Annotated in this window: 91 protein-coding genes, 2 tRNA genes and 2 pseudogenes (2 of these 95 running past the window's edge); 38 read left to right on the plus strand and 57 right to left on the minus strand. The window is 39.3% G+C overall.

Annotated elements, in window-relative coordinates; genetic code table 11:
* The 6 genes from QZL88_RS14440 to QZL88_RS14465 all read left to right on the plus strand — a co-directional run.
* Positions 1-186, plus strand: partial view of an efflux RND transporter periplasmic adaptor subunit gene (locus QZL88_RS14440; protein ID WP_006801090.1) — the 3' portion only. The gene continues 1,011 nt to the left of window position 1, outside the view; the window shows 186 of its 1,197 coding nt (coding positions 1,012-1,197); the start codon falls outside the window, past its left edge; it ends in the stop codon at positions 184-186.
* Between the two features lie 30 nt (positions 187-216).
* Positions 217-558 (plus strand): P-II family nitrogen regulator, encoded by a 342-nt coding sequence (locus tag QZL88_RS14445; RefSeq protein WP_006801091.1) that lies wholly within the window; start codon positions 217-219, stop codon positions 556-558.
* Between the two features lie 26 nt (positions 559-584).
* Positions 585-809: a winged helix-turn-helix domain-containing protein gene (locus QZL88_RS14450; RefSeq protein WP_006801092.1), complete on the plus strand. Its 225-nt coding sequence runs from the start codon at positions 585-587 to the stop codon at positions 807-809.
* Between the two features lie 66 nt (positions 810-875).
* Positions 876-2,744 (plus strand): heavy metal translocating P-type ATPase, encoded by a 1,869-nt coding sequence (locus tag QZL88_RS14455; protein ID WP_306540389.1) that lies wholly within the window; start codon positions 876-878, stop codon positions 2,742-2,744.
* Between the two features lie 350 nt (positions 2,745-3,094).
* Entirely contained in the window at positions 3,095-3,946 is an 852-nt protein-coding gene (locus QZL88_RS14460; protein ID WP_006801095.1) for a phosphatase PAP2 family protein, read from the plus strand.
* 126 nt (positions 3,947-4,072) lie between these two features.
* On the plus strand, positions 4,073-4,921 hold the full coding sequence (locus QZL88_RS14465; protein ID WP_006801096.1) for an RteC domain-containing protein: 849 nt from the start codon (positions 4,073-4,075) through the stop codon (positions 4,919-4,921).
* Positions 4,922-5,253: 332 nt separating this feature from the next.
* Here QZL88_RS14465 and QZL88_RS14470 read toward each other — a convergent pair whose 3' ends face one another.
* From QZL88_RS14470 to QZL88_RS14480, 3 genes are all read right to left on the minus strand, one after another.
* Positions 5,254-5,649, minus strand: coding sequence for a helix-turn-helix domain-containing protein (locus tag QZL88_RS14470; protein WP_296942199.1), 396 nt, complete (start codon positions 5,647-5,649; stop codon positions 5,254-5,256).
* Positions 5,650-6,164: 515 nt separating this feature from the next.
* Positions 6,165-7,517, minus strand: coding sequence for an FISUMP domain-containing protein (locus QZL88_RS14475; protein ID WP_296942201.1), 1,353 nt, complete (start codon positions 7,515-7,517; stop codon positions 6,165-6,167).
* Complete coding sequence (locus QZL88_RS14480; protein ID WP_296942203.1) at positions 7,480-8,838, minus strand: hypothetical protein; 1,359 nt, start codon at positions 8,836-8,838, stop codon at positions 7,480-7,482. The genes QZL88_RS14475 and QZL88_RS14480 overlap by 38 nt, the downstream gene beginning before the upstream one ends.
* 332 nt (positions 8,839-9,170) lie before the next feature.
* Between QZL88_RS14480 and QZL88_RS14485 the strand changes: the two genes are divergently transcribed.
* The 5 genes from QZL88_RS14485 (at position 9,171) to rlmD (ending at position 16,199) form a co-directional block, all read left to right on the plus strand.
* Positions 9,171-9,662, plus strand: a complete 492-nt coding sequence (locus QZL88_RS14485) for a sigma-70 family RNA polymerase sigma factor (protein ID WP_006801100.1) — start codon at positions 9,171-9,173, stop codon at positions 9,660-9,662.
* Positions 9,663-9,674: 12 nt separating this feature from the next.
* A complete protein-coding gene (locus tag QZL88_RS14490; RefSeq protein ID WP_296942206.1) occupies positions 9,675-10,271 on the plus strand; it encodes a hypothetical protein in 597 nt (198 codons plus the stop codon).
* A 114-nt stretch (positions 10,272-10,385) separates the two neighbouring features.
* Positions 10,386-12,995 carry a DUF2339 domain-containing protein gene (locus QZL88_RS14495; RefSeq protein ID WP_296942208.1) on the plus strand — a complete coding sequence of 870 codons (2,610 nt, stop codon included), beginning with the start codon at positions 10,386-10,388 and terminating at the stop codon, positions 12,993-12,995.
* On the plus strand, positions 12,996-14,192 hold the full coding sequence (locus QZL88_RS14500; protein WP_296942210.1) for a hypothetical protein: 1,197 nt from the start codon (positions 12,996-12,998) through the stop codon (positions 14,190-14,192). It begins immediately after the preceding gene.
* A gap of 591 nt (positions 14,193-14,783) precedes the next feature.
* On the plus strand, positions 14,784-16,199 hold the full coding sequence (gene rlmD / locus QZL88_RS14505) for a 23S rRNA (uracil(1939)-C(5))-methyltransferase RlmD (RefSeq protein ID WP_296942211.1): 1,416 nt from the start codon (positions 14,784-14,786) through the stop codon (positions 16,197-16,199).
* 17 nt (positions 16,200-16,216) lie between these two features.
* Here the strand turns inward: rlmD and QZL88_RS14510 are convergent, their stop codons facing one another.
* The 3 genes from QZL88_RS14510 to QZL88_RS14520 are packed head-to-tail and all read right to left on the minus strand — an operon-like array spanning position 16,217 to position 18,951.
* A complete protein-coding gene (locus QZL88_RS14510) occupies positions 16,217-17,365 on the minus strand; it encodes an endonuclease/exonuclease/phosphatase family protein (protein WP_296942213.1) in 1,149 nt (382 codons plus the stop codon).
* The gene (locus QZL88_RS14515) at positions 17,349-18,236 is read right to left on the minus strand and encodes a rhomboid family intramembrane serine protease (protein WP_296942215.1); all 888 of its coding nucleotides are present in this window, start codon (positions 18,234-18,236) and stop codon (positions 17,349-17,351) included. Before QZL88_RS14515 ends, QZL88_RS14510 begins: the two co-directional genes overlap by 17 nt.
* Complete coding sequence (locus QZL88_RS14520; RefSeq protein ID WP_296945085.1) at positions 18,217-18,951, minus strand: rhomboid family intramembrane serine protease; 735 nt, start codon at positions 18,949-18,951, stop codon at positions 18,217-18,219. The genes QZL88_RS14515 and QZL88_RS14520 overlap by 20 nt, the downstream gene beginning before the upstream one ends.
* Before the next feature lie 251 nt (positions 18,952-19,202).
* Between QZL88_RS14520 and QZL88_RS14525 the strand changes: the two genes are divergently transcribed.
* Positions 19,203-19,469 carry an HU family DNA-binding protein gene (locus tag QZL88_RS14525; RefSeq protein WP_006801109.1) on the plus strand — a complete coding sequence of 89 codons (267 nt, stop codon included), beginning with the start codon at positions 19,203-19,205 and terminating at the stop codon, positions 19,467-19,469.
* 609 nt (positions 19,470-20,078) lie between these two features.
* Positions 20,079-21,875: an arginine--tRNA ligase gene (gene argS, locus QZL88_RS14530; protein WP_296942219.1), complete on the plus strand. Its 1,797-nt coding sequence runs from the start codon at positions 20,079-20,081 to the stop codon at positions 21,873-21,875.
* 4 nt (positions 21,876-21,879) lie between these two features.
* Here the strand turns inward: argS and QZL88_RS14535 are convergent, their stop codons facing one another.
* A complete protein-coding gene (locus QZL88_RS14535; RefSeq protein ID WP_296942221.1) occupies positions 21,880-22,941 on the minus strand; it encodes a DUF6340 family protein in 1,062 nt (353 codons plus the stop codon).
* A 254-nt stretch (positions 22,942-23,195) separates the two neighbouring features.
* Between QZL88_RS14535 and QZL88_RS14540 the strand changes: the two genes are divergently transcribed.
* Positions 23,196-25,358, plus strand: coding sequence for a helix-turn-helix domain-containing protein (locus QZL88_RS14540; RefSeq protein ID WP_296942224.1), 2,163 nt, complete (start codon positions 23,196-23,198; stop codon positions 25,356-25,358).
* Between the two features lie 45 nt (positions 25,359-25,403).
* Here QZL88_RS14540 and QZL88_RS14545 read toward each other — a convergent pair whose 3' ends face one another.
* The 3 genes from QZL88_RS14545 to QZL88_RS14555 form a co-directional block, all read right to left on the minus strand.
* Positions 25,404-25,871 (minus strand): GNAT family N-acetyltransferase, encoded by a 468-nt coding sequence (locus QZL88_RS14545; protein ID WP_296942226.1) that lies wholly within the window; start codon positions 25,869-25,871, stop codon positions 25,404-25,406.
* A gap of 126 nt (positions 25,872-25,997) precedes the next feature.
* Positions 25,998-27,416 (minus strand): adenosylhomocysteinase, encoded by a 1,419-nt coding sequence (gene ahcY, locus QZL88_RS14550; RefSeq protein ID WP_296942228.1) that lies wholly within the window; start codon positions 27,414-27,416, stop codon positions 25,998-26,000.
* A 14-nt stretch (positions 27,417-27,430) separates the two neighbouring features.
* On the minus strand, positions 27,431-28,513 hold the full coding sequence (locus QZL88_RS14555) for a mannose-1-phosphate guanylyltransferase (protein WP_296942230.1): 1,083 nt from the start codon (positions 28,511-28,513) through the stop codon (positions 27,431-27,433).
* Positions 28,514-28,666: 153 nt separating this feature from the next.
* Here QZL88_RS14555 and QZL88_RS14560 point away from each other — a divergent pair.
* Positions 28,667-28,750, plus strand: a tRNA-Leu gene (locus QZL88_RS14560).
* 24 nt (positions 28,751-28,774) lie between these two features.
* On the opposite strand, the gene QZL88_RS14565 is transcribed toward QZL88_RS14560, so the two are convergent.
* From QZL88_RS14565 to QZL88_RS14575, 3 genes are all read right to left on the minus strand, one after another.
* Positions 28,775-29,263 carry a hypothetical protein gene (locus QZL88_RS14565; RefSeq protein ID WP_296942232.1) on the minus strand — a complete coding sequence of 163 codons (489 nt, stop codon included), beginning with the start codon at positions 29,261-29,263 and terminating at the stop codon, positions 28,775-28,777.
* A gap of 492 nt (positions 29,264-29,755) precedes the next feature.
* Positions 29,756-31,420: a hypothetical protein gene (locus tag QZL88_RS14570; protein ID WP_296942234.1), complete on the minus strand. Its 1,665-nt coding sequence runs from the start codon at positions 31,418-31,420 to the stop codon at positions 29,756-29,758.
* A gap of 22 nt (positions 31,421-31,442) precedes the next feature.
* On the minus strand, positions 31,443-32,096 hold the full coding sequence (locus QZL88_RS14575; protein WP_296942236.1) for a hypothetical protein: 654 nt from the start codon (positions 32,094-32,096) through the stop codon (positions 31,443-31,445).
* A 388-nt stretch (positions 32,097-32,484) separates the two neighbouring features.
* On the opposite strand from QZL88_RS14575, the gene QZL88_RS14580 reads away from it, so the two are divergent.
* Entirely contained in the window at positions 32,485-33,468 is a 984-nt protein-coding gene (locus QZL88_RS14580; RefSeq protein ID WP_296942238.1) for a helix-turn-helix domain-containing protein, read from the plus strand.
* 67 nt (positions 33,469-33,535) lie between these two features.
* Here QZL88_RS14580 and QZL88_RS14585 read toward each other — a convergent pair whose 3' ends face one another.
* The 4 genes from QZL88_RS14585 to QZL88_RS14600 all read right to left on the minus strand — a co-directional run bounded on the left by QZL88_RS14585 (position 33,536) and on the right by QZL88_RS14600 (position 38,194).
* Positions 33,536-34,492, minus strand: coding sequence for a hypothetical protein (locus QZL88_RS14585; RefSeq protein WP_296942240.1), 957 nt, complete (start codon positions 34,490-34,492; stop codon positions 33,536-33,538).
* A 22-nt stretch (positions 34,493-34,514) separates the two neighbouring features.
* Entirely contained in the window at positions 34,515-35,477 is a 963-nt protein-coding gene (locus QZL88_RS14590) for a helix-turn-helix domain-containing protein (RefSeq protein WP_296942242.1), read from the minus strand.
* 767 nt (positions 35,478-36,244) lie between these two features.
* Positions 36,245-37,201 carry a hypothetical protein gene (locus QZL88_RS14595; RefSeq protein ID WP_296942244.1) on the minus strand — a complete coding sequence of 319 codons (957 nt, stop codon included), beginning with the start codon at positions 37,199-37,201 and terminating at the stop codon, positions 36,245-36,247.
* A 12-nt stretch (positions 37,202-37,213) separates the two neighbouring features.
* A complete protein-coding gene (locus QZL88_RS14600; protein ID WP_296942245.1) occupies positions 37,214-38,194 on the minus strand; it encodes a hypothetical protein in 981 nt (326 codons plus the stop codon).
* A gap of 1,056 nt (positions 38,195-39,250) precedes the next feature.
* On the opposite strand from QZL88_RS14600, the gene QZL88_RS14605 reads away from it, so the two are divergent.
* On the plus strand, positions 39,251-41,281 hold the full coding sequence (locus tag QZL88_RS14605; protein ID WP_296942246.1) for a hypothetical protein: 2,031 nt from the start codon (positions 39,251-39,253) through the stop codon (positions 41,279-41,281).
* Between the two features lie 109 nt (positions 41,282-41,390).
* Here QZL88_RS14605 and QZL88_RS14610 read toward each other — a convergent pair whose 3' ends face one another.
* Positions 41,391-41,756 carry a helix-turn-helix domain-containing protein gene (locus tag QZL88_RS14610; protein WP_296942247.1) on the minus strand — a complete coding sequence of 122 codons (366 nt, stop codon included), beginning with the start codon at positions 41,754-41,756 and terminating at the stop codon, positions 41,391-41,393.
* Positions 41,757-41,924: 168 nt separating this feature from the next.
* On the opposite strand from QZL88_RS14610, the gene QZL88_RS14615 reads away from it, so the two are divergent.
* Complete coding sequence (locus tag QZL88_RS14615) at positions 41,925-42,452, plus strand: DJ-1/PfpI family protein (RefSeq protein WP_296942249.1); 528 nt, start codon at positions 41,925-41,927, stop codon at positions 42,450-42,452.
* A gap of 84 nt (positions 42,453-42,536) precedes the next feature.
* Here QZL88_RS14615 and QZL88_RS14620 read toward each other — a convergent pair whose 3' ends face one another.
* Positions 42,537-43,226, minus strand: a complete 690-nt coding sequence (locus tag QZL88_RS14620) for a Crp/Fnr family transcriptional regulator (protein WP_296942252.1) — start codon at positions 43,224-43,226, stop codon at positions 42,537-42,539.
* Positions 43,227-43,311: 85 nt separating this feature from the next.
* Positions 43,312-43,986 (minus strand): Crp/Fnr family transcriptional regulator, encoded by a 675-nt coding sequence (locus QZL88_RS14625; protein ID WP_296942254.1) that lies wholly within the window; start codon positions 43,984-43,986, stop codon positions 43,312-43,314.
* Between the two features lie 115 nt (positions 43,987-44,101).
* On the opposite strand from QZL88_RS14625, the gene QZL88_RS14630 reads away from it, so the two are divergent.
* The 4 genes from QZL88_RS14630 (at position 44,102) to QZL88_RS14645 (ending at position 48,052) form a co-directional block, all read left to right on the plus strand.
* A complete protein-coding gene (locus tag QZL88_RS14630; RefSeq protein ID WP_296942256.1) occupies positions 44,102-44,965 on the plus strand; it encodes a 4Fe-4S binding protein in 864 nt (287 codons plus the stop codon).
* A gap of 22 nt (positions 44,966-44,987) precedes the next feature.
* A complete protein-coding gene (hcp, locus tag QZL88_RS14635) occupies positions 44,988-46,628 on the plus strand; it encodes a hydroxylamine reductase (protein WP_296942258.1) in 1,641 nt (546 codons plus the stop codon).
* 81 nt (positions 46,629-46,709) lie between these two features.
* A complete protein-coding gene (locus QZL88_RS14640; protein WP_296941046.1) occupies positions 46,710-47,231 on the plus strand; it encodes a hypothetical protein in 522 nt (173 codons plus the stop codon).
* Complete coding sequence (locus QZL88_RS14645) at positions 47,153-48,052, plus strand: IS3 family transposase (RefSeq protein WP_296945052.1); 900 nt, start codon at positions 47,153-47,155, stop codon at positions 48,050-48,052. The genes QZL88_RS14640 and QZL88_RS14645 overlap by 79 nt, the downstream gene beginning before the upstream one ends.
* A gap of 771 nt (positions 48,053-48,823) precedes the next feature.
* Here QZL88_RS14645 and ccsA read toward each other — a convergent pair.
* The 7 genes and pseudogenes from ccsA to QZL88_RS14680 all read right to left on the minus strand — a co-directional run bounded on the left by ccsA (position 48,824) and on the right by QZL88_RS14680 (position 55,942).
* Complete coding sequence (ccsA, locus tag QZL88_RS14650) at positions 48,824-49,609, minus strand: cytochrome c biogenesis protein CcsA (RefSeq protein ID WP_296942260.1); 786 nt, start codon at positions 49,607-49,609, stop codon at positions 48,824-48,826.
* Positions 49,596-50,858 (minus strand): cytochrome c biogenesis protein ResB, encoded by a 1,263-nt coding sequence (locus QZL88_RS14655; protein WP_296942262.1) that lies wholly within the window; start codon positions 50,856-50,858, stop codon positions 49,596-49,598. The genes ccsA and QZL88_RS14655 overlap by 14 nt, the downstream gene beginning before the upstream one ends.
* Before the next feature lie 221 nt (positions 50,859-51,079).
* Positions 51,080-52,510: an ammonia-forming cytochrome c nitrite reductase gene (gene nrfA, locus QZL88_RS14660; protein WP_296945087.1), complete on the minus strand. Its 1,431-nt coding sequence runs from the start codon at positions 52,508-52,510 to the stop codon at positions 51,080-51,082.
* 111 nt (positions 52,511-52,621) lie between these two features.
* The gene (nrfH, locus tag QZL88_RS14665) at positions 52,622-53,191 is read right to left on the minus strand and encodes a cytochrome c nitrite reductase small subunit (RefSeq protein WP_296945089.1); all 570 of its coding nucleotides are present in this window, start codon (positions 53,189-53,191) and stop codon (positions 52,622-52,624) included.
* Positions 53,192-53,201: 10 nt separating this feature from the next.
* Positions 53,202-53,975: pseudogene (locus QZL88_RS14670) on the minus strand (ammonia-forming cytochrome c nitrite reductase subunit c552); the annotation flags it as partial.
* 111 nt (positions 53,976-54,086) lie between these two features.
* A complete protein-coding gene (gene nrfH / locus QZL88_RS14675) occupies positions 54,087-54,671 on the minus strand; it encodes a cytochrome c nitrite reductase small subunit (protein WP_296942264.1) in 585 nt (194 codons plus the stop codon).
* A 119-nt stretch (positions 54,672-54,790) separates the two neighbouring features.
* A complete protein-coding gene (locus QZL88_RS14680) occupies positions 54,791-55,942 on the minus strand; it encodes a porin (RefSeq protein ID WP_296942266.1) in 1,152 nt (383 codons plus the stop codon).
* A gap of 638 nt (positions 55,943-56,580) precedes the next feature.
* On the opposite strand from QZL88_RS14680, the gene QZL88_RS14685 reads away from it, so the two are divergent.
* Complete coding sequence (locus QZL88_RS14685) at positions 56,581-58,719, plus strand: S9 family peptidase (protein WP_296942268.1); 2,139 nt, start codon at positions 56,581-56,583, stop codon at positions 58,717-58,719.
* Positions 58,720-58,888: 169 nt separating this feature from the next.
* Here QZL88_RS14685 and gap read toward each other — a convergent pair whose 3' ends face one another.
* Positions 58,889-59,893: a type I glyceraldehyde-3-phosphate dehydrogenase gene (gene gap / locus QZL88_RS14690; protein ID WP_006801304.1), complete on the minus strand. Its 1,005-nt coding sequence runs from the start codon at positions 59,891-59,893 to the stop codon at positions 58,889-58,891.
* Between the two features lie 476 nt (positions 59,894-60,369).
* On the opposite strand from gap, the gene QZL88_RS14695 reads away from it, so the two are divergent.
* From QZL88_RS14695 to QZL88_RS14705, 3 genes are read left to right on the plus strand one after another with little or no spacing between them, the layout of a single operon-like run.
* Positions 60,370-61,827 (plus strand): lipopolysaccharide biosynthesis protein, encoded by a 1,458-nt coding sequence (locus QZL88_RS14695; protein ID WP_296942271.1) that lies wholly within the window; start codon positions 60,370-60,372, stop codon positions 61,825-61,827.
* 4 nt (positions 61,828-61,831) lie between these two features.
* Positions 61,832-62,830, plus strand: a complete 999-nt coding sequence (locus QZL88_RS14700; RefSeq protein ID WP_296942272.1) for a glycosyltransferase — start codon at positions 61,832-61,834, stop codon at positions 62,828-62,830.
* Complete coding sequence (locus QZL88_RS14705; RefSeq protein WP_296942274.1) at positions 62,827-63,633, plus strand: LicD family protein; 807 nt, start codon at positions 62,827-62,829, stop codon at positions 63,631-63,633. The genes QZL88_RS14700 and QZL88_RS14705 overlap by 4 nt, the downstream gene beginning before the upstream one ends.
* A gap of 5 nt (positions 63,634-63,638) precedes the next feature.
* On the opposite strand, the gene QZL88_RS14710 is transcribed toward QZL88_RS14705, so the two are convergent.
* From QZL88_RS14710 to rpmB, 7 genes are all read right to left on the minus strand, one after another.
* Entirely contained in the window at positions 63,639-64,901 is a 1,263-nt protein-coding gene (locus QZL88_RS14710) for an HU family DNA-binding protein (RefSeq protein ID WP_296942277.1), read from the minus strand.
* Complete coding sequence (locus QZL88_RS14715; RefSeq protein ID WP_006801309.1) at positions 64,894-65,184, minus strand: HU family DNA-binding protein; 291 nt, start codon at positions 65,182-65,184, stop codon at positions 64,894-64,896. Before QZL88_RS14715 ends, QZL88_RS14710 begins: the two co-directional genes overlap by 8 nt.
* Positions 65,185-65,201: 17 nt before the next feature.
* The gene (gene rimO / locus QZL88_RS14720; RefSeq protein WP_296942281.1) at positions 65,202-66,497 is read right to left on the minus strand and encodes a 30S ribosomal protein S12 methylthiotransferase RimO; all 1,296 of its coding nucleotides are present in this window, start codon (positions 66,495-66,497) and stop codon (positions 65,202-65,204) included.
* 3 nt (positions 66,498-66,500) lie between these two features.
* Positions 66,501-67,454 (minus strand): signal recognition particle-docking protein FtsY, encoded by a 954-nt coding sequence (gene ftsY, locus QZL88_RS14725; protein ID WP_006801311.1) that lies wholly within the window; start codon positions 67,452-67,454, stop codon positions 66,501-66,503.
* Between the two features lie 155 nt (positions 67,455-67,609).
* Positions 67,610-67,771 carry a DUF4295 domain-containing protein gene (locus QZL88_RS14730; RefSeq protein WP_006801312.1) on the minus strand — a complete coding sequence of 54 codons (162 nt, stop codon included), beginning with the start codon at positions 67,769-67,771 and terminating at the stop codon, positions 67,610-67,612.
* 13 nt (positions 67,772-67,784) lie between these two features.
* Positions 67,785-67,973 (minus strand): 50S ribosomal protein L33, encoded by a 189-nt coding sequence (rpmG, locus tag QZL88_RS14735; RefSeq protein WP_006801313.1) that lies wholly within the window; start codon positions 67,971-67,973, stop codon positions 67,785-67,787.
* A gap of 17 nt (positions 67,974-67,990) precedes the next feature.
* Positions 67,991-68,230, minus strand: coding sequence for a 50S ribosomal protein L28 (gene rpmB, locus QZL88_RS14740; RefSeq protein ID WP_006801314.1), 240 nt, complete (start codon positions 68,228-68,230; stop codon positions 67,991-67,993).
* A 232-nt stretch (positions 68,231-68,462) separates the two neighbouring features.
* Between rpmB and QZL88_RS14745 the strand changes: the two genes are divergently transcribed.
* The 6 genes from QZL88_RS14745 to QZL88_RS14770 all read left to right on the plus strand — a co-directional run bounded on the left by QZL88_RS14745 (position 68,463) and on the right by QZL88_RS14770 (position 75,295).
* Positions 68,463-69,869, plus strand: a complete 1,407-nt coding sequence (locus tag QZL88_RS14745; RefSeq protein ID WP_296942286.1) for an MBOAT family O-acyltransferase — start codon at positions 68,463-68,465, stop codon at positions 69,867-69,869.
* Positions 69,870-69,881: 12 nt separating this feature from the next.
* On the plus strand, positions 69,882-70,769 hold the full coding sequence (locus QZL88_RS14750; RefSeq protein ID WP_296942288.1) for a hypothetical protein: 888 nt from the start codon (positions 69,882-69,884) through the stop codon (positions 70,767-70,769).
* Positions 70,770-70,787: 18 nt separating this feature from the next.
* Complete coding sequence (locus tag QZL88_RS14755) at positions 70,788-71,801, plus strand: NAD(P)-dependent oxidoreductase (protein ID WP_296942291.1); 1,014 nt, start codon at positions 70,788-70,790, stop codon at positions 71,799-71,801.
* Between the two features lie 150 nt (positions 71,802-71,951).
* Positions 71,952-72,716 carry an SDR family oxidoreductase gene (locus QZL88_RS14760; RefSeq protein ID WP_296942293.1) on the plus strand — a complete coding sequence of 255 codons (765 nt, stop codon included), beginning with the start codon at positions 71,952-71,954 and terminating at the stop codon, positions 72,714-72,716.
* A gap of 291 nt (positions 72,717-73,007) precedes the next feature.
* Positions 73,008-74,102, plus strand: coding sequence for a TlpA disulfide reductase family protein (locus QZL88_RS14765; protein WP_296942295.1), 1,095 nt, complete (start codon positions 73,008-73,010; stop codon positions 74,100-74,102).
* 89 nt (positions 74,103-74,191) lie between these two features.
* Positions 74,192-75,295, plus strand: coding sequence for a TlpA disulfide reductase family protein (locus QZL88_RS14770; protein WP_296942297.1), 1,104 nt, complete (start codon positions 74,192-74,194; stop codon positions 75,293-75,295).
* Positions 75,296-75,366: 71 nt separating this feature from the next.
* On the opposite strand, the gene QZL88_RS14775 is transcribed toward QZL88_RS14770, so the two are convergent.
* The 7 genes from QZL88_RS14775 to QZL88_RS14805 all read right to left on the minus strand — a co-directional run bounded on the left by QZL88_RS14775 (position 75,367) and on the right by QZL88_RS14805 (position 83,188).
* The gene (locus tag QZL88_RS14775; protein WP_296942299.1) at positions 75,367-75,846 is read right to left on the minus strand and encodes a gliding motility lipoprotein GldH; all 480 of its coding nucleotides are present in this window, start codon (positions 75,844-75,846) and stop codon (positions 75,367-75,369) included.
* Complete coding sequence (ricT, locus tag QZL88_RS14780; RefSeq protein WP_296942301.1) at positions 75,839-77,410, minus strand: regulatory iron-sulfur-containing complex subunit RicT; 1,572 nt, start codon at positions 77,408-77,410, stop codon at positions 75,839-75,841. Before ricT ends, QZL88_RS14775 begins: the two co-directional genes overlap by 8 nt.
* Before the next feature lie 127 nt (positions 77,411-77,537).
* A complete protein-coding gene (locus QZL88_RS14785; protein ID WP_296942304.1) occupies positions 77,538-78,662 on the minus strand; it encodes a DNA polymerase III subunit in 1,125 nt (374 codons plus the stop codon).
* A gap of 60 nt (positions 78,663-78,722) precedes the next feature.
* The gene (locus QZL88_RS14790; RefSeq protein WP_296942305.1) at positions 78,723-79,673 is read right to left on the minus strand and encodes a methylenetetrahydrofolate reductase; all 951 of its coding nucleotides are present in this window, start codon (positions 79,671-79,673) and stop codon (positions 78,723-78,725) included.
* A gap of 87 nt (positions 79,674-79,760) precedes the next feature.
* Positions 79,761-81,131: an RIP metalloprotease RseP gene (gene rseP, locus QZL88_RS14795; protein WP_296942307.1), complete on the minus strand. Its 1,371-nt coding sequence runs from the start codon at positions 81,129-81,131 to the stop codon at positions 79,761-79,763.
* A 15-nt stretch (positions 81,132-81,146) separates the two neighbouring features.
* Positions 81,147-82,295, minus strand: a complete 1,149-nt coding sequence (locus tag QZL88_RS14800) for a 1-deoxy-D-xylulose-5-phosphate reductoisomerase (protein ID WP_296942310.1) — start codon at positions 82,293-82,295, stop codon at positions 81,147-81,149.
* A gap of 8 nt (positions 82,296-82,303) precedes the next feature.
* Positions 82,304-83,188, minus strand: coding sequence for a M23 family metallopeptidase (locus tag QZL88_RS14805; RefSeq protein WP_296942312.1), 885 nt, complete (start codon positions 83,186-83,188; stop codon positions 82,304-82,306).
* 269 nt (positions 83,189-83,457) lie between these two features.
* Here QZL88_RS14805 and QZL88_RS14810 point away from each other — a divergent pair, with 269 nt between their 5' ends.
* From QZL88_RS14810 to QZL88_RS14830, 5 genes are all read left to right on the plus strand, one after another.
* Positions 83,458-84,666, plus strand: a complete 1,209-nt coding sequence (locus tag QZL88_RS14810) for an aminotransferase class I/II-fold pyridoxal phosphate-dependent enzyme (RefSeq protein ID WP_296942314.1) — start codon at positions 83,458-83,460, stop codon at positions 84,664-84,666.
* Between the two features lie 174 nt (positions 84,667-84,840).
* Positions 84,841-85,512: a gliding motility-associated C-terminal domain-containing protein gene (locus tag QZL88_RS14815; protein WP_296942316.1), complete on the plus strand. Its 672-nt coding sequence runs from the start codon at positions 84,841-84,843 to the stop codon at positions 85,510-85,512.
* 290 nt (positions 85,513-85,802) lie between these two features.
* Positions 85,803-86,468: a hypothetical protein gene (locus tag QZL88_RS14820; protein WP_296942318.1), complete on the plus strand. Its 666-nt coding sequence runs from the start codon at positions 85,803-85,805 to the stop codon at positions 86,466-86,468.
* Between the two features lie 287 nt (positions 86,469-86,755).
* Positions 86,756-88,051: an MATE family efflux transporter gene (locus tag QZL88_RS14825; RefSeq protein ID WP_296942320.1), complete on the plus strand. Its 1,296-nt coding sequence runs from the start codon at positions 86,756-86,758 to the stop codon at positions 88,049-88,051.
* Positions 88,052-88,085: 34 nt separating this feature from the next.
* Positions 88,086-88,583 carry a flavodoxin gene (locus QZL88_RS14830; protein WP_296942323.1) on the plus strand — a complete coding sequence of 166 codons (498 nt, stop codon included), beginning with the start codon at positions 88,086-88,088 and terminating at the stop codon, positions 88,581-88,583.
* Between the two features lie 63 nt (positions 88,584-88,646).
* Here the strand turns inward: QZL88_RS14830 and QZL88_RS14835 are convergent, their stop codons facing one another.
* From QZL88_RS14835 to QZL88_RS14845, 3 genes are all read right to left on the minus strand, one after another.
* On the minus strand, positions 88,647-89,339 hold the full coding sequence (locus QZL88_RS14835) for a YjjG family noncanonical pyrimidine nucleotidase (protein WP_296942325.1): 693 nt from the start codon (positions 89,337-89,339) through the stop codon (positions 88,647-88,649).
* Positions 89,340-89,468: 129 nt separating this feature from the next.
* Positions 89,469-90,803 (minus strand): NCS2 family permease, encoded by a 1,335-nt coding sequence (locus QZL88_RS14840; protein WP_296942327.1) that lies wholly within the window; start codon positions 90,801-90,803, stop codon positions 89,469-89,471.
* 13 nt (positions 90,804-90,816) lie between these two features.
* Positions 90,817-91,530 carry a DUF5020 family protein gene (locus tag QZL88_RS14845; protein ID WP_296942329.1) on the minus strand — a complete coding sequence of 238 codons (714 nt, stop codon included), beginning with the start codon at positions 91,528-91,530 and terminating at the stop codon, positions 90,817-90,819.
* Positions 91,531-91,756: 226 nt separating this feature from the next.
* Between QZL88_RS14845 and QZL88_RS14850 the strand changes: the two genes are divergently transcribed.
* Positions 91,757-91,831, plus strand: a tRNA-Pro gene (locus QZL88_RS14850).
* Between the two features lie 130 nt (positions 91,832-91,961).
* On the opposite strand, the pseudogene QZL88_RS14855 reads toward QZL88_RS14850, so the two are convergent.
* The 12 genes and pseudogenes from QZL88_RS14855 to QZL88_RS14910 form a co-directional block, all read right to left on the minus strand.
* Positions 91,962-92,765 (minus strand): annotated as a pseudogene (locus QZL88_RS14855) (transposase); the annotation flags it as partial.
* A gap of 380 nt (positions 92,766-93,145) precedes the next feature.
* On the minus strand, positions 93,146-94,927 hold the full coding sequence (locus QZL88_RS14860; RefSeq protein WP_296942331.1) for an alpha-L-rhamnosidase C-terminal domain-containing protein: 1,782 nt from the start codon (positions 94,925-94,927) through the stop codon (positions 93,146-93,148).
* 5 nt (positions 94,928-94,932) lie between these two features.
* A complete protein-coding gene (locus QZL88_RS14865; protein ID WP_296942333.1) occupies positions 94,933-97,665 on the minus strand; it encodes a family 78 glycoside hydrolase catalytic domain in 2,733 nt (910 codons plus the stop codon).
* Between the two features lie 20 nt (positions 97,666-97,685).
* Entirely contained in the window at positions 97,686-99,365 is a 1,680-nt protein-coding gene (locus QZL88_RS14870; protein WP_296942335.1) for a hypothetical protein, read from the minus strand.
* Positions 99,366-99,679: 314 nt separating this feature from the next.
* The gene (locus tag QZL88_RS14875; protein WP_296942337.1) at positions 99,680-101,710 is read right to left on the minus strand and encodes a hypothetical protein; all 2,031 of its coding nucleotides are present in this window, start codon (positions 101,708-101,710) and stop codon (positions 99,680-99,682) included.
* Positions 101,711-101,958: 248 nt separating this feature from the next.
* Positions 101,959-104,163, minus strand: coding sequence for a RagB/SusD family nutrient uptake outer membrane protein (locus tag QZL88_RS14880; RefSeq protein WP_296942339.1), 2,205 nt, complete (start codon positions 104,161-104,163; stop codon positions 101,959-101,961).
* Between the two features lie 21 nt (positions 104,164-104,184).
* Complete coding sequence (locus tag QZL88_RS14885) at positions 104,185-107,274, minus strand: SusC/RagA family TonB-linked outer membrane protein (RefSeq protein ID WP_296942340.1); 3,090 nt, start codon at positions 107,272-107,274, stop codon at positions 104,185-104,187.
* A 123-nt stretch (positions 107,275-107,397) separates the two neighbouring features.
* Positions 107,398-109,344, minus strand: coding sequence for a RagB/SusD family nutrient uptake outer membrane protein (locus tag QZL88_RS14890; RefSeq protein WP_296942342.1), 1,947 nt, complete (start codon positions 109,342-109,344; stop codon positions 107,398-107,400).
* Positions 109,345-109,446: 102 nt separating this feature from the next.
* Entirely contained in the window at positions 109,447-112,881 is a 3,435-nt protein-coding gene (locus QZL88_RS14895; RefSeq protein ID WP_296942344.1) for a TonB-dependent receptor, read from the minus strand.
* Positions 112,882-113,083: 202 nt separating this feature from the next.
* Positions 113,084-114,268, minus strand: a complete 1,185-nt coding sequence (locus QZL88_RS14900; protein ID WP_296942346.1) for a FecR family protein — start codon at positions 114,266-114,268, stop codon at positions 113,084-113,086.
* Positions 114,269-114,362: 94 nt separating this feature from the next.
* The gene (locus tag QZL88_RS14905) at positions 114,363-114,953 is read right to left on the minus strand and encodes a sigma-70 family RNA polymerase sigma factor (protein WP_296942348.1); all 591 of its coding nucleotides are present in this window, start codon (positions 114,951-114,953) and stop codon (positions 114,363-114,365) included.
* A 135-nt stretch (positions 114,954-115,088) separates the two neighbouring features.
* Positions 115,089-115,343 carry the 3' portion of a GNAT family N-acetyltransferase gene (locus tag QZL88_RS14910; protein WP_296942350.1) on the minus strand. Its footprint extends 12 nt past the window's final position, so only the last 255 of its 267 coding nucleotides appear in the window; its start codon lies beyond the right edge, outside the window; it ends in the stop codon at positions 115,089-115,091.

The raw sequence follows: 115,343 nt of genomic DNA on the forward strand, positions 1-115,343 counted from the left end.
GAAGCTAATGAAGAAGGTGTAAAAACTTATCATTTTGAAAGGATTGAGGTATTGACAGGTATAAGCGAACTAGGATATACACAGATAACTCCGGTAAATAAACTGGAAGAGGGTGTGACTATCGTTAAAGCTAATGCATTTTATTTAGCATCTATGAGTACAGATCATGGTGAACATGGTCATTAATCTTTTTGAAACATTAAATAATAAAATCACATGAAAGAGATAAAAGCTTTTATTAAACCGTTTAAGGTTAATGATATTCTAAGAGAACTACTTTATGCAGGATTTCCAAATCTTACTGTTTCAATGGCTGAAGGCACAGGGCATTTAAAAAGTGAAGATGCTTCTTTATCCATGAATTTTGCACTTACCAATAGTAAAGTTGCGAAGATTGAGATAGTGTGTAACAATGATGATGTGGATAAAATAATTACGATAATATCAACATATGGTAAAACAGGTAATTCAGGAGACGGTATAATCTATGTCTCTGATGTTGAAAGAGCAATCAGAGTCAGAACCGGATTGCCTGATGACAGGTGGCTTCTTGATTAGTTATTAATTTTTAAAATAGAGTCAAGATGTTGAAAAATGATATTGGAATAAATGCCGGAGTAATATGGCAATTATTGTCTAATGAAGGAGCATTATCCGTAAGACAAATAGGGGAATTGACCGGATATAATGATAAAAACATATGTTTGGCATTAGGATGGTTATCTCGAGAGAATAAGATCCAGTTCATTTACAAAAATGAAATACTCTATCTTGAGTTGAATAGCTCTACGAGTGAAATGTATTATTAAATACTTATAGCAATGAATACAGAGAATAATTATAAATGCACATCTTGCGACTCTACCGAGTCGCAGATGTTTGAAAATAACTGGAAGCAGTATATCCCGGTTTCAATAAGTTTACTTATGCTACTTGTTGGTATTACGATGGATAATTTTATTCCAGATATATTTAACGGCTATCTTCGTTTAGGGTTGTATATTATAGCTTACATCCCTGTTGCCTTTCCCGTTTTTAGGGAAGCCGTTGAAACGATCAAGGAAAAGGATTTCTTTACTGAGTTTACACTTATGGGGATGGCTACACTTGGAGCTTTCATTATAGGCGAATATCCCGAAGGAGTAGCTGTAATGGTATTTTATACGATTGGTGAATTGTTTCAAGATTCGGCTGTGAATAGAGCCAAAAGAAACATTAAGGCATTGCTTGATGTACGTCCTGACACAGCAACTGTTTATAGAAATGATTCATATCAAACAATATCTCCTGAAGAAGTGGAAATTGACGAAGTTATTCAGGTAAAAGCCGGAGAGAAAGTCCCTTTGGATGGAATAATGCTTACATCATCAGCAAGCTTTAATACAGCAGCATTAACAGGGGAAAGCAAACCGAAAACTATTTCAGCCGGTGAAACTGTACTAGCAGGAATGTTGAATCTTGATAAAGTGATCGAAATAAAGGTTGCTAAAAAGTATCAGGATAGTTCTCTTGCCAGAATCCTAGAAATGGTGCAAGATGCAACTTCCCGAAAAGCAAAGACAGAGTTATTGATCCGTAAATTTGCCAAGATATATACTCCGATTGTATTCCTGTTAGCTCTCTTTATAACAGTCATTCCTTATTTTGTGGTGAGCGACTATATATTTAGCGAATGGTTATCCCGTGCATTGGTATTCTTGGTAATCTCCTGCCCATGTGCATTAGTTATTTCTATCCCATTAGGCTATTTCGGCGGAATCGGAGCAGCTTCTAAAGCAGGCATACTCTTCAAGGGAGCTAACTATCTCGATTTAATGACTAAGGTCAATACAGTCGTGATGGATAAAACAGGTACTTTGACCAAAGGTGTGTTCAATGTGCAGAAAGTTGCGTCGGTCGATGAAGATAAGCAAGAGGAATTTGTCGCTATTGTTGCTGCCATAGAGAAATTCTCAAATCATCCCATTGCTAGAGCAATTGTTCAATTTGCAAAGGATTCAGATAATTATACAGCTACAGATGTGGAAGAAATATCAGGGCATGGACTTAAAGGGATCGTAAATGGAGAAGAAGTATTGGTGGGCAATGCTAAGTTGATGCAGAAATTTAATATCTCTTATGACAGAACAATTGAATTTATAGTTGAGACTATTGTGATTGCAGCTATTAATGAAGAATATGCGGGCTATATAACAATAGCGGATGAGGTAAAAGATGATGCACAGGCTGCTATTTCAGATATGCATTTATCTGGAATCAAACAAGTTGTAATGTTGAGTGGGGATAAATCTTCCATAACGAATAATGTAGCATCCAGCCTTGGTATTGACAGTGCCTATGGGGACCTCTTACCTGAAGATAAGGTTCGTCATATAGAGGAACTGAAAACAGAAAAGAATAATGTCATTGCTTTTGTCGGAGATGGAATAAATGATGCTCCCTCACTGGCATTAAGTGATGTTGGAATAGCAATGGGAGGAATGGGGAGTGATGCTGCTATCGAAGTGGCCGATGTAATCATTCAGACAGATCAACCATCCAAAATAGCAACTTCGATTAAAATAGCTAAAGCTACAAGGCAAGTTGTCATACAGAATATAGTATTGGCATTCTCGGTTAAACTGATTGTACTTATTTTAGGTGGTTTTGGTTTGGCTACCATGTGGGAAGCGGTCTTTGCTGATGTTGGGGTCTCTCTGCTAGCAATACTAAATGCGGTCAGAATATTAAAAATGAGGTTCTGAAAGTCTTGTAACTAACACTATTATCGTCATGAGTAAAAAGAGACGTATAAGAAGATTAGCAGCAAGAAAAGAAACTCCATCAAAACTGAATCCCATTATAAAAAGATATCTTTCTCTGATAAGTATATCTATAGGTGCTTTGATGGGAATAATTGTATGGCTTATATTCTTCAGATGTAAGAGTGAACATTGTCCAAATCATTTTAATCCGATTCCATATATGGTAGTGTTTGGGTTTAACACATGGATTATAGCTAATTATATTTTCAGAAAGTAATTTTTCAAAATTTCGTTTGGCTGAACACAACTCTTTAGCTCAGCCAAGCGAATCTTATTTTTATAAAAAAACAATGAATAACATATCGGTTTGTATTGTCTTCTTCTTGCTCTTATTTCAATCGGTAAAAGCGGATACAGTAGATAATGATACACTACAAAGCAACTACCCAATCATCGATTTTTCGATTCAGGGCAGTGATATACCTTCTACTAATTTAATTTCTGTAGATACAGTCATTTCTGACAAGATAAAACCTGTAAAACAGCTTAAGTTTTCATATAAGCAATTAATTATTCCTTCGGCTTTAATTGCTTATGGTGTATTTGAAACAGCTATAGAGCATAATTATTTGCTTAACAGGCAGGTAAAGCATGAAGTAACAGAACATATTGATTCGAAGTTTACCATAGATGACATTTCTCAATATGTTCCGGCAGGAAGTGTATACGCACTGAATTTAATGGGGATAAAAGGTAAAAATAATTTTAAAGACAGAACCTTTATTCTAGGAATATCTACTCTTTTTATGGCAGCATCAGTAAATACGATAAAGTATTCAACAAAGATAGAGAGACCAGATAAATCAGCGAAAAACTCTTTTCCCTCAGGTCATACAGCGGTAGCTTTTATGGGTGCAGAATTTCTTTGGCAGGAATATAAAGATGTTTCAATATGGTATGGCATAACAGGCTACACCATTGCAACCGGAACAGGGATATTTCGTTTATATAATGACAAACATTGGTTTGCAGATGTTATTGTGGGAGCCGGACTCGGTATTCTAAGCACCAAGGCTGCTTACTGGCTTTATCCCTATTTGCAGAGGAAGTTTATGAACAAAGGTACATTTAGCAAACAAATCTCTTTTAGCCCTTTTTATAATGGAAAACAAGGAGGTCTGGCTATAGCCTTATCTCTGTAATAGCTATTGTTGGAGACATGTCCTATATGAACTAATTATAGGTTTGAGCGATTATTATGACTTATTCTTTCTTCGACTAGTCTAAAATAGGTATCTAATACATAAAAAACAGAATACAATAATACAATGGAGCAATTTATTCGCAATATAAAAGAAAATATCAATAAAGAAATTCAGCTTATTGATTCTGAGGAATGTAATATCTTTCAGAAATCTATTAGTATTATTTCATTATTGGAGTCTACATTTGATGAATTAAAAGAATTTGTTTCAAATTATACATTTAAAAGTCCGCTTGATGAAATCATCTTTTTTAAAGAGACGAAACCTCAACTTTTTAGCATTCTAATTTACCATAGAAAGATATATAATCTGGAAATGCGAATGCCCACCGGAAGTTGCATCGATCGCAAAAATTATTTAGAAGGAATTTTAGGACGCATAAAGTATTTTTTCGATAATAATGCTGACTTCTATCAATATTATCGTTCAGGAAGTACCCACCTTGATAAATATTACTTTCTAAGAGGTAAGCCAGATATTCAGTTAATACAGGATTGCTTCTACTTTGAAAGGGACTCTAAATTCTCTACGAGCTTTGATTTTAAGGTTTCGAAGATGATTGCCAATGAGAGATTAACGGTATATGTAAACAATAAACTCCTACATATTAGTAATCTCGAATCCAATATTCAAGACTCATTTAATTTGCCAAAGGCAAGACTGACATGGACTGCTAAAAAAGCAGAACTTGTTGAGCAGATTTACGCATGGGATAACGCAGGTTGTTTCAATAATGGCAATACGAATATAAAAGAGCTAGCGGAATATATTGAAACTGTTTTCAATATCAATTTGGGTGACTTCTATCACACGTTTCTGGAAATTCGAGAACGTAAAGGTAGCCGTACTTTATTTTTAGATAAATTGATAAAGCTTCTCGAAGAAAGAATGGATGGATTAGATAATAAATGAGCATGATTTTTATAAAAATACACTATATTTGTCGATAGGAAAATAACACTATTCAATAGCGGACAAAGAACAGCCAATAGCTGTCAATTAGCTTCTCCTAAAGTGTTCACCTCAAAGCGATCTGATCAAGTAAAGTATTGAATAATATATGGTTGATAGGTGTGGTTCACAAGCCCCCGCTTCCGCAACAAATTCTGAACATCAGCGATTTGTAAAGTTTACTCCCGATATTACGCCCTTAAAAGGTGGATATTGGGAGTTTTTCGTTGTATTATATAAACAAAAATACCCTCTGAAAAAGCAAAGGGTATCTTAATATATTATTCTTAGTTTTATTTTTTGTCTTTCAATACTTCCTGTAATAGCTGTACTTTTTCCTGTTCGGCTTTGAGCATTCGTTCATACAACTCTATTACTTTGTCAAGCGGATTAAATGAGCATTGATGATAAGTATTGGCAACTGTACTGTCGTGGAATGTGTTTGCAACAAAATTGATAGCAGCATCCTCACTGAAGTTTTTTATGGCATCAACAGAAATATTAAGAGCAGCAGCAATTTTATCTAAAGTTTCGTCGTCCAGTTGCGGAGTCGATTCAAATCTGGAAACAGTTTGTTGAGATACACCTATGCGCTCGGCTAATTCTTCTTGTTTTACGCCCAGTATTTCTCTCAGGCGTTTAGCATTATATCCGTAATCGCTTTTCTTTGTTTCGAAAGTTGTTTCCATATTTTATACTGTGAATGTTAAATTGTATAATTCTCAAAAGTACAAAAATAAACATAATCAATAAGTTTTTTACTTACAAAATCAGATTATTTACTTCCTGTATGGATATAATACGCAGTATTAAAGTAAGAACTTTGTCATATATCTTTTAATATTTACATATGGGAGAGACAGCCAACAGACTCACAGCTATTCTAATCTATTTGTTAAACGTTCCTGAACCTTGCCATACGGTAACCGATAAATACAATGGGATGCACTTTACAGATCTATCTCAGACTATAGAATGCCGTATCTCATAGTTTTTGCAGTTTATATCCTTTGTTGGTTATACATAATTTGCTCCCTGTATAATGTCCCAAGCGATATAGAGCTATTTGGAAAAGAGATAGAATGATATGATTATAATTAAACATTACTTTTCGACTGTGCACAAACTCAAAACAGATGTCAATAAGTAAGTTATGGCTGTTGCCTATCCCGGACAGATGCTCCCGAAAGACTAGTAGGGAGCATTAGTCTTTCACACAGCGTACATTTGCCATATATGTCATCATATACGCTTCTTTTATTACACTAGCTTCATATCTGGGGAAATTTCGGCACCAAGCAGTAATAGGGCCCGATGCGCTGGCTGTCCATAATACGGCGTCATAAGCATAATCCCTCAAAACTATTCGCCAATGTTCTTCGTTGATACCGGATCGTTGTACATATTCACTTATGGTTTCATTGTCAGCCTTAGGATTATCTCGAATGAAGGTCTGTACGGCCTCGGCACTGCTTTCTCCAAGCATCATTCGCCCTAAAGGAATTACATTGAATCCTCCTAGACGGGGTTCGGCACTATAACCTTTCGAACTGTGCAGCCACGATTGTTGCAAGTTTATCGGAGGACACACGGCTTTCATTGCACCTCCATGCCCGATATGTCCGGAGGTTCCCTTTGTTAACGATGGATCCCATTGGCTGTATTTCCATTCATTTACGTTATATCCGCGTGTAGATGCATCTACTGTTATTTCCCAATCGGTATTCCATACAGGAAACCTTCCTGCATCCATATCTGCCTGTACTTTGGCCGCATCATCATTGTCATATTGTGTTTGGCTAAAGTCTTTATCCCGGATTTTATTATAGAAGAAACGTTCCAGATCATTCCATTCTCTGTCGGTTGGTAAATGCCAGCCGTAAGGGCAAATACCTTGTATCTTGCCATCTCTGGCCCCGGATGTTGTTTCCAGCTTTCTTTCTATTTCAAATTCTCCAATTTGGGATGATGGATCGTCGCTCGGGTATGCCTGTCCCTCATTATGTACATGCGAAGTATAGTCTGCCGGTTGGCGGGTTGTCGCATACCAGTTATATAAAGCACCGTATTCGGGATACCATTTTTTATAATAACCGGTATGTCCCTGTCCGGGGATATTTTGGGGGTCGATATCTTTCCATTCAGAATTTGAATCGATACTTGGATCAGGATCCCCTGCAAGCGGATATGTGTAGAATGTTCCAGCATTTTCTATATCATAAAAGTTTGCTTTTTCAGAAGTCAGAGGAGACAGGGGTGTACCATCTGCATATGAAGTAGCAGCCAGGTTGGTTATCATCCAACGATCATTTCCAAATTTGGTGGAATAAAATGTATTACCGTTCTGATCTTCGTGGCTTAATACTTTCTCAGCCCATGAACTTTCGAGCAAATCGGATCCTTTTTCTATTGTCCTTTTGTCGAAATCGGCTGCGCATTGTACAATGTCGACATCTACATCCGGGTATAAAGGGCAGTCCCAGTCTGCGCTCAATCGCAATCGGGCAGCGGTCTTGTATTTAACCTGTATAAGCGAATAAAGAAGGATTGTTAGCATAATTTATCTGTTGTCCGTAAGGATAAGCTTCCATTTTTAGACCCTTGATCAATGATCCTCTTGTGTCTTCTGCTATCGGGGGCTGTCCCTGACGGAATTCCCCTTGTCCTTTGTTGGTGTTTTGACGACCTAAAAGTATGCCGAGGTCTGCTATGATATCGTCAAAATCATTGGTTTTACCTATGTCGGAAAGTTTCCACCAGCTATTACTTTCTGTTTGGAATTTGAATGTATTGCCATCCCAGCCATCTCCTGCAGCAATACCATTCCACCCGGAATGAACCCCCTCATTGATTGGAGTTATCAGGAATCGGTAATATTGCCTGTCGTCTTTTACTCTTCGGGATTGGGAAAAGTTCCAGTCATTCCTTCCTACCCACAAATGATAGTTGGTCTGATTGAATATCACCGTTAGAGGAGTGGTTTCGTTACAAACATCCTCGGTTACGGAAAACTCTACGGTAGTCTGGCGGCTGCGCCAGGGTAGGGCAGGTATCCAGGTTCCGCTGTTGTGAGGATATTCAATATAGTCATCTCCCCATCCTATTTTCAGATCATCTGCTGCACCTGTATCTGCCATAGACTGCACCTCGAATGTGAATGTTTTAGTGCCTCCCGAAGGGTTGTCCCACCCGGAAGGAGGATTGTTCGTGTATACGATACCACCTCTTGCATACCGGTCCGATCCTGAATCAGACAAGGTTTTGTTTAGTAAATCGTCCGTTACGGCTCCTTTTATTAAATTTACTGTCGCAGGTGTCCAGTCTATTTTTGCCTGAATAGGGTTGGTCAGGGAGCGTAAATCTTTTCCACTGGGGATATGTACAATCACAGTGTTTGTTGCAGCATCCCATTCTGTTTTTATACATGAATTTCCCCCTGTTACTGATATGTTAACAGTTGGCAGAGGTGTGGATTTGTCCGGGCCGACGAGATCCCATCGGTCTCCGTTCCATATATATGTACCACTGGAGAATCCTTTACACGTATTTAGATTGTAGATCAGAAGTCCTGTGTGTAGAGCATCTTGTTCTTCTTTCTTCTGGAGGGTATTATATTTTTCATTTGGTTGTCCCGGAGTTATGGGGGATTCAAATATGGGATAAAGATTGTTTTTATCTGTCAGTTTGAGCCGTGGAAGCATTAACCCTTTGGTTGAATTTATAGTGTTATTATCAGAACCTTCTTTCAGATCCAGCAACGCACCGCTTTTGGCAGGTGCATTTGATCCTATTGTTACCTGAGCTTGCATATCAGGTACAATTATAATAATGGCTATAATACATAGCAAGTAAAGCTTAAATAGCTTGTATATTATCATACAACAATATTTAGTTATATAGGGTAGTTTGTCTCTATCTTCTTATATTTGTACCAGTTGTGGTATTACAAAGATAGGGATAATCTATTGAATCTAAAAATAATGAGAAATGGAACCTTGATGAAGAATAAGCCGGTAATGTCGTAATATAAGTGCTGTATCTAATATCTGGGGCTGTTTTGACTAATTGTTTGAGTTGTTTCTTTTGCATATTTTTGTTGAAAATTCACAAGCTTTTAGTTCTGTAAGTACTATTCTTTATTCAAAAAAATACTATTGCCTGTCATTTCTGTCTTGCCTTGCCGACTAATATATAAAAAGAAGATTGATTAATGGATATCAATATTGATTTGGAGAAAGCATTTATAGAAATGGTTCATAATAATGAGCGGATTATCTATAAGGTTTGCTCTTTTTATATATCCGATGAATTTCCTATGACTGATCTGTATCAGGAGGTTGTTTGCAATCTTTGGACGGCCTATCCCCGTTTCAGGAATGAAAGTACAGTCTCTACGTGGATATATCGTATTGCTTTGAATACGTGTATCTCGGGTATGCGGAAAGATATGCGCAGGCCAAAAGGTACGCCGGTCTCTGTGCTGGAAGATTCACTTACAGCGCCCGAGAATATCAGTGAACAGATCAAGGAGATGTACAGGTTGATTCATCAGTTGAATACCATCGAGCGCGCCATTGTCTTGCTTTATCTCGAAGAGAAGTCGTATCAGGAAATTGCAGATATTACAGGGTTGACAGTGAGTAATGTGGGCACAAAGTTGAAACGGACTAAAGAAAAGCTGAAACGGTTGTCGAATCTTTAAGCATTAAGAATTATGGAACTGAACGAATTAAAAAATACATGGCTGTCACTGGATGAACGGCTCAGGAAACAGGAAATGCTGAAAGAGAACATTCTGAAGGAAATGCTACATGCCAGATCTGATAAAGCTCTGGGGCGGCTCGTCAATTTTGAGTTTCTGGGGATGGTGCTTACTATACTGGGTATTCCCTTTCTTATATTTATGCTTGCACACGAGAATTTCTATCCGATACAGGTAATCTTTATGTATTTTATAATAGGATATGCTGTTGTGGGTATCTTTTTTCAGCTAAGGAAAGTATATATCCTACTGAAAATAGACTTTTCCAAGTCTGTAAGTACGAATATAAGGCTGATGCAGCGGTTCAATATCCAGATAAAGTGGGAGAAGATAGTATCTTTCTCTATCATACCCCTGATGGCCCTATTTATATTGTCTCCGTATTTTACAAAAAACGTGGAGATGTGGAGATGGGTGGCTATTATCGCTGTTTTCTTAATAGTCGCCGTTATAGCATATTGGCAATATAAGAAAATTTATGATAAGAATATAGGCTCGATACTCAAAAGCCTTGAGGAATTGAAAGAGCTGGAGGAGGATAACGAATAAGGGATATATTATCCCGGTCATTTTCTCATTCATCAATAATTTTCTGCAAAAAGAATCGATTATTCGATTTATCCCTTATTTTTACGAAATTATTGATAACACAACATACGCTTTATGGAAGGATTTCTTGTATTTCTTTTGATTATACTTATTGTAGGTATTTTCATAATTCCGATTATCATACTGGCTAAAATAGGCACTATAAATAAGAATATTGACTATTTGAACACTGATATGAATAACCTCAATAAACGCATGACGGATCTTCATAATCATACCGCTTCGAGAGATGATGCTAAAGATATACTGAATGCTATGGGTGATCTTAAAGTTAAAACAGGCTTTACTCCGGGTGTGACCTCATCTGTGTCAAAGACTAAGCCGGAAAATGAGCCTGTGGCAAAAGAAGAACCGATTATTGAAAATATTCATAAAGAAATTGAAGAAGAAATAATCTCCCCTGTACTGGAGGAGGTTCCGGTAGTGGTTCAGACTCCCAATTTAATAAATGAAGAATCCGTACAAAAGTTACCTCAAGAGCCAGAACAGGAAGAGTTAGAAGATACACCTCCTCCTTTTGCTGCATTTAACCGTGCTGAAAAGTCAGATACTATAATAGAAGAAATACTACCGAGATATCGTACGGCTCCTGTTCAGCAGCATGTTGACGAGGGCGATGATGATTCGGATAAGAACTTTATAGAAAGATTACTTGGCGAAAACTGGCTGAGTAAGGTCGGTATAGTTACACTGGTATTGGGCATAGGCTTCTTTGTGAAATATGCCATAGACAAGGAATGGATAAATGAAGTGGGCCGTGTGGGGATAGGTATTCTCACAGGTGGTATCCTTATAGGGATAGCCCATAAGCTGAAATCGAAATACCATGTATTCTCGTCCATATTGGTGGGTGGGGGTATCTCAGTGTTTTATATAACGATTACTCTCGCATTCAGGGAATATGAATTATTCAGTCAGACTATTGCTTTTGGTTTGCTTATTGCCATTACTATATTTTCAGTTATTCTTTCTTTATACTACGACAGGAAGGAACTCGCCATATTCTCCCTGTTGGGTGGATTTGCGTCTCCATTGATGGTGAGTACGGGGACAGGAAATTATATCGTTCTGTTTTCATATATACTTATCCTGAATACGGGTATGCTGGCCGTATCCTTTGTGAAGAAGTGGCGGATAATAGGTATTATCAGTTATGTGCTCACTCTTTCTTTTTTCTGGGCATGGATGTTAAGTGATTTCAAGGATCAGTTTGTTTGGGCTACTGTGTTCACGGTTCTGTTTTTTATCCAATTTTATGTACTGGCTCTTTTCGACCATTTCAAATCGGAAGATAAGATTACAGCCTATCAGGCATTTTTGATACTGACCAATAACCTGTCTGCTTTCCTTGCATGTCTGTATATATTCGACCGTTATGAATATGATGTCAGGGGACTTGTAACTATTGCCATTGCCGGAGTTAATGCCTTCGTAATGCTGACATTGTTCCGTAAGAGCAAAGTCGACCGTAATCTTATTTATCTGATCATAGCAGTCGTAATGACCTTTGTCAGCCTTGCCATACCAATGCAGATGCATGGACACGTGATTACGATGTTTTGGGCAGCCGAAGCTGTTTTACTGTTATGGTTGTGGCAAATGTCGCACATAAAGGTATTCCGGTTGGGCTTTATTGTTATAGCTGTACTGGTGCTTATTTCGTATGCGATGGATATCAATTATAATTACAGATATGATGATGCTTTGCCTTTCTTTGTCAACAGGATATTTATTACGGGAGTGGTTGTGGTTGCCAGTTTTGTGATTAATATGTTGCTCTTGAGACGGGAAGATGCAGATTCGGATATAGAGATAGGCGGATTCGAGACTATTTCGATAAGTGCTGTCATCAAAGTTTTTAACCTTATTGTAATTGTCCTCACATTCTTTGTCCCTTTTCTCGAATTGAACTATCAATTGGAACGTTTTACAGACACCGGTGTTGTCACCAGTTTCCGTTATCTGGCTTTAGCCACTTATGCAACAGTATATGTTGCCGTTTTGGGGCTTGTCTATAGGACACAACTGGCGGCAAAGGCGCATGTTTTTGTCTTACTGTTTTTCTCTATTCTTCTTTACTCGTTTGTGTATACCTATCTGGCTATCGATTTGCGGTACGATATATTTGTCCTTAATACATATAGTATCAATCATTTCCTGATTCACCTGATTTCTTTGCCGGCTATCGTATATATCACATATCTGTTAGCGAAAAATGTAAAAAAAATATCAGAAGATTGGTTTGCCCCTCTATGCTGGTGTCTGGTTATTATGTCGGTTGCTATACTAAGTATAGAGGTGGATAATATTGTAATCCTTCTGCTAGGCAATATTGATAACTATGATAGCTTATTATATGATGTGCATACATTCGGGTATCCTATCCTGTGGGGTGTCATTGCTATGATACTTATGATCTGGGGGCTGAATCGTAAGGAAGTCTTGCTGCGGAAAATATCATTGATTTTCTTTGGGGTGATTATCATTAAATTCTATGCATACGATGTGTGGCATATGTCGCAGGCCGGACGTATTGTTTCGTTCATTATGCTGGGAGTTATCCTGTTGCTGGTATCATTCCTCCAGCAGAAGATAAAAACACTGGTTAAGGACGATAGCCCGGTAGAAGATATTATCGAAGAACAGTCTAAAAAAGAAAAGTAAATGAAACTATATTTATTTATAATCCTGTCTTTATTATTATCTCCGGGTATCTTTGCCCAGTCAGTATGGACGGAGGAGATTCAGCCTGTAGAGGTTAGCGGATATTACAATATCCAACTCGGACAAGGAATAATAGCGAAGTCTTTGGATAGCGATTTGTCCGATCTGAAAATTCTGGATAGTAAAAACAACGAAGTTCCCTATTTCCTGCGTTCTGTAAATCCCATACGGGAGATAAGCCGGTTCGAGAATTATAATCTGAAACAGAATCAGGTAAAAGACAGCCTGAATATTGTTACAATAGACAATCAGGAAAAAGAAGATATAAACCGTTTTTACATTATTATCCGCAAAGCAGATGTGAGTAAGTATGCATCTTTACGCGGAAGTAACGATCAGAAACAATGGTATATTGTCAGGCAAAAGACGAGTATATCGGGCTTCGGTGATGCAGACGAGGTACTGATTCTGGACTTTCCGAAAGGAAATTACAGGTATTATGAGATAACGCTTGAAAATAACCAGAACAGTCCGCTGGAAGTCCTTAAAGTAGGAAAGATAAAAAACTCCAATATATACGCTCAATTTACAGAATTACAGTTGGGGCACTTTTTGCAAAAGGAGAGTATCTCCGACAAAAGAACATATATAACTTTCCCGGATTCTCAGGAGACATATCGTATTAGTAAGTTGGAGATAGGTATAAACAACAAGGCTTATTATTTCCGCCATGCTGTAATGTCAGATTCCATATCTCACAGCCGTGTTACATTTGACCTCTCCTCAAAAGGAAATAATACATTCTTTATAAACAGTTTCTTGTTCAGTCGTAATACTTCTATTGCAATAGAGAATCACAATAATCCACCTCTCAAAGTAGATTCCGTGAAGGCTTACGGTCTTAACCGCTATGTATGTGCATATCTGGAAGAAGGACAAAGTTATATTATTAGGGTAGGGTCAAAGGATAAGACACCCCCTAAATACGATATTGAATACTTTCAGAACGATATTCCGGCTGACCTTCCTGTCATCAAGACCAATAACCTACAAAGTATAGTTGCCAAAAATGCTGAGCAGGCCAGGGAGTTTTCGTGGATAGAAAAACCTGTATTTCTTTGGGGAGTAATTGTTATTATAGGCTTATTTCTCCTGTTCATCTGTGTAAAGATGATCAAGGAAATGAAAAAGAAGTAGCCGTGGAGTGATATAATCAGAATTACTTTATCTATATGTATAAGCTTTTAGCCGTTAGCTGATAGCTATTAGCTCTTTGAAATATTAGTAATAAGTTGAAAAAGTGTAACCTTTGTTACTTTTTGGGGAACTGTTACCTTTTTGCGTCTTAGAGTCTTTGCGAGAAATTTTTAACCACGGAGAACCAACGATCGGCGGAGCCAAAAAGGAGTCCACGGAGTTTTTAGAAGAAAAAGTGACAATAAAAATTGTGTAAAAAGTGTCAAGTTTGTCAGGTTTTGCACATAAGCTATTGGCTAACAGCTATCAGCTAAAAGCTGGAATATATGTTACTTTTGTTACCTTTTAATAAAGAAGATGCATCGCTCTGCTCAACATGACAAGCCAATTATTGATTCTTAATTATTAATTGTTTTCTGTGTTACCTTTTAGAGTCGAAAGCAGAGAGTCGAAAGTTGAATTGGAAATCGGCGGAGCCAAAATGGTTGATGAGAAGTAGAAATAAGACCTTGTTGTTAACTAATAACTGTTGACTGTTAACTGATAAATTTCCCTATCTTTGCATCCATTTCCGAAACTAAAGAAATATCAATGAGCCGAAAGAAAAAAGAACTTCCTCTTATAGAGAATGTGCAGATTGTGGATATAGCTGCTGAAGGCAAAGCCATAGCCAAAGTAGATGATATGGTTGTGTTTATACCTTATGTAGTACCGGGCGATGTAATCGATTTGCAGATTACCCGGAAAAAAAATAAGTATGCAGAGGGTAAACCTGTCAGGTTTGTTACATATTCTCCTGACCGTGCAGAGGCGTTCTGTGAACATTTCGGCATCTGTGGAGGATGTAAATGGCAGATACTGCCATATGCGGAACAACTGAAATTCAAGCAGAAACAGGTGACAGACAACCTTACCCGTATAGGAAAAGTAGATTTGCCTGAGATTCAACCGATATTAGGTTCGCAAAAGACAGAGTTTTACCGGAACAAGCTGGAATATACTTTCTCAAATAAGAAGTGGCTTACTTTGGAACAATTACGTTCGGGAGAAAACTTTGCCGATATGAATATGGACGGGCTGGGCTTTCATATTCCGGGGATGTTTGACAAAGTATTGGATATCAATAAATGCTGGTTGCAAGATGATGTCTCGAATCAGATACGGAACTTTATCCGCCAGTATTGCCATGAAAAAGGATATACCTTTTTCGATTTGCGAAACAGAGGCGGATTGATGCGCAACCTGATTATCCGTACCTCTACTACCGGCGAATTGATGGTAATTGTAGTATTCTACGATGATGAAAAGCAACAGCACGAGGATTTACTGAAAGCTATTGCAGATAAGTTCCCTCAGATTACAGCTCTGTTGTATATTGTCAACCAAAAGGCGAATGATACGATTACTGATCAGGAAGTGCTGACATGGAAAGGAAATGACTTTATATACGAAGAGATGGAAGGCCTTAAATTCAAGATTGGTCCGAAGTCATTCTACCAGACAAACAGCGAGCAGGCATATAATTTATATAAAGTGGCCCGTGATTTTGCCCGGCTGGATGGAGATGAACTTGTGTATGACTTATATACGGGAACGGGTACAATTGCTAACTTTGTGGCGCGCCAGTCGAAAAAAGTTGTTGGTATAGAATATGTGGAAGATGCTATTGAAGATGCCAAATTCAATTCTAAGAATAACAAAATCGATAATACGCTATTCTATGCCGGGGATATGAAAGACATACTTACTCAGGACTTCATCAATGAGCATGGCCGTCCGGATGTTATTATCACAGACCCTCCACGCGCGGGTATGCATGACGATGTTATCAGGTCTATTCTCTTTGCCGAACCTCAGAGGATTGTCTATGTAAGCTGTAATCCTGCTACTCAGGCACGGGACCTGTCTTTATTGGACGAGAAGTATAGAGTGACAAAAGTTCAGCCGGTAGATATGTTTCCTCATACACATCATGTAGAGAACGTAGTTCTGCTGGAGAAAAGGTAGTACTATAGTCTGCAGTGTTATTTGAAGGCTAGATATGTCCACACCGGATAGTGGTCGGAATACTTGACCTTGTCCACAGTGCAATTATAGGATTCAAAGGCCCGGGAATGCAGAATAAAGTCTATCCTCACCCAGAAGTAGTTTTCATGGTAGGTAATCCCTTGTCCAAACCCCGAATTAGCATATGAATCGACCAGATCGCCCTTCATCGTGTGATAAGCGTAGGAGATAGGTGTATCGTTAAAGTCTCCGCAGACAATCGTTGCCTTAGCATCTTGCTTATCTATAAAACTTCTGATAAGGTTTACTTGTGATTCGCGTATTTGGTATGCTGCACCCAGTCTGTCCTGAAGTGTATTGGCCATCTCATCAAAGGATTCCCTGTCTCTTGTTTTCAGGAAGTCTTTATAGAGCTTTTTATCTTCCGTAGTTAGCCTGTTCGATTCCAGATGGTTCACAACGAGAGTGACAGTGCGGCGGTCTATTTCCAGTTTGTGTATAACAGAGCCGTTGTAAGAACTTTGAATAGGTACCTTTATTGATTCCGTAATCGGGAACTTTGAATAGCAGGCAATACCATAGATATACGATCTTTTTGTCTTCCTCGGTTTCCCCAATTCAATAATGGAACGGTATGGATAGTCTTTCATTATCTCGTTCAATTCCTGTACTGAAATGATACTACCTTTACCCTTCTTAGTCGCTACGGCAAACTCCTGAAAGCAAACGATATCGGCATTACTCTGAGTTACATATTCGAATATAGGGTTATTCCGGGCCTTCTCTCCTGTCAGCCAGTTGAAGCCCCTTACGTTGTAAGTAAGTACCTTTATCTTGTTTGCAGGTATATCTTTTTCCTTAGTCTCCATATGCACAGGAAAGCAGGTAGATATCGGCTGCCAGCAGGCAAGGATTACAACCAACTGTATTAATGCATATTTCCACCGGAAGAAGACAGTCCAAAGAATGAGATAAGCGATGTTAATAAACAGCAAGATAGGGAATATTAACCCTAAGTAAGCGATGAAGGTCACTTTAGAGGGAACTACCGACCAAGCTAGTAATGATAGCAGCAATAATATAATTGCTATAATATTGGTTGCAAAGACGGTATACTTGATGGCTTTGCCTATCTTCTTGCCTAAGAGCTTACTTGTTACTGGCATCGAATAATCGTTTTTTTTCGGCTGAACTAAGGCTATTGTAGCCTGAAGCCTTGAGCTTATCCAGGATACGGTCTATTTCTTCCGATTCATTATATTTTCGCTGATTATATTCGTGGTCAGCTTCATTCTTGTACTTCACCTTCATCTTAGGATTGGTCTTTGATTTAGGTTTCGTTAAATTGGCAATAAAATCTATTATCTTGTTGACCCAGCGAGTGATGTCCTTGCCCTTCAGATATTGCTTCGCATATATATACCCCATCAATGCACCGCCAATGTGTGCTATATGACCACCGGGATTGCTGGTGCTGGAAAGTCCGATAAAATCAAGAACGAAGATAACCAGAGCTATATAGATGATTTTTATCCGTCCCAGAAAGAGCAGTCCTATTTCGGTATTCGGCCGGTAGAATGCGACCGCAAATATAATTGCCATTACCGAAGCTGATGCTCCGATCATCGGGGCGCCATTCATTAGTACAAACATTGGGATTGTGTTGAATGTCAGTACAAAAAGGGCTGCGCCGGCCAATCCCCCGAGTATATACAGGCTACCAAGGCTTTTAGCGTTGAAATACGAAAGAAATATCTGTCCGAACCAATACAGCATTAACATATTGAACAGTATGTGAAAAAAGTTCTCATGTACAAACATATATGTTAACGGCGTCCAGAAATGCGTCTTCAATAACTCCAACTGTGCCGGTATGGCTATATAGCTGATAACGAAATCTGTGATATCTATATTGAAGAGCTTGGTAATGTTAACTGCTATCAATATCAGGAAAACGCATACATTGATGACGATCAGCCGTATCAATACATCTTTTCGCTTAAGTATAGGTTTTATATTATCCGAAAATATTCCCATTTGTAGTAAATCCTTTTTTGCGCCAATAAAGCAATATGATAAGACCTGTTATAAGCCCTCCAAGATGGGCAAAGTGCGCCACATTATCCCCGACTCTATCCACTACGCCTAATGAAAGCTCAATAACACCATATCCGATAACAAACCACTTTGCTTTGATTGGTATCGGTGGAAAGAGGAGCATAAGTTCTGCATTAGGGAATAACATCCCAAACGCGACAAGTATTCCAAAAACAGCGCCTGATGCACCCAGCATTGCACCATTTAGTAGTCCATTTAAATCGCCGTATAAAGGATCTGAATAATTCAGACCTTGTGCTATTATTGCTGCACCTTCATTGTATACAGTGGAAATTACCTCGTCAGGTAGAGTAGCTTCTAGCGATTGTAAACGAAAATATGTAACAATCATCTGTAGCGCTGCCGCACCTATCCCTGTAATTATATAATACACAAAGAATTTCTTAGGTCCCCATACTGTTTCCAATACACGTCCGAACATAAATACGGCGAACATATTGAAGAACAAATGGCTGATGCCACCATGCATAAACATATATGTTATGATCTGGTGAGGCATAAACAGGGATGAGGTGATGTAATGAAGAGACAAATAATTGTTCAGGTTCACTATATCTTTCAGCATCACAGTCGCGAAATACGCTAATACATTTATGATAAGCAGATTCCGTGTTACAACCGGAATGGAACTCATAAAGCCTGCACTATTCTGATTCATTATTTTTCCTTAAAAATTGTTTTTTCAAAGCCCAAAAGTACTTATATTTTTTCTTTTTCATTCTAAAATGGTATCTACATTTAGATATTTTGCGATTTAGCATGAGTTTTTCCGTTTTTTTTTTATGATTATTAAATAAAACACTTATATTTGAGAGCTAGAAACAGAAATAGAGTAAAACGTAATTTCAGTTATATAATGTTTAATTAATCATTACAAAATTTATTATGAACAAGACAGAACTTATCAATGCTATTGCTGAAAAATCAGGCTTGAGCAAAGTGGATTCTAAGAAAGCTTTAGAAGCTTTTATCGAATCAGTAACAGGTGAAGTTAAAGCAGGTGGAAAAGTAGCCCTAGTTGGTTTCGGAACATTCTCTGTAACTCAAAAAGCTGCTAGAAAAGGTATTAACCCAAGAACTAAAGCGGTTATTAACATCCCTGCTAAGAAAACTGTTAAATTTAAAGCTGGAGCTGATTTAGCTGCATTGTAATTTAATTATTACATTTCTAAAAGATAAAGAGCAGAGAAGGATTTCTTTCTCTGCTTTTTCTTTATATCCATCACTGGACTTTTTTGTAATCTGAAAAAGTAACAAAAGTAACACAGAAAACAATTAATAATTAATAATGAATAATTGGCTTGTTATGTTGAGCAGAGCGAAGCTTCTTCTTTATTAAAAAGTAACAAAAGTAACACTTATTTCAGCTTTTAGCTAATGGCTGTTAGCCAATAGCTTATGTGCAAAACCTGACAAACCTGACACTTTTTACACAATTTTTATTGTCACTTTTTCTTCTAAAAACTCCGTGGACTCCTTTTTGGCTCCGCCGATCGTTGGTTCTCCGTGATTAAAAATTTCTCGCAAAGACTCTAAGACGCAAAAAGGTAACAGTTCCCCAAAAAGTAACAAAGGTTACACTTTTTCAACTTATTACTTAAAACTTACTACTTATTTCAATATTTCAAAGAGCTATCAGCTAACAGCTAAAGGCTACCGGCTCTTACTCTATAGATAAAACTTCTCTGCTTTTATAAGCTTTATAGATAGTTTTTTATAATTTTGCAAACTCAATAATGAAAATAATAAATAATCAATATAATGAAGATTGAAGCCAGGTTGCAGGAAAACGTAATAAAGGGAATCGAAACCCTATACGGACAGACGATATCGTCCGGGCAGGCCTCATTACAAAAGACAAAAAAAGAATTTGAAGGTCACCTTACCCTTGTAGTTTTCCCTTTTTTGAAAATGTCAAAAAAAGGGCCTGAGCAAACCGCACAGGAGATAGGGGAGTGGCTTGTGGCAAACACATCGGAAGTAGAAAGCTTTAATGTGATAAAGGGCTTCTTAAACCTGACTATAGCCGGAGCATGCTGGTTGCAAGAACTTAATTCTATACATTCTGTAGCGAATTATGGGATCCATGAGGTGAAAGCCGATGCCCCGTTGGTTATGATAGAATATTCTTCACCAAATACCAATAAACCTTTACACTTGGGACATGTGCGTAACAATCTGCTTGGCTTTGCTCTGTCCGAAGTGTTAAAAGCAAATGGTAAAAGAGTACTAAAAACCAATATAGTAAACGACCGTGGTATTCATATCTGCAAATCCATGTTGGCATGGCAGAAATGGGGAAATGGAGAGACCCCCGAATCGAGCAGTAAGAAAGGAGACCATCTGGTAGGCGACTATTATGTATTGTTCGACAGGCATTATAAAGCCGAGCTGGCAGAATTGCAGGAAGGTGGCTTGCCGAAAGAAGAAGCGGAAACCCAATCCAAGCTGATGGCCGAAGCCCGCGAAATGCTTCGCAAGTGGGAAGCCGGAGACGCCGATACGGTTTACTTATGGAAAATGATGAATTCATGGGTTTATGCAGGTTTTGATGAAACATATAAGAAACTGGGAGTAGACTTTAATGAAATATATTACGAATCGGAAACTTATCTGGATGGAAAAGAAACAGTTCTCGATGGGTTGAAAAGAGGTGTCTTCTACCAGAAAGAAGATGGTTCGGTGTGGGCTGATCTTACTGCCGAAGGGCTGGATCACAAATTGCTTCTCCGCAGCGATGGCACTTCCGTTTATATGACTCAGGATATAGGTACTGCTCAGCAACGCTTTGCGGCGCATAAAGACCTGAGTGAAATGATCTATGTGGTAGGCAACGAGCAGAATTACCATTTTCAAGTGCTATCCATCGTTTTGGATAAACTGGGTTATGAATTTGGCAAGGGACTTGTACATTTTTCATACGGTATGGTGGAGCTTCCCGAAGGTAAGATGAAATCGCGCGAAGGTACGGTTGTGGATGCTGATGATCTTGTCGAAGAAATGGTTTCTACAGCCAAAGTAACATCCGAAGAACTGGGTAAGCTGGATGGTGCTACAGAAGATGAAGCAAACAATATTGCCCGTATCGTAGGAATGGGGGCATTGAAATATTTTATTTTGAAGGTAGATCCTAAAAAGAATATGACCTTCAACCCGAAAGAATCTATTGATTTTAACGGAAATACAGGACCGTTTATACAATATACATACGCACGTATTCAGTCGGTGATCCGTAAGGCCGGTGAACAGGGAGTATCTATTCCGGTTTCTTTACCTACTGATATAGTACTGACGGCAAAAGAAGAAAGCCTTATACAACTCGCCGCCGAATATGCAGCTGTTGTAAAACAGGCAGGAGATGAATACAACCCTGCATTAATTGCAAATTATATATATGAATTAGTGAAAGAATATAATCAGTTCTATCATGATTATACAATACTGAAAGAGGAAAATACTGCATTGAAAGATTTCCGTCTCGTCCTTTCACAAGAGGTTGGGAAAATAGTAAAAAGTGGTATGTCCCTGTTAGGTATTGAAGTTCCCGACCGGATGTAATACTCTATTCAGAAATAGGATCAGAATCTCCCTCAAGGGGTTCTTCCTCTATCCCAAGTTGTTTATTCAGCTTGGGTATATTTTTTAACCTTGCGTCCAATTCTGCTTTATAAACTGCTATCTGGACAGCCAGTTCCGAGCGGTTCTTTTCAGGTAACATATCGAAAGCTGTAGTTATCCATTTTACGGCATTCTCCACATCATCGAGACATTCGTTTGCTAAAGCGATGTTGGATGCCAGGCGCATCTTCTTTGCCGGCTTGCTATCCTCGTATAATTCGCCCCAGATATCTGCAGCTTCGAGCCATTTCCCCTGTTCCACATATTTTGCAGCTTGTTTCATCTCCGAAGAGTTGTCCGAGTAATACCAGCGTTGGCTTGTCTTCCACGAAGGTATAAAGTTGCTGGTTATTTTATCTGCACCCACTACCGACATTTCGGTAACAAGGCTGTTGATTTCGTCTACATTGTTCTTTATCCTGCTCCAGTCTGTTGATTCCTGCCTGAAAAGACTATCTACAAGCCCGATTGGTGCGCCGTATTCGGAACCATCTTTGGCATATGCTCTCATTATGACTCCTAGTTTCGAGCCAAGAATGCTGTAATTGCTGAAATATGCTGTGTTTTCTGTTTCCAACTGCGCGGAAATAGCAAATAGGTTGAGAGACAACAATGCATCCGCATCTTTCTCGTGACAAATGGTTTGAACTTTTCTTGCCGGCAGCAGTGTTATATCATTATTCGATCCATTGTATGTTTTGTAAGGGTATAATTCTACTTTGTTAAAGTATTTTTCCTCATTCATAAACTTAACCAGTGAATTCAGGAATATGGTGCGGGCGCTGTCCATTGATAAGATAGACGGACCATTATTCGGGTTTTCGGCTTCATCGTCATTGTCTAATGTCGGGCTGTTGTCTACAATGACTACATTCGTAACTTCCGGAGGGAAAGATATAAATGCGGGTTGTCGTATATCTATCGATATAATATTGGTTGTGGTACACGAACTCAATATATATATGAATATAATGGAGGATAATACCTGCTTCATAATACGTTTCATTTGATGCTAATTTTTTATTTTCAATCTCATCGCAACTGGGCATAAATGCCGGAAAATAACAAATGGCTCTGCGACCCTAAATGTACAAAATAAGCATTATATTTGTAATATAAGTGATAGAAAATATTTAGAGCTGCTTTATTTAGTCATAACTAACTATTGCTGTTTCAGATACGAGAGTAATAATTAACAATCGACGATGCGAAAGCGAGTCAAATAGGTCTGTGACCTTAAGCATCAAAATAAGTTACTGGATGAATCAACTTTCTGCAAACGAGGTTTTCAGGCTGGCTGCCGATATAGTGAGCAACACTTCACAAAGTGTATTTCTTACGGGAAAAGCAGGGACTGGTAAGACTACATTCCTTCATTATATACGACAAAATGTAGATAAGAATGTCGTTGTGGCTGCCCCTACGGGTGTTGCAGCCATCAATGCCGGAGGAGTGACATTGCATTCCCTGCTTCAGTTGCCTTTCGAACCCTTTATCCCTAACTTTGAAGGAAAGAAGAAACTGGATTATCATTTCAAGCTGCGCAAGTCTAAAATAGAGATGTTGCGAGAACTCGATCTGCTGATTATAGACGAGGTGAGTATGTTGCGTGCCGATATGCTCGACGCTATCGATTATATGCTGCGCCGCTATAGGAACAGTCAACAGGCCTTTGGCGGTGTACAGATACTTTTTATCGGGGATATGTTTCAGTTGCCACCTGTGGTACAAACTTCGGAATGGGAGCTTCTGAAACATCATTATCCGTCGCCCTTCTTTTTCCATGCGCAGGTACTGGCCGATTATACGCCTCTTTATATAGAGCTGAAAACGATATACAGGCAGCAGGACCAGCAATTTATCGATATACTCAACCGTATCCGTAACAATTGTGCCACATCTCAGGATTTGCAGGTGCTCAACCAGCGATATAATCCCGTATTCAAACTGCCCGAAGAAAACCGCTATATTGTTCTTTGCACACACAATTATAAAGCCGACCGTATCAATAGTGAGGAGTTATCCCGGTTAGCCGGTAAAGAATATAAATTCAACGGGGAAGTAAAGGGGGATTTTTCTGAAAATTCCCTTCCCACAGAAGCTAATCTGACGCTCAAAGAAGGGGCACAGGTTATGTTTGTGAAAAATGACGCAGGAGAGAAGCGCAGGTATTATAACGGAAAACTGGCTACGATCTGCCTCTTGACGGAAGATAAAATACAGGTACGCTTCGAGAACGGAGACGAAATGGAACTCGAAAGCGAAACATGGCGTAATGTCCGTTACAAGCTGAATGAGGAATCAGGAGAAATAGAAGAAGAGGAGCTGGGTTCATTCACCCAGTACCCGATACGCCTTGCATGGGCAATCACCATCCACAAAAGCCAGGGGCTTACCTTCGACCGGGTGGTGATAGATGCGGGTCAGGCTTTCGCCGCAGGGCAGGTATATGTGGCGCTTAGCCGTTGCACCTCTCTGGAGGGCATTGTATTGTTCTCACGTATTACGGCACAGAGCATAAGTACCGACCGTTTTGCCTTAGAGTTTGCTGATAAAGAGCAAAGCCCGGAATATCTCCGTCAGATATTGATTCAGGAAAAGCCCCGTTATTGTGCCGAACAGGTAAAGAAATATTTCGACTGGACACCATTTATACGCAGCCTGCATTCTCTGTACGAACTTGCCACGGAAAAGAAAATACCCAAACAGGAAGAAACACAGGCGATGATTGCCCGGTTGTGCAGCAGGGCTGTGGAGCAGCAGGAGATAGCCCTGAATTTCACGAGGGAACTGAACCGTATATTATCAACTCCAAATCCTGATATTGACCATCTGCGGGAGCGTGTGCAGAAAGGAATACTGTATTTCCATAAAGATGTACAGCAATATATAATACTGCCTGTGGAAGAGCATCTGAGCAGTCTTAAAAATGCATCGAAAGTAAAGCAATATCTGAAGAAAGCAAAAGAGATACATGCGACGTTACTACGTTTACTCGAACGCCTGGAGTTTGTCCGCTATGGCGACGTCAATCTTACAGAAGGCTTAACCTTTAATAAAATAGTATTGCCCCAAGAAGAGGTCACAGAAGCAAAACCGGAGAAAAAGGAACGGCCTCAGAAAGGTGATTCGCAACGCCTGACTCTCTCTCTCTTCAACGACGGAAAATCGGTGAGAGAGATTTCTAAGGAACGTAATCTGGCTGTGACAACTATCGAAGGCCATCTGGCGGGTTTTATACTTACCGGAGAATTGGCTGTTGGCCGCCTGGTAGATGAAAATAAAATGGAATATATGCTTCCTATATTGAGAGAGATTGCTCCCCAGACTCCGTTGTCAGAGATAAAAGAGAAACTGCCCAAAGAATGTTCTTATCTCGATATTAAGGCGCTGATGAATTATATTAGATATACAGAGGGGTAGGTCAGATAGAATTAGTAATTCTACGAAAATCTATTACTGCAATTTTTATAAGAGTTTACTCATCCTATAATTGGAGAGGAATAGCTTATTTGCTTTTCTCTTTTGCTCTTCATCTACAATAAATCCCTGTTTCTCGAAAAAAGGCCTGGCTGTGATACTGACTTCGGATGTGATCTTTCTGATGTTATGTGTCAATGCATACTTCGTAATTTCCTGATAGAGTAGGGTCGCAATGCCCATGTTTTGAAAATCTTTATGTACAAACATCGAATGCAAATACCCGCTGTCAGAAATGGATGAGAATCCTGTTATCGTATTACTCTCATTTTCCACTATGATAAAATATAGTTCGGTTATCAGTTCAGTCCAGCGCTGTTCATTATTTCCACAGGATGCCCAGTCTGTCGCTTCTTCAGACGTATAGTCTTTTGTATTGACGGACATGATCACGTTCTTATACAGGGTTTTTAATTCCGGGATATCTTCTAATGTAGCGATACGAATATGGAACATAATTGTTCTTATGAATTAATAATGTAATATTAATAAAAATAATCTTTTCAAACCTCATTTATAAGAATAAGGATTTGAAAAGATTATTATGGCGGAATCAACGAGAAGTTGATTATTTATTCAGAATTAATACCTGTAATGCTCCGGTTTAAACGGCCCTTCCACAGGTACTCCCAGGTACTCAGCCTGCTCTTGCGATAACTTTGTGAGCTTTACACCAATCTGTTCAAGATGCAGACGGGCAACTTCTTCGTCCAGATGTTTTGGAAGACGATACACATTCACTTCATAATCGTTAAGCCAGAGCTCTATTTGAGCGAGAGTCTGATTTGTGAATGAATTACTCATTACAAAAGAGGGGTGTCCGGTTGCACATCCCAGATTTACAAGGCGGCCTTCTGCAAGCAAGAAAATAGAATGTCCGTCAGGGAAAACGTATTTATCAACTTGCGGCTTAATATTAACATGTTTTATATTAGGGAAATTAACCAGCTTTTCTACTTGTATTTCATTGTCGAAATGGCCGATATTGCAGACAATAGCCTGATCTTTCATACGAGCCATGTGTTCGATAGTAATGATATCTTTATTTCCTGTAGTAGTTACAAAGATATTTCCTTCCTTAACGGCCTCCTCCATTGTAGTTACCTCAAAACCTTCCATTGCTGCCTGTAGGGCGCAGATAGGATCTATCTCGGTAACGATTACACGTGCCCCGTATGAACGCATAGAGTGTGCACAGCCTTTGCCTACGTCGCCGTATCCTGCTACGACAGCCACTTTACCGGCTATCATTACATCGGTAGCGCGTTTGATTCCATCAGCGAGAGATTCGCGGCAACCATACAGGTTGTCGAACTTCGATTTGGTTACCGAATCGTTCACATTAATGGCAGGGATAAGTAATTCGCCACGTTCCATCATCTGATACAGGCGGTGAACACCTGTTGTAGTTTCTTCCGAAACTCCTTTCCATTCGGCAACGGTGCGATGCCAGCGATTGTTGTCTTCTTTCAATATGTGCGACAAGGTATCTAAGATAACCTGTTCCTCGTGGTTGGAGCCTTTACGATTTATCGTTTCTGAATTTTCTTCAGCTTTGTATCCCCAGTGTATAAGTAATGTTGCATCTCCTCCATCATCTACAATCAGATTCGGTCCTTTTCCTCCGGGAAAAGCAAGAGCTTGCTCTGTACACCACCAGTACTCTTCGAGTGTTTCTCCTTTCCATGCAAATACAGGTATACCTGCGGCTGCTATTGCGGCTGCGGCATGGTCCTGAGTAGAGAATATATTGCAGCTGCACCAGCGTATGTCTGCACCCAAATCTTTTAGGGTTTCGATAAGTACGGCAGTCTGAATGGTCATATGAAGCGAACCCATAATACGTGCCCCTTTTAGAGGCTTTGTTGCACCATATTTTTTACGAAGTGCCATCAGTCCGGGCATTTCGTGTTCTGCTATTTCGATTTCTTTTCTTCCAAAGTCGGCAAGACTGATATCTGCTACCAGATATGGTAAATCGGGTAAAAGTTGTTTTGACATGTATCTATTTTATTTTAAATATATTTTTCTCCATATTTCAGTTTTACGTCAGCAACGAATTGTTTGATGCGTTGCTCCTCTTCTTTCTTACAGATAAGGAGGACGCCGTCAGCTTCGGCTACGATATATCCGTCTAGTCCTTGTAAAACGGCCAGCTTTCCGGCAGGCAGAGTGACTACGTTTTCGGAACTATCGAAGAATAGTGTTTCCGCTATTAATGTCGCGTTGGCATTCTCGTCTTTATCTGATATTTCGTATAAAGATCCCCAGGTTCCTAAGTCCGACCATCCAAAATCTGCCGCTTGTACATAAACATTGGTGGCTTTCTCCATCACACCGTAATCAATAGATATATTAGGGCAGAATGGAAAGTTTTCATCAATAAATGCTTTTTCGTTATCAGTTCCAAATGTATCTAATCCCTGGTCGAAACGATTTGTTATTTCAGGTAAATATTGATGAAATGCATTAAGGATTGTGCGATTGTTCCAGATGAAAATACCGGAGTTCCAAAGAAATTCGCCGCTTTCGTAGAATACTTTAGCCAATTCTAGATTCGGTTTCTCTGTAAATACTTTTACTTTAGTTACTCCATCTAATTGTTCTTCACTCATTTGGATATATCCATACCCCGTTTCCGGACGACTCGGGCGGATACCGAGGGTCAGAAGGGTATTATGTTTCTCAACAAAGGAGAATGCTTTTTGGATAATGGAGAGAAAGTCATCTTCTTTGAGTATCAGATGATCGGAAGGGGCTACAACTATATTCGCATCAGGATTGAATGAGTTTATATGATAAGTAGCAAAGGCAATACAGGGAGCCGTGTTTCGGCGCATAGGCTCCAGTAAAATTTGGTTTGAGCCGAGCTCAGGAAGCTCGTCTAGTACCATTTGTGCATATTCCTTATTTGTTACTATATATATGTTTTCTACTGGTAGAATTTTTCTAAATCGGTCTACAGTCATCTGTAAGAGGGATCGGCCGGTGCCGAAGAAGTCAAGAAACTGTTTCGGACGAGCCTCTCTGCTGAATGGCCAGAAGCGGCTGCCTATACCACCACTCATTATTACACAATAGTTGTTTTTATTATCCATACTGATTCTAATTTTTGCAAAGTTACATTATACGAATATACAAACAAAACAAAAGAGAACAATAGCAATGAGAAAAATATACAACTCTTTTATAAAAAAGTTAACGAAGGGTGTTTGATATATGAAAATATTGTGTACTTTTGCACCTCACAAGCCCAGATGGCGGAATTGGTAGACGCGCTGGTCTCAAACACCAGTGGATTCACTTCCATGCCGGTTCGATCCCGGCTCTGGGTACGGTAAGTCCTGATAGATTTTCTATCAGGATTTTTTATTTACTAATGGAGTTATTGTTTGTTGTCTGATTATATGTTTGCTATTATATATATCGGTGTGTTCACATTCAATATCTAAATTATTCCAACCCATTATTTCTAATATTCGCTTAGCCTTCTTTCTGGCAATGTTCCAATCATTATTGATATCCAATAGTGAGTCATCCCAAAAGTCGGGGTCTTTATCACCGCTACGCTTTTCAAAGAAATCATCAAGTAACATTAATTCATCGAAAGCATCTTTGTTTAGCAATTGGTTATCTAAGTATTGATTGTAAGACAATGTAAAATATGATTCAAAATCCAACACCATTTCATCTGTTACAATGCCTATTCCAATAACATATCTTTGTCTATCTGCATCACTTGCTATTGTAATGAGGCTTTTTATTAGTTCTCCAAATTTCCATAAAATTTGGTTTTCTTCTTTATCAAGGTCGGTTTGGCTATAATTATATGTAGGTTCAAATTTCATAATAAGTATAATTTGGTCAGAAAACCCAAATATAACAATTTATGGTTTCGATATTCACTCCCTTAATTCATAAATCAAATCTAAACCTTCAAGAAATTGGCTCGAGAATAGAACGGCTCTGGGTACTTCGGCGGAGAAAGTTAAAAAACTCTCTCCGCTTTTTGTTTTGTGTCTTGTAATTCGGCTTATTTTACGTATTTAAATCTTATATAGAATTATAAGAATTGGTTCGAGATATTTTTATCAAATATGACTTTTGGGGAATATTTGACCTTGTTCAATTATATCTTACCTCCTGGATTTCACATTTCTCATATAATAATCTATATTGTTTATCAAGTCAATATAGTATGTTCGTTTCGGTTCGATATATCGAGCCTTGGACTTATGAAGAAAACAATAGGAGTGTCTCTTGTTAAAGGTGTATTAAAGTAAGCCCACAGATTGTAGTGTTGATACTCTATCTATTGTTCTTGTATTAGTTTACGGAGACTATTTCTTTAATCTGCTGGTTGTCATTTTGTTGGATATTATAAACTTATTTCCGGGCGGATTGGGATTTACAATAATATTAACACCAATAGTGGCTGGGGCAGATCTATATGGTTCCTGGTTATAAGGGTATTTATCTCCTTTCCCTCCCTTTATATTATATCTTATCCTGGCTTCTCCGACGAAATCTGATGTTGGTATAAATGTTACGATTTCGGTGGTTTTATCATATCTCCATATTCCAACATCGCTCATTATATATTCAATAATGTCAGATGTGTCGTCATATATCTGAGTTCCATCGTCTAAAACGAACCTGAATGTAGTTCCGTCAATACATTCATAGCATGGGTCCTGTACTCTGGATATGGTACCTTTGTAACCGATGTCATTCTCCAAAGGGTTGAAAAATACTGTAGTTCCTTGAAATTCGTCAGGTTTAAAGTCATCATATGCTTCTGCTGCACGCGGTAGTATCAGCCTGAGATTTTTGATGACGTGTTTGTCGTTCTTAGCACCTTCCATAGAAAATGATCCGGTTGCTGCAGCAAAACCTATTTTTAGGGCTGCAGGTACTGTGGCTATCAACTCTTTCCTTCGGGAAGGCGTTGTGGGATAAGCTTCATCGTCATTATTGTCACCACTGTCATCATGCCATGCATTTTCGAGATAAATGAACCTTTCCCTATATTCATAGTCATATATAATTGTATCTCTACGGTTTTCATTTTCTATCATGACTGATATGAAAAATCCACCGTTCCCAGTTTCTTTATTAGGGAATAGTTCGATGTATGCCCTGCGGTAGCCGGGATCGGTCTGACGTTCAAATTCATGTCCTCCTTTGATCGGAAAAGGAATAGTATTTGGACTCAGTTGATTGTATTTTTCAAATGCATAGTTTATAGCATCCGTACCCGAACCTTTTTTTAGCCTGTGGCCGATGTTTTGCATTGTACTTTGTGTAACTAATACAGGATAGCCAACATATCCGACTCCCATACCGGGAACTTCCTTACTGTTGTACATCATTGGTGTATAATTCATAGCTCCACGCAGGGTGACATCGTTGTCTGTTTGCGGACCAAGTTCGCTCGTTCCGGTCACACCAAAACCGTAAGGGAGACCATTTACTCTGGCCTCACCCTGATAAAACATTTTTTTGAAGTTGCCGAATGAGTCAAAGGCTATTCCCAGATATGCAGCATTGGATCCTATGGCACGCTTGAGGCTGTGCTCGGGATGTTTATTTGCACTTCGGTTATATGTATATCCTATCCCTGCGCCCGGAGCACCGATATAAGGGGTTTTCGATGCATCAAAAAAGAATACGGACAGGCCGTCACCTCCGGTGCCATCGTATGTCATATACTCGAAAGAGATAAAAAGACCTGCACTTGCGTCGAATTGATGGTTATCCAGATACATAGCCCCGAATTTGTCGAACTCGGCAGGGGTGAGTACCGCTCCTTTATTGCTGAATATAACGCTGTTTTGATCCGGTTTGGGTATTTCTATACCTGTAGGCTTGGTGGCGCTGAGGAAAGATTCGAAATATGGATAATCTCCGGATATTTGTGCTGGTAGATGTATAATGAATAACAGAAAAAATAGGAAGGTAAGTCCTAAGGGCTTTGCAGGGAGATAATGTGGGGTATTTTTCATAAGGGCATTTTATTGGAAGAGATTATTTCGTAACAAAGACGATATTTATATAAGAGCAGCAAACATCGGAGGGAAGCGGGTCTTTCAATATGTATATCATTTCTCCGGTTTCATCTACGGTTACGCTTTGGAATATGTCTTCATCATAATCTGTGATGTAATAATCGAGATCTTCGGCCTCCAAATAATAGGGTATAGGTTTGTTTGTACTAGATGCTTTTGGATTTGAAAATTGTTGTACATACCTTGTATGTAGATTGATTGGTAGAGGGTTTTGGCTTAAATCGATTTGTATAGACGGCATATAAAAGAAATTGACTTCTTTTCTCAATCCTGCTTTTTCCCATTTGACTCCATCCCAAACATATATGCCGGCTTCGACACTCGTTGTGCCGATATTATATACAGATAGTCCTTTGTGTTTTAGCTTTTCTTCTTCGGTATCAAGTCCTGCTATTTCCGTGAATATACCAAGGGTCAGAAGGTCTGATATCGATACGCGTGGCATGAGCAATCCTCCTCCATCAGATGAGTTCTGTCCCGATCCTCCATTTTTAGTTTTGAGATCTAGTAGAGCCGCTTTCTCGGGGACAATGCCTGATCCTATTGTGACTTGTGCAAAAGTTGTTATTATATAAAATGTAAATATAATGAGGAGTAGTAACCTTTTTTTCATTTCCAACTTCTTTTTATTTAGCATTGTTTTAGTCAGTACAAACTTATCTTTAATTATATACAGATAAAAATCAATTTTTGCAGCTGTTTATGCTTCCGGATAAAAGGATGCGCATAATATGCTAATATTCATCAAAAGAATTATTAATGATTACAATATTCGCTTATCTCTAATATTATTTCTCAATTATTGCTGGTAAATAAGGGTTGATATCACGATTTGTTTATTAGATATCCTTTTGTTGTGGAACCTAGGATGTTTTTGTGGTTTAAATAAAATTAACACAATTGAATCCTGATTTATATCTTGTTTTTCTTATCTATGTAAACTACTTCGCCCGATATATCGACTCTTGCAGGTTTTTAAGGAAAAAATAATATTAATGCCTATGTATGAAAAAGATTTGCACGAGAAGTTTGTAAGTTATCTACATGTATGTTATCCCCGGAAAAGAGAATTGATTTCTTTACTGACGGATATTTTAATATTGGAGAGAGAGTCCGTATCCCGACGGCTGAATGGGAAGGTGTTATTTACTGTAAATGAGATTGGGAAGATCGCTAGATGTCTTAATGTGTCGATAGATCGTTTATTAGAGAAGAATCAAAATCCGCCATTGTTTCCATTGAATCTGATAATGCCATTAAGATTAGAATCGATAGATGTTCTGATCGAACAGATTGATAAGAATAAGGAGAAACTGAAATGTGTAGAAGAATACCCCTTTGAGGTAGGGCATATATTTGATTCATTACCAGTAGAATATTTTATGTCATATACTTATTTGTGTAAATTTATGTATTTCAAATGGGCATATTTTTTTGTTGGAAATAACTCTTTCAAAGACTATAATACTTGGCGGGTACCACTGCAAATTTATGATTATCATGACGAACTGATAAAGTGTTGGAACAATTATGATGCTATATTTTATATATGGGATAATCCGGTTATTTGGAATCTGGTGGGAGAAATAAATTTATTTTATAAAATGCGGATTCTGAATGAAAAAGATGTTGCTTTGATAAAAAAAGATTTACATGATTTATTAGATGACGTAGAAACGCGTACAAAAGAAACGGGGAATGGAAAAGATATTTCAAAAAAAAATGCAGATCTATATATTTCGAGTGTTAATATAGGGGTTACATGTATTTATTTTCAATCTCCAGAAATTTCTTTTATACATTATAAGCCTCCTTTTGCTTTACCTGCATTATATAAGGATGCAGAAAGTTTTAATCTCATATATGATTGGATAAATTCCATGAAAAGGGTATCAACTTTAGTATCCGGAAGTGGAGCCGTAGAGAGACGTATCTTCTTTGATAAACAACATGAAATCGTAGAAAAAGAATTATCTTTGAAATAATTTCCAAAAACGGAGGCCTCCAGTCAGGTAGCCTCCGTTCTATCTATTCTTAAAAGATTGAAAGAAATTAAAGTTTATCTAAATGGTTATATTGCTGATTTAAGAAATCTGCTTGCATCTTTTGATTAGAGAGGGTGATCAATGTAGAATATTTTTTTAATGATTCTATCCATTCTCTTTGCATAACACACATTTGTTTGTCTGTTGTTTCAAAGGCGCTGTCGGAATGAATCCAGAACGAGACGGATTCATTATCATCGTATTGCAGATAGGAAGAGTTGGAGTTGATGTCGATAGAGGACAAATACACATTCCACTTTGCGCCCGTAGAGCTTTGCCCTGTACTTAGAATCATCTGGAAATTATCCAGCATGTTTTGTAGCTCTCCTTTGATCAATGAAATTTCATAATCATTAATAAGTCCCCTGTCTTGGTAATACTTGATTTCTTGAATTGTATTGGATAGGATATTTTCATCTGCGATGATGCTTTTATCCAGTCTTTGCTGGTAAAAGGCGGCTCTATGTGCCATATTAATAGTTTCTTCCGGAACTTCCAGGTCACAATAGTAATAGTTTAGGGATACTTCATCGAACTGGTGTATCCATTTGTAATATATAAACTTTAGCAAATGTTCGGAATGTAGATAGAATGTCCCGAGTAAGCGATTTAGAGCTAGTCCGGTATGGCTTCTTTCTGAATTGTAAACTTCTGCCATCCTATTGCAAAAAGCATGTAGCATATTATTAAAACTTACTTCGGCAGGGGCAGATCTTTCTCTGAAGAGATTGAAGATCGCTCTATAGTTGTCGTATTCGCAATGAATGTCGTCAAGTGAGAAATTTAATTCCGTTGATAATTTGAGAATTTCGTCGAGGGAAAAATCTATCTGGCCGTTCAATCGTCGATAAACAGACTCTCGGCCCAAATCTAAAACATCGGTTAAGTAATTAACCGGCTTTACATTGCTGGATATATTTTCAAGAATTCTTTTTGTTAAAATTTCTTTTAGCTTATTGTCCATTTTTTTCTTTCGCTTAACTATTTCATTCTGATAATTTTTCTAACTGAGCCAAATGTTCATTGTATAGTTCTGCCTGCATTTTCTGGTTAGAATGTGAAATTAATATAGAGTATTTTTTTAATGATTCCAGCCAGTCTTTCTGCAACTCGCATAGTTTAGGATCTGATGTATATACACAACTATTGGAATGCATCCAATAATATGATAAAAATTTATTGTCATAAGAGATGTAGGACGTATTGTTCTCTACATTCAGTGAGGAAAGATATATCTCATATTGATTCTTTCTTTGCGAGATGCCATATGGTGAGAATCGGAAAAAGCTTTCAACAAAAGTCTTTAATTCGCTTTTTAGTACTAGGGTCTCGTCGTATGATATAAGTCCTCTCTCCTGATAATACTTAATTTCTTTAATTGTATTATTGAGAAAGTTTCTATCAGTAATCAGTACAATATTTGGTGCGGTTGAATAAGAGATGGCTCTATTCTTTAAATTAGTAATTTCTTCAGTAATATTCAGATCAGAGAAATAAAAATTTAGAGGGGTATTCCCAAACTGATGTAGCCATTTATAATAGCAGAACTTAAATAGGTTATCAAATGCCCAGGTAAACACAGCTAAAATGCAATTAGTAGACATGATGATTTGATTACTTTCGGCCTTGTATATCGACTCCATTGTGTCACAATGATCTTTGAGCGTGGATACAAAACCATTTTCATTCCCTATAAGCTTGTTATTTTGTAAGTTAAAAGCTGATCTGTTGTCTCCGAAACCTTTAAACAATTCGTCCATCGAAAAGTCTAAATTTGCCGCAAGGCACAACATTTCTTCGAACGAAAAAGGAATCGTTCCTTTCAGGCGCCGGTAAACAGACTCTTTGCTAAGGCCTAAGACATTTGTTATATAATCAGCAGGTTTTATGCCAGAAGGTATTTTTCTTAATAGCTTATGGGATACAGCTGATTTGGTATTATTTTTCATAATAAATTATCTACACGTTGCTTTTATATCAGTTATATATCTAAGGAATAATGCGTTAATTGTAAAGTTTAATAAAGATATATATCGGTTTTTAGTTTTATAATGTATTAATGTTACTTGTATTCTTCTCTGGCTTAAATGAAAAGCCACAAAGCTATATTAATAACAGGTTTCTGAACAAATTATGCATCCGGATGTACTTCGAAATACATACCTGTTTTATTTGTTGAGACAACAAAAGAGTATTATATGAGCTTTGCCTTTATTCTATCTTTGATAATGATGTCGGTGACCACATCAATTTTATATCAAAAGTAAGCTAATATGGATTTATTTTTTACAATATATGTCCCGTAAAAGTTGCATATAGGTGTTTTTGTTTAAATATAATGTGGCATTTATGTCATATTATCTAATAAATAGTTTTTCGGTATCATTTTGAGGTGTGGTAAAGTCTTATTTTATGATGAAATGTACAATATTTGTTATGTGTTACGATTGATTGTACACATATCCTTTGTTTGGATATATTTGTATTGTTAATATAAATGTGGAGGAAAAAACAAAGACCAAAATTGCAAAATTGCCCTGCGATTTGGTGTAAAATGAAATCGGCATTAATATATTAATAAGTATATTATAACAGGGAATAATATACTTGTTATTCACGGCCGGGATAAGAACGGCGGATTTAGATTCGGATTGTTTTAAAGACGATTTTAGAGGTGTGAATATCTGTAAGGGGAAAGTAGAGCCGGTTTGTGGCCCTAGATTTCCTCCAAATATTTATATTGTTGATTAAGAAAGTCTGCCTGCATCTTTTGATTCGATTTTGTTATCAGAGTCGAATGCTTTTTCAGTGAATCTATCCATTCCTTCTGTAGCAGATATATTTGACTGTCAGAAGTGGTGAAGGCGGCATCGGAATGTATCCAGAAAGAAGTCGACACCTGATCATCGTAATTCAGGCATGAAGTATTTGAGCATACATTAATAGACGATAAATATATATCCCATTTGATACCAATCTGATTTTCCCCGGTATTCAATATTTGCTCAAAGTTTTCTAGCAGATCGATCAGATCTCCTTTGATCAGGGCTACTTCGTCATTGCTGATTAATTGTCTGTCCTGATAGTACTTTATTTCCTGGATAGTATTGTATAAGATATCTTCATCCAAAATAATTGTTTTACTTAATCGTTGCTGATAATAAGATGCTTTTTGTATCAGGTTAGAAATGTCAGATGAAAGTACAAGTTCCCTATAGTAATAGTTTAGAGGAACGTTGTCAAATTGATGCTTCCATTTATAATAGATAAATTTATACAAGTGATTGTGTGCCAGAGCTAAAGTGCCTATCAGACGATTTACAGCAATATCTGTGTGTTTTTCTTTAGCTTCGTAAACGGTCGCCATCCTGTTGTAGAGGGCCTGGAGCATAGATTTGAAACTTTCTTCCGGCTGATTTAGCCTGTTTTTGTAGAATTCAAATGCAGCTAGATTATCATCATATTCATTGTGTATCTCATTTAGAGAGAAATTTAGTCTGGACGATAATTTTACTATCTCGGCCAAAGAGAAATCAATTTGTCCGTTCAAACGCCTGTAGGCAGATTCCCTTCCTATATCCAGTATCCCTGTTAAGTGGGTAACGGGCTTTACTTTATCAGGAATGTTTTCCAGAACTTTTTTTATAAGAATTTCTTTTAGTTTGCTATCCATTCTTTTAATATTTTATATCGTTATGTCCTGTGCGGTTAAGGTCTCCAGTTGATCTGAGAATAAGCTGTAAAGCTCGGCCTGCATTTTTTGGTTTGAGTTGGATATCAGGATCGAATATTTTTTTAGCGAATCAATCCAGTTTTTCTGTAGCATACATATTTCAGGATCAGAGGTGTATACGCCACTATCGGAATAAGTCCAGAAATACGATAATTTTTTGTCGTCATAGACTATATAGGACGTATTGTTTTCTATATTTAAAGAAGATAAGTAAACTTCATATTTCCCTTCAGGTTCAAGTATATTGTCAGCTGAAAAAGTGTAATATTTCTCAATAAATGCTTTTAAATCATCTTTGATCAATGTTACGTTTTCTTTATCTATCAGTTTCCTGTCTATGTAATACCTGATTTCTTTAATCGTATTATGCAATATATTTCTATCTGTTATAAAACAGATGCGTTGTGTCTCTGTATAACGGATAATCTTCTTTCGAAGATCGTTTAATTCTTCAGGAATCTGAATGTCCGAGAACTTATAATTTAAAGAGGTATTTCCTGTCTGGTGTAACCATTTGTAATAATAAAACTTGAAAAGGTGGTCGAAGGAGCTTGTGAAAATACCTAATATACGGTTGGCTGATATTGTTATCTGATTATTGTCTGTTTTATTGACTGCTGCCATAATTTCACTATGGTATCTGAATATATCTATAAAACCGTTCTCTACGGATCCTATCAATTGATTATTTGTTGCAATAATGGATGCATATTTACTTTTGTCTCCTTTTAGCATCTCATCTAATGAGAAGCCCAAGGCTTTGGATAAGGTAAGTATTTCTTCGAAAGTAAACGGAATAATGCCTTTAAGTCGCCGATAAACCGATTCCTTACTGAGGTTTAAAGTTCCGGCTATATAATCGGATACTTTTATATCGGAAGGAATTTTTTCTAATATTTTGGCAGTAAGTTCAAGTTCGCTATAATTTTTCATATAAATTACTGAATTATTATATGTGCCTGTTACCCTTACGTGTTATTATCAGTGGAGATAGAAACGCGTCGGTAAATTGCTTTTTGATTATAAATTGAAAAGTTCTCTTCTTGATTGAGATAGAATTTTATTCTTTAAAAATTTGCGTTTGTCTCTAAAATAATTTGTTGTCCTTTTCTATTTCTCTGGTGCAAAGTTATATTAAAAGATGTTCTTGATATGTATTTAAAATGTTAAGTTTATTGAGAAAAAGTAATGAAAGCAAAAGGTTTAAATAATAATGCTAAAATTATTTCACATACGCAGATTGATAGTTAAAAAGTATTTGATCTCATTCATTATCATGATATCATACATCTCTATTCTAATTTAGATCAGAGGGTGTATCAAAAGTAGTATTCTGTATACAAAGTGTTGCTCTCTATTGCTATCGGTTTCGCTTTGCTTTGACGAACGTTGTTTTTTGAACGGAGTGAAGTATCTCTTTCCCGAAAAAACGGGATGTTTCACTCCGCTCAAGAAGACAAAAAAAGAATCTGGAAATACTATTGGCACAACCTCCTCTCCCAATTAGATAAATATTACAAATATGTATTTTTGGTAGGTTTTCTGCGTCTTAAAGTGACTCTATGTGATGCAAATGAGGTTTATCGTCTTTCTTTGATCAAATGCTGATATTTAATTGAGGCTTGCTTGTGGCTGTTGGTACGAAAATAAAATGATGTCCTACTGTTTGTTCATGTTTTTTTTATCTGTAATACTTTTCTTTGTAAGTGGATAAAACAATAATACATTATAGATTGTGAAGACTAACGAAGACAAATCCATGAAACAATAATCTATATTATCTAAAAATATAAGAATCAATTCAATGCCTTAAGATGAGCGAATATTATTTGTCTTAAAAGTTGTCTTAAAATTTGTCTTCCTCATTATTTTGGCTGCCATTTGCGAAAATCGTAGAGCAGAATGTTAAGGCATTGAATTATTCATATTAAAAATTGAGTAACAAAAAATAGGAATAATTGTATATACTTTACTAAACTCAGAAAAATTATGAAGACAAAGCTAGCGGCTACGTTGTTTGGTATTTTCCTCATACTAAGCTGTATAAGCCCAAGTATAGCTCAGGTGACTATTGGTCAGAATGAAGAACCTGAGAAATACTCTATTTTACAAGTAAAAGATCATGCCATTGATCGGAGTGGATCTTTGGATGCTGTAACAGCCGAAAAAGGAGGACTCCTGTTGCCACGCGTGGAACTGAAAAAGAAAAAAGAACTACTCCCATTTGCTACAGAGACTGATGTGAGCAATAATGGTCAGGATTATCAAGATGCAAAACTATTGCATACCGGACTTATTGTGTATAATCTGAAAGAAGATGAAGATGAAGAATTATGCGTGGGCTTGAACCAATGGGATGGTGTTCAGTGGAACTGCTTTCAGGAGAAGATTGGTAATGCTATTGCACGGGTTACAGATTGTAGTACGATAGAATTTACCGGAGCATATAAAGATGGTGTATCGCTGAATAGTTCCAATCAAATGATTGTCACATTAGAAGTTACTAAAACAGGGGCATATACACTAACTGCCACAGTCGGATATGCTGGAGATCCCGATCAGGATAACGGATATTTCTTTACAGTTACCGGAGTATTTCTGTCCAAGGGGACTTACACATTGACTATACAAGGATCAGGTACTCCTGTGCTATTTACTCCTGAAAACAATCTAGGGGACTATGTAACTATTATCTTTAATGAAAAACCATTACTCGATCCCTCGGAGAACAGTTGTTCTAAGCGTATATTCGTAGAGAACTCAGCTGTGAAACCGGCTTTTAGAATCGATTGTGCATCTTCAAAAGTATTTGGAAGCTATTATCTGGATAAGGAGCTAACCGCTCTTGAATATATTGAAGTAAATCTTCGGGTAGATGCATCCAGCTATCCTCCGGGAAGTGTACCGGCTAAAGCAAGGCTATGGACAGATGAAGTGAATGGAATAAAATTTGAAGGCGAAGTCTCTTTGAGCGGACCATCAGTGACTGTCTATTTGGAAGGCTCGGGTAAACCGAATACATTAAATCCCATAAAATTGACTATATATTCTAATAGTGAGACAACTACAGCAACCTGCGAGGTGATTGTACGTCCTGTTATAAAGACAAAGAAGATTGTAACAATAGGGCTGAACAACGATTATGGATATGCAATATATGGCTCGACACTGAATCATGTACAGAAAATGCTGGGAAATCATTCGAGCTATCCCAATACTACAAATTTTGGAGCAGCTAATAGTACTGTTCCTACAGAAGCATTTAGCTATGTACACTATGCAACAGGTAATGCAGAGAAAGAATCTGAAATACGTGCAATTATACAAGCTCAAAAACCTGATATTATTCATATAGCTTATTACCATACACCAAGTACAGTAGAGGCACCAGGAGTTGGACAGGCTTTGGCCGAGTATGTAAAAGCAGGAGGAGTTTTATTCGCACAATGGGAGTTTGACGGATATAAAATCGCACAGGCATTCTTTCAGCAGATGTTTCCATCTGCGACTATAAAGGCAGAACGTTTTAATTCCTCAAACACAGCAATTACAGCGGGTAATGTCTTCAGAATAGAGCCTTTCGATGACGATATTACCAATGGGCCATTCGGAGATGTCAGAGGTTTGCAATGGGGGGATGATGGACGTGATGGAATCAGAGTCGTAGGGATTCCTTCAGATAAAATTATCAACTACTCTTCAGATGTAAACCTTAGTCAAGATAACTCTGATATTATAGTTGATGGAGCCACTACATTTTGCCGGTTAAAAGAATATAACGTAATATTTATTGGTGATGGAGGTTTTATGGCCGGTCAGGATAAAAAAATGGGCGATACCAACGTCTATAAGCACACACAGGTATTTACTATCAGTGATGACGGACAAGCCAGACCTATACCTAATACGCAATATGGAAATTCCGGTGGGATCTATTTTACTGTATACAACAGCCTTGTATTTGGTAATATATTTACATGGGCACTCAAACAGGCTGAACTCACACCATATAGACCATAAAGCCGAAAACTATACCTTATAATATGATGGCATAAGGGACTTCTCTTATGCCATCTTTTATTTTTAATTGGTAAATAACTTACCAGTGTGTCGAATGCAAAAAAGTTTTTTACAATTGCTTTTTCTTTTTATACATCTGCCTTTCTTCAGCAATATCAGCCATGTTCTTTACAGCCCAATCCACAAGGTTGTTTAAATGAGGCATAAGCCCGTTTGCCGATTCTGTAAGACAATATTCTACCCGTGGAGGTACTTCCGGATAAATAGTTCTTACAACAAGTCCGTCTGCTTCTAAAGAGCGTAAAGTTACCGTTAGCATCCGTTGCGATATATCTCCTATCGATTTTTGAACATCACTGAAACGCATTGTGCCGTTTACACTCAATGTTGTAAGCACAAGTAACGACCATTTGTCGCCAAGCCTGCTCAGAATATCCCTGATAGGACATATTTCGACCCGAAGAAAAGTTTTCATTTTTTTTCTGACTTATTGTACTGTATATCAATGTTACTTACTTTTTTGTAAGTAAATTACGAAAAAGTTCGGTCTTGTATATATTGATTACGAATTGTATGTTTGCATAACAAAGGTAATAAAGTTATGATAAGTAACTATAATAATAAACACTAAAATTTAATAATCATGGCAAAAAAGGTTGCAGTATTAGTAGTAAACCCTGTGAACGGGGCAGGATTGTTTCAGTATCTGGAAGCATTTTTCGAAAATAGTATTCCTTATAAAACATTTGCGGTAGCAGAAACTACAAGTGTGAAAACTAATTCGGGTATTAATTTGCAAACGGATGATGTGGTTGCTAATCTCAAAGGACACGAAAATGAATACGATGCGTTGGTCTTCGCTTGTGGTGATGCAATACCCGAATTTGCAAAGAATGCAGAGAAACAGTTCAATCAGGATATGCTGGTTGTGATGAAGAACTTTAGCGAACAAGATAAGATTTTGATAGGCCATTGTGCTGCCGCATTACTTTTCGATAATCTCGGAATCGGAAATGGGAAAAAGGTAGCTTTACACCCGTTTGTCAAATCGATGGTTAAAGGATGTGTCGGTACAGACGAAAAATCTGTCATTGACGGGAATGTATATACGGCTCAAACCGAAGATGCAATTCCTTCCCTTATCCCGGGCTTGCTGAAAGCCTTAATGTAATTATTTAATAAACGGAAATGTACTAAAAGCGGGAGATATCAATTACTTTGATCTTTCCCGTTCTTTTATATAGTAAAGTATGTATCAGACGTATTTCAGTAAAGAAGAAATAGACAGTAATTCCACATTTCGGCCATCTACCTTTAATAAACCTTCGTCGGCCATCCTTTTTATTTCATTGGCTAATGCCGGCCGTGTCACACTCAGGTATTCGGCCAGTTGAGTCTGGTTATGTTCCATTACAGATAATGTGCCACTCTGTTTATGTTCAAACAGGTAATAGATAAAGCGGCTTCTGATACTCTTATAAGATAAGATCCGTAATCTGCTTACCGTGCAGGCATTGCAGTTTCCGGTAAGTCTCAAAAAGTTTTTAAGGAGTTCCGGCTCTGAACTTATCAGCGTAAATGCGGATTCTTTTGTTGCCTTAAATAAAATACCATCTTCTATAACGGTAAAGGTAGCAGGGAATACGCTATTTCCGTCAAACAGATGAGGGGTGGCGAATGCTCGTGGGCCTATAAGGTTCTCCACCTTGACGTTATTACCCGACACATCAATGATATTTACCTCGAGATTTCCTTTCAGCAAGATGTACATATGCAGGCAGGGTGTGTTCTGACGGATAATAATTTCGCCTTTGGATATTTCGGTCACAGTATAATCCAACTTATCTAACAAAGTCTTCTTCGCGTCCTCATTCAGCCCCCTGAATAGAGGGATTTTGTGGATGATATTGATTTGTTGGTCGGTCAGGTAATTATTGTGCTCCATCAATCTTGTACTTTAAGGTTTATCAAAGATAATTCTAGTTGTTTATTTTACAAAAAGAGTTACAGCTTTTTAGCAAGTATATTTCTTAAAAACGGACAATATGAATCAATCTGTTTTTATCCGTTATTGTAATTTTTCTTTTATCGGATGTTATCAGTCCGTCATGTTGCATATTGGTCAGTTCTCGTTCTAATGACTGGCGGGATACCCCGAAATACTCGGCTAATGCACTTTTGGTTTTATCCAGTTCTATGGTATCCTCTTGTTTTATTTTCGATAAGTTAAGTATATATACAGCCAGCTTCTGACGGATAGTCCTGAAAGACATAAAATGGAGCTTCTTACTTAACCGGGATGCGAAGTCGGCAGATATATCCAGATAATTTTTTAATAGAGTCTGGTTCATACTCAGCATTCTGAGCACCGATTGTTTTGGTATCACCAATGCAGTGACATCTTCCCGTGCTATTGCCTGAACAGGAAAACGGTTGTCGGGACCGAATAGGAACAGGATGGCCAGAGGGCTTGGCGCATATATATCCTCTACTTTTACAATCTTACCTGACGGATCAGTCATTTCACCCTTTACACTGCCCGAAAGGAGTATGATGAGCCTGTTGCATAGTTCGTCCTGTAGGGCTAGGATCTCTCCTTTTCTAAATTCTGTCTCGGTTATTTTCAGTTCCGAAAATATCATTTCTATTTCTGCTTCATGTATCGAACGAAAAAGCGGAATCTTTTTTAATGCTGTTAAATCCATATCCTAATCTGTGTATTCAAAGATAAAGATATAATTATTTTGGCTAACGTCGCATATGTGACATATTTCAAACGTACTACCAACTTAATTTTGTAAAAAATAAAAAGGGTAGATAATGAAAAGAACGATCATAAAAATAGATGAGGAGCTATGTGACGGTTGTGGTGCCTGCGTATCAGGTTGCCACGAAGGAGCTTTGCAGCTTATCAATGACAAAGCCGTTATGATTAGTGATCTCTATTGCGACGGTCTCGGTGCCTGCATAGGTGAATGCCATGCTGGTGCTATTACACTCGAAGAACGTGAAGCTGAACCCTATGATGAGTATGCTGTGATGGAACGCATGCTCCCGAAAGGGGAGAAGGTAATACTCGCTCACCTGAACCATCTGAAAGAGCATGAGGAGTACGAACTATTGCATCAGGGATTAGAGTATCTGAAAAAGCATAATGTGAAAGTGAACTTTCCTGCCGAAAATAAACAAAACTCAATTACGCAGGACAAACCCGCTTGCGGCTGTCCGGGCAGCATGATGCAGGAGATTAAAAGGCCTGCCCCATCCGGATTCACGATGGCTGCGCCTGTGATAGTACAACCATCCGAACTGAGACAATTTCCTGTACAGCTTCATTTACTAAATCCGAATGCCGGATTTCTTCGAGGAGCCAATCTGTTACTGGCTGCCGATTGTACAGCGTTTGCCAGTGGCGAGTTCCATAGCCGTTTCCTAAAAGGTAAGGCTCTTGCTATTGCTTGCCCTAAGCTAGATAGCAATACTCAGTCTTATATAGACAAGTTGGTTGAGATGATTGATGTCGCTAAAATAGATACTTTAACGGTACTTGTTATGGAAGTTCCATGCTGCGGAGGACTGGTTCGGATAGCACAGATGGCAAGGGAAGAGGCTAAGAGGAATGTACCAGTGAAAGTAATTGTACTTTCGGTGCAGGGCGATGTGAAAAAAGAAGAATGGATATAATCACTAACTAAAAAATATTATCATGGACATGTTTTGTTTTCAATGTCAGGAGACAGCTAAAGGCACAGGTTGTGCATTAATGGGTGTGTGCGGTAAAACTCCGGAAGTTTCGAATATTCAGGATTTACTGTTGTTTGTAACCAGAGGAATCGCGGTATACAACAACGAGTTGAGAAAAGAAGGAAAGGCTTCATCTACAGCAGACAAGTTTATTGTCGACGCTATGTTTATCAGTATTACCAATGCTAACTTCGATTTTGAAGCAATAAAGGAGAAAGTAAAGGAAGGTTTATCACTGAAAGCCGAATTATCTGCCCGGCAGGGAAATACATCTATTGTTCTACCGGACGAATGTACATGGAATGGCGATGAATCCCAGTTCATGGACAAAGCGCTTGAAGTAGGAGTGTTGCGTACGAAAGATGAAGATATACGTTCGCTGAAGGAACTGACGCATTACGGGCTTAAAGGTATGGCAGCCTATGCAGAGCATGCTTATAATCTGGATAAGACGGATGATGAGATATACATGTTTATGCAGCGCGCATTAGCTGAAATTACTAGAGAGGATATTTCAGTAGACGAACTCGTTGCCTTGGCTCTCGAAACAGGTAAATATGGTGTACAGGTAATGGCACTACTGGATGCGGCCAATACCGGACGATTCGGGAATCCTGAAATCACACAGGTAAACATCGGTGTGGGAAAGAATCCGGGAATTCTTATCAGCGGGCACGACCTGAGGGATATTGAAGAACTTTTACAGCAGACCGAAGGTATGGGAGTAGATGTTTACACACATAGCGAGATGTTGCCGGCGCATTATTATCCGCATCTGAAAAAATATAAACATCTGGTCGGTAATTATGGCGGTGCATGGTGGCAACAAAAAGAAGACTTCGAGTCATTTAACGGACCAATCTTATTCACTACAAACTGTATCGTACCTCCTTCCAAAAACGCGACATACAGAGGGCGTATATTTACCACAGGTGCTTCAGGCCTTGATGGTGCAAAACATATACCGGAACGTAAAGGCGGGAAACAGAAAGACTTTTCGGAAATAATAGGAATGGCGAAAAACTGTCAGGCTCCGAAGGAAATCGAAAACGGAACAATCGTAGGTGGGTTTGCCCATGCACAGGTAATGGCATTAGCCGACAAGGTTGTAGATGCCGTAAAATCGGGCGCAATAAAGAAATTCTTTGTAATGGCAGGTTGTGACGGACGCATGAAAGGCCGTAATTATTATACTGACTTTGCAGAGGCATTGCCTAATGATACGGTTATTCTTACCGCCGGTTGTGCCAAATACCGTTACAATAAACTGCCATTGGGCGATATAGGCGGTATTCCGCGTGTATTGGATGCCGGACAGTGTAACGATAGTTATTCATTGGCAGTTATCGCACTCAAGCTGAAAGAAGTATTCGGGCTGGAGGATATTAATGACCTGCCTATCGCCTTCAATATAGCATGGTACGAGCAAAAAGCGGTGATAGTGTTACTTGCTCTGCTTCATCTGGGAGTGAAGAATATACATCTCGGACCAACTCTTCCGGGATTCCTTTCTCCGAATGTAGCGAAAGTATTGGTTGAGAATTTCGGAATCGGAGGTATCTCTTCTGTTGAGGAGGATATTGAAATGTTCCTTGCCAGCTAAGGATATCAGATAAATATATAATGAAAGCCGGATGCATGAAGTGAGCCCCAAAGTTTGGACAAAAAACTTTGGGGTTTATTTATGAATAAAACACATTCCTTTTCCGACCGTCTCATGTATATGCATCTGCTTGAAGACGGTTACAGTATCAATTACGTAAGTACAAAGTATGGGATCGGTTTTAAGCTCTTAACTTGTTTGTGGATTCAGTATAAGCAGCATGGTTTAGAAGCCTTACGCAAAAAGAAGAATATTTGTGCAAGTGGAGAGCTAAAGCGTACAATAGTCTCCGATATTGAAAATAATCATTTATCTTTGGTTGAAGCTTCGTTAAAATATGGAGCAAGCGACAGCCGTATATCCACTTGGCTACGGATAGCCAGAACTGACGGTTTGAATGCGCTTGATATTACAAAAAAACGAGGCCGCGCAAAAGGTATGGGAAGACCTAAGAAGAAAGCACCTGAGACGGAACTCGAAAAGCTCCGTGAAGAGAATCTTAAGCTCAAAATAGAGAATGAGCTATTAAAAAAAGTGAAAGCCTTAGTCGAAGAAAAGGAAGCCCGTCTACGCAAGATTGGGCGCAAGCCATCCAAGGACTAAGGCAGAAAGGTCATGATCTTCAAACAATACTGAGGATCCATGGGATGGCTCGCTCAACCTTCTATTATCATATATCCCGTATTAACAGCACAGACAAATATGCTGATATAAGAAAACGTATAGTTGATATTTTTGAAGCTCACCACAAACGTTATGGGTATCGTCGGGTGTATATGCAGCTCCTAAATGAGGGATATTTGATTAATCATAAGACGGTGCAAAAACTTATGGCAGAAATGCATCTGAAATCAAAAGTCCGTAAGGTAAAATATAAGTCATATAAAGGAGAAGTTGGCAGGATTGCTCCTAACGTACTTAATCGTGACTTTAAAGCTGAAAAGCCATACCGAAAATGGGCTACAGATGTTACTGAATTTAAAATTGAGGGTAAGAAGGCATATCTTTCTCCTATTATTGATATGTTCAATGGGGAAATCATATCTTATACCATATCCGACAGTCCTGATTTAAAGATGGTTATGGATATGATAAAAAAGGCTCAAAATAAAGTGAACATAACCGGCGAACTTATTTTGCACTCAGATCAGGGATATCATTATCAACATAAGCAATATCAGATGACACTTAAAAAGAATGGAATTATACAAAGCATGTCTCGCAAAGGTAATTGTTTGGATAACGCTGTTATGGAGAATTTCTTTGGCATTATGAAGTCTGAATTACTATATTTGAAGAAATTTAAGAGCATCAGTGAGTTTAAAAAGGAACTGACAGAATACATCGAGTATTATAATAATGAGAGAATCAAACTTAAATTAAAAGGAAAGAGCCCGGTAAAATACCGAACTCTATACACTTGAATTTTTTATTAATCCGTCCAACTTTTTGGGGTCAGATCAGCATTAGTGTATCCGGCTTTTATTTTGTGATTATATGGGGCTATTAATGCGGTTAAGATTATTCGTATTGTATAAAATTGTTCAATTGCATCAGTCGTTTTTCGTGACTTGGCATAATCAAAATAAATTTTGTTTCTGTTCTTGCTATTTAAAACGTTCAATTTATTTCGACTCCACTTCGTTTCGTCAGCATGTTCATTTTGGCATTGCCCAAAACGAACCAAAAGGCTAGTGCTCGTTCCCCGGCGACCCAAAACCGAAGCTGCGGCGGAGCAAAATAATACTGGCTCATCTATAGCTCGATTATCAGATTTGTATAGCAGCTACTCTATTTTGCTCTTCGCCTTCGCTTTCGGATTGGGTGCCCCGCCTTGAGAACGAAGGCACGGGGGGCTGACGCACGAGTAAGCAAAGTCCTTTGGAGAATTAAATCCGCGTCAGCCTTGCGCCGTATGCTTCATGGCCGGGCACCCGTCAGAAGAGTTAGGCTAAAAACGAAAACGTGTTTGAGCTTATCTGCTGATTCGTATTTTATGTTTTTTGGAGCGAGTTTTTTCGTTTAGCCGTCTCTGCTGTTAACGGGTCGGCCTTTGAAGCGGGCGCTAAAGCGTTTTTGGTTCCTTTTGCGGCTTTGGGCAAAAGGAACACAAGGAATTTTTAATTCCGCGTAGAAAAAAATGTGGAAAATAAATCCAACCTTTTATTTCAACTTATTAACACGGAAGGGCTTTCTCAATTTGAATAAACATGAATACTATTCTGTGCAGCAGGGAGATAATTGACGCCAATCCAGGTAATCATAAGTAAAACAAACGCAATTGGCAGCATCCATAAAACAAACTTGACATGATATTTTTGCAGCCGCATATGGATATAGACTAAATATCCTGCTGATGTAATAAACGCCCATGTCTCTTTCGGGTCCCACGACCAGTAGTGTCCCCATGCCTCCTTTGCCCATACTGCTCCCATGAGCATTCCCAGTATGAGGAAACCGAAACCGATATAAACAACATTATCCATCAGCTTGTACAGGTTATCATCCAGCCTGTCTTTTTTCAGATTTACCAACTGAATAATAGCAGCGATGGTCGCAGCCCCAAGCATGGCATAGGATAAAATATAGACTGTGACGTGCGGCACAAACCAATAGCTTTGGAGGGCAGGCATCAGATTGGTCGAATGTATTTCCGGCTTGAATATATTTACACAGACAAAAACACAGGCGACCAGGCTGGAGAATGACAACAGCCATTTATATTTCCAGTGCTTGTATGTAAAATAACCAACTGTTGCCAGAAAGAATGAGTACCATAACCGGGTTTCACCTATTGTACGGAGCGGAGGGCGTTCCTGTCCTATCCACAATCCAATGATAAACGCGGCGAAAATAACGATACCGGCTATCATCAATCCTTCTAAGATAAATGTTTTCTTACATTTATACACCAGTACTCCTGCGCTTATCCAGCAAATCATTGCAGGTATTGCAAACCAAAGAAATTCATCCCAAGTCATCTTCCGCCTTTCTTTTTTTGTTTCCCGACCATAATAAACATATCGATCCTATAGCTAATAAGATAATCCCGGCATAGACAGGATAGAGCCACGGGTCGTATACCAGTTCCATGCTGCTGTATGTGGACATTCTGCCGGCCTGATTGTCATATCCGTACTGGTAGATAGTCCAACTGCCTATTCTTAAAGGTTTATTTACTTCCAGAACCGCGTGCTGTTCGCTTCCGTCTTCCATAAATACATCTATGTCCGACAGGAATCTCTTTGGCTCGGGTTGTGTCATTACAATACAATATTGAGAGTCGAGAGGTAATGTCATATATAACTGTGCCATATTGCCTCCGCATACCCATCCTTTACGCATTTCGCCTGTTTGTATGTTTTTTGCCGATACTTTTGCTGCCGGACTGGAGCCGGGCATAGGCACAGCCTGATAAGTACTGTCGCTGTTGCGTACTGCCTGATGGATATATTCTTCAAGTCTGATATCCCATTTATCGAGTGTGCCGTTAGGCCTCTTTTCGTCTATCTGGAAATAATCAGGTTTGTTTTTAGGCTGTGATTCGCCGCTTTCCCTGTCTATGATTGTGAGTTTGGGCGGGTATTCTTCCATCTCGAAATCGTTGAGCTGTATGGCGATGGGAAGTTCCAGCACGTCTTTGTTTTCGCTGTAGACACGCCATTCCACTTCACCTTCGCGGACATGCATTACATATCTCTTTATATCGGCGGCTCCCAGCCCTGCGGCAAAAAGGAGAATCCAGAGCCCTATATGATTGAAATAGAAAGCATAATCCTGCTTGCGGAAAGCGACCAGCCTTCTTACAATCAGTGAACCTAAGGAAATCAGCGTAAGGAAATATATCAGCACGAAAGGCCAGCTGCTTGTTACCTGCCTGAATCCAAGCACCGTAAATATATCTTTATCGTGAGGATCGAGACGCGCGAATTGCGGAGTAAGTCCCATTATCAGCCCCAATACCAACAGCGCAGCAATGAGGGTTACTGAAAACGGAACACCGGAGATCCATTGGTAAAAAGCGCTTTTTCGGGCGAATGAGAGTAATATGAGAAATGCTATTACCGCGCCACCGAGGATAAGGTTGACCGGAGCCTGTAGCAGATAAAAGTCAAACTTTCCGACTGTAATCTGAAGCATAAAACCAATGAAGGCAAAACCTGCCACAAAAGCGATACTTTCTTTGTACCGCCACGGGAATTGCCACATCTTACGTTGTTCTTGTTCCATATGTATATGAACAGAAGAAAGTGTTTATCTCAAAAGTAAAATGCACTATCAAAGTGTTATACTTTTTGTCATTGGCTCCGCTTCGCTCTGTCGAACGTTGTTTCTGAATGAAATGAAGAATTTCGACTATGCGGTAAAGAGATGTTTCACTCCGTTCAACATGACAAAAGGATTATAAAATTACTTTTGAGGCAAACACTTTCTCTTTTTAAATTTACCGTTTAAATATTTGCTGTTAATTTTCCTTCTTTTTTAGCTTTTTCGAGCCATTGAGGAACTACTGTTTTTATCCAGTTGTCTTTTTTATCTTTCAGCGTCTTCATATCCAGGCCGATATATCCCTGCGCCTTATCTTTAGTCGATATATCCGGCATCTGCATATCGGTTACTCCATGGCTGAACAGTACTTTCTGTAATTCAAGCTGGGCAAGCATTGTTTTGTCGAGGCTGTGAGCCAGTATACGCTGAGTTTCCACCGGAGCATGGAAGGACGCTCCGTGAGAAGCTACCGCGAAGTCCCAGCGCCATTGTGCCTGACGAAGCAGTTTGAGCGAAGCTGCCATTTCTTTGTCGTCTGCCCCTTTGTCCCATGCTGTTTTAGCCATGATATGGGCTTTCGACAGTTCCTGTTCTATACGGTCGCGGATTTCCAATGCTTTATCCTGATATTGGTAAACATAGTTTTTCAGGTTCTCTTCACTGTCTCTGTGACAGGTCTGGCAGGTATTCGCTACATTCTTCAACGGGCTCATCACCTGATGATTCGAGTATTTTATACCGCCTTCCGACATGTATGGCATATGGCAATCGGCACATGACAGGCCACGTTGTGCATGAGGTCCCAGCAGGAATATTTCATAATCCGGGTGTTGGGCTTTCAACATAGGGGTTTTACTTAAGGCATGTGTCCAGTCTGTAAATTCTGCTTCGTCGTAATATTTCTCCATCGCTTCCACAGTCATGCCTCCATCCCAAGGGAATGTCAGATATTTATTATCTTTTGTAAAATAATATTCAACATGGCATTGCGCGCAAACCAGCGACCGCATTTCCTGAGGTGTGGCCTGAGTGATATCTTTTCCCTGACGTTGAAATGCTTCTATTAATGCCGGACGGGTAATTGTCAGATTCATCGTAACAGGGTCGTGACAGTCTGCACAGCCGATAGGGTTTACTACCTCCGCACCCCAATTACTCCATTTGGCTTTATAATAGTTCTCAATACCTTTTTCGTGCATCAGGCGTGGTACATCGGGGCTTTTGCATGTCCAGCAAGTACCCGGCTGCATATCGCCCTCTCCGTTTTCGGGACATCCTGTACGAAGCGTATTGCGTACGTCCTCGACGGCATGCATATGTCCGCGCGGTGCGGAATAGTCACGCGAAAAAGCGTATCCGGCCCATAGGACTACCATTTCGGGACGCGATTCCAGTACATCTTCGGGCATATTGCCCAGATGCTTGCTTTTGAAATCCATATCGGCAGTCTTTTTCCACGTATTATACTCTCTCGGGTAGTTTATGCCCCATTCTTCATTGTGAGGGTTTATCCCGGTTATCTCTATTTTTTTATTGTTGTACAGTGTAGCTATTTCGGCACGGCGTTCTGTTATGGAGGCAGCCAGGATGCCTAATGCAAACACTCCTACCATGACAACGGCAAATATGCCCCATCCGATAATCGGTTTCCGTTTGATTGCTTCTGCTAATTTCTTGAACATAATTTATAGAGTTTTTAGTTGTTTATTTTTATAGGTTTAGATTCAGTTTTTATTCATTCTCTTCTTCAGCCACTCCGGTACGGGTGAGGCGGGTAGGGGAACAATCGCGTTAGGCGAAGAGGACAAATTGCTTATCTTGGAATGGGGCACTTGTGTGTGGCAGTCCCAGCAAGCTTTGCCTTTGCCTTCCTGTACATCGCAGTAACTAATCATACCTGTATTTACAAATTCGGTATTGAGTTGCGTGTGGCAACGGATGCAGTTGTCCATTATCACCCCATAGCTCTCGTCCCGTGGACGGATTACCTGTGGTTCTCCATTTATGGTAAATACGGCGGCATGGTAAAGCCCGTCTTTTGCTTTAAATGCATATTTACTGATTATGTTGTCCTGCGGTACGTGGCAGTCGTTGCAAGTAGCCCATTGCGCGTGCGAACTATGGTTCCATGACTGGTAGTATGGAGTCATAATGTGGCAGTTGATACATGCTGCGGGATCGTCCGAAAGGTAGGAGTGAGCCCTCGACATATAGACTGAGTATCCTCCCAATCCGACTATAATACCTCCTACGACAAACAGAGGTACTATAAACTGGTTAGGTATATGGCTCAGGAATTTTTTNCAACATAGGGGTTTTACTTAAGGCATGTGTCCAGTCTGTAAATTCTGCTTCGTCGTAATATTTCTCCATCGCTTCCACAGTCATGCCTCCATCCCAAGGGAATGTCAGATATTTATTATCTTTTGTAAAATAATATTCAACATGGCATTGCGCGCAAACCAGCGACCGCATTTCCTGAGGTGTGGCCTGAGTGATATCTTTTCCCTGACGTTGAAATGCTTCTATTAATGCCGGACGGGTAATTGTCAGATTCATCGTAACAGGGTCGTGACAGTCTGCACAGCCGATAGGGTTTACTACCTCCGCACCCCAATTACTCCATTTGGCTTTATAATAGTTCTCAATACCTTTTTCGTGCATCAGGCGTGGTACATCGGGGCTTTTGCATGTCCAGCAAGTACCCGGCTGCATATCGCCCTCTCCGTTTTCGGGACATCCTGTACGAAGCGTATTGCGTACGTCCTCGACGGCATGCATATGTCCGCGCGGTGCGGAATAGTCACGCGAAAAAGCGTATCCGGCCCATAGGACTACCATTTCGGGACGCGATTCCAGTACATCTTCGGGCATATTGCCCAGATGCTTGCTTTTGAAATCCATATCGGCAGTCTTTTTCCACGTATTATACTCTCTCGGGTAGTTTATGCCCCATTCTTCATTGTGAGGGTTTATCCCGGTTATCTCTATTTTTTTATTGTTGTACAGTGTAGCTATTTCGGCACGGCGTTCTGTTATGGAGGCAGCCAGGATGCCTAATGCAAACACTCCTACCATGACAACGGCAAATATGCCCCATCCGATAATCGGTTTCCGTTTGATTGCTTCTGCTAATTTCTTGAACATAATTTATAGAGTTTTTAGTTGTTTATTTTTATAGGTTTAGATTCAGTTTTTATTCATTCTCTTCTTCAGCCACTCCGGTACGGGTGAGGCGGGTAGGGGAACAATCGCGTTAGGCGAAGAGGACAAATTGCTTATCTTGGAATGGGGCACTTGTGTGTGGCAGTCCCAGCAAGCTTTGCCTTTGCCTTCCTGTACATCGCAGTAACTAATCATACCTGTATTTACAAATTCGGTATTGAGTTGCGTGTGGCAACGGATGCAGTTGTCCATTATCACCCCATAGCTCTCGTCCCGTGGACGGATTACCTGTGGTTCTCCATTTATGGTAAATACGGCGGCATGGTAAAGCCCGTCTTTTGCTTTAAATGCATATTTACTGATTATGTTGTCCTGCGGTACGTGGCAGTCGTTGCAAGTAGCCCATTGCGCGTGCGAACTATGGTTCCATGACTGGTAGTATGGAGTCATAATGTGGCAGTTGATACATGCTGCGGGATCGTCCGAAAGGTAGGAGTGAGCCCTCGACATATAGACTGAGTATCCTCCCAATCCGACTATAATACCTCCTACGACAAACAGAGGTACTATAAACTGGTTAGGTATATGGCTCAGGAATTTTTTTATCATGGTATACTAATTTAAGGTCACAGACCTATTTGTTACTTGTTGTGTAAAAGAACGACAGTGATTTATGATTTTATATTGTATCATTAAATCCTTTCTTTTACTTAGTATTTAAATTTTCCTTAAAACGCAATTTGCAGTTGTGCTATCACTACATTTGAATTTTGCGCATCCCATTTGTTCGAATAGTCCGAATAAGTATAGTTGAGTTGTACCCGGCACTGAGGATAAAAATAATAATTTATTCCGACAGTATAATCAATTACCTCACTATTAATATCTTTATTCCTGTTATAGTAATCGGCTTTTAGTAAGGTGTTCAGTTTTTTTGGAACAAGGTAATACAGCCCCATGGCATAAACTCCTTCCTTTTCTATTCCACCATCGTTGCCATTTATCCACTCGGCACGGGCATTGAAACGTTCCGATTTATAATCCGCGCTCACATACCATCTGTCGCGTACGTGGTCGGATGTCACCGTTTCTCCGGCTCTGGCATACGAGGCCTGTCCAAAGTAGACTCCCCCTCCGACCCTCAGCCCTTGTACGGGTTGGAGCAATAGCATTCCGGCAAAGTCTTTGGCATTGTTCGTTTCGCCCGTGGTAACACCTGTTCCCTGAAATACACCGGCGGAGTATTGCAACAGGTTATGCTTTTCCATAGGGAAAAGTTCTCCTGAAATCATTGCTCCGGCATCGCGGCCGAAATTGTTTTTATTGTTTTGTTTTTTCAATACATCGTCCTCTCCGGCATATCCTACCAGATTGGATATGGTGCGGGAATAGGCCGCTGTTTCCAATGTGGCCGGTACATACTGACTTTCCAGTGTGAACGGGCTCTTGAATTGTCCTACTTTGAAATTGAACTCTTTGGCTGCCGTCCATTCTCCCCAGAATTCCTGAACGGATGGATTTACCATCTCTAAAAGAAAACCGTAGCGGAACGAATCGTTTAGTTTTCCACTTACCGATATAAACAGATTTTTAGCTTTGAAGTCGTTGTGTATTTTGTCTACATCGGAATATCTGTACATGAATTGTCCGTTTCCTCCAAACTGCATATAAGGAGTATTGAAAGCTTGCCTTACTTTTTCTACTTTCTGAGGAAGGGTTGCTTTTTGTTCTTTATTTGCCGTTTCTTTTTTAATTTCATTGGCTTCAGACTGGGTAAGTACATTTTTTTCAACCAGTTTCTTCAGTAACTCGTCAGATTCCTGTGCATAGAAAGTGCTGAATGATAAGCAAAAGATTATAAAAACAAAAAATTTCTTCATTTTTACAAGTATTAGATATTTCATTATACAAAATATGCGAATATTCTGCAAAAAATGTGTAATAAATATTACACCTTGAAAATGAATGTTTCTTAAAGAGCAGTTTTTGTAGCTGTAAGAATAGTATGTTTGTTGAGAAAGTTTATCTATGTAGTAAGCTGTTAGCTGATAGCTCTTTGAAATATTGAAATAAGTAGTAAGTTTTAAGTAATAAGTTGAAAAAGTGTAACCTTTGTTACTTTTTGGGGAACTGTTACCTTTTTGCGTCTTAGAGTCTTTGCGAGAAATTTTTAACCACGGAATAAAAGGAGTCCGCGGAGTTTTTAGAAGAAAAAGTGACAATAAAAATTGTGTAAAAAGTGTCAGGTTTGTCAGGTTTTGTACATAAGCTATTGGCTAACAGCTATCAGCTAAAAGCTGAAATATGTGTTACTTTTGTTACCTTTTAATAAAGAAGATGCTTCGCTCTGCTCAACATAACAAGCCAATTATTAATTATTCATTCTTAATTATTAATTGCTTTCTGTTATTTTTTTCTTCTTTGTAATAGATGTTGCCTAAAACATATTTTGATAAGAAAAAAGAACAACGTAATTTTAGGGGAGTTTATAAATGTTAACAATAAAAAAACGAAGAGTATGAAAAAAGTATTGTTTTCCACTCTGATTCTATTCATTTTTATGTCGTGTACAACAACCAATAAAAACGCCTTCAAAGAGGCAAAAGCCCCGATAGCCGAAAAGAAAGAGCATCTCCGTATTATACACGGGGATACCGTGAATGATGAATATTACTGGATGTATGACTTTTTTGGTAAAGGGCCGGACAGTACATTGGTAGTAGATTACCTGAAGGCGGAGAATGCCTATCTGGATACTGTAATGGGTGGTACAGCCGGTTTTCAGGAAGCATTGTTTAATGAGATGAAAGGCCGGATAAAAGAAACGGATGAAAGTGTGCCGACCTTCAAAAACGGTTACTATTATTATACGCGAACCGAAGAGGGAAAGCAATATTATAAATATTGCCGTAAAAAAGGGAGTCTTGAAGCCTCGGAAGAAATACTGCTCGATGTGGATAAAATGGCAGAAGGACATTCTTATTATGCTGTCGGCGGAGTTTCTGTCAGCGATGACAATAAACTGATGGCCTATGGTGTGGATGAGGTGAGCCGGAGACAATACACTATCTACTTCAAAAATCTGGAGACAGGTGAGGTTTATAAAGAAACGATTCCGAATACAAGCGGAGGGGCTACATGGGCGGCGGATAATAAGACTGTATTTTATACATCGAAAAATCCGGTCACCTTATTGTCGGAAAAAATCAAACGCCACACTTTAGGCTCGAATGCATCTTCGGATGTGACTGTATATGAAGAAAAGGATAAAAGCAATTATATAGGAGTAGGTAAGACCAAGAACCGTAAGTATATCTTTATCCAGTCACAGGCAACCTTATCGTCAGAGACATTCTTCATCGAAGCCGACAAGCCGGCTTCTGCCTTCAAATCATTCCAGCCAAGGATGAAAGATGTATTGTATGATATAATTCCTTTGGCCGACAGGTTCCTTATCCTTACCAATAAGGATGCGAAGAATTTCCGCGTAATGGAATGCTCACTGGATAAAACGGGTGTGGATAACTGGAAAGAATATATTCCTCACCGTGCAGACGTATTGCTGGAAAGCATTGATGAATTTAAAGATTTTATCGTGCTCGAGGAACGGAAAGAAGGACTTGTAAAGCTTTGTGTACGCAGCCTGAAAGACGGGAAAGAACATTATATTGATTTCGGAGAGCCTACTTATATGGCTTATACGGCTTCGAATCCGGAATACGAAAGTAATATCGTCCGTTATGGGTATACATCTATGACTACGCCGAGCTCTACATTCGATTACAATATGGATACTCATGAGAAAACGCTTATGAAAGAACGCGAAGTAGTGGGAGGATACAACAAAGAAGATTATCAGACCGAAAGATTGTATGCTACGGCCAAAGATGGAACAAGAGTACCTATCTCGCTTGTGTACAAGAAGACGACAAAGAAAGATAATAAAACTCCATTGTTGCTTTATGGCTATGGAAGTTATGGTGCCAGTATGGATGCTTCTTTCAGCAGCAATCGCCTGAGTCTTTTAGACAGAGGATTCATATATGCGATAGCTCATATTCGCGGAGGTCAGGAAATGGGGCGCCAGTGGTACGAAGACGGTAAGCTGATGAAAAAGATAAATACATTCACTGATTTTATCGACTGTGGCGAATTCCTAGTGAAAGAAAATTATACCGGCAAGGAGCATTTATATGCTCAGGGAGGTAGTGCCGGAGGGCTTCTTATAGGTGCGGTTATAAATATGAATCCGGGCCTTTGGAATGGAGTGATTGCCGATGTGCCTTTTGTGGACGTGGTGAATACTATGTTGGATGAAAGTATTCCTTTGACAACGAATGAGTTTGACGAATGGGGAAATCCTAAAGATAAAGATGCATATTTCTATATGAAAAGTTACAGCCCTTACGAAAATGTAGAAAAGAAAGACTATCCGAATATACTTGTCACCACAGGTTTGCACGATAGCCAGGTGCAATATTTCGAGCCGGCCAAATGGGTGGCTAAGCTAAGGGATATGAAGACCGACAATAATGTGCTGTTGCTGAAAACGAATATGGAATTCGGGCACGGCGGGGCCAGTGGCCGGTTCGACTACTTGAAAGATATTGCTTTAGATTATGCTTTCTTATTCACATTGGAGGGAATAGACAAGTAGGATTATAAAAGATAAGCCCTGCTATATGGCAGGGCTTTCTGTTTAAAGACAGTACGAAAATATACTATCAGTATTCTTCCGGCACATTTTGATGCTCTTGAAATTCTATATATAACAAAAAAAGAGCAACCTTCCGGCTGCTCTTTCTTATATATTAAGCTATCGTATATTATGCGTTAACTTTAGCCATGTGAGCGATAAGCTCAAGCATTTTAGTTGAGAATCCCCATTCGTTGTCATACCAGCTAACAACTTTAACGAATGTTGGGCTCAATTGGATACCAGCTTTTGCGTCGAAGATAGAAGTACGTGCGTCTCCGATGAAATCAGAAGAAACAACAGCATCTTCAGTATATCCAAGAACACCTTTCAATTCGCCTTCAGAAGCTTCTTTCATAGCTTTACAGATATCTTCGTAGCTAGTTTCTTTAGCTAGACGAGCAGTTAAGTCAACAACAGAAACGTCAAGAGTAGGAACACGCATTGACATACCTGTAAGTTTTCCGTTAAGCTCAGGGATAACTTTACCTACAGCTTTAGCAGCACCTGTAGAAGAAGGGATGATGTTACCAGCAGCAGCACGTCCGCCTCTCCAGTCTTTAGCTGAAGGTCCATCTACTGTTTTTTGAGTAGCAGTAGTAGCGTGAACTGTAGTCATCAAAGCCTCAACGATACCGAATTTGTCATTCAATACTTTAGCGATAGGAGCAAGACAGTTTGTAGTACAAGAAGCGTTAGAAACGAATTGCTCACCTTTTTCATATTTATCGTGGTTTACTCCGCAAACGAACATACGAGTATCGTCTTTAGAAGGACCAGACATAACTACATATTTAGCACCAGCGTCGATGTGACCTTGAGCTTTAGGTTTTTCAAGGAAAAGACCTGTAGACTCTACGATATATTCAGCGCCGATTTCATTCCATTTCAAGTCAGCAGGATTTTTTTCAGCAGTTACACGGATAGCGTTTCCGTTTACTACCAATTTGCCGTCTTTTACTTCAACTGTACCATTGAATTTTCCATGAACAGTATCGTATTTTAGCATATATGCCATATATTCAACATCGATAAGGTCATTGATACCAACAACTTGAATGTCACTTCTGCCTTGTGCAGCACGGAATACCAGACGACCAATACGTCCAAAACCGTTAATACCTACTTTAATCATTTTGTTTTTAATTTTATAGTTAAATAATCGAGTATATCCTATTTAAACGCTTTAGTAGGAATAAAATATTTATGTTATAAAACATCCTTTTTGAAAAGCTGTACAAAAATAACAAATTATTTGGCAAGAAAGAAATTTGTTAGTCATTTTTAATGACAAATTATTTGTTATTCTAAGTGATAATCACGTTTTTGTCTGTTTTGTAATGTCTACTTTACTATTTGATGTTTTTAGTTAAAAAGATCATAAAAATGCATAATCTTTATCTATATAAGAAACTCTTAGTATCTCGTTCTATGAAAAGTTGATATCGGAAAGCAAATATGGACTGAATGAAGAAAAATATATGCAGAAGTTTGTTTGCAGTTTATTTTTTGGATAAATAAATACAATCTCCGGTGATTGTTAGCTGCAAACTATTGACCATAAATTGAAATAGTTATTAACTTTGTGCCCAATAATTGTATTACGTGTAAATGGCAGATTCTCTTAAAAGGAAAACAGGTGTAGCTTTGTTCTGGAGCTTTATTGATAAAGGCGGACAGCAGATTATTACGCTGGTTTTCTTTTATATTCTCGTTCGTCTGATATCTAAAGAAGATATCGGGACGGTAAATTTGCTGGCGATCTTTACCATTATTTCGGGCATGTTGCAGGAAAGTGGTTATTCATCGGCACTGATCCGCAAAAAGGAAGTGCATCCAGAAGAATATACCTCTGTTTTTTATTTCAATATAGTAATCAGCCTTAGCCTGTACACTATTCTATTCTTTTGTGCGCCTGTTATCAGCTGGTTTTATGAAAAACCTGTATTGACAGATTTGGCGCGTTTTGTATTCCTGGCCTTTGTCTTCAATGCATTTGCAATTATACAGAATGTAAATCTGGTGAGAGAAATGAATTTCAAACTCAATACACGGATTACGCTTGTTGCATGGTGTGTATCGGGATTGATAGCAATATTGATGGCGTACAACGGATACGGAATATGGAGTATGGCAGCTCAGCAGGTTTTACAAAGTTTTATCAGAAGCTCATTGTTATGGATTTTTGTAAAATGGAGGCCAAGTGGGAAATTTGTCTTCCTGCATATAAAAAAAATGTCGTCTTATAGCATAAATCTTCTGATATCCGGACTGTTCGGACAAATATGTAACAATATATCACCCCTGATTATCGGTAAAAAGTTCTCTATACCCCAGGTGGCCTCATACAGTCAGGGGCTAAAGCTGACAAATATACCGCAGTCGGTTATCAGCGACGGGATGCGGAGTGTAGCTTATCCACTGTTGTCGAAGATAGGAGAAGATGACGAAAGAAGCAAGAAGGCGTACCGGAAAGTTATGCGTATAACATCCTTTATCTCTTTTCCTGTGGCTATGCTGCTCATAGTAACGGCGAGCCCGATAGTTTCTATCTATCTGCCTCCCGAATGGACGGATGTAATTCCTATATTGCAAGTATTGGCTATCGGAGGGGCTTTCTTACCGCACTTCGGACTTATTTCATCACTGCTCCAATTCAAAGGGGAATCGAAATTGCTGCTAAAGATTGAAGCGTGTAAAAACGTGCTTATACTGGTTGCTATTGCCATTGGTGTACAATTTGGCATACAAGGACTGGTAACAGGATTAAGCCTTGTAAATGTACTGGCTTTTTTTGCAGGTATATATATAGCCGGGAAACGTATATCATACTCATTTATGGAAATACTGAAGGATACCATACCATACGTTATTATATCAGTGGTTTCATTCGCTCCTTTTGTTATGCTTTATATAAGCAGACTGGAAAATGTATTTTTATTACTTATTATTCCTGCGATCATGGGAAGCTGTCTTTACCTTCTCATAATGAAGGTTTTTGGTTCGGTTATTATGCAGGAAACAATCGATTTTGTGAAACTCTCTTATAACAAAACCTTTAAACGATAATAATATGCCTAAAGTTTCCATCTTGATGCCTGTTTATAATGCCGGACAGTACTTGTCGCAGGCCATAGACAGCATACGCTCCCAGAGCTTTAAGGATTGGGAACTGATACTTGTCAATGACGGCTCTACAGACGATAGTGAAGCGATTATATGCGGCTATAATGACAATAGGATATATTATGTAAAGAACCCTGTAAATCTGGGATTGATAAAGACGCTCAATAAGGGGATCGGCCTATGTGGAGGTGAATACATCGCCCGTATGGACGCGGATGACATCTCTCTTACCGAACGACTGAGAATACAGGCTGACTTTCTGGATACTCATCCCGGTTATCTGATGTGTGGGACTAACGCCTCCGTTATCAACAATAAGGGTGAGAGAACCGGAAAAATAAGAAATCTCCAGGATAATGATTTTTTGCAAATCAATCTTTTATTCTCTCCGCCGTTTATTCATCCTACTGTAATGATTCGCCGCGAAGTGTTGGAGAAGAACAGGTATGATGAAGCATATAAGCATGTGGAAGACTACGAACTCTGGTGCCGGATAGCAAAACAGGGGAAGATCGCTAATCTGAAAGACGAGTTGTTCGCTTATCGCTGGCATGACAGCAACGTATCTGTACTGAATAACGAGATACAGGATAGGCTGAAAGATAAGATTATCTCTGCTGAATTGGGAGCATTGGATATCGTCCCTACCGAACACGAATTGTATTGCCATAAAGTAACTTTCCGGCTATATAATATGGGAAACCGGCAAGAGGTGTCCGTTTCACAGTTCAATGACGTTTCCGCTTGGTTTTCGAAACTTATCCGGAAAAATGGAGAAACGGGCAGATACAACGGGGAGGATCTCATCGCATTTCTTTGGGCTCGTTGGATTGTTCTTTGTATATCCCAGAAGAAGTACATGAGAATGATACCTCCATTTGCTTCACTAAAACCATCTGTATTTATAAAATTATTGAAACTGATACTATTCTTAAAGAATAAATGAACGAAACCGAAGATTTAAAAGCAATATACAATCCTGAAGGTTCTGAATTAAGGACATTACAGTTAAAGATGCTCGATATACTTGTTGTAGTAACAGATGTCTGCGACAAACATAATCTGCCATATTGGGTTAGTGGGGGAACGTTACTGGGGGCTGTCCGTCACGGAGGATTTATCCCGTGGGATGATGATATTGACATAGAATTGCTTCGTTCTGATTATCTGAAGCTGCTAAGGATTTTGCCCAAGGAACTGCCGGATAATCTCTATTTGCAAACACCAAAAGAGAAAAGCTACAGACTACTTTTTTCCAAAGTAAGGGACAGGTATTCTATTGTACATTCCGAAGAAGAGGATATGGCAAGATATAAGGAAAAGGGAATCTTTATTGATATTTTTTCTGAGGAGAGAAGCTACAGATGGATGAAGGATATTGTCGATTTCTTTTATGGCAGGGCATTCAGACGATTGAAAAGAGGAAGGCCGTTGCACTCATTACAGTTCTTCTATGAATATGCCACTTCGTTAGTCTTATATCCTCTAGGAGTCATGCTTATATGGATTGCCAGAGGAATCTGTACTATTACCAAACCGGATAATATATTACATAGCTATGGTATAGGGAACTCAACCAATCATAATGCCCGGTATATGTTCCCTGTGGGGAAAGTCACGTTCGAAGGAAAGGAGTTTTCCGCCCCGAAAGAAGTAGATACATACTTGAGAAAACAATACGGAAATTATATGACCGTTCCCCCTAAGGAAAAGCGTGCCACACATTTCTTAAAGGTAGAATATATCTGATATTATCAGATACCCATCTCTTTAAATAACTTCGCTTCGCGCTGTTTGGCCTTCTCTATTGATGCGGGATTCTTCGAATCAATGCCGTATTTGGCTGGGGCAGGTATAATCAATTTTGTTCCGAGTGCGATATTATTTGCATTTTTGATGACAGCCTTATTTTCTTCATAGATATATACCCAAAAAGATTTATGACCGTAGTGTTCCAAAGCTATGTTACGAAGGGTATGGCCACTTCGTATAGTTTCTGTAGCCAGAGGTTTGGCAGAATCTTTAACCGGCTGGGCAGCAACCTTTACGTCTTCATTCTTTGGCTCGGTTTTCGGTAATTTTGTTTCCTGCTGAGGCTCTTTCTTGGTTTCCTGAGCAACATCCTTTATCTGAGATGAATCTTGCCTCTGGGTAAGAGAATCGACCGGTGATTTTTTATCAAAAACAATTACCACTTTTTTACTCTTATCTACAGCAGGCTGTCCTGTTAAAAATGCTGCCAACTCTTGAAAATAGTATCCACCAATAGCAAACGCAGCTAAAATAAGTAGTATTACAAAGCCCAAAGAGATAAAGCGTCTGCGCTTAGACTTCTTTCTATGATTGTAAAACATAGATTCAATGTCAGTACTGGCAGAAGGTGTCTTGAATGTCTCAACTATCTCTTCCTGAATTGTTTCGGGAGCGTTTGTTACGGTGTTTTCTTTTTCGGTATCTATTTCAGCCTCTTCTTTAGCTTCTGTTATGGCAGACTCAGCTTCAGCTTCTGTTTGTATCTCTGGATCAGAAGTTTCTTCTACTATTTCATTTGCTTCGATAGCTTTTTCCTCCGATTTCTCAGAAACAGTGATGTATTCTGTAATTTCTTCTTCGATGGAGCTTGTCTCAGTACTATCGTCCTGTTCTTCGGTAATATCCTCTTCGGTTTCGTTTTCTACATTTTCGAAAGAAACCCCATCTTCGAGAACAACACTCTCGAAATGAGCGAAAGGCTTATTGATAGCTTCTTTTAGTGATTTGTCAGGCGTGAAGCTAAGTTTGTAATGAGCCGGAATCTCAATTGCTTCCCCTGTATTTACATCCACACTTTTGCGTGCGTTTACCTTTACCAGTTTGAATACACCGAAGTCCTTTATCCGTACCGGATCATTGCTTTCTATACTCTCTGAGATAACAGCAATGAGTTCCCGTAAAAAGGTTTCTGCCTCCTTTTTCGCTATTCCCTGTTTTTTTGCCAGAAGGTCAATTAAATCCTGTAGACTAAGCCGTTCATTCATTTACTTCCAGATTTTTAAGGTTATCTTTTATTGTTTGTCCGGGACGAAATGCCAATGAGATTTTAGGAGGAACAAGGAAACGCTGTTTTGATACAGGGTTAACGGATATCCGTTCCCCTTTTTTCTTCGTTTCAAAAAGACCGAATCCCTGAATGTTGATGGAGTTCCCATCTTCAAGATTGCTATTAATTATGGAAACAGTAGCTTCCAATACTTCGGAAGTCTGTCGTTGCGTCCACCCTAACCGTTTAGCCAATGCAGCTATTAATTCCTGGTTTGTCATAGCATTTGTATTTAGATTTAAATCACTTCTCCATATAGATCGAATGGCTGGGCACCCGTTATACTGACATTGTAAAAGTCCCCAATATTAAGCATTTTATTTTTCTTAATCAATACTTCAGGGTCTACTTCGGGTGAATCATACTGAGTACGGCCGATATAATAGTCTGATTCTTCCCTGTCTACAATCACTTTAAGGGTATTGCCTATCTTCTGCTCATTAATATCGAGAGCTATCCGTTCTTGCAGAGCCATCAGGACATCCATCCGTTCCTGTTTTACTGCATCTGATATTTCATCCCTGTAGTGGGCATAGGCATATGTCCCATCTTCATGTGAATAAGGGAATGCACCCATCCTATCGAAGCGTACATCCTTTACAAATTGGAGCAGTTCCTCAAAGTCTTTATGCGATTCTCCGGGATGTCCCACCATAAGGGTGGTACGGATATGAATGCCGGGGACTTCTTCCCTGATACGCCTTATCAGGTCATATGTCTGCTCTTTCGTAATATTGCGGCGCATCTTTTTCAGCATATTGTCGCTGATATGTTGCAGCGCGATATCTAAATATTTACACACATTATCGTTCTCGCGCATCACCCGTAACAGATCGTAAGGGAAGTTCGCCGGATATGCATAATGTAAGCGTATCCATTCCACGCCTTCAATTTTTGCTATGCGATCAATCAATTCCGGTAACTTCGCCTGCTTGTAATTGTCCAAACCGTAATATGACAGATCCTGTGCGATAACCTGAAACTCTTTTACACCGGAAGCAACCAGATGCCTGACCTCTTCCTCTACTTCTTCTATCTGCCTGGACTGATGCTTTCCTGTCATAATCGGGATAGAGCAATAAGAACAGGCACGGTTACAGCCTTCCGAAATTTTCAGATAAGCGTAATGTGAAGGAGTGGTTATGTTGCGTTCCAGTGCCAACTCCTTATGATATGATTTACCCAGATCGGAGATGAGGGCTTTCCATCCAAATTTTCCGTAAAAGCTGTCTACTTCGGGTATTTCCGTCTTTAATTCCTCCATATACCTGTCGGTAAGGCAGCCCATTACAAACAACTTATTCAGTTTTCGCTCTTTTTTAGCCTCTGCAAACTCAAGAATCATATTGATAGATTCTTCCTTTGCATCACCTATAAAGCCGCATGTATTTATAACTACGATTTCTCCTTCCGACTTATCCGGATCATGTTTTACGGTGTAGCCGTTTGCCAACAATTGTTTCATCAATAACTCGGAGTCTACCAGATTTTTAGAACAACCAAGCGTGATGACATCTATTCTGTTTTTCTTCATTTCTTATTCTCCAAAGAGACTGTTGACAAACTCGCGACGGCGAAATACCTGAAGATCGTCAATACCCTCTCCTAAACCTATATATTTTACCGGTATCTTGAATTGATCGGAAATACCAATTACGACACCTCCTTTTGCAGTACCGTCCAGTTTTGTGATAGCCAAAGCTGTAACGTCGGTAGCAGCAGTAAACTGTGTAGCTTGTTCGAACGCGTTCTGTCCGGTAGAGCCGTCGAGTACAAGTAATACTTCATGCGGTGCTCCCGGAACTATTTTATCCATTACTTTTTTTATTTTCGAAAGCTCGTTCATCAAACCGATTTTGTTATGGAGCCGTCCTGCCGTATCTATTATTACAACATCGGCATTGTTCGATTTTGCAGAGCTTAATGTATCAAAAGCCACAGAAGCCGGATCGGAACCCATTGCCTGTTTTATGACCGGAACACCTACGCGCTCGCCCCAGATAACCAGTTGCTCAACGGCTGCGGCCCGGAATGTGTCGGCTGCACCAAGATAGACGGACTTGCCTGCTTTCTTGAACTGATTTGCCAGCTTGCCGATAGTAGTTGTTTTACCAACACCGTTAACTCCAACAACCATGATTACATATGGTTTTGCTGTTTCCGGAACAGAGAAATCATCATTGTCTACTGCATTATTTTCAGTCAATAAATCAGCGATTTCTTCCCGTAGTATATTTTTCAACTCTTTGTCGTCTACATACTTATCCTTTGCTGCCCGTTTTTCGATACGTTCGATAATCTTCAATGTAGTGTTTACCCCTACATCGGACATGATCAACACTTCTTCGAGTTGATCGAGTACATCATCGTCTACTTTCGATTTTCCGGCAATAACACGTGATAGTTTGGAAAACATTGACTCTTTAGTCTTTTCCAATCCTTTATCAAGCGTTTCCTTCTTTTGTTTCGAAAAGAAATCAAATAATCCCATAGATTTTATTCTTCTGATTATATAGATAAAAATAAATCAATCTCTTAAGCCTTGCGGCTGTTCGGCATTTTTACCTTCTGCAAAGCTACGAAATGGATAATAAAAAACCTCCCTGCATAAGAATGAAGGAGGTGTTTTAAATATTTTTAACAAGACTATTTTGCGAAATAATCTTTTACTGATTCGTTTGGAACCATTTCTTCTTTAAATGTGTAAGCGCCTGTTTTAGGAGACTTTACCATTTTGATTACTTTAGCATAGTTACGACCGTCTTTTGCTGATGGGTCACGATAACCTGCGACTGTTTTCTTTGCCATGGTTTATCTTGTTTTACTTGATTTCTTTATGTACAGTTACTCTTTTCAATATAGGATTGTACTTTTTCAGTTCCAATCTCTCTGTAGTATTTTTTCTGTTCTTGGTAGTAATATAACGGGATGTGCCCGGCATACCACTGGCTTTGTGCTCTGTGCACTCCATTATTACCTGGATTCTGTTTCCTTTTGCTTTCTTAGCCATTTCCTGTTCCTCCTAAATTAAGCGTTTAAATAACCATCTGCGGCCGCTCTTTTGATTGCAGCGTCCAATCCAATTTTATTGATTGTACGAAGGCCTGCAGCTGAAACATTCAGGCTAACCCAACAATCTTCTTCTACCCAGTAGAATTTCTTTTTAAAAAGATTGACATTAAATTTTCTCTTTGTCTTTCTGTTAGAGTGAGAAACATTATTGCCAACCATAGCTTTTTTTCCTGTAATTTGACAAATCTTGGACATCGCTATTGTGTTTTATATGTTTATTTTTATATTATATCCTATCCAAATCGGGATGCAAATTTAGTCATATTTTTCAAACCTACAAATATTTATATCGTTAAAGTTCTTTTTATTTCCAGTTTCTGCTGAACTAATCCTCTTAATGTGATTACTATAAACTATTTTTAATTAATTTTGCGGGGAGATTTACAAAACGCATCTGACTATCTTAGTCATAACAGAATACCAACACATGCTTTTCAATAGTTTTATATTCATTATATTATTAGCCATCACTTTCGGCTTATATTATATACCCAGACTAGGCAGATACCAGATACTTATTCTTATAGCCGCCAGTCTGATTTTCTATTCATATGACCAGCCGGCTTTTGTCCTGCTATTATTGCTTTCAGCCGGAATAAATATCATCACCAGCTATTATGTAGTTTACGGAAATCCGAAGAAACGAAAAGCTCTCGCTCTGGGTGGGGTTATTATCAACCTCTGTATCCTTGCTTTTTTTAAGTACAGCCCGCTTATATCCTATACGCTGTTGGATCCGTCCACATCTTTAGGCAATTTCTTGTTACATATACCTTTACCCATCGGAATATCTTTTTTTACATTCGAGGGTATCAGCCTGTTGATAGATGTATGGAAAGAGAAGTATGTAGATAATAAACAAATCGTAAACAAATCGCTGGCCAAGCATGCCCAACATACTTTATTCTTTATATCGTTCTTTCCTCATCTTGTCTCAGGGCCGATATTAAAGGCGCATGACTTTTTTCCGCAAATGGAACAAAAATTCCTGCGTGGAATAGACTGGGAAGCTGCTGTCAAAGCGCTTATTTTGGGATACTTCTTAAAGATGGTAGTCGCCGATAATCTGAAAGACTTTACCGACTGGATGGGGATACCTACTGCTCTATCGTCTGTTACACTCCTTTATCTTGTGTTTGCATATTCCTGTCAGATATTTGCTGATTTTGCGGGGTACTCACTCATTGCTATCGGGCTGGCTAAACTGTTTTGTTATAACTTCAATATTAACTTTAATTTTCCTTATATAGCCACTTCTTTTAAAGAATTCTGGAAGCGTTGGCATATCTCGTTATCCACCTTCCTTATGGAGTATCTTTATTTTCCTCTGGGTGGAAACAGGAAAGGTAAGGCCCGGACATATATCAACCTTATGATAACAATGACCCTCGGCGGACTCTGGCATGGAGCCTCATGGGCTTTTGCGTTGTGGGGATTTACTCACGGGGCTTTGCTAGCAGTGGAACGTTTTATTGTAGATAAAACAAAGTCGGAAGGAAATAAAGCGGTTCGCTTTATGCGGGGAGTCGTCGTATTTATAGTTGTGTCTTTCCTTTGGTTGTTTTTCAAGCTGTCATACAAAATGACAGTAGTTTTCCTAACTACGATGAAGGACAATATATCGAACGATATCAGCCCTTACGACATACATCTCATTACATTTATTTCTCTCTATTCGCTGCCCGTAGTTCTTTATCACATAGCATATCTGTGTAAAGGCTCACGTATATGGCAGCCGATAAAGAAATATGAATATATATTTTATGGTATTATGCTGTTTCTGATTACCACAAATAGTGGAACAACATCTTCTTTTATTTATTTCCAATTCTAAAAGAGCAGAGCCATGATAAAGAAAACATTCATTACATTCCTTATTATATTCATGCTATACAGCATCTTTTGGATATTACATACCCCTAAGACTATTATAGCACAGGAGCATTGGCAGGAGAACCAGATCACAGCTCAGAATTATCTGTATGGAGATTTGGATTCTGTAGAAAATCTGATTATAGGTACATCTTTGTCGCGTGCTTTAATAATGGATAGTCTTCCCGGATTTTTCAATCTTTCACTCAATGGTGAATTGCCTTTTCAGGGTCTGGACGTAATGGAAAAGAAAGGTATATATCCCAAGCGGGTATTTATTGAGACTAACCGAATTTTCTCATGGTTCAACAAGGGACTATTCAATGAAATATTATATAGTCCTGTACTATATACTCTAAGAACTCCATTTCCTGTTCTGCGTGATGGGAGGCAACCAATATTAATTGCCGCGACAAGTGTCGAATCTATGTTTGTCGATAGAAGGATATTTTACACGGCTCTGTACGACAGAGCTATCCTCTATGGGGGCCGGATAGATATGAATAACGAAGCTGATGTAAGGTTTACATTCCGTGAATATATGGAAAAGCCCAACGCTAAACAGCTGGAAACAGCCATCTCTCTATTGAATCATTACTTCGAAATATTGAAACGGCATAATACCGAAATTATTATTTACGAAATGCCTATAAGCAAGATACTGTGTAATACGCCTAAAATGACAGGGACCCGGGAGCAGATGAGAAAATATTTTCCTCCGGCAGAATATATTTATCTACCCCAGCCTGAATGCCTCGACTACAAGACCTATGACGGAACACATATGGTGAGAGACGAAGCCATAAAATATACTCATCTATTCAAGACACAAGTAGACAGCCTTGTTCGTATGGGTAAATAATATTCGTATCTTTGGCATATGAATAATAAACGTATACTCATCACAGGGGCCAGTGGCTTTATAGGTAGCTTTCTGGTCGAAAAGGCTTTGGAAAAAGGTTATGAAACCTGGGCCGGGATCCGCAAAAGCAGCAATCGCGAATATTTGCAGGATAAGCGTATTCAGTTTATAGCCCTCCCCTTTCAAGATAAAGATAAATTGACAGAGGACTTGCGCCGCTTTGTGTCCGAACACGGGAAATTTGATTATATCATTCATAATGCCGGAGTCACAAAATGTTTAAATCCCAATGATTTCGACAAGGTTAATTTTCAATATACGGCTAACTTTATAGATGCACTCAAAGATGCGGATGCTGTTCCCGAGAAATTTATATTAATGAGCAGCCTCAGTGCATACGGACTTGGAGATGAAATTAATTATATTCCGTTAAGGATAACTGATGTCCCCAATCCCAATACGGCATACGGAAAAAGCAAGCTTAAGGCCGAGATGTATTTGCAATCGACCAGTGATTTTCCATACATCATTTTGCGTCCAACAGGGGTGTACGGCCCGCGCGAAAAGGATTATTTTTTGATGGTAAAGACTGTAAAATCAGGATTGGATGTAGGTGCGGGATTCAGACCTCAGCATTTGACTTTCATATATGTGAAAGATTTGGTCGACGCTGCGTTTCTTGGTTTAGAAAGTGATATTCGCAACGGGGCTTATTTTGTTGCCGATGGAGATGTATATACCGATAAAGAATATACCCGGTTGGTAAAAGAAGCTATAGGCAAAAAACATGTACTTAGCCTGAAGGTTCCTTTATGGCTGTTAAGGGTAATCTCTGCCATAGCTGAAAATGTATCCAGATTGACCAAGAAGCCATCAACCTTAAATAGGGATAAATATAAAATAATGAGGCAGCGTAACTGGGAATGCGACATAACCCCGCTTTCCAACGACCTCCGGTTTTCTCCCAAATACAATTTAAAGAAAGGGTTGGAAGAATCCATAAAATGGTATAAAGAAAACGGCTGGTTATAAGCTGGTTGCAAAATGACACAGGAACAGGATGTTGCACAGCGATAATTAAGTTTAAATTTGACTATATGATACTTATTGTGTATATTTAAAGAATTCTTTGGAGGGAGAACCGATAGTATTTAATTCTTTAAACCTTTAAATAGTAGATATATGTCATTATTTAATTTAAAAGGAAGAGTTGCTGTGATAACAGGAGCATCTTCTGGTTTGGGAAAAAGATTTGCCTGTGCTCTGGCTGAGCAAGGCGCAAATGTGGCAATAATTGCCCGGAGGATTGAACGTCTGGAAGAGAATGCAAAGGAACTGGAAAGATTAGGAGTGGAATGCCTCCCTATCCAATGTGATGCTACCCAAGAGAAAGAAGTAATATCATCCATAAACCAAGCTATCCGGCATTTTGGTAAAATAGATATACTGGTGAACAATGCCGGTATTGCACTTGGAGGTAAAGCTGAGGATGTATCAGGTGAAGACTTTAAGAAAGTGATGGATGTAAATGTCAACGGAGTATTCTATTTTGCGCGCGAAGCAGGTAAGAATATGATAGACAATAAATATGGACGTATAATCAATGTGTCGTCCATGTATGGGAAGGTAGGCAACAAGTTTAGCGCATGCCTTAGTTACCACACATCGAAAGGAGCTGTAGAGAACTTCTCAAGAGCCTTGGCTGCGGAATGGGCAAAGTATAATATCACTGTGAATAATCTGGCTCCGGGCTTCTTCGACTCTGAAATGACAGGAGGATTTATCCATAACGATCATTTTGTGAATTTTGTGAAAAACAGCACTTGTATGGAACGTACAGGCAGAACTGAAGAACTGGATAGTGCCCTGCTATTTTTAGCTGCCGATGAATCAAGTTATATTACCGGACAATCCATTTTCGTAGATGGTGGCTGGACGGCAATCTAAAGCATGAGTCGGATATTGGTAAATTTAATATATATTCGTTTTGTAAGTGGTCGGCTAATAGAAGCTGACCACTTGGTGTTTATTGGTATTTCGTTTACTAATAAATATTTCGAAAAGAAGGATAAATTGACAATATTGAGAGCTGGTACTCCGTTATATATAGATAAATCCATTGGAATATGATTACATACCAATTATCAACTAATGGGCTTTGATAACTCTCTGTCCGAAGTATTTGGTTATCTTTGCACATAAATAAAATTTATAGAAATAAATAATACTTTTCTTTTAATGAAAAAAATCACATTAATCCTAGCTATTCTGACAGTGGTATTAGCTTCTTGTCAGGATAAGAATGCGTATACTATTGAGGGTAATTTCACTGAAAATACATTTGATGGTAAAATGATCTATCTTCAAAAGATAGATAGCATGAGAGCCGAATCATCTTCAGTGATAGATTCAGTAGTATTGAAAGACGGGAAATTCAAGTTCAAAGGAACTACGGATGGTGATCCTATTATGGGTTTTATCTCTGTAGGTAAACTGGAGTCGCCTGAGGCTGAATCTCCGGTAGGAACGCTTATTCTGGAGCCGGGAGCAATAAAGATAACATTAGAAAAAAATGCAGTGAGTACAAGCGGAACCCCAAGGAATGATGAGTTTAATAAGGTTCAGACCGCAATGAATAAGATGGCTGCTTTATATAAGGAAGTAAATGATGCCGGAGGTATACAGGGTGTGGCGGATGCTAATTCGAGAATGCAGGCATTACAGGAAGAAATGCAAAAGGCTAATTTTGAATTTACAAAAGCAAATATGTCGAATAAGGCTGGTGAATTTTTGTTTTATTCTTCTGCTTCGATGTTTACAATGGAACAACTGAAAGAATTATTGCCTTTGGCAGACAGTACTTTCCGTAATACTCCGGAGATGAAAGCTCTGGAAAAAGAGTTGAACAGGGTAGTGCCTGAAGTAGGCCAACCGTTTGCTGATGTACAGTTGGTAGATATGACCGGTAAGGCTGTTGCCTTGTCCGAATATGCAGGCAAAAGCAAATGTGTTGTTATCGATTTCTGGGCTTCGTGGTGTGGTCCGTGTATTCAGGAAATGCCGGGTCTGATAAAAACCTATAATGCATATAAAGCCAAAGGTCTTGAGATTGTTGGGATATCTGTCGATGAAGACAGGCAAGCATGGCTCAATGCCGTGAAGACTCACAAAATGACATGGATACAGTTAGCTGATGATACAAAATCTGCCTCAGAACTATATGGTGTAAACACTATACCGCATACTGTTTTGTTAGACGGAAATGGTGTGATCGTAGCTAAAGACCTGCGAGGAGCTGCACTGGAAGCTAAGATTGCAGAAATACTCAATTAAACAATATAATTGCATTCCTTGTTCTAATATTAATGGTTTGAGTAATTTATTCGAGAACTTATATATTAACTGTCTTATTTATTAATAAAATGAAGAAAATTATATTATCACTATCAGCTGTACTGATATTGGCTACATCTTGTGGGGAAAAAGACCAGTTCACTATCCATGGTACAATAGCTGGAGCATCTGATAGCACAAAGGTGTATTTACAAACACTGGAGGATAATTGGAGAGATCAGGTTGCAATCGATTCTGCTTATGTAACTAATGGTAAATTTGAGTTTAAAGGGCTGGCAAAGGAAGGTGCGAAAGTTCATTTCATAGCATTGGCTAAACCTACGGATATAGTGAAAAGACCGGTTTTGTTGGTTGTGGAACCCGGACAGATAGAAGTTGCACTGGATAGTGTTTCTACTATTAAAGGAACGGCTTCAAATGATGCTTACCAGGGTTTGAATACCAAACTAAGCGGATTTGACACGGAACTAAAAGCAGTATTTGAAAAATCGAAACTGGATACGTCTAAGGTTGTAAAGGCAGAACTCGAAAAACAATATGAAGAAATCGATGGTCAGAAGACTAAAGAGATATATAATTATGTGAAAGCTAATATACAAAGCCAGATAGGTGCCTATATATTTGCATCCAGATCATATCTGTTTACTTTAGATCAGATGAAAGAGTTATTTGCATCTGTAAAACCTGAATATAAAACGAACGAAAGGATGGCAAAACTGGAGGCACGTATACAGGCGCTGGATGCAACTTCGGAAGGTAAAGTGTTCACAGACCTAAAAGGGAAGACCCCTGACGGGAAAGATGCAGCGCTGTCTGATTATGCAGGTAAGGGTAAATATGTGCTTGTTGACTTTTGGGCATCATGGTGTCCTCCATGCCGTGCCGAAATGCCAAAACTGGTAGAGGCATACAAGCAATTTGGAACAAAGGATTTTGAGATTGTAGGTATTTCGTTAGATAGAACCAATGAGGACTGGGTAAAAGGAATTAAAGACCTTGGTATTACATGGCCTCAGATATCCGACCTGAAATTCTGGGATAGCGAGCTGGCCGGAGCTTACGGGGTGAATTCTATACCTCACCTTGTACTGCTCGACAAAGACGGTAAGATTATCGCTCGCGGAATAAGCGCGGATGAAGCTGTTGCTAAACTGACTGAATTGCTTAAATAATAAAGCTATAAAATAAGAAAAGAGCTTATCGGTAATGATAAGCTCTTTTTGTATTCATATACTTGTAAGTTTTACTCTTTCCTTGCTATCCTAACTCCGATTTTCTCAATACCTTTCAGTTGTTGATCGCGCATACCATGTCCTATTATTATCTGATGGTTACGTTTTTTCTTAAAGATAATATTATCATCAAAAATAAAAGACGCTTGATATAACGTGCCAAACCCTGAACCTGTCCACTTCCCGAATTTATCAGCCAACATAAACTCTTTTTCCAGTTTTGTAAATACAGAGTCGTTATAAATGTCTGATTGTACAAAGAACCAGATGTTTTGATACGGGTAGTTCACATTGTTGGTCACCTCAAAATGTATGGTATATGGAACGTTCAATTCGAAAACAGTGGAATCTATATCAAATATGAGCTTATCATTTTGTGCCCATTCCGCATCTTTTATTTCATGGAAACGATAATATACCTCCTGCTTATTGCAGGAGATAGCTATGATAGTTAACAGTATGCCGCATAAGACAGATAAAGGCTTATGCATCAGGCTTTTTCTGGTCAGGCTTCCCATTTCTGTTATGTCTGTTTCTGTCGTTCCTGTTATTCTTATGATTATTGTTTTTATTCTGGTTTTGGTTTTGGTTCTGATTCTGTTGATTATTGTTTTCAGTCCTGTTGTTATTGTTTGGCCTGGCATTCGGGTTTGCATTTGCCTGCTTGTTGTTATTAGCTTGTTTGTTGCTATTATCCGGCCGGTTATTTCCTCCCTGGTTGTTTGGAGAGCCTTGTCCGCTATTTTCAGACCTGTTCTTTACAAACTTCTTCTTTTTATTATTCCGGTTATTGTTGCCACTGTTATTGTCGAAGCGATTGATGTTTTCCTGCAATATATCGTGCGAAGTAACTTTTTCTGCCTGTTCCTGAGGCTCTGTGGTAAGATGTGTCGGCTTGCCTCCCTGTTTATTGATTCTGATTATTTCATACACCCGGTCTTTAGGCAGTGTAACAAGATTTGCCGCAAAATGCTTGTCGGTAGAGTATGTCATTTCACCCGAAAGGATATCAGTCTTGAAATGGTAGAATGAAGCATCTTTCGTTTCCAGAACCACTTCTCTTGAAGGCAATTTCCGTTGAGCCTCCACATAAGTATCTACTTCGAAATTGAGGCAGCATTTCAATTTACCACACTGTCCGGCAAGCTTTTGAGGGTTTAGCGGAATATCCTGCAAGCGTGCTGCCGATGTAGAGACCGAAACGAAATTAGACATGGAACTGGAGCAGCACAATTCGCGGCCGCATGGGCCAATACCACCTACACGTCCGGCTTCCTGACGCGCACCGATCTGCTTCATTTCTATTTTTACACGGAATTCCGATGCATATACTTTTATCAATTGGCGGAAGTCTACCCGCTCATCGGCTATATAGTAGAAAATAGCTTTGTTGCCATCTCCCTGAAATTCCACATCACTGATTTTCATGGCCAGGTTCAATTCTTCGGCTATTTCCCGCGCACGGAGCATCGTTTTGTGCTCTTTGGCTCTGGCCTCATTCCATTTGTCTATATCAGTTTGCTTTGCAATGCGATAGATACGTTTGGTTTCGCCACGATAATTATTTTTAAGCATTTGCAGCTGAACCAGCTTTCCTGTCAGGGTTACTTCACCTATATCGTGTCCCGGAGATGCCTCCACTGCTACAATATCGCCCCTGTATATCTCTACATTGTTGCTGTTCAGGTAATAACCTTTTCGTGTATTCTTGAACTGTACTTCTACCATTTGTGATTCTCCGGCAACTTCAGGTAAATCCTGTAGCCAGTTGTAAACTTCCAGCTTATTTGTTCCCGAGCAGCAAGAACCGCCCTTCTTGGAGCAGCCGCCTCCTGATTTACATGAACAACCGCCACCCGACTTGCACGAGCAGCTTCCTCCGGAACTACAGCCCCCACCTGAGCCGCATCCGCAACTCTTAGAGGCTACAGCATATTCTGTTTCAGTACCCATTGTTTCCAAAGCTTTTTTGTTCGCTCTGGCACAGGTACATCCCACGGGCGTTTTGCAGGTACCCTGGCAATCGTGTGGGACAAATGTATTTTGATTTTCCATTATATATTTATTTTAATTGATTAAGACAAAGCCCCTTTTATGGCTTTATGGGTTTATGTTTAAGTATATTCAATCTAACTATCTGTTGCATTCTGATTTATATAAAGTAATAAATAGGTTTGCAACCTTATTGTTTTATAAGCATGGTTATTTTCAGGCAAAGATCGAAAAATACCATCTTTGCATTCACATTTTGCTCTATGTGCCTTTCTGCTAAGGCCAGTTCGTTCATAAATCCGATAATATTACGTTCGTTGATGAACGGGGCGAAGCGGGTTCCAAAGTTTGCTTCGTCCTGAGCCAGATATATCATTTCAGGCTGACTCATGTTACTGACAAAATACTCGCGGACCATTCGCTGACAGTATTTCAGGAAACCTTTCTGGTTTTCGCGTCCTACTCCGGCTATTTCGTTACCGATTGCTTTTATTTCTTTTATATTGCGGGCATATGAAGCTCGCATCATCTGGATGAAGAGATTAAAAAAGAATTTATGTTCCTCATTCAGGCTGATTGTTTCTATTGCCTTCAGGTAGTTTCCGTTTGCCAGATGGGCTACGTTTGCAGCATCTTCGGGACTGATATTATAGGCAGATTCCAAAGCCTCGGTTATGTCCGTCTCTTTTACACCATGTATGTTGACACGCTGACAACGCGATTGTATGGTGGTGATGATATTGTCCGGAATATCAGAAACCAATAGGAATATCGTATTATCTGTCGGTTCCTCTATTATTTTCAGCAGTTTGTTGGCGCACGACTCGTGCATCTTCTCGGGAAGCCAGATAATCATTACTTTATATTTGGCCTCATATATCCTTAAGCTCAGCTTGCGGATAATTTCCTCGCTTTCTTTGGCATAGATCAGTCCCTGAGAATTTTCTGCATCGATATGATCGAGCCACTGGCTGAGATTGAAATAGCTGCTCTGTTTGATAAATTCGCGCCATTCGGTAATATAATCATCACAAACCTCTTTTTTCTTTGCCGCCTTTTTTATAATTGGGAAAACAAAGTGTAAATCAGGGTGCGCCAGATGGTTATATTTTACACAAGACGGACATTTACCACACGAATCTGTTTCCGAAGGATTTTCACAATTCAGATATTGGGCATACGCAAGTGCCAGAGGGAATTTACCAACTCCTTCTTGTCCGCAAAAAAGCTGAGCATGAGGGATGATTCCCTTTCCTGCCGAACTTATCAGCCGCTCTTTTACTTCTTTCTGCCCTATTATATCTTTAAAAAACAAGTTTTTTTCTAATTATAAGTTATAAAGTTAAGAATTACTTTTTTATTAGTAATCCAATATTTAGTATATCTCTTTAGCTATCCGCCTTACGCTTTCGGTCGCCAACAACGAATAAAAATGCAGGCTGGGTACTCCGTGCGCAATCAGTTCTTTGCATTGTTTTATGCCCCATTCTACGCCTACTTCCTTAGATTCGTCATCTGTTTTACACTTGCGAAGCTCAATGGCCAGTTCTTCAGGAATGCTTGAACGGAATATCCGTGGAAGTACTTCCAGTTGGCTCATCAGTACAATTGGTTTTACACCCGGAATAATCGGCTGAGTGATTCCTGCCTTACGGCATTTATCAACAAATGAGAAATATTTTTCGTTGTCGAAAAACATCTGTGTAACAAAATATTCAGCGCCATTGTCGGCCTTCTGTTTCATATAATGTATATCCGATTCCATACTTGGAGCGTCCTCATGTATTTCGGGATAACATGCCATACCGTAAGCGAACGGGGTGGCATTTTTTTCAAAAGTGGTACCGTCGGCTGCAATGCCTTCGTTGAACTTGTTTACCTGAACTTGCAGATCGGTAGCGTATTCATTCCTGTTCGGATATATCTGCTCCGGAGCAAGGCGTTTGGTATCACCTCTTAGTAACAGGAGGTTATGTACATGCAGAAAGTTCAGGTCTATCAATGCATACTCGGTTTCTTCCTGAGAGAATCCTTTGCATATCATGTGCGGGACAGCCGTTACATTATATTTATGCTGGATAGATGCGGCAATCGCGACCGAGCCGGGACGTTTACGGATGTTAACCCTCTTTACTGACCCGTCAGTCATTTCCTGATCGAGATATTCGCTATGATGTGTCGTTATATTAATATATTGAGGATCGAATTCAATCAGTTTATCAATGATATTATACACTTTTTCGATATTATTTCCTTTTAACGGAGGAAGTATTTCAAAAGAAAAAGCGGTTTTGTCATTTTTGTTTATTAATTCACTTACAGTCATATCTTAATATCTTTTTTATTTACTAATAAATATGGTATCCTTAGATCCATTTGCTTATTGTTATATTACCTGATTCGGTATTTTCTCCTATTTAAAGAAGATTCTCATTATGTCGTTTCCATTGGCCACTAGCAGCAGGAGGAGTAAAAACAGCATACCGCCCACTTGTGCATATTCCATGAACTTCTCATTCGGTTGCCGCTTGGTAATAGCTTCGTATAACAGGAACATAATGTGGCCTCCATCCAGCGCCGGAATAGGGAGTATATTCATAAAGGCAAGTACGATGGACAGGAATGCAGTCATAGACCAGAATGCATACCAGTTCCATTGAGCCGGGAACATATTTCCGATGCCGGCAAACCCACTCAGGTTTTTCACTCCTTCTTTAGAAAATACAAAGCGTATCTGTGCCACATATCCTTTAAGTGTTGCTACACCATTGTTTATGCCAGCCGGGAACGATTCGAAGAAGCCGTAATGGTCGGTGTGCATATTCTTTTTAGAGAAAATATCGGTCATCTTTGTCGGAGATGTGAAGCCTATGACGCCCGATGTGTCTATTGCTGCTGAAACTGTCTGTACTTCACCATTTCTGTAAAAAGTAATAGCCAGTGTATGTTTTTCATTATCCTCCAGTTTATTACTGATCCTTGTAATATATTTCTGGACACCCAATAGAGAGGTGATAGGTTGTGAATCAAGGGCGGTTATGCTGTCGCCGCGCATGAGGCCAATCCTTTTAGCCTCGGAGTTTTCGCTTACGCTATCCACAACAGGTGCAGACCAGTAATCGTAGGCTACTTGTTTCGATGCAATTACACTGTCAGCAAAGCTCTCAGGGAGAGTTAGCTCCATTTGGTTGCCATTGCGTACGATGGTTACAGTTTTGGCATCGATGAAATGCATAAATGTATTCATATCCAGGACCCCGCGCCCCAAAACAAGGTCTTTGCCGTCGGCGCTTACCAGTATATCTTTATCCTGAAATCCTCCATTTCTTTTTACGGTTTCGGAGAAGACCATCCCATCTTTCACATTCTTGAGAGGCAGGTATTCATCACCCCATACAAACAGCATCATGGAGAAGATGATGATAGCCAGTATGAAATTGAATAAAACACCGCCTACCATTACGAGCAGGCGTTGCCATGCCGGTTTGGAGCGGAACTCCCACGGCTGGGGAGGAAGAGCCATTTGTTCCTTATCCATCGACTCGTCTATCATTCCCGATATTTTCACATAGCCGCCTAATGGCAACCAGCCTATTCCGTATTCTGTATCGCTGTTCTTTGGTTTATATTTAAACAGGGAGAACCACGGATTGAAGAATAAATAGAACTTCTCAACTCTTATCTTGAAGAGGCGGGCGAATAAGAAATGCCCGAACTCGTGTATAACAACCAGTATCGATAAACTAAGGATTAATTGTAACGCTTTAATTAAAATTGTTTCCATTAAAAATTCAGAGTGTTATTTGATAAATTCTTTTGCTATGTGACGGGCTTCCGTATCGGTCTGCACATAATCTTCATACGACGGAGCCTGAATAAAACTTGTTTTGTGCATTGTCTTTTCTATGACCTCGCTCATTTCCAGAAATCCGACTTTGTCTTTCAGGAAAGCAGCTACCGCTATTTCGTTTGCCGCATTCATTATGCAGGCCATATTTCCTTTTACCCGCGCGGCCTCGAAAGCAAATGCCAGATTGCGGAATCGCTCCATGTCGGGTTTTTCGAATGTCATTGTTTTCAGTTTGAAGAAGTCGAGACGTTCGAAATTCGATTTCAATCTGTTGGGGTAAGCCAACGCGTATTGTATCGGCAGATGCATGTCGGGTAGTCCCAATTGTGCGATGATGGACGAATCCTCGAATTGTACCATCGAGTGTATGATGGATTGCGGATGCACAACGACCTCAATCTGGTCGGGGGTGACATCAAACAGCCATTTGGCTTCTATCATTTCCAGTCCTTTATTCATCAGGGACGCCGAATCGATCGTAACTTTTGCTCCCATGTCCCAGTTGGGATGTTTCAGGGCTTCGGCCTTTGTAACTTTTGCCAGTTGTTGTGCAGAATGGTTTCTGAACGGGCCTCCGGACGCTGTAAGAATAATCTTTTCGATAGGAGAGCGTTCGCCGTTGAGACATTGGAATATGGCAGAGTGCTCCGAATCGACAGGTAATATCGGTACTTTATGTTCAATGGCCAGACTGGTAATCAGTTCGCCTGCAACAACCAGTGTCTCTTTGTTTGCCAGCGCAATTACTTTCCCGGCTTTTATTGCGTTTATAGTGGGCTTCAAACCCGAGTAACCAACCATAGCGGTTAGTACCATGTCGATAGGCTGGCTTTGTACTACCTGTGCTATCGATTCGCTTCCGGCCCATACTTTGACAGGTAAATGCTGTAAGGCTTCTTTGAGTTGGGTATATTTATTCTCGTTGGCAATGACTACGACCTCAGGAGAGAATTCTTCTGCCTGCTTGATTAGTAAATCTATATTTTCGTTGGCTGTCAGTGCGTATATTTCAAAATGGTCAGGATTTTCTCTGACTATATCGAGCGCTTGTGTTCCGATTGATCCTGTAGAGCCTAGTATTGCAATATTCCTTTTCATATGCGGTTTTAGAAAGATATATAGTTTTCAGGATTTACGGCATTGCCTCTATACCAAAGTTCAAATTCGAGCGTTGGAGTTGTTTTGCTTTCTCCTTTTTCATCATCTTCTTTGGTTTCTATTATAGCTATAGCCTCTCCTGTACGCACCTTATCTCCTGTTTTCTTTAGTAGTAGCGTGTTGTACCTGTATACTGAAATAAATCCGTTTTTATGCTGGATTTGTATTGTATGTCCTGTCTTTAGATCATATCCGGCAAAAATGACTACACCCTCCAGTGTTGCCAGTATGGTCTCTTTAGGCGAGGTTTTAATCGCTACTCCGAAGTGTCCGCCGGAAGGATCGAATTTGCTCGTTATAATTCCTCTGGCAGGTCTGAAGAATACAACACCTTCCATTGGATTGGTGGTATTGGATGATAATACAGAGAGGTTGTACCGCTCTTCGTCTTCGTATCGTTTGGTATATTCTTTCTCCAGATCTGTTTTCTTGAGTAACGGATCGTTTTCGGATACAGATATCGTATCGAGAATCTTTACCGAATCGATCTGACGGGTGCCGTCGAATATACTGCGGAGGTTGCTTATATAAGCCTCCTGGTATTTCAGTTGCTGTTCGAGAGAGTCTGTTTTAATTGCCGACCGGATTGCTTTTTCCCTTACCTCGGCATCGAGATACCCCGGCAGGTAGTAGCGGATCGGTGTTGCTATGATGATAGCAGATGTGATCGCAATGAGAAAAAAAGCGAATACAAGAACCAAAACTGCACCTGAAAACATGGAAGCCTTAATCTTCCAAATCTCCTCAAGTGTATTTTCATTCATTACGGAAAGGCGGTATTTGAAGTGCAACCGCTTCCATAGATTATGTTTGTTTTTTTTCTTTTTTATCATTCAGTTCTATGGCTTTTCTAACCATCAAAAGGCTTTCAAATTCTAATTATTTGACATATGTAGCCACTAATCTGCAAATTTAAGAAAAAAGCGATATATTACGGGAAGAAGTGGCAGAAGATTGTATTAAAATATCCTTTTTTTAAATATTTATTCCAAAAGGGACGCATTCTTATTTTTTTTAGCTATTTTTGCAGCCTGTAATTCGTGGAATATTAAATTGTTCCAAAGATGCAGTTATAATAATCTACATTTGTTGTAATTTGAGTATGAGTTTATTAACTGATAAGTTATATCGGTACGACGCGGCCAGAAATACACGGGCTGCAGGAATTTACCCTTATTTTAGACAAATCCAGAGCGATCAGGACACCGAAGTCGTTATAAATGGGAAAAAGGTGTTAATGTTCGGATCGAATGCCTATCTGGGATTAACCAATCACCCGAAAGTAAAAGAAGCAGCCATAGAAGCTACCCGTAAGTATGGGACAGGTATGGCCGGCTCCCGTTTCCTGAATGGTACTCTTGATATCCATATCGAACTGGAAAAAAAGCTTGCAAAATTTGTAGGCAAAGAAGATGCTATCGTTTATTCGACAGGCTTTAATGTAAATCAAGGAGTAATATCTTGTATTACAGGGCGTGAAGATTACATATTGTGGGATGAGCTGGACCATGCTTCTATTATTGAAGGAGCAAGGGTTTCTTATTCGACAAAGCTGAAATTCCGTCACAATGATATGGAATCTCTCGAGAAACAACTGCAAAGATGTGAGCCTGACAAGGTGAAGCTTATTGTGGTTGACGGGGTATTCAGTATGGAGGGCGATATCGCAAACCTTCCTGAAATAGTGAAACTCGCAAAACAATATAATGCCAGTGTAATGGTTGACGAGGCTCATAGTTTAGGGGTTCTCGGTAAAGATTTCAGTGGAAAAGGGCTTGTAGAGCAAACCGGCTTAGTCGACGATGTGGAACTTATAATGGGAACATTCAGTAAATCTTTAGCTTCGCTTGGCGGATTTATCGCCGGAAGCGAGACTATTCTCGACTATCTGCGTCACAATTCCCGCGCTTATATATTTACAGCCAGTGCTACGCCTGCAGCTACAGCGGCAGCCAGTGCAGCATTAGATATCATTATTTCGGAACCTGAGCGTATCAAGCATTTGTGGGATATTACTCATTATGCATTAGATGGTTTCCGTAGCCGTGGTTTTGAAATAGGCCATACTGCTACTCCTATCATTCCGCTATTTATCCGTGATAATGAAAAAACATTTATGATAACAAAATGGCTTTTCGAAGAAGGCGTATTTGTTAATCCGGTAGTGTCTCCGGCAGTTGCTCCGGCAGATACATTGATTCGTTTCTCACTGATGGCTACACACACCAAAGAACAGGTTGATATAGCTTTTGAGAAAATAGAAAAAGTATTCAAAAAAGCAGGAGTATCTCTGGAAGCTAATGCCCGATAGGCAGAGCGACATTATATAACTGTATTACAAAATAAGATAGCCCTCTGTCCGTTAAAAGATAGAGGGTTTATTGTTTAAGGCCGCAAGCTTATTATCTTTGTATCAGCAATATCAATAGCCGGTTACGATGGAGTGATGTCGCATTTAATACTTTCTTGACTCAAGCAGTTGCTTATGAAAAAAATAACTCTATTATTGTTTATACTTGTCGTATCATTGCGATTGGCAGCCCAGAGTGCGGAAGAGAAGCTTGAAGCGCATATAGACTATGAAGTGGAACGGCGGGATGCGGCAAATGAAACAATAACCGAAGAGGAGATGAAAAATAAAATATTTTCGGCTCCGGCAACGTTCAGCTTTTATGGATCGGGGGGGAGTGAGGCTGTTTACTATACATGGTTTTTATACAAGAAGGGAGATCTGGAGAATCCTATTGCGCGCTATCCGGATAAAGATATAACCAGATATACTTTCGAAGAATTCGGAGAGTATGTTATAAAGCTGGAGGTTGCGGATAATGATTCCAATACATCTGAAGATACATTCTCATTTACTATTTCAGAGTCAAAGCTTGAAGTTCCTAATTATTTCTCTCCGGGAGACTCTCCAGGGGTAAATGATGAGTTTAGGGTTGCATATAGGTCTATCGTGAAATTTAAGTGTACTATTTTCAACCGTTGGGGGCAAAAACTTTTTGAATTTACCGACCCGGCTAAGGGGTGGGACGGGACATATAAAGGAAAATATGTGAATACCGGAGTTTATTACTATGTAATAGACGCTTTGGGTTCTGATGGAATCAGATATAAAAGGGGAGGGGATATAAATATTCTTCGTTCCCGTTAAAATATTTTTTATACCTCTGATTTGTCGTCTTATCATTATAATTTTACCTATAGTTGTTTGCGCCGGCCTTTAGTCGATACTCATCGCAGAAGGTTGGACGTGGAAAATTCTTATTTACTTCGCTCCGCTAACATAACATAAAGGAGAAATACTTTTTGGACAGCCTCGTCTGATTTGCATAAATTGTTGTGTTGATTTTTATAAAACCTAAATATATTTATCTATACTGAAAAAGCAGATAATGAATAAATAATCATTCTCTGCTCCACACTCATAATTATCTAAAAAGTATGGCAAAGTATAGTGAAGAATTAGTAGATAAAGTAGTTTTTCTTATCGAAGAAGAGTTTTATACCACTACTCAGGTGTGTAAGGCCTTGGGTTTTAGCAGGCAGGCTTATTATGGCTGGCTGGATACTAAACCCGGATTCAGGAAAGAGGTGGATATGGCGGTCAGTCGCCGTAGCGAAGCGATGCAGACAATGATGCAGGCCGCGCTGAAGAAGAAACTGGAGGGATATATAACAACAGTGGAAAAGGATATATATGTACCTGATGAAAGGAATCCTGATGAACTGGTTTTCAAATCGAAAGTGATAATAAAGAAAGAATGCCCTCCCGATCTGCGGACAATAAAGATGTTGCTGGATAGGGAGGATAAACGCCCCTCCCGACCTCCCCTAGGGGAGGAGGTGTATACTTCGAGAGATAACCGGGTGATTGAGGAAGAGACCGTTATAGATAACATAGAAAAGGATGTTGTTGAAGATGAAGAAAAAGAGGTTTTGGAAGTGATTGAGGAGAATGAAGATACAGAGGCTGCGGAGATGATAGAAAAACCGGATAAGGCCTGTGCCGGGCAGCGGCAAGGAACAGGCACGGCCGTGATAGTGAGTAACAGAAGGCCGGTATATAATAAGGGAAAGAAAAGAAAGAAAAAGCGAAGAGGTAATTAAGTATTCTATAAATATTAATGATATACTTTTCTTTCTCTTGTCATGCTGACGAAGGAAACATCCCGACCCATTTGTCAGGGAAAGAAGGAAAGAGATCCTTCGTTCCTCAGGATGACAAGGATATATTAATAAATTCTTTTTACTACTTAATGATGAAATATATTGAAAAAAGTGTCAAGTTTGTCAACTTTTTAATGAGCTGAAATTAGACGATAAAATAAAGAATGCCTGATTATCAATTTTTCATTCTTTATTATTAACCGATTCCTGTTATTTTTGTAACCATTATGAATAAAAGCATCCTGCGTCTGGCAATTCCGAATATTATATCCAATATTACAGTGCCGCTTTTGGGTATGGTGGATATGTATATAGTAGGCCATCTCGATTCGGAGGATTATATCGGGGCAATTGCGCTTGCGACAATGATTTTCAATTTTATTTATTGGAGTTTCTCTTTTCTGCGTATGGGTACAAGCGGATTTACTGCCCAGTCATACGGGGCCGGTGACCAGCAAGAGCAAACCAATATCCTGCTTCGTTCACTCGCTGTAGCAATGGGGGCAGGCGTAGTTATTATCCTGCTGCAATATTTTATTGCCCATGTGGGCTTTTATCTGCTGAATGGAGAGCCTACGGTAAAAGGATATGCTCTCGACTATTTCTATATATACATCTGGGCTGCTCCGGCTATTCTGGGTATGTACACTTTTAACGGTTGGTATGTGGGGATGCAGAATGCCAAAATGCCTATGGTTGTAGCCATTGGGGTTAATATAGTCAATATCGGATTGAGCTTTGCCTTTGTCTATGGTTTTGGGATGAAGATAGAAGGGGTGGCTTTAGCTTCCGTATGCGCGCAATATACGGGCTTTCTTTCGTTCCTTCTTATCTGGAATATAAAATATGGCTGGCTGAAACAATATATCAATCTGAAAGTGCTGAAAGATTTATCGTCTTATATTCCCTTTTTTAAGGTCAATAGCGATATTTTTATCCGTACGATGGCTCTTGTGGCCGTTACTACCTTCTTTATGTCTGCCTCTGCTAAGTCGGGGAAAGATGTGTTGGCAGCCAATGCTTTACTGATGCAGTTGTTTATTCTGTTCTCATATATGATGGATGGGTTTGCCTATGCCGCTGAAGCGTTGACAGGCAGATTTATAGGAGCAAAAGACAGATTCAAACTAAAATTCCTTGTCAGACGGCTGTTTGTCTGGGGAATTGTTATCGCTTCGTTCTTTACGCTTATCTATGTCCTCTTCCTGGATCAGATATTGGGTATTTTGACCGATAAGCAGAATATTGTCGAATTCAGTAGGCAATTTCATATCTGGGTGTATATGATTCCCTTTGCGGGCTTCTCAGCTTTTCTTTGGGACGGGGTGTTTGTGGGGGCAACTGCTTCTCACCAGATGCGCAATTCCATGCTGATAGCAGTTGCCGGATTTTTTATGTTGTATTTTGCTTTTTCAAATATTTGTGCGAACAATATCCTGTGGATTGCGTTTATTGTGTATCTGGCTTTGAGAGGGATAGTGCAGAGTTTTATGGCTCCCGCTATTTTGAATGATTCCAGATAGTTGATAATCAATTTAATAAATTACTTAACTTGTTATGAGCAAAATTGCAATAGTTTACGGGTCATCTACCGGGGCCACAGAAGCGGTAGCAGAAAAAATACAGGCGTTGTTCGACGATGCTGCACTCTTCAATGCTGAGAGTGTGAGTGTTGATGATTTGAAACCATATGACTTTTTGATTTTCGGGGCATCTACGACAGGGGTAGGCGATTTACAGGACGATTGGGAAGTTCTTCTGCCTAAGGTTGAAAAGATGGATTTTGCCGGAAAAAAAGTTGCTCTGTTCTCACTGGGAGACAGTGCTTCATTCTCCACAAGTTTTGCGGGAGCAATGTATTACATTTATAAAGCACTGAAAGGGAAAGTCGAAATTGTAGGTTCGGTATCTACCGACGGATATACATTCGACGAATCTGATGCCGTTATCGACGGCCGCTTTATCGGCTTGGCATTAGATGAAGATAACGAATACAACGAAACTGATGCACGTCTTACTGCATGGGTGGAAGATTTGAAGAAGTATCTGAACTGATATATTATCTAGTTAGTGTATATAGTAAGAAGCCGGATAATATTCAATATCCGGTTTCTGTTTTTATAGAATATCCCTGATTTCCTCGAGCCTGGTGACTGTGTGGGTTGGCTTGAAGTCTTCGAAGGGCTTGTTTTTGGGATTGTACCATATCTGGTCCAGTCCGCTGTTATAGGCTCCACCAATATCAGTAAACAGGTTGTCTCCAACCATTATAATGTTTGCGGGTTTAACTCCGATTTCGTTCAGGGCATAAGTGAATATATCCGGATGCGGCTTGTTCACCCCGACTTTGTCGGACAGGATAACTTTATCGAAGTATGATGAAATACCGGCGCTTTCCATCTTAATGTATTGCATTTCGGTGAATCCATTGGATAGGATGTGTATCTTGTAGCGCGGGTTGAGGTAGTCCAGTAGTTCTTTAGCTCCTTCTACCAATACGCCTTTTTTCATTATGCGGGCTATGAAGTCGTCGTTGATAGCCAGCGCCTGCTCTTCGGAGACTTCTTCTACGTTGTTTAGAGGGCCTATAAAGCGTTCGCGTTGTAGCGTCTGCTTGGTAATCTGTCCTCTGCCGTAGAGTTCCCACAGGTGGCTTACATTTGCGTAATAGATGGCATAGAAGTCTTGGAAGGATGGGAAGTAGCGGACGAAGTTGTAGTCATTATATATCTCGATCAGAGTGAGACGGGTATTTTCTATAGTATCTATCAGTGTGTCATCTAAGTCGAGGAGTATATCGCTGTATTTCATATAGGGATTATCTTTTACGCAAAGATAGGTATTTTAGCCGTAAGTTGCAGGTCTATAAATATAAAAGAGAAGCCCCTCCGATCCGGTTAAGAAGGGAGGGACTAAAGGTTATATCGTTATTTCATAAACTTAACCTGCAGCATTGGTCATTACATGAGATGCATCCAGTATTATCTTTAATAAGAATAATATGGCGATTACATATACTGTAGCTGATACATCCTTATATTTGCCGGAGCATACTTTGATGAAAGCAAAGCTTAACATACCAAATACGATACCTTCGGCAATACTATAAGTGAATGGCATAAATACGATGGTAAGGAATGCAGGAAGTCCCTCGCTCATGTCGCTGAAATTGATCTTGGCAACAGAAGATATCATAAACAGCCCAACGATAATAAGTGCCGGAGATGTAGCTGCTGCGGGAACCATCAGGAATAATGGAGCAAAGAACAGGGCAAGTACAAACATCATAGCGGTACTAACAGAGGTTAGTCCGGTACGTCCGCCGGATGCTACTCCCGATGCACTTTCCACATATGCGGTAATAGTGCTTGTTCCTAAGATAGAGCCTACTGTAGTTCCTAATGCATCGGAGAACAGAGCTTTTTTCATTTGAGGGAAGTTGCCGTCTTCGTCAGCCAGTCCGGCTTTGGATACCACACCGATCAATGTACCCACAGTGTCGAAGAGGTTTACGAAGAGAAGGGTGAATACCACAACAAGCATATTGAATGATAGGATATGATCCCATTCGAATTGAGCAAAGATAGGAGCGATAGATGGCGGTGCACTGATGATACTGGTATCCGGTAATGTAACATCACCCAAAATGATACCGAAGATAGTTGCTGCGACAATCCCTATCAGTATGGAGCCGTTCACATTTCTTACAAATAGTACGGCTGTAATGATCAAGCCTAAGAAAGCAATCCATACGCTATGCTGAGAGAAATCTCCTAGTGCTACCAGTGTGGCAGGGCTTGAAGTTACTATTCCGGCGTTCTTTAGTCCGATCAGTGTGATGAATAGCCCGATCCCGACAGGTATGGCGTCTTTCAGTACCTTAGGTATGCTTTTTACGATCAGTTCCCGTACATTGAAGAATGTAAGGAGTATAAAGATAATACCTTCAATGAATACAGCAGTCAAAGCAAACTGCCAGGAATATCCCATTACTCCGCAGATGGTAAACGCAAAGAAAGCGTTTAAGCCCATACCCGGAGCTTGTGCTATCGGAAGTTTGGCATAGAGAGCCATCATCAGGGTAGCGAAGATTGTAGCCAGAGCTGTTGCAGTGAACAGGGCGTCTTTGTCCATACCGGTAGTCGATAGTATACTAGGATTTACTATCAGTATGTATGACATGGTTAAAAAAGTAATAAGCCCGGCAAGAAGTTCTTTGCGGATGGTGGTCTTATTCTCTGTTAGTTTAAATGTTTTTTCGAGGAAATTTTTCATTGTTTATCAAATCTTAGAAGTTCCACTTAGCGGCTATTGTAGGGTTGATGTATGCCTTGTCTTTGTTAGTGAGGAAATTATTGCTGATTTCTATTTCACTACCTAAAGCCAGATTAGGGCTGACATTATACCAGAATTGAGGTTCGGTCAGGAATACGATTTCTTTACCGCTTGTGGGATCTGCATGGGTTTTAGCCTTGTTTTGTGTCCAGACATCCATGAATCCGCAAACTCTGAATTTGTTATTGCATAAGTCGACACCCCACGTAACGGTCCATTGCACGTCGTTACTCACTTTCTCGAAGGCGTTGTACTTATATACAACATATGTTCCTAAAATGGCTTTGCCTACCATTGTGGAGTATGATGCACCGGCCATGTACGCATTTGCTATTGAGAACCCGAAATTTTCGGCTTTTCCTACGCCACCATTAAACTCGACGTGAGCCATAACAGGGCTTTTGCCTAATTTAATGTCGCGGGCAATTTCGAGATACATAGTACCAATGTTTCCCCGGCTTTGGTTAAAATCTAAATCCACAAACATAAATGTCGAACCCCATTTATCCGGTTTGAACATTTCAAATGTTGCTGTGAAATAGTTTTTATCTGACACTTTGTCTCCATGTAATGCATGACGCGGATCGAAATGCAACTGAAGATTTTGCGCGTACGCTGAAAATGAAAGCATTAATAGCCCTAAAGAGAAGAATACCTTTTTAACCATAATTATAAGATTTGAGATTTAGATGCAAAAATAAACAAAAAAAGCACCTGTTGATATTTCCTTTACTATTTAACAGAATAAATTTATCTATACTATTTTATATGGTGTTAAAATGCTTATTTATAAAAGGATTAAAAAGTGTCGAAAAATATGTTTTGTAATTTTTTCTTTATTTGTTTTGAAATATAAAAAAATGTCATACCTTTGCACCGCTATACGCAAAAAACGGGATGTAGCGCAGTCCGGTTAGCGCACCTGCTTTGGGAGCAGGGGGTCCCAGGTTCGAATCCTGGTATCCCGACGGTTGAAAATCAAAGAGTTAGACAAAGAATCTAACTCTTTTTGTTTTTATATGTACATGCAATTTGCATGCAACTATTAAAAAATAGGGGTCGAAATGGCTCACCGTAAAAGTTGAGGGTTTTTGAATTTTATGCATACAATTTTGTTAATCTGAACAAGAAAAAGAAAAAGGCTTTATCTCTTACCCCTCTGAATTGAGATCGGAATGCTTTAATCTTTGCATTGAAAGATTCACTTGCAGCATTGGTAGAACGCCTGTCAAAAAAGTTAATGATATTCAGATAATGTGTTTGTATGGTTCTGGTAATTGTCCCAAAGGATAAGAATCCAGACCTATCTACCTGGTCGTACCATCTGGCTAATCTTGTTAAAGCCACATCCTTTGTTTTAGCCTGATGATAGATTAACCCAAGCTGCATAGCCAGATAATAAGCCTTTTTAATATCGGGATATTCCCGGAAAAGTATCTCAGCCCTTTGTTTCTGTGTTTGTGTCCACAAGGATTCTTTCTTGAACAAGAGGTATCTGCTACGGACTAACAGTTGTTTCAGGGAATCACCGTTTTCAAAGGTTGGGGCAATGTACCCCTCGCCTTTTGCTTTGGCTACCGCCATATCTACCGCTTCTCTGTCCAGAGCTTGCCATCGGGCTTTAATACGCATCTCTTGCACAGCATCAAAAGCTAGCTTTTGTACATGAAAGCGATCAGTTACTCTTTTAGCGGCAGGAAAGCAGGTTCTGGCTATCAGCTCCATATTGGGAGCCATATCCAGTGTTATCTCCCGTACCTGAAACCTGCGACGGCGAGACATCTGCAAAAGTACATTACAAACAGTTTTTACATCAGTTCCTTTTATGATGCCTATAATGGAACCTTTCCTGCCTTTGGCTTCTTTGTTTATGAGTATTGTATAGAGTTCTCCCCGACAAAGGGGTTACTTCATGGATAATCGATTGATAACGCTTCATTTTGATAAAAAAGTATAAGTATTATGCAAAAATAAGAAAGATGCTAATAAACAACTCCAATTTTATCATGATTTTTTATAAAATCCGGTCGATATAAATACGATAAGGATAATCCAAATTCACTATCTGATTTTTTTCCGCTTATAAAAGAATAGACAGAACAATCCGCCATGCTATAAATCATTCATGGGCATAAAATTTAATGTGAATATTAATAATCAGACCGAAGCGCTATTTTATGCTGTATGATATATATTAGCCTTCTTCTTCATATATTGTTTTATTCATATATATGTAGCCAGTCTTCGGAAGACTTGTTCCATATGATCTGTCTAAAATAATACTATTTTAAAGATTTCTTTACTACTTCAATTTCATCAGGGGCTTCAATTTCTGATTTGATTTTACCATCAGTCTGTTTTACATGTTTAATATTGATTGTTCCGTATGGTGTAGGAAAACTGCCTTCTGCCCATTCCAGATCTCCCAGATTAGGAGATATTCTTACTTTTTTACAGCCTGGCTCCAGAGGTTCTACCCCTAACACATAACGACTAAGCCATGCCGTAGGACCTGAAGCCCACCCGTGACAAAAACTATGACGGTAACCCGAATAGCAGTACCCTCCATAGGAAGCATGCACATCAGTTTTTCCGGCAGGAACTACTTCATCGATACGGGCGGCATTTTCCATCCATTTTATATCGAAATCTTCCCAGAATGTTGTAGCTCCCAAATCTAACATAGCCCCCCAGTATTCACGGATATTATTCAAAGCCCCGGTAAAATCATTTGCACTTGCTCTGGCATTGAGCATATAGTATCCGTAGAAAGTAGACATTTTATGTACGCCGTTTTGAGACAATATATCTGCATTGGCTTTTTGAGCAGGTATCAATCCCGACAGTGCTAATAGTGCAGCTGCCTGTTTGGATTGGGTAAGCTCCGGCATGTGTTTTTTTAACTTTTTCAGGGAGGATTGGCAAAGCCTTACTGTTTCTTCATCTTTCAGAATTTTACATATTTCTTCTCCGGCCTCAAATGCCATAATCATCATAGACTGCAATCCTGCATGTATTGCTTCCGGGTCTTCACTTGAAGGCCAGTCGAGGAAACGAGTACCATCCAAAATCTCTTTTCCGTTTACATCTATTTTTTCGCTCAAGAGTTTTAATAATTGTGCTATATAAGCTTCTTGTTCGGAAAGATATTTTATATCTCCATGATAACGATACCAGTCGCGATGAATTATAATCCACCACATTGAATATGAACTGATGCCATTCATCCAGTTTGGAAGCGGGGTAAGATCGCGAGCCAGGTCGAGGCTCTTGGGTACAACCTCATTATACCCGAACACCGAATTTATTGTCATCACTTCAGGGTGAAGGTCTCCTACCCATACCAGACGGTCGCGTTTTATTGCGTCCCATAGATAGTCTTGCATATTCAGATGTACAGTGTATGCCCCTGTGAGCCATATTTGGTTCAGACGATCGTCGTTGCATCTGAAAGAGCCCTGATAGGAGATGTCCCTGTAAGAAAATGCTGCACTTAATTCCTTTATTTCGAGGACTACACCCGGATCAACAACGTCGATGCGAACGAAGCGGAATCCTGAATCGCCAACGATCAATTTTCCCAACCAGGGTAGTGTAACAATAAAATCGCGCATTGCATGATCGTTGGTTGCCCCACCTAGTTCTCCTATATTACTCATTGTCTCCGATACCGATTCACCAAAACGAATACGCACCCTGCCTGCCGGATTTTTATTACTCATAGAAGTAATAATTTCTATCCCTCCCTGAATTTCACGGCCGAAATCAAGTATTATACCTCCTTTGTTGTTCTCATCGCTTTTCAATCGTAAGTAATTTCCCGCATTCAGATCAGCCTGTCCAGTTCCCTGTTTGAGAATAGCTCCGGAATTCAACACATAGGCTTCGCTGTTGTTGTCAGATGTCCAGACTACACGTGTTGGGGTCAGGTATTTGTATACCAATGCTGTTGACCTTGCCTTTGTGTCCGCAGCTTGTTGAAATGGCAAGGGTAGTTCTTGCCCTATTATGTTTCCGCTGAATATAAATACAATACTGAATAATAGATTCCTTATTAATTGCATCTTCTTTAGTTTTTAATTACATAATTGCCTGAAGGAACTTCCAATATGGTATATTCTCCCACTACATCCACAATTTTTGAATATCCCGATCCCTCATTAATTTTTGATGAATCTTTCTCAGGGAAATAAACGAATGCTTTACTGTTGACCGGAACAGTTACCCGTAAGCTAAAATGTCCGTTTTCTCTTTTCCATGCCGATTCGATTTTTCCTACCGGTGAATCGAAAGAGGCATTAGCCCTATTCATCTGTGATTCTTCTAATAATGGAGGGCGTATTATAAAACTTTTAAACCCGACATCTTCCGGATTTCTGCGTATACCTGCAATTCCATCAATATACCATGCACCCGGGAAAAGGTACGAACTATGCAATAAAGAATGGCCCGGCAAATCTTTTTCCCACATCTCCCATATCGTGGTGGCATCATTAGCTTTCATATACCCCCAGCTAGGATAAGCTGTCTGAGAAGTCATGGAGTATATCAGATCATCACGTCCTTCTTCTCTAAGCAATTTAAAAAGAAGAGCTCCTCCCGTTATCCCTGCATGAATATGCCCCTTGCGGACATTCAGAATTTCGTGTTCCAAACGTTTCATCACCTTCTCTCTCACTTCGGCAGGAGGTACATCTGCAAGTAAAGCTGCAGCCATATAGCTCATTGAACCATTTGCATATATATTATTTGCCCGGTCAAAATAGGCTGCATGAATGATACGGCTGGAAGCTCCAGCTTGTTTTTCCCACTGCTCCGCGTCTTGATATTTTCCTAAAACACGCGCTATTTTAGCCGCAGTGCGAAGATTGAATACACGGTAACAATTATTGAAACAAACAGTCTCAGGCTTATCATTATTCATCCCTTCCGCAGTAGCATTGGGCCATAACCAATCACCCAAATAATCCCATGTACCTCCAAAACGTTTCAATAAATTACATTCAGTATGGGTATCCAGAAATGCCAACCATTTCTTCATCATTTCAAAATTCTGCTCCAGTATGCGCACATCTCCTTCATGCTGATATACGAACCAGGGAAGGATTATGCAAATGCCACCCCATGACGGCCCTCCGCCACCTTCATTTGTCGGTGCTGTATGTGGCAATATACCACCACCTACATATTTCCCGTTCATTGATTCCCAACCTTGTGCATCGCGCCAGTCTTCAAGCCATTTTGTGTAGAAGGAACCCAGTTGATAATTAAACAAGCCTGTCTCTGATGTCGCATGGGCGTCTCCTCCGTACCCTAAACGTTCACGTTGAGGGCAATCAACAATATATCCGCCAATAGATAGGTTTTCGAATGTCCATAAAACGCGGTTATATATCCAGTTCTGCAATTCGTCGGAACATTCAAATGTCGTGGCACGTTTGTAATTGGTGCGTACCAGCCAACCTTTTATATCAGAAAGTTGCGGTTTATCTTTTAACCCCCGGATTGTAATCCAACGACCTGAGCTATAATTAAATCTGTTACGAAACACTCCTTTACCCGCAGCACCTATTATATAAGCATTTCGGATACCGTATGTCATTTCATCCTGTTGCCGTTCCGAAAATATAAAATCAATGCGATCATTTTTATTCCCCTTCACTTTTATCTCTGTCCATCCTGCAAAGTTCACTCCCATATCTATGCGGAATCCGCCATCCGGAAGTTCTTCTATTGCCACAGGTTTTATCTCATCAAGTACACGATTCCCTTCGGTATTCTGGGCAGACAATGTCAAGTGGGGAGTATATGTTATGGCACTTCTCCATTTGGAGTCATCAAAAGATGGTAAATTCCAATCGGGAATCTCCTTATTTGCATCCCATATTTCGCCTCCCATATGATGAGGTTTCCATATGCCTAACAATTTGTTTGGACTGGGATGCATTTTCCATGAAGCATCTGTTTGTATACGAAGAGATTCATTTCCTGAACGGATATCAGCTTGCCCGATTACCATTGGAGTCTGCGGCTTATCAGATGTTATATAGGGAGTATGTAATACCCAGCCCGTACCAAGCCATAACGCAATTGTGTTCTTTCCTTTCTTTAGTTTATCTGCTATATTGTATGTCACATAGCGAGCCCGGGTGGTATGATTGCTTACTACAGGAGCAAGAACTTCGTTTCCTATTTTTTCTCCATTAACATATAATTCGTGATAGCCCACTGAGGCAATAAACATTACTGCCCGGTCAGGGCTTCTTTCTAATTGAAACGTTTTCCTAAACCATGGATCCGAGATATTACAGTCCTTCAATTCCGGATTAAATATCTCATCAGACCCAATCCATTGGGCTGTCCAATCAGATACATCGAATAGTCCTGTTGTCCAATCAGCCGGCTTGCTCCATCCCGATTCTTTCCCTGATGCATCTTTTACATTTACTTTCCAATAATACGTCTTATCAGACTGCAAAGGCTTCCCTTTATAAACTATTAGTTGAGTATGATCACTATCTATCCAGCCTGTATCCCACATACTTCCCGTATGTTTATTCAGGTCTTTCAAATTTTGCGATACTAAAATCCTGTATGCTGTCTGTTTTTGGCCAAAAGAATTAGGCTTTCGGGCTGTTAAAATCCAGCTAAAACGAGGTTCCTTTTCCTGAAGTCCCAACGGATTATCCAGATATTCGCATTGGGTATTTTTTATATCTATACCCTGCGCAAGGGTATAGGGGCTTTGTAAGAGAAAGAAAATCAATAATATGAGGATTGAATTAATCTTAGTATTTTTCATTTGATTATTTTTTTTGATTGTTATCGAAGCGAACAATCGATTGTTATTTGATTATTCTGTGGTAAAATTCTAAAGACAAAAAGGTCTTTTTCCTTGGGAACTATAATTTTTCCAACAGCACAGCCCAATTCGTATTCAAAGTTTTCTATTTCAGCCTTTATCCCACTCTCATTTATGATATGAAAAGGTAATTGCATCCCATCTGCGACTGTAAACTCCAGTGCCCATGGACGATTGGTAGCAGAGGCACTTAATTCTATATTTTTCTCAGTAAATGTTAACTTATACTCCGAAACGGTTCCCTCTTCCAACCATTTGACTATCATCGTATTCGTGTCTGGTGTTATGATCGATGGTATACCACATAATATCTCCGCAGAAGTTCCGTCTTCCAATATCCTTACCAAACGAATCCCGGCTCTTTCTTTGTCTGTACTCCAAAGAAACCCGTCTAATATTGGCAACGTGGTATATGTGCAATGCGGCGTTTCCTCAACCTGCCCTAAATATTTTGATGCCATCCTCTCATCAAATAAATGTAAATCGCGAAATCGAAAATGTGTGTCTTTCCACAAAATATTAGCCCGGTAAAACCTACTGTTATACCAAACGGTTTTATGCCCTTCATTCTTGAAGTCTGACAAGGAAGATGTTGCTGTAGGAGGAGTTACCGGATATTTGCTTTTGAACCATTCAGCACTTTCCGATAATGTTTCTATTCGTATAAGGCCTTGTTTTTGCAATGAATCAAGTATAGGGATCTGAATTTCGGACAATCCCTTTCTCATTTTATCCCAGGTAAACGAGTTCTCCTGTCCTACCTGAGCATAAGTAAAGTTAAGGGCAGGATCTTCAAATGTAGATTTGAAGAAATACCTTACCCAGTTAAGGTTACTACCCCCTAAGCCCTCACCTTGAAAAACCGGCTCCAATGTTACAACCGATTGCTCCCTTGTTCCTAAGCTTGCATCATATTGATATATAGGATCGCTGCCCAACATTCTGAATATAGGAACCGGTATCTGGTTCTCTGCGTTCTGTGCCGGCATATATGCATTATTCCGGCTGGGATAATATGCATTATTCCAATAACCACCCCACATAGAATAACCATCTGTACCCACTTGGTCTTTCATATTGCACGAGGCTTTGACCTGATATTTCTCATGCATATAGCTTAGAGTATGAGCATCTATAAACCAGCATCCGACTGACGCCGGGTATTTATTGAAGATAGATTTAAACTTGGTCATATACACATCAACTAGTTTTTCCCTTTCTGCAGGTGTATACCCTATCGAAAACCCGACATTTGCATGCCAGTCCCAAGAGTAACGCCCTCTCCATTTCAGCCCGGCGGCTTCAACTTGTGGCTGTGTTATTTCCCACCATCCTCCAATCTCCGATGATCCGTTCAGGCTATCTTTCATCAGCGTCTGATACACGGGGTCTATCAGAGCATCATATTGCAATAAGAATGTGCCGGGCAGATCATACTTTCTCAGCATCAAAATTTGTTGATAAACTGTTTCGAAAAGTACCTTATCGGTAATCTCATCAATTCGCGGCTCGGTCTGGCGAATAAAATTTATGATATTTACGATATGGACAGGCTCTTTTTCTGCAACTCTCTCCGTATGAGAACAGGAAAGAATAAAGAATGCAGAAAACAAGAGAAAAGTACAAAATATAGATTTCATTTTATAATAATATTTATTGTTGTATTGTTGATGTAGGGGCAAATTGAATTACTAATCGCCGATGCGTGGGCAAGGCAAAATCAGTAGAGCAAATAATATTTCGCCCGTTAATTATATCAGGCGTAAAGTTTCACGCCCCTACATCAATACTGTATTTAACAAAAAAGTAACAAAAGTAACACCTTTTCGAAGTTTTTTATATTGTAACTGTTTCATCCGATAATTCGCTTATTATCTGTACTGTATAGATAAAATTACATAAATAAAGTTACAACTATTTTTAACTGCTGGTTCACATAACTAAAGAGAAGTATTTATTGCGTCCAAATATACCTGTAATTAAAGCGCCGGTTCGGTGCTGTATCTCCATTCAGACAGAGGGATATCGGATCTTCCAGATTGGCAGGATTATCGCTCCATTTAAAATCGAATGTGAATTTCCTCCCCTCTAAATTAAGTGCTTTTCGGGCAACCGATATTTCCAGTTTGTTATCTCTTACCTGATAATCCAGATTACAGACCTTAACCCACTGCCCGTTATCATACTTCATGAGCGTTGTGGTGTTGCTATCAAGTATATCTTTGTTGATAATATAATCATAACCATACCATCCTGTCGAAGAATCATTATCGGCATCAATAAAAAGTAACATCCAGTTATGCCCGGTGTAATCAGTTAAAGCATTATCCGTTTCGGCATAAAAATATATGTTCTTCTTATCTACTGATACTTTACTTGTAATAATATCATTGCGCCCTGAATTGTTTGTATAATGTAATCCCCGGTAACCTTGATGATCGCGGTGAGCAACATCGCCTCTTGTATCACGGAATTCTGTAACTACAGATTCCCAATCATTAAATCTTCCATCAATCTTGATTTTACAGAAACCTTTATTTTCGGGAATAGGATTAACTCCCTTATAACGACGGATATTTTGAGCCATCTGCATATAAAAGTTATCTGTATATCCACCTTTCATTGGTTGAATTGTTCTATTAAATTCGGAATTGTATTGGTCAACAAATAGATAATTGCTTTTACGTCCCATAAAATCGCAACTCTCGCGGGGAAATTTTCCGGCAGTCCATTCATTCCAGTCATTGATATAAATAAACTGAGGATCAGCAGTCAGAGTCTCATCCCATCTCTCCTGAAAATAAATTCCATAACCGGTTGGATTCTCCACTGTTTTTCCCAGCCATGGGACATATGTAGAAACAGGCATATCGTATTCATCCAATTTGGGTTGGCCATGATTTCTCGACCATGATTTTCCTATCATTGTGCAAGCATGCTGACCTGCGGTAACAGCCGCTTGTTCTCTCACTCCATTATGTAAAGAAACAAGGTCCTTCGGGTCCATTTTTCGTACCATTGCATCCTGTTCGTCCCCCAGTTCATAACCGAAACTCCAATTATCCTCAGTACCAACAAAACGCTGATCTCCCCATTCATAACGCCCCCACCACATCGTCCGCTTTGTAAAGAAATCTTTCACTTCTTTTGTATAGTCTTTATAAAATTCTTCACAGTAATCAGGATCTTTGTAATGAGGATGCCCAGGATCGGTCTTAGCTTTAGGATCATAATTGAAATTCCTGCTTGGAGGAGTTAAGCCATTGGCATCGAATTCAGGGCGTCCATTATATAGTAGTAAAGGCCGGTCATCCCAGTAAAACCATAGATCTTTATATTTCCCGGTTTTATATATTTTTTCATACAGATCCTGAACTACCTCAAATACAGGTCCGTTGTATGACCAAAAGCAAATTTCAGGAACTTTATTCCCCTCAGCTTTCATTTTCTGCATGAGAGGGAATAATATCTCCCATTCATCCCAGTACCTTTGAGCATTTGTAACATCCATTATCAATACATCTACTCCTGCATCTGATAACATGGATATATCTTTTCTCATGACATATTCATCTTTACTCAAAAAATATCCCATCTCCGGTTCACCCGAATGGAACGAAAACTGGGAGGCCGCCCATAGAGGATGATTTACGTCGAGTCTTGCCGATGGGTCTTGCTCCAGAATCTTTGTCACATCTGCCATATAAGGAGGTGTTCCTGCAGCTAAATCTGCTGTATGCCACGTAATATAAAACATTCCGACCACACGCCTATGGTCTTTTTTTACCGGACCGACCTCTTTACTATCCGGCATTTTTCGCCCCAATGCATCTGTAGCAACCCATGTATCGGGATACAAATCCCTATAGTATTTTTTGCTTATTGAATCTTTTGGTACTGGTAAATAATCTTCGTTTGCCCGAATGTTTTGTGATATCAAGCAGATGCACATCAATATAAAAACAAGTATATTTCTTTTTTTCATTATATATCTGGTATTAAGGTCTCAGACCCTTTTGTTCATTTGTATTTGATGAGGCTGTCTCATAAGTAAATTTGTGCGATCATTTTGATACTTTCTCTGTCACGTTGAACGATTAGTGAGACATCTCTTCTTTCAAGGGAGATCCTTTTCTTCGATCAGGATGACAAAGAGACAGCATAAAATACTTATGTGACAACCTCATCATTAAATGCTTTCGGTTACTTATAACTTGTTGAGTATGGTTTTATTTAATAATCCCATCCCGGATTTTGCCAATTCTGGCCTGTTTGCTTCATTATTTTGTATAATTCACCTCTATTTATCGGGAACATTAAGAACTTGTCGGTGTTGCACTTCCGCTCTTCAAAGGCAAAGCGGTTATATGTAAATCCTCCATTCTGTTTCTCTATTTTCATCCCTGAAATAGTTTTGTCCGTTTCATCCAATATTTTCCATCGGCGTACGTCAAACGGACGATGTCCTTCGAAAGCCAATTCTATATATCTTTCATTCCTGTATTTCTTCTCAAATTCATCAACAGGCATACCTTTAGGGAAAGGCGGCATGCCAGCCCGTTCTCTTACCGCATTCACTGCATCACATGCACTCATTGAGACACCCGGGCCTATCTGTACTTTTACATCCGGGCCATGTGATTGATATGCCGTTTCAGCAAAATTCAAATAAAGTTCGGCCAGACGGAACATCCTCATTGCTCCATCTTTATTGGCTCCTTGTTTTGAATCGTAATGGGCATATTTGCGAATATAATAACCCGTAGGGGTAAACTGCCTGTTTCCTTCAACAACGATGCCATCTGCCCCACCTACAAATGTTTCGACTTTTGAGCTTAGAGTAATACTTTTCACATTAATACGGATATTCTTGATATACAATTTATAGCCACCTTCAGAGCCAAGGTCGATACGAAGGCGGTGCCCTTTATATCCCCAGCCATGAGTAAAGACAGCTTCATTCAGATTATATTCAAATGTTTTCCAATCATCTGCGGCTTCAATATATACATCTTCACCTGTGGAAACACCTCCGGCTGCATGCGGTCTGCCATAGAAAAACTGCGCATTCGGGATTGTCCGGTTAAGCTTATATTCAAATGTGATTGTAGTAGATGGAGGGCTATCCAGATCGTTTAATAATCCCGAAGTGTAAACATAAGGGTCTCCGCCATTTGTCTCAAGGATAAAATGATCGTCTTCCTTGCTTACAGACAACTCGTTTGTGTCAAAGCCCCCGTCAATAGTCAAATCATGATGTTCATCCCTATTTTCACCCTGCTGACCTAAACTGCGCAAGGCCCCATTATAATATATTGAAGCTTCGAAGCGAGGATCTCTCCCTTCATATGGATTTTGTTCGTCATAGCCAGATGTAGGATTTATTATCGGAACTAATTTACGGTTATCTTCATACCCAATGATGGGTAATAACCCGGTAGCCTGCATCTCGTAAGAGTCTACGATATTCTGACTGGGACAATACCCGGCGTTAGTCTGTCCCGGAGTGGAGGGTAGTCCGCATCCGTTCCATAAGTTCATTTGACTTCCAACCCGATAGATGGTTTCTTTATCGACAGTCCTTCTGTTATCTAATGTTAAAAAATAGAGAGCATAAGCATTTTGGGCTTCTTCCGATGTTGATGTAAATAATTCATATCCGTGGGCAAGGCACTCATATAATGCTCTTCCGGTAATTTCGGTTGCATATTCTTTAGAGATTGTTCCATCATACCACAACGGACTGATAGCATAAGTTACTGCCTGCGACATTACGGCGTGCACTCCGGCTCGTGTTAAATGCCCGGCCAGCCTATCCTGAAATCCCCAGGGATATCCGATCGAAGTATCCGGCCCGGCCAAAGCTTTTTCACTATCAGCTATAACATATTTAACCACTTCACTAAAGGATGCTTTTCTGTCCTGAGTAAAATCATGCTCTGGCTGGATCACATCTAAAAAGACAGGAACACCTCCATACCTTTTTGCTAACAACCAATAATAATAACCACGCATTGCATATATTTCCGATTTCCAGCCTTCCTTCTGATCGGGAACAAGACCTGCGGTCTCATTATCTATATAATTTAGAAAAATATTACACCTGCGTATCTGACTATAGGCACTGCCCCAAGGATCTCCTCCATAAGGATTGATCGTATGGTTGTCGGTATTTATCTGACCGCTATACCATAAAATGGTTCCATTGTCTTCATAGAAAGAGGCATGTTGTCCCTCATCACAAAAAGCCATGCTTTTCAGATCCGGTTCGACTAATGAATTAAGACAACTATTATAATATTCACTGATCTTAGTTTGGTTCTTAAATATTTCTTCAAAATTGATACGACCGTCGGCCTCTGCGTCAAGCACATCTGTACACGACATATATAGTACAGATGGGACTATCATCAATAATATAATTATATATTTTCTCATATTATTTATTTTATTAATTAATCAGAATTGAACACTCAAACCTAAATTGTATACTCTGAATGCCGGCAGATGATTATAATCCCCTGCTTCAGGTCCAAAATCATAATCGGAGAGATGATCCCATGTTATGAGATTCTGTGCACTGAGTGATACCCGTATATTTCTTGCTTTAATGGCCCGCGACATTTTCATAGGTAATGTATAGCCTATCTCAAGGTTCTTTAATCTCACATAAGATCTATCTACCATGAAATATTCACTGGTCTGAGTATTTGCACTTGTATTCTTGAGTGTGAGTGCGGGATGAGAAATAGTCTCTCCTGCATCGTACCGCTCTTTTGTCCAAGCCTGAAGATGACGGGAAGAGTACAAGCCATCGGAAAGTGCACCCTCATTTATACCTATACTTCCGGCCGAAGAGGTTTTATAATTTTCTACACCTTGAAACAAAGCACTGAAATCGAAATTCTTATACTTAGCTCCTACGGTTAGTCCAAAGTAATAGTTCGGGATAGCCCCGTACCCGAGAGGTGCGTGATCCTTTTCATCAATTATACCATCATTGTTTAAGTCCTGATATTTAATATCACCTAACCTTGGCTTATTGAATGAATATTGTGTGTGGGAAAGGTAATCATTAAGCTCCTGTTCGGTATTGAACAAACCATTCCCATTCGAATAATCGACCAGATATCCCCATGTTTGTCCTGTCGGATACCCCGTTACACGCTCCTTATGAAAATAATCATCACTCCTTATAGTCTCTATCACATGAGTGAATTTATTCTTATTATATGCTAAAAAGCCATCCATATTAATAGAGAAATCCTTCATTATGTTTTTAGTATAAGCAATTTCCAGTTCATAACCTTTATTTCTCATACCTCCGGCATTAATATTCGGGAAAATTCCCGTATTGCCATGATAAGACGGAATATCGGGGATAACATTCATGTACATGTTATCCAGATTATGCCTGTAAATATCGAAAGACAGGTGCAGGCCATTTAACAGCCCCACTTCAATACCATAATTTTGTTTTTTGACCATCTCCGGACTATACGAAGGATTACTTATAAAAAGCTCGTCTACACCCTGAATATTATTCAGGTAAGGATAGCGTGACGCTCCGGTATCATCATTTCCGTTTCTGCCATAAGAGGCTTTCAACTTTAGTAAAGACAGCCATTTAATGTCCTTCATAAATGCTTCGCTCGAAGCTATCCATGCGCCGGCAATAGCCGGTGTAGTATGAAATCTGTTTTTCGGTGCATAATTATCAGAACCAGAATATCCGGTCCCAATAGTCAGCACATACCTGTCATCATAATCGTACGTCGCCTGCAGACCGGAATAAACATACTTGAAAGGAAGGTTTTCGGCTCTTACCAACTCTAAGTACATGGAGTAAGCATAAGCCGACACAGTGTGTTTCCCAAAGCTTCTTGTATAATTCAGTGCTCCCTTATAGTTTATATTATGATAATCATCTTCGCCTTTGCTATGCGATAAAGGAGTATCTTCGTCTGTCCCTTTTTTCTCAAATTTAAGTTCGTCCCAATCCGAAAAAGTATTCGTTACCCGTATCCAGCGCTCATAATTACGGCTTGTTGCAAGGCTTTTCCTATTATTAGATAAGAAGCCGACAGTTCCTGTCGCTTTTAAACCTTGTGCAAGGAAAGACATATCCAGTTCCAATCCAAAATTGGAATAAATGTTGGTGATTGTATGCTGAGTAAATCCTTGCCTGTTTATGCGTCCGTAGACATTATTTCCGATGCTGGGGGTAATCATCACTTTACCACCTTCGCGTATTATCTCTCCGGTTTGGGGATCTCTCTCTTCTGGGGTCAGGTTACTGTAAAGAGTCGGTGGTAAATCAAACATCCCCTGGTATACATTTGTCATGTTTCCTTCGGTTGTTTTTTCTCTCTTCAGATTTCCTGCAATATTCATAAAAGCCTTGAGATGCTGACCTATATTTACATCTATGTTTGTACGCATATTGGCCCAGAAATAATTGGGAGTGGGGTTAAACTTCTCCTTTTCCGATATTTTGAAGTTTGTATTCTGATTCATTATGTTCACATTAGAAAAAAATCTGGCTTTATCAGATCCTCCGCTCAAATTGAGTCCGACCCGTTGCATAAAAGCAAAATTTTTCATGAATTCGGAATACCAGTCATGACTTGGATAATGTATAGGATCTTCACCTGAAGCAAATTTACCGACTTGTTCTTCTGTAAACATCTGAAACTGCCCTCCTGCCGGATTATCATTATAAGCCGCCTGATTTCTCAGTTGAGAGTATACCCCCGAGTTTACCCTGTAGGGCTTGACCGTTACATTCTGAAGACTACCATCGATGCGCAAGTCTACTTTCAGCTCTCCCGGTTTACCTCTCTTTGTGGTAACAATTATAGCTCCACTGGCTCCTGTAATTCCATAAAGAGCTAAAAGGGATGCATCCTTTAATATAGAGATTGATTCTATCTCCGCCGGAGTTATAAAGTCCATGCATGCCTGGGCCTCGGTGGGTATCATAAATCCATCGATAATAATAAGCGGAGTATGTGCGCCATTAAGACTGGCTCCTCTTATCCATAGACTATTTGAAGTACGCGCCCATTCAGACGAATTTTCCCGCGTGGTAAGACCCGATAGCCGGCCGGCGAGAGTAGAACTAAGAACCGATACGGGAGACTTGTTCAACTCATATCCTGTAACGACAGAGGCTGAACCCGCCATCATCTTTTTAGACACAGAATTGAATCCATCATAGACAATTTCATTCGTATTATATATATCACGTTTTAGAGTTATTTCCAGATTATCATTATCCTTCACTTCAACTTTCTCCGGCAAATAATAATCTTTTGACAGAGTAATATGTCTGCTTTTGTCGGTTATATATATCAAAAACGAACCGCTTTCGTCAGACATTACCGCATTCTTGCCAAATTCAGACACGACAGATACTCCCCGAAAGAGATTCCCATATTCATCTTTTACGATGCCACGAACCTCTATATTCTGAAAATTTTCCTGTGCTGCTATATCTCCTATAAGAAGAAATAACAGTACTATTTGAATCATTTTTTTATATTTCATACTATAATTCAGTTTTTAATGGATGTATAAAAACCTGCACGTCCAAATTATCATATCCTTTGCAGAATAGTTGTTCGTGCTCGTTTTCATAATTACACCTTTATAGGAATAATAAAATATTTATTACCATCCCGGATTTTGCCAATCGTCTCCGGTAAGACTATACATTCTTGCTGCTTCAGCCATTGGTATCGGGGCTTTCAGATATTTGTTAGTATAACACAAACGTTCTGATGAGCGCACAGTCTTTCTTTTATATGTATAATGAGAAAATGAACCATCTTTTTCGTGCCTCGTTATTTCCATAGCTGTAAGCCATTTATCTGTATCCTTGAGGTCTCCTTCAGGTTTTTGCCATCTGCGGACATCAAAAAAACGATGAGGCTCCAGGGCCAGTTCAATACGCCTTTCATGCCTTATTCTCCGAATTAATTCTTCTTTATTATTTATCAAACCGGCAGGCAATGGAGGCATATTCACCCTGTCTCTTATTTCGTTTACCAATTGGTAAGCTTCTTGCAAATGACCTGCCTCTGCTGCGGTTTCGGCGCAATTCAGTATAATTTCACCAAGTCGGTACAGTTTTTCGGCAGGCCCTTCGATAGGTTGGTTTTCTCCGGCATTAGGATGAAGATATTTACGATTATAGTACCCTGTCCGCGTTCTTGTGCGGGAGGTTTCATGAATTCCAGTCATTGGTTCCCCTACCCATGTGGAAATAATACGAGTGCGATATACAGGCCCGTTTCCATTGGGGTCTAAATTGTAATTATCCTTACATTCCGGTGTTTCTGTATGATTCCATTTGCAAGTTCTTTTTGACCCATTATAATGGATCGATGAGTAAAAACGGGGATCTCGGTTTGCATACGGATTCTCAGGATTGTACATCGTATTATTCGTATTATAGTTAGGCTGAAGATGTTTTTCATCCAGGTAAGGTTTTTCCAGTTTCAGAACAGTTTCTCCATCCGTCGTTTCATAGGCATCTACCAATTCCTGAGTAGGCACAGAACCGGCTTTCCTATCAGCTTGGCAGCCAATGCCATCATACTCAAACGCCTTACCTGTAGTAGCCCAACTCGAGTATATGGTTTCTTTATCTACCGGATTTGTCGTATATCCATAATCCTGAGTAAAATATTCATTCATCAGCGCCGAATACTTGTTCGGTAAATGTGCCTGATTCTGAGGGTTATCGTCATCGTTCGCATATATATCGGGATAATTTATTTTCTTATATAATTCATATCCGTTATCCCTCAAGTTTTTGAGTGCCGTTTTATTTATCTGATATGCTTTTTCCCATAAGTCTTGCCCGTCGTTATATAATGGACTGGCTGCGTACAACATTATCCGTGACTTGATGGCCTCTGCTGTGGCTTTGGTTAGCCGGGCTTTTTCGGTCGGGCTGGTTATGCGCCAAGGCAGTTCTGCCGTGTTAAGAGCAAAATCACAGTCTTCCAAGATAAAATCTACAACTTCGTGATAAGATGGTTTCTGTACTTGCGTAAAGTCATCTTCATAATTGAAAGGTTCTCTCATTATAGGTAAGCCTGTGCCAAACCATTTCAATAATTCTGCATAATAGTATGCCCTAATCAGGTGAGCTTCAGCTCTCCATCTATTTCTTTCGGCCTCAGTTTTCACATTTGCACTACCTATTCGCTGAATGAATACACTACAGTAGTAAATACATTCATAAAAACGCGAATACTGCTGATTATCCCTGAAGTCATATTTATGACTTGTCATAGGATAGCTTTCGGCACTTGCATCACCATTTGCCATAGATGCCGAAACACCGTAATGATATGCTATATCATCATTATCCCAGGCGTCGTCGCAAGTAGATACCGGTCCTCTGGATTGCCACGGCCAGTTCATCCCTCCTATTGGAATATATAAATAACAGCTATTCAGATAAGCGCTCGTCTTGAAGTGATCGGAGAATATTTCATCCAGGCTTATTTTCCCATCCGGAGCCTGATCCAATGTATCATTGCATGATATCTGAAGGAAGAGAACTACGGTGATTATAACCAATATTGATTTATTTAAAAGTTTCATATCTTATCAATTTAAGGTCTCTGACCTATTTATTACTTTTGTATCTGCAACAGGAATAGCCGGTTATGGTTAAACAATGTTGCATTAAATACTTCCTTTTACCTAAAATGTAACATTAAGTCCGAAGCCCATCAATTTCGTTATAGGGTATCTTGTCGGATTTGTTTTCTCCGGATCCTGATGTTCCAGATTCAGCTTATCCCAGAGAAATAAATTTTGTCCTGTCACATAAATCCTAAGATTGTTTATTCCCACTTTTTTTAATGATCCTTTTGGAAGTGTATAGCCAAATTCAAGGTTCTTAAGGCGGATAAACGACCTGTTCTGTAAAAAGAATTCATTCGGTACATGGTTTGCATTCGGTGTTGTACTCAGAGTAGGATAAGTAATCTTCTCTCCATTATTGAAACGTTCCTGTGTCCATGCATTTTTATGATAGGTATAATAAGAACCCTCGCCATCATATTCATAAATACCAAGACCATCCCAAATAGTAGAGTATTTTCCTATACCGGAAAAGAAAACAGATAAGTCGAATCCTTTATAACTTAGATTAATTCCTAAGCCGTAAGTAAGTCCCGGAATACTGGAGTCACCTATTGGTGCATAATCCTTATCATCTATATTATTATCTCCATTCATATCTATATATTTCAAATCGCCCGGACGGGGAGATGCTCCAACATTATACGACAAACCACTATTGTCTATCTCATCCTGAGATGTCCAAAATCCCTTTCCCGGAGAATCCCAATCTACCTTAAGCCCCCATGACTGCCCGATAGGGTAGCCGGTTTGCCTGTATTTGTAGGCATAAGCTTCGCCCAATCCAGCTTCGTCTATAAAGGTTATCGTATTCTTGTTTGTAGCAATATTCCCTTGCAACCTGATACGGAAATCCGGGGTTATTTGCTTATTATAAGTCAGCTCCAGCTCCAGGCCTTTATTCTTTATTACACCCATATTCACTTTAGGTAATACACCTAATGGCAAGCCTTGAAATATAGGAACAGTGCCTCTGGTTATTAGTATCTTGTCTCTTTTCTCATGGAAATAATCAAAAGATCCATTCAAATCTTTAAATAATTGAAAATCCATACCAATATTAAATTTATCCGCGACCTCCCATTGTAGTTTAGAATTACCGAGCAATACCATATTTACTTTCTGCCCAAGTCCCAATCCTTCTATATTCGTTTCCCGGCCTCCTAGTATAATATTATCCTGATATAGGAAACGCGAGCCTCCCAGTTTGTCATTTCCTACCCGTCCATATGACCCCCTGAACTTCAGATATGTCAAGTATTTTTCATCGCTTAAGAAACTTTCGTTTGTAACAACCCATCCGGCTGAAAATGCAGGAAATGTGCCATAGCGGTTTGATGGGGCAAACTGTTCCGAACCATTGTATCCTATATTGAATTCGGCAAAATAGCGGCTTTTATAATTATATGTTGCACGGGCAGCAAACCCCAAAACATTATATGGTATCTCAGCACCTTCACTTTCCCAATAGTCTCGTTGGACATTGAATAAACCTCCTACGCTGTGATCTCCAAAGCGCCTGTTATAATTTATAGAAGCCTGAGCATTGATCTGATATCTGGTCGACTTCCATCTGGACAATGCCATGGCTCTTTCATAGGAGTCTTTTTTAGAGAACATAATACGATCGTTCTCATAATCAGCTACTGCTGTATATTGGATTTCGTCAACTTGGCCCAACAATGAATTTGTAGGATATGAGTCAAAGGAGACCATTCCTTTTGCAACCAACCCCTTGGTTATTATTTCACTCAGATCCATTTCCAGTTCAAATGAGGTATTCAGATTTGTGCGTGTGTAGACATAATATCCTTTCCTGTTTATATCTGCAAATCCAGACCGATCTCCTACCGATGGATGAATAACGGCATCGCCGGGCACATCAGGGTTAACACCACTAATTGTAGTAGGTCCCATCATCGTAGGATTGAGCCGGAATGTTTCTTGCATCATACCTCGCAATAAAGTTTCGGTATTGGGATATGGATAAAAATTAGGAGAGTTTTGTTTTTCTATATAGGTTCCTATATTAAATCGGGCTTTCAACCAACTCGACATTTTGTAATCCATATTTGCCCTGAAACTCCATCTATCAAGTTTCAATGACGGGTCGTATCCCAATTTCGACTTGGGCTCTGTATTAAAATGCCCTCCCTGTTTAAGATACCCGATATTAATAAAATACAGCACGTTATCTGTACCTCCCTGTGCATTTGCATTTATACGTGTTTCCGGAGCCGTATCTTTAAAATATTCGCCATAATAATAATGATTCGGATACAGATAATTCCGATAAGCAGCCTGTTGTGCATAGTCAGGATCATTAGAGTCTAGTCCGAACAAGGGGTTTTCAAACTTCGCTCTTATCTCGGGAGAAAAGGCTGCAGGCTGTCCATCGTTGGTTAATGCCTCGTTTCTCATATCTATATATTCCAAATTGGATATTCGTGCAGGCTTACGAGTAAATGAGGTATATACCTGTGAAGCAGAGACTGACAATTGGGCTTTGCCAGCCACACCCCTTTTCGTAGTGACAATGATCACTCCATTAGCCCCTCTCACTCCAAATACAGCTGTTGCGGAAGCATCTTTCAAAACACTCACGCTTTCAACTTCGGTTACATCAAGGGTACGAAGATCGCGTGGAACTCCGTCAACTAAGATTAATGGGGATGAACCGTTGACTGTAGCTGCCCCACGCAGATAAATCTCAGCATCATCCAGACCAGGCATTCCGCCTCCCGATTGGGTAGAACTTAAACCTGTGATACGCCCCTGTAATGCGTTACCAAAGCTTGTTACCGAGCTTTTGGTCAGATCTTCGGAGGTTACAGTAGATATAGCGCCTGTAATAGATACCTTTGTCTGGGTTCCGTAAGCCACCGTAACAACTACATCATCAAGAGACGATATATCTTCTTCTAAGGAAAGTATAATTTCAGTTTTTCCTTCGATACTTATTCTCCGGGTCTTAAAGCCAATATAAGAGAATACGAGTTCAGTGTCGGGCTTACCGGCATAAATAACAAAACGCCCGTCTTCATCAGTAAATGTTCCGTTCTGCGTATTATTTTCCTTAATAGTCACTCCAATCAAGGGTTCTTTCTGCTTATTTGTAACTCTTCCGACAACTTTTGTCTTCGATTGTTGCTCTTCTTCCGAAGCAGCAGACTTTGTTTTTTCTTCTTTTTTTCTGTAGACAGTAATCTGCCTTCCTATAACTGTATAAGACAGTTGCCTATCTTTCATGGCTATTTCTAAGATCTCGAAAATGTTCCCATTTTCGAGATTAACCGAAATTTTTTCAGATAATTCTGGTCTTACATTGTCAACTATAAGAAAAACATAATCGCTCTTGTTTTCTATTTCCGAGAAAAGCCGAGCAAGTGTCACATTCTTTAAGTCGACAGATAACTTCACTTGTTGAGAGTATGAGTCATTTGCATACAATGAAAACACACAAGTGAAAAATAAAAATAGCGTGATTTTCATAATTTTTACAATTCGATCGCAATTTAATTGGGTAATTCGATCAAAGACATTACTTTGTTTCATAAATTTGTAAATGATTTTGGTTTACAATATTCTTTGAATGTGTAAATTAGACTTATAATCGGATGGTACTGGACCTACCGTCCGATTATTTTTTTCATCGTAGTTAGTTTTTCATTATTAGATATTCTTCATAGGCACTTTATTTTATATTATTTATATGAATTATATTCTCATCTCTGCTATACGTAATTGGGACTAATACAGAGATAGCAGTCATTACACTATCTATATTCTGATCTAAAATAAACTTTCCGGTACAAGTTGTTTCGGATAAATCCAATGACCCAATATTGGTGAACTTTATGTTATAATATTTCCCTATTTTATTCAAAATATCAGCTAAAGAAGCATTCTTGAGGTTCAATATTCCATCTTTCCAACTGATATATTCTGAGGCATTTACATGATACTTGTCTATATTCCCCGTTTCCAGAACAATCATATCATTGGGTTTCATCTCTAAGGATTTGTGACCGGGAACATCTACTTTGACAATCCCGTCAACAAGGACAACCGATTTGACAGGCTCGTCGTCATACGCCGAAATATTAAATTTAGTTCCAACCACTTGTACATCAAACTGTGATGTATGCACATAGAAAGGCTTCTTCGGATTTTTTGCAACATCAATATATATTTCGCCCCGTACGCTTATATCTCTTGTCTTCCCTTCAAATGTAGATGGGAATTCCAATTCTGTTCCCGAATTCAGCCAGACTTTGGTTCCGTCTGCCAAAATTATAGAAGAACGCTTTCCGTATGGTACAACAATTTTATTTATAGCTTTAGGCAGTAGGGATATATCATCAATGCTATGTCCATCTTTATCAAGAATTGTGGCTTTACCGCTCTCATCTAATTTTATTTCAACATCTTCTGATAATGCCCTTGATACACTAGCATTAATAAACTGAATATCTTTGCTGTCCTGGGCTTCACCTATAATTGATGTTTCAATAATGGGATTTATATTATGCTTTTTATTGTAAATAAATAGGCTTGACGTAATCAATATAAGAAGGCACGCAGCAGAGGCAGCATAATATTGCAATCTTTTTATTTTGTGTTTTCGTAGTACAGTATCTTTTCTAATATTTCTTAATAGTGCTTCACTTTGTATATCTGATAGAATATAATTATTAAACCGTACAGACCTAAAGACTTCTACGGCCTTAGCTAAAGCATCTTCGTCTTCCGGTTTTTTTATTTTGTAATCATCCCAGAAATGGTTCAATTCTTCAGTTTGCAGGACTTGCCACTTTATGAACTTATCATCATTCAGAAAATCTTTATAGGTAGATTTACGATTATTTAGGTTTGTCATTTATGATATAATTTAAGGCATTATACACAGTTTATATCATTATGACGATTGGATGGAAGAATTGTCTACACGTTTTGTGATTTTTTTTGAAATTCTACAAACTTTTGAGAAAAGATGCAGATAAAAGGATGAAAAAAATCTTTTTCTCATCTCCATTTAAGTTCCGCAATCTTTCCATTGCTCTGAATACGAGCATTCTCGCCGACTTAGGTGTCATATTTAAAAGAAGTGCGATTTCGTCATAATTCATTTCCTGTATATAACGCAAGTAAATGCCCTCTTTTTGCCGATCGGTTAAACAGCTCATCAAAGATTCGACCTTCTCTGTTATTATTTTCTTATCTTCTTCATCAATAATAGGATCGACGACAGATACTTCAATATCGAACGGAATTGAAGTTATGGATACGTTTTCTATAAACTTATTTTTCTTGTATATATCAAATAACCGATGCTTTAGACTTTTAAAAAGATAATATTTTACATTTTCTATCTTGATTATATTCTCTTTGCTAAGATTATATAGCTTGCAAAATACATCGTGTATAGCATCCATACATATATCTTCGGCAAACCCAAGACTTATCCCGTATCTATACAAGCTATTTACATAGCTCTGATATAAAAGGCCGGAGTCCGGATCGGTTCCATCAATAAATTTTTTAAGCGAAGATATGTCTGACATAGATCAGATAGAAGGTGTTAACGTTAAGTATATTGTTTTAGCTAAAATTACAAGTGCAATGTAATAAATATTTAATCAATTGAATATTATTATTAGGATAAAAGTTGGAAAGTTATGGTTAATTGCTTTTTATCTCTACCATGTACCACATTTCCAGTAAAATGAGAAAATCGAAGGTATTTCGTCCGTACCAACGAGCATTGTTTTGTGCTTATTTTTATAGAGCTTTGAGATATGCATTATGAGCACTTTTCCATATTCTTGTCTATGAAATTGTGGATAAACAGCTATGTTTTTCAACTCGCATGTATTATTATCTACGTGAGCAACAACACAAACAGCCTTTAGGTCTTCATTATATAAGGCAAACAAATCGCCCTGCTCCAAATA

The sequence above is a fragment of the uncultured Dysgonomonas sp. genome, from assembly GCF_900079725.1.
Lineage (GTDB): Bacteria > Bacteroidota > Bacteroidia > Bacteroidales > Dysgonomonadaceae > Dysgonomonas.

Excerpts from the sequence above, each read along its gene's own strand:
- QZL88_RS14580 (WP_296942238.1), top strand. The coding sequence starts at position 32,485 with ATGTATGAAAAAGATTTGCACGAGAAGTTTGTAAGTTATCTACATGTA.
- QZL88_RS14510 (WP_296942213.1), bottom strand. The coding sequence starts at position 17,365 with ATGCCAGTAACAAGTAAGCTCTTAGGCAAGAAGATAGGCAAAGCCATC.
- QZL88_RS14775 (WP_296942299.1), bottom strand. The coding sequence starts at position 75,846 with ATGCATAAGCCTTTATCTGTCTTATGCGGCATACTGTTAACTATCATA.
- QZL88_RS14715 (WP_006801309.1), bottom strand. The coding sequence starts at position 65,184 with ATGACAAACCAGGAATTAATAGCTGCATTGGCTAAACGGTTAGGGTGG.
- QZL88_RS14600 (WP_296942245.1), bottom strand. The coding sequence starts at position 38,194 with ATGAAAAATTATAGCGAACTTGAACTTACTGCCAAAATATTAGAAAAA.
- QZL88_RS14860 (WP_296942331.1), bottom strand. The coding sequence starts at position 94,927 with ATGCAATTAATAAGGAATCTATTATTCAGTATTGTATTTATATTCAGC.
- QZL88_RS14620 (WP_296942252.1), bottom strand. The coding sequence starts at position 43,226 with ATGGAGCACAATAATTACCTGACCGACCAACAAATCAATATCATCCAC.
- QZL88_RS14500 (WP_296942210.1), top strand. The coding sequence starts at position 12,996 with ATGAAACTATATTTATTTATAATCCTGTCTTTATTATTATCTCCGGGT.
- QZL88_RS14880 (WP_296942339.1), bottom strand. The coding sequence starts at position 104,163 with ATGAGAAAATATATAATTATATTATTGATGATAGTCCCATCTGTACTA.
- QZL88_RS14875 (WP_296942337.1), bottom strand. The coding sequence starts at position 101,710 with ATGAAAAAAAGAAATATACTTGTTTTTATATTGATGTGCATCTGCTTG.
- QZL88_RS14895 (WP_296942344.1), bottom strand. The coding sequence starts at position 112,881 with ATGAAAATCACGCTATTTTTATTTTTCACTTGTGTGTTTTCATTGTAT.
- QZL88_RS14655 (WP_296942262.1), bottom strand. The coding sequence starts at position 50,858 with ATGGAACAAGAACAACGTAAGATGTGGCAATTCCCGTGGCGGTACAAA.
- QZL88_RS14570 (WP_296942234.1), bottom strand. The coding sequence starts at position 31,420 with ATGAAAAATACCCCACATTATCTCCCTGCAAAGCCCTTAGGACTTACC.
- QZL88_RS14835 (WP_296942325.1), bottom strand. The coding sequence starts at position 89,339 with ATGAAATACAGCGATATACTCCTCGACTTAGATGACACACTGATAGAT.
- QZL88_RS14590 (WP_296942242.1), bottom strand. The coding sequence starts at position 35,477 with ATGAAAAATAATACCAAATCAGCTGTATCCCATAAGCTATTAAGAAAA.
- QZL88_RS14605 (WP_296942246.1), top strand. The coding sequence starts at position 39,251 with ATGAAGACAAAGCTAGCGGCTACGTTGTTTGGTATTTTCCTCATACTA.
- QZL88_RS14905 (WP_296942348.1), bottom strand. The coding sequence starts at position 114,953 with ATGTCAGACATATCTTCGCTTAAAAAATTTATTGATGGAACCGATCCG.
- QZL88_RS14825 (WP_296942320.1), top strand. The coding sequence starts at position 86,756 with ATGAATAAAAGCATCCTGCGTCTGGCAATTCCGAATATTATATCCAAT.
- QZL88_RS14615 (WP_296942249.1), top strand. The coding sequence starts at position 41,925 with ATGGCAAAAAAGGTTGCAGTATTAGTAGTAAACCCTGTGAACGGGGCA.
- QZL88_RS14750 (WP_296942288.1), top strand. The coding sequence starts at position 69,882 with ATGATAAAGAAAACATTCATTACATTCCTTATTATATTCATGCTATAC.
- ricT (WP_296942301.1), bottom strand. The coding sequence starts at position 77,410 with ATGGAAAATCAAAATACATTTGTCCCACACGATTGCCAGGGTACCTGC.
- QZL88_RS14460 (WP_006801095.1), top strand. The coding sequence starts at position 3,095 with ATGAATAACATATCGGTTTGTATTGTCTTCTTCTTGCTCTTATTTCAA.
- QZL88_RS14745 (WP_296942286.1), top strand. The coding sequence starts at position 68,463 with ATGCTTTTCAATAGTTTTATATTCATTATATTATTAGCCATCACTTTC.
- QZL88_RS14445 (WP_006801091.1), top strand. The coding sequence starts at position 217 with ATGAAAGAGATAAAAGCTTTTATTAAACCGTTTAAGGTTAATGATATT.
- QZL88_RS14630 (WP_296942256.1), top strand. The coding sequence starts at position 44,102 with ATGAAAAGAACGATCATAAAAATAGATGAGGAGCTATGTGACGGTTGT.
- QZL88_RS14625 (WP_296942254.1), bottom strand. The coding sequence starts at position 43,986 with ATGGATTTAACAGCATTAAAAAAGATTCCGCTTTTTCGTTCGATACAT.
- QZL88_RS14695 (WP_296942271.1), top strand. The coding sequence starts at position 60,370 with ATGGCAGATTCTCTTAAAAGGAAAACAGGTGTAGCTTTGTTCTGGAGC.
- QZL88_RS14470 (WP_296942199.1), bottom strand. The coding sequence starts at position 5,649 with ATGGAAACAACTTTCGAAACAAAGAAAAGCGATTACGGATATAATGCT.
- nrfH (WP_296942264.1), bottom strand. The coding sequence starts at position 54,671 with ATGATAAAAAAATTCCTGAGCCATATACCTAACCAGTTTATAGTACCT.
- QZL88_RS14575 (WP_296942236.1), bottom strand. The coding sequence starts at position 32,096 with ATGAAAAAAAGGTTACTACTCCTCATTATATTTACATTTTATATAATA.
- QZL88_RS14805 (WP_296942312.1), bottom strand. The coding sequence starts at position 83,188 with ATGATAAAAAAGAAAAAAAACAAACATAATCTATGGAAGCGGTTGCAC.
- QZL88_RS14480 (WP_296942203.1), bottom strand. The coding sequence starts at position 8,838 with ATGATAATATACAAGCTATTTAAGCTTTACTTGCTATGTATTATAGCC.
- QZL88_RS14800 (WP_296942310.1), bottom strand. The coding sequence starts at position 82,295 with ATGAAAAGGAATATTGCAATACTAGGCTCTACAGGATCAATCGGAACA.
- QZL88_RS14890 (WP_296942342.1), bottom strand. The coding sequence starts at position 109,344 with ATGAAACTTTTAAATAAATCAATATTGGTTATAATCACCGTAGTTCTC.
- QZL88_RS14810 (WP_296942314.1), top strand. The coding sequence starts at position 83,458 with ATGAGTTTATTAACTGATAAGTTATATCGGTACGACGCGGCCAGAAAT.
- QZL88_RS14535 (WP_296942221.1), bottom strand. The coding sequence starts at position 22,941 with ATGAAACGTATTATGAAGCAGGTATTATCCTCCATTATATTCATATAT.
- QZL88_RS14845 (WP_296942329.1), bottom strand. The coding sequence starts at position 91,530 with ATGGTTAAAAAGGTATTCTTCTCTTTAGGGCTATTAATGCTTTCATTT.
- QZL88_RS14830 (WP_296942323.1), top strand. The coding sequence starts at position 88,086 with ATGAGCAAAATTGCAATAGTTTACGGGTCATCTACCGGGGCCACAGAA.
- rseP (WP_296942307.1), bottom strand. The coding sequence starts at position 81,131 with ATGGAAACAATTTTAATTAAAGCGTTACAATTAATCCTTAGTTTATCG.
- QZL88_RS14870 (WP_296942335.1), bottom strand. The coding sequence starts at position 99,365 with ATGAAATCTATATTTTGTACTTTTCTCTTGTTTTCTGCATTCTTTATT.
- QZL88_RS14610 (WP_296942247.1), bottom strand. The coding sequence starts at position 41,756 with ATGAAAACTTTTCTTCGGGTCGAAATATGTCCTATCAGGGATATTCTG.
- QZL88_RS14840 (WP_296942327.1), bottom strand. The coding sequence starts at position 90,803 with ATGAAAAATTTCCTCGAAAAAACATTTAAACTAACAGAGAATAAGACC.
- QZL88_RS14525 (WP_006801109.1), top strand. The coding sequence starts at position 19,203 with ATGAACAAGACAGAACTTATCAATGCTATTGCTGAAAAATCAGGCTTG.
- QZL88_RS14465 (WP_006801096.1), top strand. The coding sequence starts at position 4,073 with ATGGAGCAATTTATTCGCAATATAAAAGAAAATATCAATAAAGAAATT.
- QZL88_RS14710 (WP_296942277.1), bottom strand. The coding sequence starts at position 64,901 with ATGAATGAACGGCTTAGTCTACAGGATTTAATTGACCTTCTGGCAAAA.
- QZL88_RS14475 (WP_296942201.1), bottom strand. The coding sequence starts at position 7,517 with ATGCTAACAATCCTTCTTTATTCGCTTATACAGGTTAAATACAAGACC.
- QZL88_RS14490 (WP_296942206.1), top strand. The coding sequence starts at position 9,675 with ATGGAACTGAACGAATTAAAAAATACATGGCTGTCACTGGATGAACGG.
- QZL88_RS14755 (WP_296942291.1), top strand. The coding sequence starts at position 70,788 with ATGAATAATAAACGTATACTCATCACAGGGGCCAGTGGCTTTATAGGT.
- QZL88_RS14495 (WP_296942208.1), top strand. The coding sequence starts at position 10,386 with ATGGAAGGATTTCTTGTATTTCTTTTGATTATACTTATTGTAGGTATT.
- ahcY (WP_296942228.1), bottom strand. The coding sequence starts at position 27,416 with ATGTCAAAACAACTTTTACCCGATTTACCATATCTGGTAGCAGATATC.
- QZL88_RS14640 (WP_296941046.1), top strand. The coding sequence starts at position 46,710 with ATGAATAAAACACATTCCTTTTCCGACCGTCTCATGTATATGCATCTG.
- QZL88_RS14790 (WP_296942305.1), bottom strand. The coding sequence starts at position 79,673 with ATGACTGTAAGTGAATTAATAAACAAAAATGACAAAACCGCTTTTTCT.
- QZL88_RS14865 (WP_296942333.1), bottom strand. The coding sequence starts at position 97,665 with ATGAAAAATACTAAGATTAATTCAATCCTCATATTATTGATTTTCTTT.
- nrfA (WP_296945087.1), bottom strand. The coding sequence starts at position 52,510 with ATGGTAGGAGTGTTTGCATTAGGCATCCTGGCTGCCTCCATAACAGAA.
- rpmG (WP_006801313.1), bottom strand. The coding sequence starts at position 67,973 with ATGGCTAAGAAAGCAAAAGGAAACAGAATCCAGGTAATAATGGAGTGC.
- QZL88_RS14555 (WP_296942230.1), bottom strand. The coding sequence starts at position 28,513 with ATGGATAATAAAAACAACTATTGTGTAATAATGAGTGGTGGTATAGGC.
- rimO (WP_296942281.1), bottom strand. The coding sequence starts at position 66,497 with ATGAAGAAAAACAGAATAGATGTCATCACGCTTGGTTGTTCTAAAAAT.
- QZL88_RS14760 (WP_296942293.1), top strand. The coding sequence starts at position 71,952 with ATGTCATTATTTAATTTAAAAGGAAGAGTTGCTGTGATAACAGGAGCA.
- QZL88_RS14685 (WP_296942268.1), top strand. The coding sequence starts at position 56,581 with ATGAAAAAAGTATTGTTTTCCACTCTGATTCTATTCATTTTTATGTCG.
- QZL88_RS14565 (WP_296942232.1), bottom strand. The coding sequence starts at position 29,263 with ATGAAATTTGAACCTACATATAATTATAGCCAAACCGACCTTGATAAA.
- QZL88_RS14540 (WP_296942224.1), top strand. The coding sequence starts at position 23,196 with ATGAATCAACTTTCTGCAAACGAGGTTTTCAGGCTGGCTGCCGATATA.
- QZL88_RS14815 (WP_296942316.1), top strand. The coding sequence starts at position 84,841 with ATGAAAAAAATAACTCTATTATTGTTTATACTTGTCGTATCATTGCGA.
- QZL88_RS14680 (WP_296942266.1), bottom strand. The coding sequence starts at position 55,942 with ATGAAGAAATTTTTTGTTTTTATAATCTTTTGCTTATCATTCAGCACT.
- QZL88_RS14770 (WP_296942297.1), top strand. The coding sequence starts at position 74,192 with ATGAAGAAAATTATATTATCACTATCAGCTGTACTGATATTGGCTACA.
- QZL88_RS14520 (WP_296945085.1), bottom strand. The coding sequence starts at position 18,951 with ATGAGTTCCATTCCGGTTGTAACACGGAATCTGCTTATCATAAATGTA.
- gap (WP_006801304.1), bottom strand. The coding sequence starts at position 59,893 with ATGATTAAAGTAGGTATTAACGGTTTTGGACGTATTGGTCGTCTGGTA.
- QZL88_RS14455 (WP_306540389.1), top strand. The coding sequence starts at position 876 with ATGTTTGAAAATAACTGGAAGCAGTATATCCCGGTTTCAATAAGTTTA.
- QZL88_RS14700 (WP_296942272.1), top strand. The coding sequence starts at position 61,832 with ATGCCTAAAGTTTCCATCTTGATGCCTGTTTATAATGCCGGACAGTAC.
- QZL88_RS14515 (WP_296942215.1), bottom strand. The coding sequence starts at position 18,236 with ATGGGAATATTTTCGGATAATATAAAACCTATACTTAAGCGAAAAGAT.
- ftsY (WP_006801311.1), bottom strand. The coding sequence starts at position 67,454 with ATGGGATTATTTGATTTCTTTTCGAAACAAAAGAAGGAAACGCTTGAT.
- hcp (WP_296942258.1), top strand. The coding sequence starts at position 44,988 with ATGGACATGTTTTGTTTTCAATGTCAGGAGACAGCTAAAGGCACAGGT.
- QZL88_RS14705 (WP_296942274.1), top strand. The coding sequence starts at position 62,827 with ATGAACGAAACCGAAGATTTAAAAGCAATATACAATCCTGAAGGTTCT.
- rlmD (WP_296942211.1), top strand. The coding sequence starts at position 14,784 with ATGAGCCGAAAGAAAAAAGAACTTCCTCTTATAGAGAATGTGCAGATT.
- QZL88_RS14820 (WP_296942318.1), top strand. The coding sequence starts at position 85,803 with ATGGCAAAGTATAGTGAAGAATTAGTAGATAAAGTAGTTTTTCTTATC.
- QZL88_RS14885 (WP_296942340.1), bottom strand. The coding sequence starts at position 107,274 with ATGAAATATAAAAAAATGATTCAAATAGTACTGTTATTTCTTCTTATA.
- QZL88_RS14765 (WP_296942295.1), top strand. The coding sequence starts at position 73,008 with ATGAAAAAAATCACATTAATCCTAGCTATTCTGACAGTGGTATTAGCT.
- QZL88_RS14485 (WP_006801100.1), top strand. The coding sequence starts at position 9,171 with ATGGATATCAATATTGATTTGGAGAAAGCATTTATAGAAATGGTTCAT.
- QZL88_RS14450 (WP_006801092.1), top strand. The coding sequence starts at position 585 with ATGTTGAAAAATGATATTGGAATAAATGCCGGAGTAATATGGCAATTA.
- QZL88_RS14900 (WP_296942346.1), bottom strand. The coding sequence starts at position 114,268 with ATGACAAACCTAAATAATCGTAAATCTACCTATAAAGATTTTCTGAAT.
- QZL88_RS14595 (WP_296942244.1), bottom strand. The coding sequence starts at position 37,201 with ATGGATAGCAAACTAAAAGAAATTCTTATAAAAAAAGTTCTGGAAAAC.
- argS (WP_296942219.1), top strand. The coding sequence starts at position 20,079 with ATGAAGATTGAAGCCAGGTTGCAGGAAAACGTAATAAAGGGAATCGAA.
- QZL88_RS14730 (WP_006801312.1), bottom strand. The coding sequence starts at position 67,771 with ATGGCAAAGAAAACAGTCGCAGGTTATCGTGACCCATCAGCAAAAGAC.
- QZL88_RS14545 (WP_296942226.1), bottom strand. The coding sequence starts at position 25,871 with ATGTTCCATATTCGTATCGCTACATTAGAAGATATCCCGGAATTAAAA.
- ccsA (WP_296942260.1), bottom strand. The coding sequence starts at position 49,609 with ATGACTTGGGATGAATTTCTTTGGTTTGCAATACCTGCAATGATTTGC.
- rpmB (WP_006801314.1), bottom strand. The coding sequence starts at position 68,230 with ATGTCCAAGATTTGTCAAATTACAGGAAAAAAAGCTATGGTTGGCAAT.
- QZL88_RS14585 (WP_296942240.1), bottom strand. The coding sequence starts at position 34,492 with ATGGACAATAAGCTAAAAGAAATTTTAACAAAAAGAATTCTTGAAAAT.